This is a genomic window from Parabacteroides sp. AD58, from assembly GCF_023744375.2.
Classification (GTDB): Bacteria; Bacteroidota; Bacteroidia; order Bacteroidales; family Tannerellaceae; genus Parabacteroides; species Parabacteroides absconsus.
The window spans coordinates 2,073,038-2,188,380 of record NZ_CP146284.1 but is presented as its reverse complement, the minus strand read 5'-3'; the positions used below and the strand labels follow the sequence as shown (position 1 = coordinate 2,188,380).

The window sequence follows — 115,343 nt, the reverse complement described above, 5'->3', positions numbered from 1 at the left end:
CTTGCCTACTGATAGTATCAAAACCGGATATCGCTCTCATTTCGACCGGGCGAATGAAGTGGCTACGGCAGGTTATTATTCGGTATTGTTGGACGATTATCAGATCCAGGCAGAAGTAACTGCTACATCGCGTGTGGCTTACCAGCGTTTTCATTTCCCGAAAGGTGCCGAGAATCATCTTCTGTTTGATATCGGGAACCGGCAGGGCGAAAGTGGAGCTGTGGCAGATGCCTATGTCTCTTATGCTGAAGACGGCCGTATTGAAGGCAGGGTAATAACTTTACCGGAATATGTCAAGAAGTATCAGCCCGGAGCTCAGGTGCCGTTGTATTTCTCGGCAGTAGTGGATAAACAGCCTGCCTCGTTTGGTGCTTTCCAAGGAGAGAGACAAGAACCTGGTGTTCGGGAAATGAAAGGTGTGGGTGTCGGTATCTATTTGACGTATGATTTTCCGGAAGCTTCTTCTGTAACTGCTAAAATCGGTCTTTCTTATACGTCGGTTGAGAATGCTCGTCTGAATTTGGGAACCGAGGCAAAAGACCTTTCGTTTGATGAAGCAAAAGACCTTTCGCACCAGGCTTGGGAAGATTATTTAGGACGTATCCGGGTGGAGACTACGAAGAAAGAGGACAAAGTAAAATTCTATACAGGTTTGTACCATGCGTTGTTAGGTCGCGGTTTGGCGAGTGATGTCAATGGTGCTTATCCGAAGAATGATGGTTCTGTCGGACAATTGGAGATGAAAGACGGAAAGCCTGTGCATAATATTTATAATACAGATGCTATTTGGGGTGGACAGTGGAATCTTTCTCAGCTATGGATCATGGCTTATCCGGAATATGTGTCTGATTATGTCAGCAGCCATTTGCAGGCTTATCAGGACGCTGGTTGGTTGGCTGACGGACTGGCTAATAACCGGTACGTTTCGGGGGTGGGAACAAATCTGTTGCCCGCAATTATTTCTGCTGCGTATGAATGCGGTATCCGGGACTTTGATACAAAGCTGGCTTATGAAGCTTGCCTGAAGAATGAACTGGATGGTGAGAACCGTCCTTTCGGAGCAGGTAAGGTCAATACGAAGGAATTTGTTCAGTATGGTTATGTGCCGCATGCTGATGAAGGAGAAGGATATCAGGAAACTTTCATGTTCTCGGCTTCTCATACATTAGAGTATTCTTATACCGCCTGGGCGGTAGCTCAATGGGCTAAACAATTAGGCGATACGGCTCATTACAATCAGTTGATGTCTCTGTCTAAAGGCTGGGAGCGGCTGTATGATCCTTCAACCAACTTCATTCGTCCGAAGAAGAGAGACGGAAAGTTTATCGACAACTTCAATCCGATGCAGGTATGGCGCGGATTTCAGGAAGGTAATGCCTGGCAATATACATTCTATGTGCCGCACGATGTAAAAGGACTGGTTGGAAAAGTTGGTGCTGATGTGTTCAATGCCCGTCTCGACAGTATCTTTACGGTTTCCCAGAAGATGATTTTCAGTGGAGGAAAGGAAGTCGGCGCTTTTGCCGGTTTGCAGACATTGTATAACCAGGGAAACCAGCCTTGCCTTCATATTTCATGGCTGTTCAATGAAGCCGGTCGTCCTTCGCTTACGCAGAAATGGGTACGGGCAATCTTGAATGAGTTCTATGGGACAGACGGTATTCATGGCTATGGATACGGACAAGATGAAGATCAGGGACAATTAGGTGCCTGGTATGTTATCTCGTCGATGGGCTTGTTTGATGTCAAGGGATTGACGGATTCACAACCATCATTCGGTTTAGGTGCTCCTCTATTTGATAAGATTACGATTCAATTGAATCCGAAATATTATCCCGGAAAAGAATTTGTTATCCAGGTCAAAGGAAATACGCCGGAGAATGGCTATGTCCAGCAATACCGGTTGAACGGGGAAACGTTGCATGAACCTCATTTGCCTTTTGCCTCATTCGCGGAAGGTGGCGTTTTGGAGATGGAAATGGGTAGTCAACCCAAAGATTTGTATTAACGGTTAAATCAGATATTATGAATCAATCAAATTCCAAATGGACTATTTTCCCGATCCTATTCGGTTTCTTTGTAATGGGATTTGTGGATGTTGTCGGTATTTCGACGAATTATGTCAAGCATGATTTCGGTTTGTCGGACACGTTGGCCAATCTGATACCGATGATGGTGTTCTTGTGGTTCGCTATCTTTTCCATTCCGACCGGTATGTTGATGGGACGGATTGGTCGGCGGAATACAGTGGCAGTTTCGTTGGGTATCACGATTGTAGCGATGTTGTTACCTTTGTTTCTCTATGATTTTGCCAGTGTATTGCTGGCCTTTGCTTTGTTGGGAATTGGAAATACGATCCTTCAAGTCTCTTTGAATCCGATGGTAGCCAGCGTGGTCTCTCCCGGAAAAGTAACCAGTGTCCTGACGTTGGGGCAGTTTCTGAAAGCGGTCTCTTCTTTTTTAGGTCCGCTGATTGCAGGGGCGGCAGCATCTTTCTGGGGTGATTGGAAATGGATCTTTGCTGTTTATGCTGTGACAACCTTACTTTCTCTTACCTGGCTGCTGGCCGGTGTCCATGAAGAAGAGAAGAAGTCGGCACAAGCCTCAACCTTTGCTACGGTCTGCTCGTTATTCAAGGACCGATATATCGTGATGTTATTCTTGGGTATTCTCTTTATTGTCGGGATTGATGTAGGCTTGAATACGACGATCCCCAAGTTACTGATGGAGAAAACCGGTATGTCGGTGAGCGAAGCCGGCTTGGGTAGTAGCCTTTATTTCTCGGCTCGAACCATCGGCTCGTTTGTAGGAGCCTTTTTATTGGCAAGGATAGTGTCTGATCGTTTTATGCAATACAGTATGGGAATCGCCATTGTCGGGTTCATCTTGTTATTGGTTGTCGATAGCCTGTTATGGATTTCCATTCTGGTTGTGGTAGTAGGATTAACTTGTTCCAATGTATTCTCGATTATCTTTTCGTATGCCTTGCAACATCTGCCGGAACGCGACAATGAGATTTCGGCATTGATGATCATGGGTGTTTCAGGAGGAGCCTTGATTACTCCGTTGATGGGTGTATTGTCAGATGCCTTGGGACAAGTGGCAGGTTTGTCTTTATTACTCTTATGTTTGTTGTACTTAGGGTGGATCTCTTTCCGCTTGCAGAAAAGGAAATAGTATTGAATCTATTAGATTATAACGAATGTCATTAGAAAGCAGGGGTACTGAAAAGTTCGGAACTCCTGCTTTTCTATTTTTAATCCTTCTGACAATGTTAAAAGCTTTCCTTTTAGAAAGTTAGTCCTTCGTTTTCAGAAGATAGGATTTTCAATGGAAGGAGTAAAATCGGCCTAACGGAGTGTAAGCCTTGACCTTTTGGTTACTTTTGGGTCAAGCCAAAAGTAACGAATACGATCTTTAAAATAAAAATCCCTGCCATCCGAAACAGAACGACAGGGATTTCCTCTTTTTGAGATTCCGCTTTTGTCTTTCGCAAGGCTACCGGCGGAACATAAACTTTATATTACACTATTATTAATACTAATGCCACTTGTTCACCTTCGCAGGATACTTTACCTTTGCAAAAACAAAAGTCTGTGACTATTAACTCTATTTATTAACAACTTCCACTTTCGCCCTCGCGGGATACTCTGCAAACCGTTGTCGGCCGGTGGATAAACAATTAATTTATTTAATTATGAATTATTTCTTGAAATCTATAGAGACGCGGCACGCCACGTCTCTACTATTTTATAATTGTCAATTATCAATTGTCAATTGTCAATTATTTAACGACAACCTTGAAGCTTTCGCCATCAACGGATACCACTACGATACCAGCCGGAGCAGCGATCTGAGCGTTGTCTGAAGAAACTACTTCGTTAGCCACTACCTTACCTAAGATCGTGCTTACGATTACGTTCTTGCCTTCAGCACCCTTCACTACGATAGCACCGTTAACACCTGCAACAACAACATTGTTAGCAGCGTTGATTGATTCGTTAGCGGTAGGAGATTCAACATTATCTACTTCTACGCGAACTGCTAAGCTGCGAGCACCCTGTTTTTTAGTGAAGCCCATACGACCATTTGTACTTGTTAAGAAGTAACCATTCTGACGGATCATGTAGTAACCTTCATTTTCCGGATCTTCAATGATCTGATACTTGAAGTAGTTCAAACCACCCTGTACATTCTTGTTCTGGTCAGCTACTGTTGCTACAGCTGTAGCGTTGCCCTTAATAGTTGTGTACAGTGTATCGCAAGATTCAGCCATGCGAGCTGATTTGAAGATAGCTTTGTTGATACCTTCGCTCCACTGATAAGCCTTGTCATAATCACCTTCTGCTACAAGATAGTTGACAGAGTCTTTCGGATTGAATAAGAACATGCGTTCTTTTGTATTGTCATTCCAACCTGTTGATACCAGGAAGTTAGGAACTTCACGTTCTGTATCAGTAGCAAATACACGGAATGTCAATGGCTGATCTGATACCAATACAGCATCACGGTCATCTTTCATGGTGATATAATCACCTTCTTCAGCCTTGAATGTTACATAAGTTGATTTCGGATCCAACGATACTTCAGGAGATTCTAAGTTCAAATATGTTTTCACATAGTTAGCAGCCATTTCCTGAGTTAAAAGAGCATCCTTTATTTCTTTATTTTCGAAATATGAAATTGTTTGCTCTACTTGCTTCCAACCATCAACTACTACAGCATTAGTTGCATCATAAGATTTGATCAACTGTACAGAACCATCTTCATTATCTTTAATAATGAAGTTATCGGCATCAGTAGACAATTTATATTTACCATCATTCAAATGCAGATAATAACCGCAAGGTTCGCCTTCGTAATAAGCTTCTAACTGATAAGTATAATAAGCGATAGTATCACCGTTAGCTTCCCACTTTTCCTGTTCCTTATCTGTTTCACCTAAATAATAAGTATAACCATAAGTCTTAACAACTGGTTTGTTAGATTTCTTCAATGCAAATTGCAAAGTACCAGCTACTTCATTTGTTACTTTTAATGTTTCAGAAATATCCAAGTTTGAGCCATTATATCCCGGATGTTTTACATACAATTTGTTAGAAGTCGGCGTGTTATCACGAGCAAATAACAGAGTTACTTCTTCACCGTTATCTACATTCCAAGCACCATAATAATAATCAACACTTTCTACCGGAGTGATCTTTACACGTAAACCATGAAGTTTGACATCAGCCTGGGCTTTAATATCACCATTATTCAATACATTCAACGGAGCAAATTCACCGTTTTTATTTTCCAAAGCAATTGTATAAGTACCATCAGCTTCTGCATAAATTTTAACAGCTTCATTCATTGCACGATTAGCGCGATTGGTGAATGTTACTGTATTATTATCTGCATCTACATCAGTTACAATAAACTGTGTCTCGGGCATATTTATATCTGTAAACTTAACACCCTTAGCATATGCTTTGTTTCCATAAGCCGGAACGAACAAATATTTACCGTTGATATCATCGTTATCGCTTACAAACTGGATATTGTAAACAGACATCTTCTTTTCATTCTTCAACCAAGAATAAACGCTTGTAGTAGCCAAGTCTTTCATTGAGAAGATGTATTTGGCTGTAGCTCCTTCTGTTGTCAAATACTTATCGTCGTTATCTTCTCCTACTTTTTCTGTCACATTCAACCAGTAACCAGGTTTAGAGATCTGGGCATCATTATCTTGAATATCTGCAGCCTTAGCTTTGTTAAACCAGAATGTTTCAAGACCAATAGCATATTTGTCATTTACATCTTTCTTGACAGAGAAGCAAGCGTTTGCAACTGCGATGTCGCGACCTGTAGGCTGTTTAGCAGCAACAGTACCTTGATATTTCTGTAAATCACGACCCAATACAGTTGTTAATTGGAAGCCAGCTCCTGCTTCACGGTCAGCTTTACTGTTAATATCATTTTCGACTGAATTAACAGCAATGAATGTACATGCTTCCAAGAAAGCATATTGAGCGTTATTCTTTTCAGTAGCATCAGTTATTTTACAAATTTCAGCCCAAGTCTTTCCTGTAGGCGTACTTGTCACAAAGTATGTACCGTCTGGATAAGCTGCGCCATCGGTAGCATTATTTGGAGATTTAACATCCGCTGAAACTTCTAATGCTAAAACACGACCGCTAGTAGCAAATAAGTTCTTAATGGTTGCTTGCTTTTCCTCTTTTACACTATTTACAATCATATTGAAACCAATAGAATTGTAAAGTTCGTTCAAATCATCAGCGTTAACATCTTCAGGATTTATTTGTTGTAAGTTATAACGCCAAACAGAATTAGCATCATTTGTTGAAGCTGCCGCCGAAGCTTTATCTGCTTTACCAAAGTAACCTAATTGGCTAGCAACATTAAACCATAATGCTTCGTCATTCCCTTCAAATGTATCATAAGTTATGTCTCCAACTTTTACAGATAAAGCAGCATTTGACTTTGCATTAATTAGCTTATAACCAAGGGTTGTTCCATTGCTAGTAACCGTTTGTACTTTCCAAATATTGGCTAAATCTTTTTTTTCTTCATCACTTGCCTGTTTGGCAGCTCCATCTCCTAATAAAATTCCAGATCCACCTATATTTGCGTCATCTTTAATACTTTTACTGTTATTTACATAAACAGTAAAATAACCGTTTTCAACCTTAGCGGCATCTGCTAAAGTTTCCGCATCAACTGTAGTAAATGCGGAACCAGCAAGCAAGAAGCCTGCACAAAGTGTAAGTACTTTTTTGTTCATAATGAATAAAATTAAATAGTTAATTAAAAGGATAATTCAACCAATTAATTTTACGAAGGAAGGAGAACAAACCCGGCTTTGGTTATTTTCGATTCGTTTCAGAAAAGACATAAAAAAAGCGCGGGCTCGTCGTCTATTATTAGTTTCTAGGTATCGGCAAACACCCTCACTGCAATAACAGAACAACAGCCCGCGCTTATACGATATAACACACTTCACCTATAGAAAGTAAAGTCCTATATACGTAGTCAGCGCAAGCATTTACTGTCCATTATTCCGCAGTGTTTAAAATTTTGCCGATTTTAGAAACTGGAATAATCTTCGTAAAATGCTTACAATAAAATAAAAGATCCGCTTCATCGCCAACCGCTGTCAGCTACGGATTCGATGCAAAGATAAGGAGGTTTTCCGAATCAACAAGGAAAAAACTATATTATTTTTCCAAATCAGGTGATTAAAGGACGAAACAAGGTTGTTTCATGTATGTAATCCCCATTTTCCTGAATAAGCCTCTATAGCGATCATCTTCAAAACAGACCTCGCGACAATAGAGGCGCAGCGTGCTGCGCCTCCAGCCTATCGTAGCAGAAAAATCAGGCACGCAGATTAACACGGTAAATATTTATTTAAAACCGTGTTTTCCGTGTCATCCGTGCCTAATATATATGTCGGTATTTTTAACAACACCGTTTGAGGCTCAGCACGCTGCGCCTCTACAATATATATCAAGAAAGATTATTTTGCCCCAATAGCAGGATGGGCAAATTTAAGAATAGTAGTATGAAATGAGCAGGTAAAAATAAGAATTCATTTACCCATATCCGATTTTTGTTTATACCCTTCACTCACGCTCCTATTTTGTTCATATTCTGTTATTTGCTGTGAAGGGTGTGAAGGCACACCCTTTTGTGGCTTGTTACAATTTATGTCCTTCTTTCAGCTCTTCTACTTCCATTTTCTTTACCTTGCGGAAAAGATCGGATGCGAAGATAAAGTCATTTAATGCCTGATTGTCTGACGTAATGATGTCTTCTTTTGTTCCCTGCCATTCTTTGACACCTTCTTTGATGAATACGATATTGTCTCCGATATTCATAACGGAGTTCATATCGTGTGTATTGATAACGGTTGTCATGTTGAACTCAATAGTTATGTCGTGAATCAGATCGTCGATCACCAAAGATGTTTTAGGGTCGAGTCCGGAATTGGGTTCGTCGCAGAACAGATACTTCGGGTTTAAGGCGATGGCACGGGCAATAGCGGCTCGTTTCATCATACCTCCACTGATTTCCGACGGATAAAGATGGCCGGCTTCCGACAGGTTTACACGGTCCAGACAGAATTCAGCGCGCATTTGTCTTTCTTTGGTACTGGCTTTCGAGAACATATCCAAGGGGAACATGACGTTCTCGAGCACCGTCATGCTGTCAAACAACGCCGAGCCCTGGAAAAGCATTCCCATTTCTTTCCGGAGAATCTTCAGGTCTTCTTTATTCATCAACGTAAGGTCACGACCGTCATACAGGATTTGTCCGCTGTCCGGACGCATCAATCCGATGATGTTCTTGATCATTACAGTTTTTCCTGATCCGCTTCGTCCGATGATCAGGTTGGTTTTTCCGTCTTCAAATACGGTACTGATATTTTTCAATACCGGACGGCCTTCAAATGATTTGGTAATGTTCTTTACTTCAATCATGATCAAGTCAACATTAAGTTCGTTAATATTACGTCGGCCAGCAGAATCATGATGCTACTCATCACGACGGCATTGGTACTGGCTTTACCAACTTCAAGTGCTCCTCCTTTCACATTATATCCAAAGTAGGCGGCTATGGAAGAAATGATAAAGGCATAAACCACCGATTTGATAATAGAATACCAGATATAGAACTGGTTGAAATAGAATTGCAAACCATATTCGAAAGCAGCCGGAGTCATGTTCGTTCCTGAAGAATAACTGGCTGCAATACCGCCCAATATACCGGTGAACATACTGAAGATTACCAGTACCGGAATAAATACCATCATGCCGACCATCTTCGGGAGGATGAGGAAGTTGGCCGAATTAACACCCATGATTTCCATGGCATCAATCTGTTCGGTCACACGCATGGTTCCGATCTCGGAGGCAATGTTACTGCCTACTTTACCAGCTAGGATCAGACACATGATGGATGAGGAGAATTCCAACAAGATAATCTCACGGGTGGTATAACCAATGGTAAACTTCGGAATCAACGGTGAGCTGATGTTTAAGGAGATCTGAATGGCAATTACCGTTCCGATAAATACGGAGATGATTACCACAATCCAAAGCGAATCAACGCCTAATTTGTAAATCTCTTTAATGAGCTGTTTGAAGAACATGTTCCAACGGTCAGGGATGGTGATGCTTTTGCGCATCAGCATAACATATTCTCCCACTTGATGTAATGCTTTTATCATTTTTACTCGATTTCTTTTGTTGCAGTGGGCAAAGTTAGGCAAATATCCGGTATGGAAGTGTTGTTTGGCATGATTAATTTCTGTTTCTTTGCACAAAACAACGTGAACAATGGCTGAAAATCAACAAATGGTGCTTCGTACGGAAGACCTGGTCAAGAAGTATCGGGCTCGTACAGTGGTAAATCATGTTTCGATTAATGTAAAACAAGGTGAGATCGTCGGCCTGTTAGGCCCGAATGGTGCCGGCAAGACAACTACATTCTATATGACGGTGGGACTGGTAACTCCCAACGAAGGGAAAATCTTTCTGAATGATATGGAAATAACCAAGTTTCCGGTTTATATGCGTGCCCGCAACGGAATTGGTTATCTGGCTCAGGAGGCTTCTATCTTCCGGAAAATGACGGTAGAAGACAATATCCGTTCGGTATTGGAGATGACGGATACGACCAAGGAATATCAGCAGGAGAAACTGGAGAGCCTGATTTCGGAATTCGGTTTGCAGAAGGTCCGGAAGAATTTGGGCGACCGCCTCTCGGGTGGTGAGCGCCGTCGTGCGGAGATTGCCCGTTGTCTGGCGATTAATCCGAAGTTTATCATGCTCGACGAGCCTTTTGCCGGTGTCGACCCGATTGCGGTGCAGGATATTCAAACGATCGTGGCGCGCTTGCGTCATAAGAACATCGGCATTTTGATAACCGACCATAATGTGTATGAAACATTGAGTATCTGCGACCGTGCTTATCTGTTGTTCGAAGGCAAGGTCCTGTTCCAGGGAACTGCCGAACAGCTGGCTGAAAATGAGATCGTAAGGGAAAAATATTTAGGTAGAGATTTCGTCCTCCGCAAGAAGGATTTATAATCAAAATATATTGGATTTTTATCGTTTCACCCGGGTGATACGATCGTTCCACAGTCGTGATACGATCGTTCCACAGTCGTGATACGATCGTTCCACATAGGTGATACGATCGTTCCACCCTTGTGGAACGATAAAAGATAAGGCAGAATCGGTAAAAAAAAGTGTCATTTAACGAATTTGGTTGACTTAAAATCTCTTTATAAATAGAAGGGGTTGACTGTAGTTTAACTTATTTATATACTGAGTTGACTCATTTTTTTGTTATTCACCCTGCAGGTTGTCTTTTCTTATTTTGGGCAAAAATAAACAAAGATCTTTTATCCTGATAAAAATAATGAAAAAACCACCGCGGTGGTTTGCCTTACGGCTGGAGGCGCGAAGCCTCCAAAGAGTTTGTCTCCACCTGGTTGGCAGAAACGAAGGCATTAGACATTTCTCCTTGGATGGCTAATTCCCGATAACTCTTCCAGCGTTTCTTTATTGTTCCCCTCATTGCGGAGGCTTCAGCAGGAGTTATACCGTCCAGACTCAAATGAGGACGCTCATTGTTATAGAAATCGACCGCTATCCTTATAGCTGATTTAACTTCCGATACGCCGTAAAAGGATTGCCCCAAAAGGAGTTCATTCTTAATTGTATTGTTGACTCGTTCCGCCACGGCATTATCTTTGGGATTGCCGCTTTCGGTCATGCTTATCTTTATATGATGTTCCTTCAACCGGGAGATATAACTGTAACAGGCATATTGGACACCACGGTCCGAGTGATGGATCAATCCATTAAGATCCTTGCCCTTATAATAGGCCAAGGCCATGTTCAATGCGTCCAAAGGATAACGGGCTTCCAGCGTGTCGCCCACACTGTAACCGATGATTTCCTTTGTGTAGTAATCCGTTACTAAAGAAAGATAGCAGAAATCGTACTCGCCCGTTTCCGGCTTTGTCCAGTAAGGTATATAGGTGATATCGCTGACTATCAGCTGGCAGGGACGATCCGGAATGTATGTCTTAATCAGATTCGGATAGACTGGATACTCATGGTCGGAATCGGTTGTCTTGACGCGTCTTTTCCGTTTACGGACTTTCAGGCCATAACGTTCGATGATGTCATAGAAACGGTTATAACCCACGCTATGGGAACCAAACCGGCTCTGGTACATCTGCCAAAGCTTGTTCCCTCCTATGCCCGGATCTTTCCCTCGGATTTCCTTGATAAACTCCACAACGAAAGATTCTTCCATCAGACGTTGCAGTACCTTGTCCTCATGCTTATAGTAGGCTTGTTTACTCACACCAAGCAGACGGCACAGGGGAACGACCTTATACCGTTCCCTGTCCCTTTCATGCAGCCTACGGACTACTTGGTGCCAGCTTTTTTTAGCTTTATGCCATACACTTCCTCGCCATAGGCGACCATCTCTTGGTAGAAATCTGCGCGCAAACGCTCTTCGGCCAATGCTTTCTTCAGTGACGACAACTCTTCGAGGAGCTTCTTGTAGTCTTCCGGCGTCACGTCTTTTCCTTGCTTTTTCATGAGTTCTGCTTCTAGAGGATTTTCTCGTTCAAAGGTAGCTATTATTCGATAAATGCTCGAACGACTTACTCCATATTGTTGAACCACTTCCTGGATGGAGACGTTGTCTTGCTTTACCAAACGGAAAATCTCTCTTTCCTGATTCTTCCGAAACTTCTCTTGTTCATAATTGCTTTCTTTCATCTTCTTGTTTTTTAGGAGTCAACCTTATTTACAAAAAGACAAAGACCGGTTCTGCCTTGTTTTTTCGTTATAAGTCAACTGCTTTTCAGGCATGGATGCTGAGTTCCCGGATATACCGGATGATGAAAGCAAAGCCGATCAATGCTAAAACCGCCAGGCCTATGTAGGGCCACAAGTGAGCATCCGAAATCTTGCCGCTTACCCATTCACTCTCTTTCCATTCACTGTCTGACATGGCGATAACACTGACGGCATTGTTGAAGAAATGCGCCAGAACCGGCAGCCATATATTCCGGGTCCAGATGATCAGATAACCAAAGTAAGCTCCTAAGATCATACGTGGGATGAATCCGTAGAACTGCAGGTGGAAAGCACTGAAAAGAATGGCGCAAATCCAGACAATGGCGTGCGGATTGCTTGTCCAGCGCCCTATAATCTGCTGTAAGGTGCCGCGGAAGAGGAATTCTTCGCAGACTGCTGCCGTCAAGGCGATGACAATCAGATTGGTGAACAGAGGAGAAATCCCTTCTCCATCGATTAACAGGTTGGTGAAATGCTGGGCCAGATCTTCCTGTTGCCGCATCCAGTTTTCGACGGGAGCTGCCCAAGCTGGCAGCTGCATGCTTTCATTAAGCATTGACGTCAGACTGATAATCGGATTGAGAAGGATCATGCCGGCAATAACAAGTATGACCAGCCGTCCGTCGGGTATGCCGTTTATTCCTAAATAGTTTTTCGGCTGGTCACTGCACAACCAGGCTGTAATCAGGGCAGGCAGCAGGAAGGTTCCGACAGCCGTGATGAATTGGAACAGGCGCATCATGTCGGGATGCTGCTCCATGCCGGTAGTCGTTCCGTATATCAATTGGAACAGGCCTAATCCGAATAGGGATGATAACAGGCTGCCGATGGCGATCAGCAGAATCAATATAAAGAGTTGCATGCTTGTGCGTTGGGTTGTAAATAGAGCTTTCATAAAACGTCGTGTTTGATTTTGTCCGCCCAAAGATAAAGATAAACTGATACTGCCACAAATAAATATTTCGTAGTTTTGTCTGTAAATTCAAAACAGCAGAATCATGAAAAGAGTAGGAAGTATAATTGGTGTCAGACCCGAGAAACTGGAAGAGTACAAACGTCTTCATGCCAATGTCTGGCCTGGTGTGTTGGAAATGATCAAGGCTTGTAATATCCGCAACTATTCCATTTACTATAAAGATGGAATGCTTTACAGTTATTATGAGTATGTAGGCGATGATTACGAAGCGGATATGAAGAAGATGGCGGCCGATCCGACTACACAGGAATGGTGGAAATTGTGTAATCCTTGTCAGGAACCGGTTGCAAGCCGCAAGGAAGGCGAATGGTGGGCCGAAATGGAAGAAGTCTTTCATCTGGATTAAAGAAACATCCGGCCGCTTTCCTCGGCTGATGAAAAAGGTGAATGGGAGAAAACGATGTGTCGGTCTGTGCGTTTTTCGGGCTGAAAGCGATAGGAATGATATGTCTTTTTGGTAAAACAAAGCAATAAGTTACTGCATATAATAAAACATTTTTGGAAAACAAATTTCATAGATTAAAAATAAAGTTTTCCGAAAATGTTTTATTTGTATCTGATAATTAGCGGATTGACAAAAATTAACTGTAAAAAAGTTTTCCAAAATGAAAATCTATGAAGAATGAAGCTATCTTTGCTGAAGTTTATTTCAATAGATATTTAATCGAGTAAGACATGATTCAGACAGTAGTCAAACGAGACGGACGTATCGTTGGTTTCAACGAGGAAAAGATAGCTACGGCTATCCGAAAAGCTATGTTGCATACATCGATGGGCGAAGATATGCAACTGATCCGCCAGATAACGGACCGCATTTCTTTTAAAGGTGCGCCTCAAATGACGGTGGAAGATATACAGGATGCGGTAGAATTGGAGCTTATGAACAGCAGCCGCAAAGATGTAGCCCAGAAATATATCGCTTACCGGAATCAGCGAAGCATTGCCCGGAAAGCCAAAACCCGGGATATGTTCTTGGAGATCATCAATATCAAGTCGAATGATGTTACCCGCGAGAATGCCAATATGAATGCGGATACGCCGGCCGGTATGATGATGAAGTTCGCCAGCGAAACGACCAAGCCGTTTGTGGATGATTATTTGCTGAGCGAAGAAGCGAGAACGGCTGTCGAAAATAATTATCTGCATATTCATGATAAGGATTATTATCCGACAAAGAGCCTGACTTGTGTGCAGCATCCGTTGGATCGGATTCTGAGAGACGGTTTTTCGGCAGGACATGGTGAATCCCGCCCGGCGAAACGTATCGAGACTGCCAGTATTTTGGGCTGTATTTCGTTGGAGACGGCTCAGAATGAAATGCATGGCGGACAGGCTATTCCGGCGTTCGACTTCTACTTGGCTCCGTATGTCCGTTATAGTTTGATTGAGGAAATCAAGGTGTTGGAACAGCTGACGGGGAATGATTACTCGCATTTGTATCAGGCTCAGCTGGATGATTACCTGGATAAGCCTCTGGAGGGTCTGACTGGTGATGAACGAATCTTGCAACATGCCGTGAACCGGACGGTCAGTCGCGTACATCAGTCCATGGAAGCCTTTATCCATAATATGAATACCATCCATTCGAGAGGCGGTAATCAGGTGGTGTTCAGCTCGATCAATTACGGAACAGACACATCGGCCGAAGGTCGTTGTATTATTCGGGAATTGCTGAAAAGTACGTACCGCGGTGTCGGAAACGGAGAAACGGCGATTTTCCCGATCCAGATCTGGAAGAAGAAACGTGGTGTCAGTTATTTGCCGGATGACCGGAATTACGATTTATATAAGTTGGCTTGTAAAGTGACCGCCCGTCGTTTCTTTCCGAATTTCCTGAATCTGGATGCTACGTTTAATCAGAGCGATGAGTGGAAAGCCGATGATCCGAAGCGTTATTTGCATGAGGTAGCAACGATGGGTTGCCGTACGCGTGTCTTTGAAAATCGTTTTGGTCCGAAGACATCTATCGGACGTGGTAATCTGTCTTTCTCGACTATTAATATCGTTCGTCTGGCAATTGAATGCATGTCTATTGAAAATCAGGACGAACGTATCGCCATGTTCTTCTCTAAACTGGACCACATGCTGGAAGTAACGGCCCGACAGTTGCACGAGCGGATGGAATTCCAGAAGACGGCTTTTGCCAAACAGTTCCCGTTGCTGATGTCGGCCTTATGGTTAGGTAGTGAGAAATTGAATCCGAACGATACGATCGCTTCTGTCATCAACCAGGGAACATTGGGTATCGGGTTCATTGGCTTGGCTGAATGTCTGGTGGCACTGACTGGCAAACATCATGGCGAAGATGCCTTTGCGCAAGAATTAGGACTGAAGATTGTCACTTATATGCGTGACCGTGCCAATCAGTTCTCCGAACAGTATCAGCATAACTACAGTGTATTGGCTACTCCGGCGGAAGGACTTTCCGGTAAGTTTACGGCAAAAGACCGCAAACAGTTCGGTGTGTTGCCCGGAATTACCGATCGCGATTATTATACCAACTCCAACCATGTCCCGGTATATTACAAATGCAGTGCCCGTCATAAAGCAGAGATAGAAGCTCCGTATCATGATCTGACCCGCGGTGGACATATTTTCTATGTAGAAATGGATGGAGACGCAACTCATAATCCGGAAGTGATCATGCAGGTAGTGGATATGATGGATAAATATAATATCGGTTACGGCTCTGTAAACCACAATCGGAACCGTTGCCTGGATTGCGGATATGAGAATTCGGCGGAAGAACTGGAAGTATGCCCGAAGTGTGGTAGTAAACACCTGGACAAGCTGCAGCGTATTACCGGTTATCTGGTGGGAACAACAGACCGCTGGAATAAAGCCAAACTGGCTGAACTGAAAGATCGTGTCACCCATACAGACAAAAGAGACTAATATGATTTCGGTATTAGATATATTGGAAGATACGACAGTAGATGGTCCGGGTTTCCGGACTACTATTTATTGTGCCGGTTGTCCGAACCATTGTCCGGGTTGTCATAATCCGGAGTCGTGGAATCAAGGAAACGGACAAGCCATGGAAACCGAAGAAATCCTGGAACGCGTACTGGCTGATGAGTTCGCCAATGTTACTTTCAGTGGCGGAGATCCGATGTATCAGGCAAAAGGTTTTACTGAACTGGCTCAGGCTATCAAGGCAAAGAGCGATAAGAATATCTGGTGTTACACCGGTTATCTGTTTGAAAACCTCGTGAAGATGCCGGATCAGAAAGCCTTGCTCGAACAGATTGACGTGCTGGTAGACGGTCCGTTTATCGAATCCCAGAAAGATGAGGATTTGTTGTTCCGGGGAAGTGCCAACCAGCGACTGATCGATGTGCAGGCTTCTTTGCAAGCCGGCGAAGTTGTCCTCTTCCCGTATGATCCGTTTGAATTATAGAAGTTTCTCAAAACGCGCCGGCTTTTGATCAAAACACGCCGGGAATTCATAAAAAGCCGGCGTGTTTGGAAGCATTCCTCATAGGAATTAAATGCGAAACTGACGAGAATCATTTTCGATTCCCGTTAGTTTCGTTTTCGTTTTTAGGAGTCTTTATTTCATCTACTGTAAATTCGAAAAACGATCTTTCATTATCTTTCTATCTACTTGTATATCTGCTTGTTCTTGTGATTCGATAGTGAAAGAACGGACAATCATTTGATCTTTTATTTTTGTATCAAGGCAAAGTTCGAATACCATCTTGTTTTTTTGATGAAAAACCTTATCTTTGTGCATCCCGCTATTGGGGCAAAACATTTTAAAGGACCTTTTCTATGAGAAAAAGCGTATTTATCAATCCGTTTGTGGATCGGGGTTTTAAGATTCTTTTCGGACAGGAATCAAGCAAGGAATTATTAATCGAGTTAATCAATGATTTGTTGGAAGGCGAGCACCATGTAGAAGACCTTTCTTATATGGATAAGGAAGATCCGGGTGAGACAACAGACGGTCGGGGTACCGTTTTTGACTTATTATGTAAGGATCAGGACGGGACAACTTTTATCGTTGAGCTGCAAAATGCCCGGCAAACTTATTTTTATGAACGGGCATTGTATTATCTTTGCCGTATGATCGCCTCACAAGGTAAGAAAGGTGAATCTTGGGAGTTTGAACTCGTACCGGTTTATGGAATCTTCCTGCTGAATTTCCGGTCAGGTAAAACGGATAAAGTCCGAACTGATCTGGTGATAGCCGACCGTGAAACGGGCGAACAGAAGAGTCGGAATTTCCGGGAAATCTTCATCGAATTTCCATTATTCAACAAAACGGAATCGGAATGTAAGACCCCGTTGGATTACTGGTTATATAATTTAAAACATATGGAACAGTTGGAACATTTATCATTCAAAGGTCAGAAAGCCTTGTTTGCCCGCTTGGAAGAGTTGGCACGTATCGCCAATATGAACAAGAAGGAACGGGCAGAATACGAGGCTGCCCTGAAAATATACCGGGATAATGAGAATGTTGTTACGACGGCAAGAAGAGAAGGAAAAGAAGAAGGAATAGCAATTGGTGAAGAGAGAGGTGTACTTAAAACCGCCCGTCAAATGAAGCAAAAAGGAATTGATTTGGGCTTAATTCAGGAATGTACGGGTTTATCTGACGAGGAAATACAGAATTTATAAAAAGATGCAAATAGAATAGATGAATCCCCGTTGCCCGGTTTCGGACAGCAGGGATTTTTCGTGTATGATTGGCATGCGTATTTACTAACTTTCTTGAACCACTGTAGCTGATGCTTTTTGTGGAGTTTCATTGTTTTTAGCGAGAGAGACTAGGCCACCCATGGCTCCTAAATTCATGGTATCGAGGGCAGAGCTTGGAACAATCACCATCGAACCTTTCTCTTTGAGCCCTTCAAACAACATATTCATACCTCTTAGATGGAGGGCAACCGGATTGTCGGTATATTTCCGGCTGGCTTGTGCAAACTTTTCAGCAATCTCTGTCTCGGCAGTTCCCAAGATGACACGGGCTCTACGTTCCCGTTCTGCCTGAGCCTCCTTACTCATAGCTTCGGCTAAGTCCTTTGGAATGGCAATATCTTTGATTCCGACGGTCTGACAAGTAATACCCCAAGGATTGGTATTCCGGTCTAATACCTGTTGTAAGTCTTCTGCTATTTTATCGCGTTCTTGTAACAATTCCGACAATTCATGTTTACCGATCGTGTCTCTCAATCCGGTTTGGGCAATGTGTTCGATGGCTGTTTGATACTGTTGGACTTCTAAAGCCGCCTTTTCTACATCCCAGACCGTCCAATACACAACAGCATCTACATTGACCGGGACGGTATCTTTTGTCAATGTCTGTTCGGCTTTGAAGGCACTTACCCGGACGCGCTGGTCAATATAAGTAGATACGGTATCGATAATCGGAATAATCATAAAAGGACCAGGACCTTTCAATCCTTGGTATTTTCCCATGCGAAGCACAACTGCCCGATCCCATTGGTCTGCAATATGAATAGACGACGCGAGTAAAGCAGATCCTAAAATACATAAGAACAAGATGAGTTCACCAAAGATGTCCAAGCCGTATAAGGCGATTGATATTACCAGCAATATCAAGAATACAGTGATTGAAATAGGATTGATCCATCCTTTGTGCATTAAATTAGTCGTTTCCATATAGCTTATTATTTATTGGTTATTTCTATTCGTTTCAATTCCTGTATCATGTCTTCAATGGTGAAGCCATATTGCAAAGCTACCATAGAGGCTTGCTGGCAGATATCTTTCAGCTTGTTGGTCTTTTCTTCTTCTGAAATGACTTGTTCGGTTTGATTGATAAATGTACCAGTGCCTTGTTGTGTCTCCAAGATTTTTCGGATTTCCAATTCCTTGTATGCTTTGGAAACCGTGTTCAAATTCACTTTCAACTCTACCGCTAACGCCCGAACGGTAGGTAATTGCTCGCCAAGCTTTAGCTGTCCGGAAGCAATTCCAAATCTGATTTGGTCTATAATCTGGCGATAGATAGGTACGCCTCCGGAATAATCAATTATAAACTTAATCATACCCTTAATGAATTATCTTTATATTGTACTATTTGTATAGTACAAACATACGATATGGATAAAAGAAAACCAATATTTCGTACAGAAAATGATAGGAAAATAGTGTTTATTAACAGAAATGAGGGGAAAAAGGGTAAATGGAAATATTTTTTCACACCTGACTCTCTTAGAAGTTCCAATAGAGATAAATGGATAGTCAGGTGTGAAAAAGATATTTAGTGGAAACGATTATCCAGTTCGTCGTCAGTCAGCATGGAAAGAATGGTCTTTCCGTCGGGTGTCAGATTCATGTTGGAGCAGAGGAAAAGAGAAGCCAGCAGATGATCCATTTCTTCCGCAGAGAGTACTTTCCCGGCCGGAATAGCTTGGGCAGAAGCCAAGGAAAAGGCAATCATATCACCAATCTCTTCATTTCCTTTGCAACCGGTATCAATGGCCTTTGCTACTATGTCTTTTAGCAGCGTAACACAGTCCACACCTTCCATGCCGTCGGGTATTCCGTTGATGGAGTAACTTCCGCCTCCTAAATTACTCAGATCGAAACCTGAATAGGAGAGGTCTTCTAACAGAAGAGGCAAAATAGTTTCTTCGGCCGGTGTGAAATCGACAATCGCCGGAAATAACATCTGCTGCGAAGCGGCTTTCTGTTGGCGAATGGATTTCTGGTATTGCTCGAACAGAATTTGCAGATGAGCTCTATGCTGATCGATAATCGCCATACCCGACTTCAAAGTTGTTACCAAATACCGGTTCTTGTATTGGAAACAAGGTTTGGTAACCGGTTGTACCGATGTGTTGGCAAACAAAACCTTTTCTTCGGCAGATTGAACCGGCTTTTCGACAATCTCTTTTTCTATAGGAGTGGCACTGCCTATTTTCTTCTCTACGACTTCTTCATCAGGAAGTACGGCCGAGCGGTCCGCTTCAAAGCTTTGATACAGTTCCGTCCAATCGAATGACGGACGTGTATCTGAAGGCGTTGCTTCCCGCTTGAATGGATTGTATTCCGAACGGATTTGCACCTTGGGGGATTCATTCCCACTGATCTTCTTTTCCGGGTTATAAACCGGAATGTCAATGGAATCTTCTGTGTCAAAGTCTATCATTGGGATTGCACTCGACTTAGCCAATGTTTCCCGGACAGCAGCCAGCAGGATTTGCCAGATCGGCTGCTCGTTCTCAAATTTGATTTCCGTCTTGGTCGGATGTATATTGACATCGATCGTAGCCGGGTTCAGGTTGAAGTAGATGAAGTAATTAGGCATTTCTCCGGCAGGAATTAATTGATCGTAGGCTTGCATAACCGCTTTGTGAAAATACGGATGCTTCATAAAACGCCCGTTAACAAAGAAGTATTGCAAAGCGCCCCGTTTCTTGGCTGTTTCCGGTTTGCCTACAAAACCGCTGATAGATACCAGTGAACTCTCAGCTTCTATTGAAAGCAGTTTCTGGTTCAGATTCTTCCCATAGACATTCATAATCCGTTGGCGAAGGCCGGATTCCGGCAGGTTCAATATCTCGGTATCATTATGATACAGCGACATGGAAACCGATGGATTTACCAAGGCTATACGTTCGAACTCCGTGATGATGTTCCGGAATTCCGTATCATTTGTCTTCAGAAATTTACGCCGTGCCGGTACATTATAGAAGAGATTCTTGACCGAGAAAATGCTTCCTTCCGGGCAAGCATCTTCTTCGATGTGTTGTAATTGCGAACCAAAGATTTCCAGTCGCGTTCCTAAATCGGCTCCTTTCTGGCGGGTGCGGAGTTCTACTTGTGCCACAGCGGCGATCGACGCCAACGCTTCTCCACGGAAACCCATGGTATGAAGGGAGAACAGATCATCAGCTTTGGATATTTTGGAAGTGGCATGACGCTCAAATGCCATGCGGGCATCGGTTTCCGACATTCCTTTCCCGTTGTCGATAACCTGTACCAATGTCTTTCCTGCATCCTTGATCAGAATTTGGATTTGTGTGGCACCGGCATCAATAGCATTCTCAACCAGCTCCTTAACAACCGAAGCCGGTCTCTGAATCACTTCGCCAGCCGCAATCTGATTGGCTATGCTGTCAGGCAGAAGATGTATAATATCGCTCATCTCAGGTAGAAATACCAGAATATGGCAGCCAATATGGCCAATGCTACAATCAGTTTCACATTCTTATATTCACGACTCCGCGAATTATCCCCTCTGTTCCGGCTCCGTTTCAAGTGTGTTGTTCCTTCAATGAAGGTTCCTTTTATCTGCGGCTTATAATTTTCTAAGGATTCTTCTTCCATTCCCATTTCACGCTTGATCCGGCGTACACGTTCATCCATTTCCTCTTTATGCGGATCCCAATAAATCGGCTTATGTTCAAACTGACGAGGCTTACGTACATTATAAAAGGAGAAAAATGCCATATCTATTAGTTTTAGAATTTATTCTTAACGTCTTCTATCGCAAAGATACAACAAAGGCTGCTTGCTTTTTCCTAAATAATGCAAAACCTGTGGATTTTTATATGTTGGATAATTCTTCTTTGTGGTGTTTGGCAATAATATGACTGATCATAAGGACCTGTCTTCTCGTTTTCCTCAAATGTATTTTATAAGTATTAATCATGCACGAATTTATTGCTACGCTTAGGTGCGTCTTGTACCTTCTTTTTCCGCACAACGTAAATATCATCTTTACTTGTTGGACGCAAATAATCATACCAGAAGAAGTCCTTCAGTTCTTTTTGGTCGGGTTTCAAGTCAGGAATGGGAGTCATAGTCCCTTGAGGACTTGGCCATATTTTCAGCTTGTCGAGTTTATTATCCTTCAACCAGATTGTAAGATACCCACTCTTCGTAGCATTCAATCCGACCATACTTCCGTCTTTCTCAATGGGATAGAAGATGGATTCAGCATTTCCCGAAACATCTATTTGCCGTACAGCCTGCCCATTGAAATAGGCTTTCAAGTCATTTCCCTTCAGCTGATTATAATAACCCGTATCAACTTGTTGGATGGCAAAGGCAAACTGCTGCACATGCGCATGATCGATCGTACTGTCTGCCATATAGATCAGGATGGTATCTCCATAAAGCTGATATTGCTCGTTCCATAAAATGGGGTCATTATACATATATAATATAGAGTCCCGCGAATTAAACTGCATGGAATCGCATACGCCTTGGATATCGGTCCGGTAGAACCGTACGCCATAATAGGCTTTGACTTCCCTGTATGTAGAGTCGATTGTAACCATCTGTAAGGTATCTGCATGCAGATAGAGGGTGTCGCCTTGTGAATATTCCAGACAACGGGCACTATCGGTAGCAAAGGCAAATCCGGTTTTCTCATTATAATAACCATATTCCCCTTGAAGCATAATCTTCTGAAGCGTATCGCGGATACACATATTACCGAATACCTCACCAAATCCTTGTTCCCTGTCATAAGCAATGGAATCGCCCGTCAGAAAACGGTTTCCGGAAACTATTTCAGAACGGTCAAGAAGCATGGATGTATTATGTACGGTATCATACCATCCTTTCGATGAATAGATTGTTCCGCTATCCGATACAATGACGGAAGGCCCCAAAATTGTAGAAATCTTGGATTCCGTATTATAATGAAGTGTATCAGAGTATAGGGTGAAGTTGGGGTTTTCCAATCTGACACTGTCGTTAAAGATGGCCAGTTTGGTAGCAGGACTGTACTGCCCATAAAAAGAAGAAAGTTGATTCAGCGAATCAACAATCATTCCTCCTTCAAAATAATATCCTATGTTGGGTATACGCTCGTAGTTCAAACTGTCAGTAAACAAGGTCACTTGTCTGTTCTCCATGCGGACCAGGTCTCGTAGGCGGGCAATTTGTGTATTCCCATCATAATACAGATATTGTCCATATACGAAAAGTGTGTCGCCCTGTTCCATCCGCACATTGCTGAAAGCTTCCAGTGAATTGGTCTTCTCATAAAAGTATGCACTGTCGCAATACATATATGAACTGTCATGACGGAAACATACATCGCCAACCAGTATTTGGGCGTCTGGTTTGATGTCTTGATCAAATGACAGCGTATTGGCATGCTCCAAAAAGACTTTTGTCTTTTTAACGGGTATAGAATCTTGTTCCTGGGCCTTTAAAGCCCAAGAACAAGCACATAATATACAAATATATAATACGATTCTTGTTAGTTTCATTCTTTTACCCAACCTGGAAAATGAAAGTCACAGTTACGCCAGCCATCGCTGATACGCACATACGTTGTCTTTTGCTGTTTTCGAATCCAGTCATCCAGCAGTTCTTCCCTTTTCTTGTTTTCCACAATGGCTTTCAACGCTTGATAATCATCTGCTAAGTTCGCTTTGTGTGCTTCTGTACGAGCCCGTAATTTGACAATGGCAATTACTTCTTTCTGCGATTTTGTTGTCATGCGGAAAGGCTTTGAGATATCACCGACCTTCATGTTATAAACCACCTTACCAACTTCCTGAGGCAATTCGTGTAACTCAAATCGAGGCGTTCCCATATTAGAACTTTCATAATTCGAGTTTACCATCAAACCTTTATTGTTTCGTGTATCCTTATCATACGAAAGGAAGGTAGCCGCTTCTTCGAAGGTAAATTTCTTATCCATGATGTTTGAATAGATGGAGTCCATACGTGCTGTTGCGTCTTGTAACTCTTTTTCTGAAACTTCCGGTTTCAATAGAATATGACGGCAATTGATACGGTCACCACGTTTTTCAATCAGCTGAATGATATGGAATCCGTATTCAGTCTGTACAATCTGTGAAATATGTTTGGAGTCCTTTAAGTTGAAGGCTACGTTCGCAAACTCAGGCAACAGCTGGGTTTTGCTCATAAAACCGAGTTCACCTCCTCTGGCTGCAGACCCTGGGTCTTCTGAATACATACGAGCCAAAGTTGAGAATTCGAATTTGCCTTCATTGATTTGCTCAGTAAATTCACGTAACCTTGCTTTAATGGCATCTGTTTCTTCGAATGGAATTTTCGGTTCAATGGTAATAATTTGTACTTCAACTGTCATCGGAATATTCGGAAGACTGTCTTGAGGCAGCTGATTATAATATTTACGGACATCAGCCGGTGTCAATTTAATCTCACCAACCAGCTTTTTCTGCATTTCTTGTACAATCTGCTGTTCGCGTGTCATCTCGATACGTTCTTCCCGGATTTGAGAAATCTTTTTGTTGAAGTATTCTTCCACCTTTTCTTTGGATCCGATTTGCCCGATAGCACTGTTGATCCATTGATCAACGCTTTGAATAACTTGTGCTTCTGGAACTTCCACACTATCAATTTTAGCCTGATTCAGATAAAGCTTCTGAATAGCCATTTGTTCTGGGATAAAGCAATAAGGATCACCCTCCAGACGTTCTCCGGCATTCAGCAGGTACAAACGCTGAGCCTCAACATCCGAACGTAAGATGGCGTCATCACCAACTACCCACACAATTTCATCAATCACATTATCCTGCGCCTTTGTCAACCATGAAAAGCTAGCCAGAAAAACTGCAAGTAAAACCTTTTTCATTATAGCATCCTTTATTTATTTTGCAAATTAAGGCATTTCTTTGGTAAAAACCACATTTCCAGCCCGAATTGCATCATTATATAATTCTTCTTCAAAATTTTTTAGAAATTGAACCTTCCGCTGATTCACAAGCATGTCTGATATCTGCTTGCTGGCGTATTCAAACGGAGCAATTTTTCCTTTGGCAATATATTCTTCAATATTCAGTAGATAGCAGTAACTGCTGTCGGCTGTTTCTACAAAAGAATGTGTTCGCAAAAATTCTGTCTCATTCGTTACTTTTATAGGAATGTTAACAGAAACTTCGTCAAAGCTGACCCATTTGTCATAGAAATAATCATACACCATAGCATTCTGCACACTGTATTTTTCTATTTTCTCAATGGCTGATTCAGATGTTGAACGATACCATTTTTTTACTTCACTCAGATTGGGTGCGTCGATTGGTATCTTCAGAAATAGTCCTTTAACAAGACTGTGGTCTAAAATAAACTGATCTTGATTTTCTTCGTAGAACTTCTGCTTTTCTTCTTCGGTTATATTTGCCGATAGCCGCTCCTGTATTAACTGTTCTTGATAGCGGTACCTGACTAACGAGCGTCTGTAAGAATCTACCAGGCGATCAATTTCAGCCCGATTGTCATCATCCAGATTCTGAAGGGCTACATCATATACTAGGCCATCTTTTATCCATTGTTTGATATAACTTTCTGCCCATAGCAGGCTGTCGGCCGAGGACATATTTTTAGGGAGAACAGCTAATACTTCATCTTTAGTCAGCGCTCTTTCATTCACTTTCACCAATACTCCTTTGAGCTCGGTAGTTCCTTTTTGGGTACAACCGCCAAGCAATAGCAAGCTAAAGAATATGTAAAAACCTGTTCTCATGCGTGCAATTATTTTTTAACAGCTTTCTCTAAAGCCTTCCAATTGACTTCAACCGGATATTTTTCTTTCAGTTCTTTAATCCAGTCTGCCTCCAGTTGGGCTTGCTCTTCAGCCGGCTTATTCCAAATCTTCTGATTACTGATGGCAAACAACAGAGTTCCATCCCGGTATTCGTTTAGTAGAAACTTGTATTCCGGATATTTTGTCGGCAGATTTTTACGTTCCATGCTTGAAAGAACATCATGGATACACAAATCCAATACTTCTTTCATGAAATCACCTGCATAGGTTTTGACAGAAAACGGACAACGCTGGATATAGGCTGCGAATTCGTTTTGCGCAAAGCTAACTGTATCTATCCGCATCAGTTCTTTGTTTAAATCTTTAGCCTGTTCAAAGAATTTCGGATCTGTAGGGAAATAATCATTGCAGATAGCCTGCAGCTCTGCATAAGCCTCTGGGTGGAATACAAAGTTGTATTCTTTCTTCATCCGGTCGTCAAAACTCTGGTGAAGGGCGAAGTTCCATTCTCCTTGAGACATTTGGCGGTACCAGGATTTCTTTATTTCATCAAAAGACTGAATTCCTAAATTCTTTTCCAGTTTGATGATGTGATATCCGAAACGGGTTTTGACAGGTTGGGATATGTCTCCAGGATTCTTAATGGCAAAAGCTGCCTGTTCAAATTCTGCTACCATTTCTCCTAATCCGAAAACTGGAAGCAAACCTCCTTTTTGGGCTGAAGCTTTGTCGGCGGAATATTTTTTCGCTAATTCGGCAAAGTCATTGCCGTCGACAGCTTTCTGGTAAACCTCTTCTGCCAGTTTATAGGTTTCCTCTTCAGTACGTGTAACTGAATCTTGGGCAAAAGGAATTAGAATATGTGAAACCTGGCGTCTGCCTGGATTAGAAATTCTCCGGTTTAATTTAACAATGTGGAATCCGAATTTGGTACGGATTGGCATCGAAACAGCTCCTTCCGGCATTTGATATACATAATCTTCGAATGCTTTGACTGTACGCATGGGGAAAAAGCTGCGTACTTGTTCGTAACCGACGTGAGCTGAATCTTTCTTAGCTAATTCGGCTCCCACTTTCAGAATATCTTCTCCTTGCTGAATACGTTGGTATGCTGCTAAAGCCTGTTGATAAACAGCTACTGTATCTTTTGATACAGTCTGTTGGGGCAAAAAGAATAATATATGTGTTAAGTCAAGAACTTCATTCAGGCGGGCGTATTCGTCGGATAAGACTTTTTCTTCTCCAGCGCGGTCTGACAGATAATCAGAGATCAGCTGCGATCTATATTTGTCCAGCTCTTCCTTGAAGGAGTCTGTTTTATCCAGGCCTTCAGCTTCGGCATCAGCCACTTTTAATTTATAGTTCTCAAATAATTCGACGAAAGCTTTCAGATTTTTCTTGTCGGATAAATCCGTTTCGCCGTTTTTCTTTGCTGTAAACAGGAATTCATCTATAGAAACAGGCTTTCCTGCTATAGTCATTGCAACAGTATCGGCTGCAGAGTGCGCATAAGCTGACACTGTTACCGCAAAAAGTAACGCTGATACAAAAAACTTTTTCATTAATGAATCTTTTTGATGCTACAATTTTACTCGTACAAAAATACACTAATTAAACGGACTGATACCCGAAATAGTATTTCTGTCCGTTAAATTAGTGTTTTTTATCAAATGAAGCATCAATTCGCCATTTCAGAAAGGAACTTGATGCGTACTAACCGAATCTCTTCTTCTGTATAGTCGCCGCCCAGTTCTTCAATAGCTTCTTCCAGATCGTCTGTTTCTGAATCTTTGAAGTATTCATAAATGTCGGCAATATGGTCTTCATCCATAACATCATTCAGGAAATAATCAATATTGATGCGCGTGCCTGAATATACGATTGCTTCCACTTCATCCAGTAATTCTCCGAATTCGAGACCTTTTGATACAGCAATATCATCTAATGCTACTTTTCGGTCGATACTCTGGACAATTGATACTTTCAGCTTGGATTTATTGGCAACTGTCTTGACGCGTAAGTCTTCCGGCCGTTCGATTTCATTTTCCTCTACGTGACGTTTGATCAGAGCGATAAATTCGGCTCCGTAGCGTTTGGCTTTACCTGCACCAACACCCGGAATGTTTTGCAATTCTTCGAGTGTGATAGGGTAGGTTGTCGCCATCGCTTCCAATGATGGATCTTGGAAGATAACAAAAGGCGGTACTTCCAGTCGTTTTGATAATTTCTTTCTCAAATCCTTCATCATCGAATAAAGAACAGGGTCAACGGCACAAGAAGCTCCACCACGAACTGGTATTTCTTCTTCCTCTTCTTCAAACTCATGATCCTCGGTAATTTTGAAGGATACCGGTTCCTTCATGAATTCTTTTCCTTTAGGTGTGATTTTCAACAGACCGTAGTTCTCGATATCTTTTTCCAGATAGCCGGCAATTAAGGCCTGCCGTATCACTGCATTCCAGATTTTCTCATCTTCATCCTGGCCCGAGCCGAATATTTCCAGTTCATTATGTTTGTATGACTGGATTTCGGATGTTTCGTTTCCGACCAGCATGTTGATAATATATTCTGTCTTAAATTTCTCTTTTAATGTGCTGACTACTTCCAGTACAGCACTCAATAATTCTTTAGCTTCCACTTGTTTTTTAGGATTCAAACAATTATCACAATTACCACAATTATCTTCCGGATATTCTTCTCCGAAATAATGGAGAAGTACTTTTCTGCGGCAAACAGATGTTTCTGCATAAGCCGCTGTTTCCAATAATAATTGCTTACCTATTTCTTGTTCGGCAACAGGTTTTCCCTGCATGAACTTTTCCAGTTTTTGCAGGTCTTTATATGAATAAAATGCCAAACAGTGTCCTTCACCACCGTCTCGGCCGGCACGTCCTGTTTCCTGATAATATCCTTCCAAACTTTTGGGAATATCATAATGGATTACATAGCGTACATCCGGTTTGTCAATACCCATTCCGAAGGCTATGGTGGCAACGATTACATCAACTTGTTCCATCAGAAAGGCATCCTGGTTGGCTGACCGGACTTGTGAGTCCATTCCTGCATGATACGGCAGTGCCTTGATGCCGTTGGCTTTCAGAATGTCGGCAAATTCTTCTACCTTTTTGCGGCTCAGGCAATAAATGATACCAGATTTCCCTTCATTTGCCTTGATGAATTTGATAATGTCGCGATCCACATTGTTGGTCTTCGGACGAACTTCATAGTAAAGATTGACGCGGTTGAAGGATGATTTGAATACGGCTGCATCTGTCATTCCCAGATTCTTCTGAATGTCATGCTGAACTTTAGGAGTTGCAGTTGCTGTCAAGGCAATAAGCGGGCGTTTCCCGATTTCATTGATAATCGGACGGATTCGGCGATATTCAGGGCGGAAGTCGTGACCCCATTCTGAAATACAATGGGCTTCATCGACAGCATAAAATGAGATTTTAACCTGACGGAGAAATTCTACATTTTCTTCTTTCGTCAACGACTCAGGAGCTACGTAAAGCAACTTTGTCTTGCCCGATAATATATCTTCCTTAACCTGATCAATGGCCGATTTGCTTAATGATGAATTGATAAAGTGGGCAACGCCATCTTCTTCACTAAAATTACGCATGGCATCTACCTGATTCTTCATCAAGGCTATCAGAGGAGAGACAACGATTGCTGTACCTTCCATTAACAAGGAAGGCAACTGATAACACAAAGATTTACCTCCACCAGTAGGCATCAACACAAATGTGTCATTACCTGCCAGTACATTTTCTATAATTGCCTTTTGATTTCCCTTGAATGTATCAAAACCAAAGTGCTTTTTCAATGCCTCTGTTAATTTATCTTTTTTTGCCATACTCAATATTATTAGAAATAGGTTTACTCTTAATTTTCTCCGGCAATTTGTAGTCTATTTACATCCGACTTGGCAAATTGCTCTTTTGCATATTCCAATGTCACATGGAATTCAGTCTTATTTTCTGATGGCATGCTATACATGGCATCCATCATGATTGCTTCTACGATCGAACGTAATCCACGGGCCCCTAACTTAAACTCAAGGGCTTTGTCTACAACGAACTCGTACACATCTTCATCAAAGGAAAGCTGGATATTATCCATGGCAAACAATTTGATGTATTGTTTGATGATCGAGTTCTTGGGCTCAGTCAGAATATTACGTAAAGCTGTCCGATCCAGCGGATTCAGGTAAGTCAGGATTGGCAGACGCCCGATAATTTCGGGTATTAAGCCAAACGACTTCAAATCAGTAGGCGTAATATACTTCAACATGTTGTTCCGGTCTACCTGGGCTGTGTCTTTGCTTGCGGCATATCCGACAACACGGGTATTCAACCGTTGTGCTATTTTCTTTTCAATTCCGTCAAAAGCACCGCCACAGATAAATAATATATTTTTTGTATCAACCGGAATCATTTTTTGTTCCGGATGTTTTCTTCCGCCCTGTGGAGGAACATTGACGATCGAACCTTCCAATAACTTCAGTAATCCTTGCTGAACTCCTTCTCCACTTACATCACGCGTAATGGATGGATTATCTCCTTTACGTGCGATCTTATCAATCTCATCAATAAAAACAATACCACGTTCTGCCGCTTCCACATCATAATCGGCCGCTTGTAATAATCGCGTCAGAATACTTTCAATATCTTCTCCCACATAACCAGCCTGGGTTAATACGGTAGCATCCACAATAGCAAAAGGAACATGCAACAGTTTGGCGATGGTCCGTGCCAGTAAGGTTTTTCCTGTTCCTGTTGAACCGACCATAATGATGTTCGACTTTTCTATTTCAACATCGTCATCCGTCTCTTCCTGCATCAGTCGTTTGTAATGATTGTATACAGAAACCGACAGATAACGCTTGGCTTCATCCTGACCTATGATGTATTGGTCAAGAAATGCCTTAATATCCTCCGGTTTGGGTAAATCTTTTCGGTCTAAATCCAGTTTTGATTTTTTCTTACCCAGCTGCTCTTTTACAATTTCATACGCTTGTGTGGCGCAATCATTACAAATACATCCAGATATGCCGTTGATCATCAACTCTACATCACGGCTGCTTCGCCCACAAAACGTACACGTATCGCCTGCTTTGGCCATAATATTTCTTTTTAGTTTTAGTGTAAAATAACAATCTTTATTCGGGTAAGAACTTATTTCCGAGTTAAGATTTCATCAATCATTCCGTATTCCTTGGCTTCTTGCGCTGTCATCCAAAAATCTCGGTCACTGTCACGTTCTACCTCTTCGAAGGGTTTTCCTGAATGATCAGAAATAATGGTATATAATTCCTTCTTAACTTTTAATATTTCCCGGGCTGTGATTTCGATATCGGATGCCTGACCTTGAACGCCTCCTAATGGCTGATGAATCATGACTCTTGAATGCTTCAGGGCAAACCGTTTTCCTTTGGTTCCGGCTACCAACAATACGGATGCCATGGATGCTGCAATACCTGTACAGATTGTAGAAACATCTGAACCGATAAACTGCATGGTGTCATAGATACCATATCCTGCGTAGACTGAACCGCCCGGAGAATTGATATATATAGAAATATCTTTGCCCGGGTCGCTGGAATCCAGGTACAATAATTGCGCTTGAATGACATTGGCCGTATAATCATCTATCTGTGTTCCCAGAAAGATAATCCGATCCATCATCAAACGGGAGAATACGTCCATCTGGGCTACGTTGAGCTGGCGTTCCTCTATGATGGTCGGAGAAATATAACTGCTGGTTATATTCATGTAACTGTCAAGAGCTGTCCCGCTCATTCCCAAATGTTTGGTTGCATACTTTCTAAAATCTTCCATACTTAGTTTTGTTAATCATAAAATCCGAGAAGAAAATACATGAAAAAAGGATTCTTCCTTTTTATACTTAACGGATAAACAAAGTTATAAATAAATTTCTGAAAGAAACAATTTATTTGTATCTCCGATAAAATATTTTTCAGGAAAAATCCTTTTTTTGTGATCCCTTTTTACAAGAAAGGGAGACCTGCATTATTCAAAAAGTTTAGCAAACTCTTCTGCAGTCAGTTCTTTTAAGTCGATTGTTACTTTTTCTTTCAAGCATGCTGCCAGTTTTTCTTCCATTGCACGGTCTACAATGTTCTGAACTGTTTCCTTGTTCTTCAACATTTCTTTTGAATAGTTCTCAAGAACGTCTTCAGGAATAGACAGCATACCGTACTGTGCGAACTGTGCTTTTGCTACACGCTTAGCGAAGCCTTCTACATCAGCATCTTCCAGTTTCAGGTTGTTTTCTTTAATTAATTTGTCCTTGATTAACTGGTAAGTCAGGTCGCTGAGGATATTTGAGAATTCGCTTTCAATCTTTTCAGCTGTATTCTTTTCGTTGGCCAACAGCAACCAGCGCTTCAGAATGTCATCTGCGAATTTCAGTTCGCCGGCTTTCTTTACCAATACTTCGCGTGCATCCAGTAAGAATTTGTAATCGCTTTGCGGAGTGAACTGTTCAGCCAGAGCTTCTTTGATCTTTTCCTTAAATTCTTCTTCGCTTGTTACTACGTTTTCACCAAATACTTTGTCATATAATTCCTGATTCAATTCAGCATTCTTATGACGAGTGATTTCGGTGATTTCGAAGCTGAAGTCGCCAGTTAATTCTGCAACTTTAGCTTTGTCAACATGCAGGAAGTTTGCAATTTCTGCTTCAGCGCCTTCAAATGCCTTGTTCGGGTTGAATACGATAACAGAGTTATTCTTTGCACCGATGAATTTAGCCTTTTCGTCTGCGTCTTTGATGAACTGAGGCATTACAACTGCACCTTCTACTACGATACCGCCTTCTTTCGGAGAACCGTTTTCCAGTTCAGCAACCGTACCTTTTACCAAGTCTTTTTCTTCTACTTCGTCCACCTTGTCGTATGTTCCGAAGTTCGCTGTATAGGCTTCAACCTGCTTGTTCAGCATTTCGTCGTCGATCTTTACCTGATAGTAAGTCAACGTATCGTCTTTGCTCAGGCTGATATTGATTTCAGGTGCTAAGGCAACATCAAAGTTGAATACGAAATCTTCCTGCTTGTCAAAATCAACAGCAGAAGGTTCAGCTTCGCTGGCCATCGGTTCGCCTAAGACCTTAATGTTATTTTCACGGATATACTTGAACAGGTTTTCTGAAACTATTTTGTTTACTTCTTCCAGTAACGCCTGTTTTCCATACATCTTCTTTACCATACCCATAGGCACCATTCCTTTACGGAAGCCCGGCATATTAACTTTCTGACGCAGGCTGCGCAAGCTTTTTTCAACGCTATCTGCATAGTCAGACTTTACAATTTCCAAACGGATGATTCCACGTACAGAATCATTGTTAATAAAAGAAACGTTCATTCTGAATGATTTATTTAATTAATATTCGATTCAATTTTTAGGGTGCAAAATTAGGTTTATTCTTTTAATATCGCAAATTGTTTGCCTAAATTGTTCTAATCAAGGGGATTTTATTTCTGATTTTTGGCAGGATTTGTGATTTTGTTATGAGAAGTTACGAAAAGAGTGTAATTTATTGGAAATGAGCGTAGGTTAGATGCTCATGATAGTAATAGGTTACGATTTAGTTAGTTATCTGCTGCATTATTCCTCTGCGCGTTGCGTAACCTTCAAAGAACTCTTCATATGCAAAAGTAACAATAAAACGGGAGATTTTGATATGAATCTCCCTGATTTTTTCTATCTCATACAAATTTTTCCGTAAAAGCGGCTTTATTCGTCGGCACACCATCGCCCAAAAGGATTTTGAACGAACGTGTGCCGACTACTGCATAAGCGGAGAAAAGGGCTTTGCCTCACGCCTAAGCAACAGTTTAGACTGATGAGGCAAAGCCCATTTCTTTTGTGCTTATGCCAAAGAGGTGTTTTTACGGCTTTTCAGATAATTTTTCTTTTTCGCTGTTCCTTTGAGCCGGAAGCGGAAAGCCGTGTATGACCGCTTGCCCATAAATGGAACAAGCCGTCACCCACAGCAGGCAAACCGGGAAGAATGATTTTATCTGCCCGCCCCGACACGTCCGGCCGGACAGATAAAACCATACTTCCTTGCAGGTGGTTTGCCCGGTTTCACGCTACCGGCTATGTCTTTTTTTTGTTGGGGACTTCCTTTTTTCACGGATTTCTCTTTTGAAGTTTCCTGTATAATCTGCCTCTACTTCCGTTTACCTCCATTTTCGCGCCTTTCAGTAAGCCGCATCAGGCAGTCATTTCCGTTCTGGGCGCAAAGGTAACTCCGGGATTTGACGGGAAAGCAAGGTCAAGCCTCCTGTTTTCGGGAAAAATCTCCAGCCCTGCGGGTAGTATTTTTCCCGAAAAAACCTTGCATTCCCTAATCCCTACCTTTTTAAGCACCCGAAACGAAAACGACCGATGCGACAGAAAGACGCATTAAAAAAAATGTCGGATAAACGAGAGGCAGATAAGATAGTTTGAAACTCAACTCCCTCAGCTCTTGAATCCGCATAAAAAATAAAAATCAAAAACAGAACAGATATGGGAACAACAATGGCAACAAAATTCGTGGCTTGGGAAGTGCCGACATTGGAAGCACTGAAAGGCAGTAAGGTTTACATCCTTCGTGAAAAACTGAACAACGGAGGACAGATGAACCGAGAGGAAAAAGATTGGCTCACCGAAAAGGTGAATAGCAACACCTATTTCAAGAGCGCAGTCCCCCTGCAAGGCTGGAGGTTTGACTTCTCCGATGTACTCCGCACGTTTCTCGTGTGCCAATACGGACGTTGGACGGAATACAAGGCAACGGACAAGACCGGACTTCGCAGATACCTATACGGCAGGATAGACAACATTGTAGAACTTGAAAAATAGCGAGGATATGACAGCAACGGCAGACTTCAGACAAGTGGCGCAATACATAGGGCTTGCGATATGCGCCCTAATCATGCGCACCGCCCTTTGGGTGTTCGGCATCCTTTGGGGCATCGTCAGAGAGATAGTAAACGGAGTGTTCCGAGTGGCGATAGGCATAATCGTGGCTATCCTTTCCGCAATCGCCTTCTTCGGCTTCATCCTTTGGTTATTCACCCTTTAATCTTACCGATAACGATATGAAAACGACAGACCATTTCAAGAGAACGATACAGATGTATTTGGAGCAACGTGCAGCGGAAGATGCGCTCTTTGCCAAGAAATACCGTAACCCTGCCAAGAACATAGACGATTGCGTGACCTACATTCTGAACTATGTGCAGAAAAGCGGTTGCAACGGCTTCACGGACGGGGAGATATACGGACAAGCCGTACATTACTATGACGAGAACGAGATAGAGGTGGGCAAGCCTATCCAATGCCAAGTAGCCGTGAACCATGTGGTGGAACTCACCGCAGAGGAAAAGGCGGAAGCACGTCAGAACGCTATCCGACAATACCAAGACGAGGAACTCCGCAAGTTGCAGAACCGCAACAAGCCGAGAACCGCCACCAAAGCGACCATCCAAGAAATACAACAACCCTCATTATTTGATTTAGGCTTATGAAACCGAGAACACACATACAGCAGGAAGTCGCACATCTGAGCAAGCGACTACCGAGATTGACCGCCACGCAAAAGGCATACGCTTTCCGTCATTGCTTCAAGCACTACGCAATCAAGAGAGCGGACGGCACGAACATCTGTACCGAGTGCGGACATTCGTGGAAGAGCGACCACGACCTTGCAGACACCCTTTGCGGATGTATCTGCCCCCATTGCGGTATGCAGTTGGAAGCGTTGCGCACCCGAAAGAGCGTTTTCAGCGAGAATGAATACTTCTCCATTGTCACCACCAGCAAGCAGTATCAAGTGATACGCTTCTTCTTCGTCAAGTCCCGATACAAGGCAGGGCAAGCAGCCGAGTATTCCATTTATGAAGTGGTGCAGAGGTGGATTTCGCCCAAAGGCACAACCACCACCGTTGCCCGACTTCGTGGTATGTCAATGTTGTATTACGACCAATGGGCGGAATACAGCGACATGGAGGTGCGCAAGAACAACGGACTTCACGCATACGATATAGCACCTGTGTGTACCTATCCCCGACAGCGTTTCATCCCCGAACTGAAACGCAACGGTTTCAACGGGGACTATCACAACACACTGCCGTATGACCTTTTCACGGCTATCCTTTCCGACAGCCAAGCCGAAACACTCTTGAAGGCAGGGCAATACGCCATGTTGAGCCACTATATTCGCAGTTCCTTTGACATGGAGCAATATTGGGCATCCGTCAAGATTTGCATCCGCAATGGTTACACCATTTCAGACGGCTCCGTATGGTGCGACACCATAGACCTCCTGCGTCATTTTGGCAAGGACACGAACAGCCCGAAATACGTCTGCCCTGCCGACCTCAAAGCGGAACACGACAAGTTGGTGGCAAAGCGCAACCTGCAAAGGGAGCGTGAGCGGACGGAACAGCAACGGCAAAAGGCGATTGAGGACGAGAAGAACTATCTGAAAGACAAAGGAATGTTCTTCGGGCTTGTATTTTCCGACAACCTTATTCTTGTCAAAGTCATTGAAAGCGTGGAGGAAATGATTGAGGAAGGACGGCTGATGCACCATTGCGTGGGCGGTTATCACAACAAGGCAAACTCTCTCATCCTATCCGCCACCATTGAAGGCAAACGGATTGAAACGATAGAAGTCAGTTTGAAAACGCTGAAAGTGGTACAGAGCAGAGGGGTATGCAATTCCAATACCGAGTACCACGACCGCATCATCCGACTTGTGGAGGACAATGCCGGACTTATCCGTCAGCGTATGAACGCAGCATAATATCAACTTATAATACATAACAGCATGGAAGTAAGAATTGAAAGTATGATTTGTTTGTGGGACGATAAAATCCCCTCGATGTTCCTTGAATTTATAAACCTCCTCACTCTTTGTCAGAGTGAGGAGCAGTTAAGAGCAAGCGTAAAAGACTTTTCCGAGAAGCACGAACTTGACAAGTTCTTTCTTTACGGCTTCGGCTCACACCATTTCTACCTGCACCAACGCTACACAAGCAATCCCGATATGGTGATGCAGAACAGAGTGTTGTCAGTACATTTCTAACCATCTAAAAAACAACGATTATGAGTACACGAATGACAATCAACGGAGTAAGTACCTGCACGGAAGCAGGTACGGAGAAATACGAGAAATTTCAAATGGGTATTGGCAGACGCAGGCGAACACTTGTGCAATACGATTACCGCCACACGGACGGAGAGTTGTTCTCTTGTGTCAAACCCACGTTGGACGAGTGCCGAACCGCACGGGACAAGTGGCTGACGGCAAAGGAAGGAAAGGAGGGCAAGCGATGAACGTGGCAGGCTACCAAACACTGATCGTCAGATTCAGCGAGCCTATCAAGGCATTGGACGGCATCTTTGACGATGCGGAAGCGTGGGGAGTTGATACCCTGAAGGGGTGGATAGACAGCTATGAAAGCAGCCGTTTCACCGCCATTGACAGCCATACGGCAGTCATAACGAGCGAGTACAACATGGAGTGTCTGAGAAAGTGGCTGGAAAGATGCACACCCATAGCTGAGAAAACAGAATTTTGAACGGTGTGGCGGTGTCCGCACCGCCACACCATAACACTTAAAAACAACGAATATGATAGCAAAGACAATTATGGAGCAGATAGGTGGCAGACGCTTTGCCGCCATGACGGGAAGCAAAGACTTCATAGACATGGGTAACGGTTTACGCATGAGCCTTGCGAGGAACAAGACGAGTGCCAACCGACTTGACATCATCTATGACGGAGGAGCAGACCTCTACAATATGCGTTTCTACCGCAGGACGTTCAGCAAAAAGACATTCGAGTGCAAGACGAAGGACATCGAAACGCACGAGGGGATATATTGCGATATGCTGGAGGAAATGTTCACGATGGTGACGGGGCTTTACACCCGTTTTTGAGAGGTGGGCGGCGAAAGCCGCCTACTTTCTTTCAGTGAGCATGATGGCGGACAAAGAAAGTAGCAAAGAAACCTCTGTTCTAATCTACGATGTTATTGCCTAATTTCTGACATATAAATTCGTTTGTATTCACTACCTTCTATTGGCTCTATATCGGTTATTTCAAATGAAGTTCCTCTCAAAAAATTGACTTGCGTTTCCTGACCATGATTATAAATCATGTATAGACAATGTGCTTGCGTTTCATTTTCAGGAAGAGTTTTTATAACGTAAACATCACTTCTGTTTTGTTTCCAATCTTCGGTTGTTGTCGTAAGGCTATGGGAAGGTTGGTATATATCACCTACTTCAAAATTTGTTTTATCTCCAGTTTTAGTAAAACGATATAATATATTTCCGTTAAACTTAGGTGCTTTGTTTATTATACTGTTTAGTATAATTTGCATTTCGTGAACAATATCAGGCACTTCTCCATAATAATTGTCATCTCTAAATGCATACGATATATTACCAAGAAAACAGGTTAATATCATTTTTTCCACATCGGTTAGTCCATAGCGATTTTCCTTGTCAATGTTGTTGTGCTGAAAACTCTGAAAAGGTTTTTTACCCAAGAAACTCAAAGGGTCATATGAAAAGCCAAATTCTTCAAGTTCCTCATTCCAAACTAATTCCGGCTCAGCTTGTGAGGATGCTAAATACTTTTCTTCTTCCGATAAGAAATATTGAATATCTTTCATTTTATCTCTAAATTACTAATGACAAAGGTAATTGTTTTATTTGAAACAATGGCATTTAAGTTCTTAGAATAACCAGAACTTAAATGCCATTGAAATCTATTACGGGATATACAGTAGCGCAAACTCCGCCTTCCTCCGTTTGAGTAGCATGGCATGGCGTTTTCCCTTGTAGTTGCAGAAAGCGATATACTCCCGATAGATGTTCCTATCTCCTGCCTCCAGCTTTCGGATCAGCGTGCTTTTGGGTATCTTCCCGCTTCCCAACAGACGGTACGGACCGACATTGTAGGCGAGCGTGGCAAGGAGCAGACTATCTTTCCCGAACTGCCGGAACATTGCGCAGAACTTCCGTAGGTCTTTCCGCAGAAGCGCGTCCGCCTGCCGCTTCGTCATGGTGCGTGCAGAATACCTTTCACCCGGTAACAACTTATGCCCATATCCCACATACGGGTAATGTTTTTCCGAGTGCCAGCCTTCAAAATACTTCGTGCATCGCACCGCCCTCTCAAATGGCAGCAACCGATAGATAGCCGCCTGTCCGTCCGTTCCCTCATGGCGGCTGTCCCGTGCGGACACGGAACAGACCGCCAGAAGCGAACAAAGGATAGCTATGAATACACGCATCATCGTGTAAGGGGCTTGAAGTTTCCGATGGGGACAACAGAGATAACCCCGTCCTCCTTAACGTTTCGGTTGTTGAAATCAAACTCCAGCTCATATGAATTGCCGAAATTGTCCTCTACCACTACAATGAAGTTGTGCGCTTCCTCGCCCTCCGCTGTGTAGTACAGCCGGAACTTCTCGTTTTCGAGCAGGTAGCGGTCGTTTGGCAGGAACGTGATGCCGTTGTCCATTTTCAACGTGCCTTCTCCCTCGAACTGGAAATACCGGATGGTATAGAGGGTGTTGGCGTAATCGCCCGTCTTTTTCAACTCACAGCGGATTTCAACCGTCTGTCCCTTCGTCACCTTGTTAGGCACGGGCATGATTTCCACCGTGAAGGGATAGGATTGCTGGATATCCATGTCATCGTCACACGACACGAGCGTGAGCGACACGGCAGCGAATAGGCAGAGTGCCAACGTCTTGAAGATTGATATTCTCTTGTTTTTGTTGTTCAGTATGTTCATTGTCATTTGATTTTTAAGTTATTGTTCTTTTTTGGTTGTCAGTTGCAGATACTCATTCAAGTCCTTGCAACCGTCATAGAGAGCGGAACGGTCATAGACACGTTCTCCATAATGTCCTTTCAGCGTTTTCAACGTGCGCCGTCCGGCTGCGTCATGGTCGAGATAACAGTCTATGCACCCGTAGCCGTCCAGATACCTCATTGCCTTTTCCACGTTGGCAACAGAGTTCAATACGAGGCAGTCTCCCTTTTCCAATCCGAGCGTGGCAGCAGAAAGAAAGTCCATGAAGCCTTCAAAAACGCTGCACACGTCAGCCGGAGAGCCTTCCGCCTTGACCAGCGACACATCTTTCGGAGGCACGCATCCTTTGAAGAAACGGCTGCGGATTTCATATCCGCCTGCCACGTTCGGAAAACCGACTGCAAAATATCGTTTGCCACGCACTCCGTAATTCAGTCGGCAGCAGTAACGTGATGCGACAGCGTAAGGAATGCCCCGTTCCGCCAGATAGTCCGTCAGTGGAGAACGAAACAGCGGGACGGCTTCCACTCCCTCAAAGGCAGGTTCTGACGGTTTAGGCAGTAAAGTCGGTTTGCTCACTTCGGGAACAGGCATAGGTATATTGGCGGTTCCCGCTATGAATTTCACTTGTTCCATGAAGTCACCGCTTCGGGCAAACTCTCCGGCAAGCGTAAAGATGTCGCCACCTTTGCCCAGACCGAAGTCGTACCAGAGCTGTTTCGCCACGTTCACACGGAAAGAGGGCGTGCGCTCGCCCCTATATGGGGCGATATACCACAGCTCGTTACCGCTCCTTCTGACAGGCTCATGCCCCAGCCGTGCGAGAAAAACCGCAATGGGCATTTGTCTGATGATGTCTATTTCCGTCCGTTCCATGTCCGTGTCAGTTGATGATGAACTTGATACCGACCCCGAACTGCGTATGAAACTTCCTCGTGTCGCCACCCCACAGGCAACGCTCCCGGAGGTTGGCGAGCAGGGCGATCCAGTCAGCCACGTAAAACTCCACATCGAGTGTCAGCGCACCGCCGTAGATGAAGGCGTCCCTGTCATGAAGCGTGGAGCCGTCATACAGCACCTTTTCGCCCCAGTTCACCGATTCATATCCGGCAAGAGCCGAAGCCCCTGCATAGACGAACACGATTTTACGGGCATCGGAGAGTATCTTGAGGTAGTAGCCGCCCTCCGCCGTGAACTGCGCCACGGGTATCTTTCCGTCCTTGTAAGGGTTGTTCTTCAACAGATATTCGCCGCCGAACACCCATTTGTTCCCCTTTTTCGTGTAGGTGGAGAGAGCCGCCCCGAAACTGTACCCGCCGTCGTTGCCGCCGGGATTGAAACCGTCCGCCATGTTCGCCCTGATCTCGATGCCCTGCATCTTCGGCAGGCATCGCTGGGCGTGCGCCTGCCCCGTGAACAGGGCAAGCGACGCGATGATTATTGCGATGTACTTTCTCATGGTCAGCGTACTTGAAGTTCGTTGATGGTATTGGCACGCACCAAGTCCTCGTTCTCAATCACGAAAGACTGGTGGCGACCTCCGTTCTTCTCGTTGAGTTCCACCACGAGGCACTTGTCATCGGGGATGGTGAACTTCGCCATCGTGAATACCGTGCGTTCGCTCTTCTTGCCCGGCACGAGCGTGGCGTAATTCTGCGCACGGAGCGGCAGGATGATCTGCTCCTGCACGGCGGTACGCTTCGCCACCTTCTTGTCCACGATTTTCCATGTGATATAGTCTACGTCGAAAGGCACGTTGCTCTGGTTCTTTATCTCCGTGTGGAAATAGAGTAACCCGTTATGCGTGTAGATACCTTTCAGCAGGTACTGGATGCCGAATCGCTTGCAGCCGATGTGCTTCACCTCGCGCTTGTTCTGCTTGTGGATGGACTTCATGATAAGGCGTACCAGCATCGGGCTTTCGCTGCCCAGTTCCTTCAGATAGATTTCCTGCGCATTATTCGGGCGGTTCACCTTCTCGCCGTCATGGATGAAGTCGCACATCTCCACATTGAGCAGCAACGGTTCGGAGGCATATTTCACGTTGAAGGTATAGAAACTCCCGTCCTCCGTTATCACGGACATATTGGTTTCGTTAGGGAAGTTCCTCACGGTAGCCTTCACGCGGATGACATTCTCCGCTCCGTCGGCTTTGCCCGCAATCAGGTCGGGCGAACCTAAATCGACGTAACGAACCTCCGAGGGGAAAATGACGTGGACGGTCTTGTCGTAGGTCACTTCCAAGCCGTGCGGAGGGACCATGTGGTCAAAGGTCAGCTTCTTTGTCAGCCCGTGATACAGGTCGCCGTCCGCCTCCTTCTGCGGATAGACCTCCTTTGTCAAGGTCGGTTGTTCACTTCCGTTGTTCTCTCCAACGGTTACGTTCTCCTGCGCGTTGGCAGTTACGATGCCCATAGCGAGGGCAAACATGATGATTACTTTTTTCATTCTACTTTGGATTTTAGTGGTAAATAAAATTTGCTTGTTGTTTCTGTTAATCGTTGATTGTTATTGTTTTCAATCTCTATCCTGATAAAGCATGACCTTATATCCGGCTTTCAGATGCACCTTGACGGTACGCATCTTCTTGGCGATATACTGGCTCGTGCCTTGTATCAGCCCCTTGCCCAAATCGGAGGCGAGCTGCGCCCCGGCGTTGGTGGAGATATTGATGCTGCTGCCCAGCGAGCCGCCCATGTTGGCGACAACCTCCCTGACGGCGTTCATTTCCATCGAATTGGGAATGAAGATACCGGGCTGCCCGTCTGTGTCATACACCGCCAGTTCCACCGGTATGATCGTACCCGCGTACTCCAGCGAAGTAATTTCAATATCGAGCCGTTCGCCCTGAATCTTTGCCGTGCCTACCACCACCGCATTACGGGGGATGATTTTGTCCGCCACCGCCATTGGCTCCAGCAGCCGGAGTTTGACAGCTTGCCCGTCCGTCACACTCTGCGCCCCATAGATGCACGCCGAAATGGTGTTTTTGTCCGATACGGTCGTGACCCCCACCGCCGTATTGAAACTGCGGTTACGCTCCTGCGAGAAGGAGGCGACAAACTCAGCGTTGCTCATCGGCTGTGAGAGCGAGGACACCACCTGATGCGTTACCTGCCTGACAGGTGCAGCCGTGTTCTTTCCGGCTTTCTGCACGGGGTAAGGCTCTGCCGCCTGTCCAACAGGTGGCTGTGTGCCGTTTTGTCCGCCCATGTACTTCGCCGCCAGCTCGTAGGACTTCTCCATGAGTGCCACTTGGTCATCCATAGCGGACGCCTTGCCCTTCTCGCATTCCAATTCCGATTCCAGCGAGGCGATGCGCTCCAATAGTTCGTCCATTTCCGCGTTGTCGTTCTTCGGCTGCTCGTAGAAGTTGCCGAGCGTGGCATTGAGGTCGCGGTAGGCGGCTGCGGAGGATTGGATGGTTTTCGGAGCGGATGATGTTGCTGTTGCATCTTCCGCATTTCCGGGATTGGCAAGGTCGAAGTCCCTGCCGCCGTCCGCTTCCGCCACCTCGCGGTCGAACATATCGCCAAGCTCCTGCATGGCGCGGCTGCGGTTTTCCTGCCGTTCCTCCATCGCCCCCTGTTCGTAGGCTTTCGCCTTGTCGCCGATGATCTGGCGGTTCGCCTTGTCCGCATCGGGCATTTCGATGTTGTAACCACCCGTTCCCGGTTGCTGCTCCTTGTCGGAAGACGGGGCGAATATCAGCCACATCACCCCGATAAATACCAGCACCATAGCGGGCAGTACTATCATTTTCTGACGTTTCAGCCTTTGGGCTTCGGTCAGCGGCTTGCGCTCCTTCTTCGGTTTCCCGTTGTCGGGAGCCGCCGTGTTCTCGTTTTTAGGTTCATTCTTCGTCTGCTCCATATAAATAAGGTATTACATTATGATTGTTGTCCGGCTTTGCGGACAGTTCCACCTGTCCGGCATGGTTTGTTACTATCCGGCTGCCGTCATTCCTGCCAATGTCATAGACGGCTTTGCCGAAGGTGTAGAGGGCAAGCACCGCGAAGGCGGCGAGCATCGCCAGCACGATGCGCCTGCGTGTTTTCGGGGGCAAGCCGTCCAGATAACCTTTGAGCCTTGCCACCAGCATTTTCTTTTTGTCGTGGAGCATCCAGTACGCACGCCAAAATGATTTCCTGATTTTCTTCATGTCCGTTACCTTTTGATGGTTTGTAAATCCTTGTTCTCGATGATGGTGAATCCCTCGATGGTGAAACCGTTGGGATTGTCGTCCGAACGGGACGAGTTCAAGAGGCGGCACGTGGTCACGAGGCTGCGCTCGGTGACGTTGCTTTGCCGGATGATCTTCTGTGTGGCGTAGGTCACGGCACGGTAGGGATAACCGTTGAAGTCGCATACCACGCTGTCCACCTTCAGCACTTGGTTGATGTTCCCGGCGATAATGCGGTTGTAGTACCCTTTCTCGGCAAAGTCCGAATAGTAGTTGTACACACTTTTGTCCGCTAATAGCAGGGCGCGTTTCACGTTATGCTCTATCGCGCTCTTTTCGGGCGAGAGCGTGAAGAACAGCTCGTGGAAACGACGCACGTGTTCCCTTGCCTCCGCCGGACGGTTCTGCGACAAGTCCTGCGAGAGAGCCAGCATCAGCGACTTGCCGTTGTCCAGCACGTAAATCTTTTCCCGTTGCCGCTCTGCGAAGCGGTAGGAACTCCACACGCTCCATACCGTTATCACGGCGCACAACGAGAGGAAGACGATACCGAACAGGCGTATCTGCCTGAACGATGATTCGATGTTTTTGAGTGACTTAAATTCCATTGTTTTTTATTCGTTTTTAATTGTCAGTTGATTATTTCAGCAGTTTCCCGGCACGTCCGACCATGTTGCCTGCGGCTGCACCCGCCACGCTGCCCGCCATGCTTCCTGCTCGTCCTGCCGTCTGGTTCACGTTGCGACCGTAGCTTCCCATGCCTCCGGCTTGGATAATCCAGCCTGCCACCGTCGGGATGGTGAAGTAGCCGATGATTCCTATGATCATGAAGACGATATACACACCGTCGCTCGAATCCAGCGAGAAGTTCGGGTCAGCCTGCATACGCTCGATGTCGCTTTGCAGCATCAGCACCTGAATCTTCGCCAGTATGGTGCTGAACATATCCGACACGGGCAGCCACAGATAAACCTGTATGTAGCGGCATATCCACTGTGTGAGTGTACTTTGAAAGCCGTCCCACACCGATATGGCGAAGGCTATCGGACCGAGTATCGCCAGCACCACGAGGAAGAACGTGCGGATGGTATCTATCACGAGGGCGGCGGCTTGGAACATCAGTTCCAGTATCTCGCGGAAGAAGTCGCGGATGCCCTTCTTCATGTTGTACATCCCGCGCTCGATATACATCCCCGCCATCGTCACCATGTCACCGGGTGACCAGCCCAGTTCCTCCAGCTGTTTGTCAAACTCCTCGTTCGACACAAGGTAGGCGGTTTCGGGGTTGCGCATCATCGCCTCGTATTCCAGTTTGTCTTTCTGCTCACGGTACTGGTTCATGTCCAGCGTTTCCGCCTCCAGCATCTTTGCCGTGCCCTGCACGACGGGCGACATGACACTGTTTATCGTGCCTAATACCACCGTCGGGAAGAACATGATGCATAAGCCTATCGCAAACGGGCGCAGCATGGGGAACACGTCTATCGGTTCGGCTCTCGCCAGCGACTGCCACACCCGGTAGGCGACGTAGAACAGCGCACCCAGCCCGGCGATGCCTTTCGCCACGCCCGCCATGTCCCCGCATAGCGGCATCATCTGTTCGTAGAGCGAGCGCAGAATCTGGTGAAGGTTGTCGAAATTCATAGGCTACCAGTATCTTTCGTTCATGTTCCCGTACAGCCCCATGATGCGGTCGAGGTCGTTCTTCTTTTTCGCACGCAGGTAGCTCACGCTGATGTTCTTGTTGGTGTAGTAGCTCACAAGGTTGCGGTAACGCTTCATCTTGGAGTAGCAGCGTTCCACCACGTCCATGCGCTCCTTGTCTGTCATGGAGAGCGTGGTGATGTTCACCACATTCTTCAGTTCCGTCAGCACGTCGTTGGATTCCTCCAGCAGTTTCGTGTAGCCGAAAGCGATGGCTCCCAGTTCCTCCACCGTGAAGTTATCGTCACGCATCATCCTCTGGAAACTGGTCACATAGGTGTCGGTGATGTCACCCACCATCAGGATGGTTTGCTGCACCTTCCGGGCGTCCTTTACCAGATTGTTCACGGATTTGAGTGCGTCATAATACTTCTTGCCCTGCTCGTAAATCTTCACCGTCTCTTGAAAATTTTTTATCATATTCTGGGCGGTCGTGGAAGTGTGTACCACGTTCTTGGAGGTGTTCACGATGCTCTGCGCGATGTTGGACGGGTCTATCACCGCCCACTGTGCGCTTGCCCTGCCGACTGCAAACAGGCACAGGCAGATGGCTAATGTTATTCTTGTTCTCATGTTACTTTGGATTTTAGTGGATTTCATTATTTATTGCTCGCCTATCGGATGGTCCGGTTTCGGGTTCACGCGCACATAGTCCCCGTTGGGCGAGAAGGTCAGGATGTCCGTCGCCTCGTTGTAGGACACGTCGATACGGAATCCGGTGTTCATGAACAGGTTGCCGTTCTCCTCCTGCAAGAGATAGGTTTCCGGTTTCAGCTTACGGCGCAGACCGCTCCGCTTGAATACTGTTACCTTATAGGCTTCGCCCTCCTTGTAGATAAGCACGTCGGGCTTTCCCTCAACGCTCTCCCAGTTCCCGCAAAGCAGGTCGCGGCGGTTGTCCACAGTTTCGCAGGATTGCAGTATCATGACTGCCAGCCCGATTAAACACTTGCTGACTTGCAGCATTTTCGTTCTTGATATACTCATACACATTTTCTTTTTTGGTTGATGAATCTGTTTCTATTATTTCTTGTTTCTCCGCCTTTCGGCAAGCTGCCGGATGGCGGCTTCGATGTCGCCGCCCAGCTGCTCCGCCAGACGGTAAACCTCCACCTTCTCCGTTTCTTCAGTGGTGTACGCCAGATACTCTTCAGCACTAACTTCGGTGGCATAGACCGCCGACTGCGTGCCGCCCAGTCCGATCCAGACTTCCTTGTAGAGCCTTGACGGGTTGTTCGCCATGTTGATGGAGAGTATCTGCGACTTCTCCTTCTCCGTCAGACCCAACAGGGACTGTATGGCATCAAACTTGTTCATGTACTTCCGCTGGTCGAGAAGTATCTTGCAGTCGGAGTTATTGATGATACTCTCCTTGACCACGGGCGAGGAAATGATGTCGTCCACCTCCTGCGTCACCACGATTGCCTCCCCGTAATACTTGCGCACGGTCTTGTACATATAGCGCAGGTACTCAGCCATGTTCGCCGAAGATAGAGCCTTCCAAGCCTCTTCCACTATCAGCTGTTTCCTTACGCCTTTCAGACGGCGCATCTTGTTGATGAAGGCTTCCATGATGATGATGGTCACGACCGGGAAAAGCTCGCGATTTTCCTTAATACTGTCAATCTCGAAAACAATGAACCGTTTGCCGAGCAGGTCGATGTTCTCCGTGGAGTTGAGCAGGAAGTCGTAGCGTCCGCCCCGGTAATACTGCCGCATGGTGGTGAGCATATTGTCGATGTTGAAGTCTGACTTCTCCACCTTTATCTCACGTTCCGCCAGTTCGCGGCGGTAGTCGTCGCGCATATACTCGTAGAAGGTGTTGAACGAGGGGACGATGCTCCTGTCAGCCCTGATACGCTCAATATAGGCGTTCACCGCACTGCCCAGTTCGCCGCTTTCCGTCTTCGTCACTTTGTCGTCCTCCGACTTCCAGAGCGTCAGCAGCAGCGTCTTGATGCTGTCCTTTTTCTCCACGTCGAACACGTAATCATCGGTGTAGAACGGGTTGAACGAAATCGGTTTCTCCTCCGTGTAGGTGAAGTACACGCCGTCCGCCCCGTTTGTTTTGCGCCGGATCATCTCGCACAAGCCCTGATAGGAGTTTCCCGTGTCCACCAGTACCACATGCGTACCCTGCTCGTAGTATTGCCTCACGAGGTGGTTCATAAAGAAGGATTTGCCGCTGCCCGAAGGACCCAACACGAACTTGTTGCGGTTCGTCGTGATGCCCCGCTTCATCGGCAGGTCGCTGATATCAAGGTGCAACGGTTTTCCAGTGAGCCTGTCCACCATCTTGATGCCGAAGGGCGAGAGCGAGCTGCGGTAGTTGGTTTCCTCCGTGAAAAGGCATACCGCCTGCTCGATGAAGATATGGAAACTCTCTTCCGCCGGGAAGTCCGCCGCATTGCCGGGCATCGCCGCCCAGTAGAGTGTCGGGCAGTCGATGGTGTTGTGGCGCGGTACGCACTCCATACTCGCCAGCTGGCTGCCTACATCGTTCTTGATATGCTTCAGTTCCTCCGCGTCATCGCTCCATGCCATGACGTTGAAGTGCGCCCGTACCGAGGTCAGCCCGTAGGAATGGGCTTCGTTCAGGTACTGGTCTATCCACTCGCGGTTGATGCTGTTGCTCCGGCTGTATCGGGAGAGCGACTGCATATTCCTCGCGGACTTCTCGAACTTCTGCAAATTTTCCTCGCTGTTGTCGATAATCACATACTGGTTGTAGATGTGGTTGCAGGAGAGCAGCAGCCCCACGGGGGAGGCGAAGGAGAGGCGGCAGTCCGAGCGGTCGGTGGAAAGTTTTTCGTACCGGATGTCGGTAGCTACCTTTCCGGGCATATCCTCCGCGTCGGAGAGGGTGTGCAGACACAGGCGGTTGTCGCCGATGCGCATTTCCTTTGCCGAGAGGTCGATGTCCTGCAAGGTCGTGTCGCCTTCGGGCATGAGCGAGAAGTAACGCTCTATCAGCCCGGCAGACTTCTCCGTCCCGACAAGCTCGTCGGTGGAGAAGCGGCGCAGCCTGACAAAGCCGCTGTCGTTCATGATGCGCTCGAACTGTTCGGCGGCTTCCATGAACTTCCCGGCGGTTTCCTTATCCAGCTCCTTCGGGATGATATGCCCCCGGCACAGCGTACTGAAGTTGCTCTGCATCCGGTTACGCTCCTTTGTCGTCTTGGTCAGGTAGAGGTAGCAGGAATGTTTCAGGTACGGACGCTCGTTGAAGTGGCGTTCAAAAGAGCGGCTCAAGAAACTCATGTCGTCCTTCTGTAGCTCCGGCTTGTAGCGTTCCTTGATGAACCAGTCCTGCTTATGCACGACGCAGAAGTCCGGCAGCACCTTGATAGCCTTGCACCAGCAGCCGTGTATCGCCTCGTACTCCGCGCCCGTCACGGTATAAAGCTCCGGCAGTTCCACCTCGAAAGCCACCGTGATGTCGGCGTCTTTGGAAATGATGCAGCCATGCTCCACCGCCAGCAGCGGGAACTTGTTTTCCAGTGTTGTCATTTTGGATGTATTTCTCATGTCGTTTCTTCCTTTCGTTGCCGTTTGAATAATCGGGTGATCCGCCGCCGGTTGATAAGGTATCGGGGATGGCTCCTTGCCGCTCCCAATTTCATCAGCCCGTGTTCGCCGTACCGGGCGTTCAGCGCGAAGGTCTGCCATACGAGGACGGAAGACGATGCCGCGCCGAAGCCGATACATATCCACTGGTCGATGCCGACCATGTAGAGTATGACGAACAAGACGAAGAGAGCCAGCAGACCTCCGCAGAAGATGAAGAGGTACTGAGCCTTCAAGCCCTTGAACTCTACCGGACGGCCGATACCCTTGTTTATCGGGTATTCAGCCATACATTGTTTATTAAAGGAAGAATGAACGCAGGATGGTGGCGGCGACAATCAGGAAGATGCAAGCCCCGAACCATGAGGCGGCTGTCTTGCTCGTGTCGGGGTCGCCGGACGAGAACTTGCCATAGACTTTCACGCCGCCGATAAGCCCGACCACCGCGCCGATGGCGTAAATTAATTTCGTGCCTGGGTCAAAATAGCTTGAGACCATAGAGGTGGCTTCGTTGATGCCTGCCAGACCGTTTCCTTGTGCGAAAGCAGAAGCGGTTGCGGCAATCATGAGTGCCGCAGAGATGATGAACTTTTGTCTGATGTTCTTGTTCATAAACTGTTCTTTTTTTTGTGCCGTCCAAAGGGTGGATAGTCCTTTTTCGGGCGGTTGATACTTGATTACTTTACTTTGGTTTTAGTGGTAGCCCGTTTGTTTCTACGGACTTGGGGCTGTCCGTTGCGGGTTGGCTGTACCTTGTACTGCCGTGCGCATGGTTGATGCCGTCTTACGTTTTCATTTCCACTCTTTTTTAGTCGTTATACATAGTCCCGAATATTGAACTCGTCAATGTTGTCGGGTACGGTAAATTCCTTTTTCGGTTTCTTCAGCCGGACTTCGATAAGCCCCTTGATGCGGATGCTCATTTCAGTTGAGCCGGACATCAGTTTCTCGTACAGTTCCGTTCCTTCCATATCGGAGAAGACCTTTGCCGCACGCTCACATTCCTTCTTTGTCGCTTCCGGGTTCTTGGCAGCCCTGACCGCATCGTCTATCTCGTCAAAACTGCTCCCCGTAGCTCTTGGTGTGTCGGGCGTTCCGTCCTCCGGTTCATCCTCCCCGAACTCCAGTTCCGAAGGCGGGATGCTCGTGAAGGTTTCATCGAGTTTTTCCTCCGGGACTTGTGCCGGACGGGACACGGTTTCCGTGTTTCCATCGTCAAAAGTAGCCTCTTCCTCCGACAGCTCAATGCCTTTTTCCGAAGTGGCGGCTTCTTGCATCGGTATGGCAGCGGTTGTCCGGGTTGATGCCATCTTGAAACGGCTTTTGCCGATGATGTCCGATGTTTCTGCGGGAGGTGTTTCCCGTATCATTTCCTGCTTTACCTCCGTGCCGCCCAATGACCGCCATAGCCCGGCAATGCCTTTAAGGAAGCGGACGAATCTCGTTTCCATGATGCGGTCGTAGAGCAGCAGGAACAGGAACCATAGGTTGCAGCCGACCGATACGGTCAGGAGAATCATCGTCATGCTCATAAATCTATTCTGGGGAGTGCGTTCAACATACGGTTCAGTTCGTCACGGTGTGTACGGAGAAACTCGCGTACCACGTTCTCAGTGAAGTCGGCCATTGTGACTTCACCATCACCCAGCCAGCGGACAATCATGGCAACCTTGTCATGGGTCTCTTTGCTGATGGACACTTGTTTTCCTTCCCTTGCCTTGAAGCCTGATTTTTTCAGGAAGGCGCGATAATCATTCTTTTTTCTACTCATTTCTTTTTCTTTTTGATGATTAAAATACTGCGTCGTAATTCCGGGCGTAAAGGCTCTTTATCGCCTCTTCGCACTGGTTGAAGTGGTGTGTAAGCACATGGTCGATATAGGCGGACAGCGATAATCTGTCATGCCCGATTACACGGGTTATGCGCATGATGCGGTCGTGATACTCCGGGCGCACGTATGCCATCTTCCCCTCGCGTGCCTTTACTTCGGGTTCACGGATGAAAAGCCGTTCATAGTCCTTTTCTCCGCATTTGCCGCTTACCGGCACGGGCGACAGGATTTCCACACTCGCCTGCACTTGGGCAAGCATACCTCCGCCGTCATGGTGCGGACTTCTGTTTTTCTGGTTCTTTTCCTGATTCATATCCATATTCATATTAAATCTTCACGTTGTTTCTTGTACAGTTCGTTTATTTTCTCCTTGTGCTGTTCCAGATGTTGGCGCAACACGGTGTCCACGTAGCCGCCTACCGATATTTCCCGTCCGGCGATGTCGTTCACGATTTTAAGAATCTTGCTGTGTACGTCGCGGCTGATATAGACGCACTGGCGTGTCTTTATCTCGTTGCGGCGGAGGAACAGACCGGAATAGTCGTCCTCCTGCCGTTTGCGGCGGGCGGTGTCTTTCTGCACCTTCTCCCTTGACGGGGATGCCGTGGGCGGTGGTTCCGTTTCCGGGACGCTCTCTTCTTCGGGGGCAGGCACGGGCGGCTCCTGTGCGCGGTACAGGGTCCCGTCCTGCTTGCGTCTGCCGATGGAGGCTATCAACAGTTCCTCGTCGATGCCTTCGGTGTTCACTTTCCTGCTGCCCATGCTCATTGAGGTTTGATGATACGGCTTATCTCTTCCGAGAACTCACGGATGCCGCTCCCTTTCAGCAGGGATGCGTCCATCGGGAAGATGGTCGAGCGGAAAACGCTCTTGCGCTCTTCCGAGAGGTCGCGCCGGAACTTCTTGCTGTCGGGCAGGCGGGTGGACAACACCGACAGCCCCATTTCGGCAATCACATCTTCATACAGGTCGTACAGCCCGTTCTTCTCCCTGCCGTCCACCATCGTCCAGAACAGGTATAGCCCCTTTGTTTTCGCCTGTCCCGTCGTCATGAGGTTGTCACGGAACATCACGGCGAATTGCAGGGTGCTTTCCACGACGAAGCGGTCGGCACTCATGGGCGCGAAGATGTAATCCATCTGTGAGAGGGTCTTTACCACGCCGTTGCTTTTCAGCGTTCCCGGCATATCGAAGAACACGATGTCCGGTTTCGCATCTTCTTCGGCAAGCATCCTTTCGGCATCGTCAAGGGCGTTGAGGGCATCGCTTGCAATGACCGGATAGGCGTTCTTTTTTATTTTGCGGAAGTGGTCACACGCGAGTGCCTTGAAATAGAGGCTCTCGTCGATAAGTTTCGTTTCACGTTCGCGCAGCCCGTGGATGCTGTGCTGCGGGGCGTCGCAATCTATGACGGCAACATTGTGACCTTGCACGTTGTGGAGGTAGCTGGCGGCAAGAGCCGTGACGGTCGATTTTCCGATACCTCCCTTTTGTGTTGCGAATGCAACGAAGATTTCATTACTCATGGTTCTATTGCTTTTAATGGTTGATGAATTGTTTTCCTGTTCCTGTACGGAAGCGGTGATATACATATCGGCGTCCGTGAAACACTGACAGATTGGTCCGTCACGTATCCGCTTCAATGGTGAAGCTGGGATTCGGATAACCGATGAATGACGGCATTGCGTCATGAAGTCATTGAATCCATAAATCACCGCGTCACTGGAAAACCGGCTATCCGACGGTTCGGATATTCGGTTTGGCAAATATCCGCCGAAGCGGTTTGCCGGGTATCTGAAAGTTCCTTTTTCCATATCTTCAAATCGTTCGTTTCTTGAATCATGCTGCAAATAAACAAGGATATTTTTGAATCCGTATCACTTCTCCGGCAAGTGGCAGCACGTTGCGTCGGTTGGCATTGATTGTCCGGGTCAAGCCTCTGTCCGATACCGCGTTAAGGGCGTAACTTTGCACCCGAACGGCAGGGTTCGCCACAGGTGGCGCAGCCCGGAGTTTGAAAGGCATTCCCCCAATCCGTCCCCGACGGATTTTTATGTTCACCTGAACATAGCAAGGTATGTTTTCAGCCGCTCAAAACATTTTGAGCAGCCACGAAAACGCCTTGCCCTTACAGGGGGGCGGGCTTACCCTCCGAAGTCGGGAAGCCTCTCAAACCTGCGGTGCTGTGCCTCGAAGCGGCGGCTTATGCCGTCAAACCGCTAAATCCAAAGCAATATGAGTGAAAAAAGAAGAAACAAAGGCGGGAGAAATCCCAAACTCGATCCGGCGGTGTTCCGCTACACCGTCCGTTTCAACGAGGAGGAACACAACCGTTTCCTCTCCATGTTCGAGAAGTCAGGCGTTTACGCCAAGTCGGTTTTCCTGAAGGCGCACTTCTTCGGACAGCCGTTCAAAGTGCTGAAAGTGGACAAGACGCTGGTGGATTACTACACCAAACTGTCCGATTTTCATGCGCAGTTCCGCGCAATAGGTACAAATTACAACCAAGTAGTGAAGGAACTGAGGCTGCATTTTTCCGAGAAAAAGGCGATGGCGTTGCTCTACAAGCTGGAGCAACAGACCGTCGAACTCGTAAAACTGAGCCGTAAGATTGTGGAACTTTCAAGGGAGATGCAGGAAAAATGGTCGCAAAAATCAGTATAGGAAACTCGTTGTACGGCGCACTTGCCTACAACGGGGAGAAGATCAACGAGGCGAAAGGGCGGCTTCTGACGACCAACCGCATCTACAATGACGGTACGGGAACGATGGACATCCACCGGGCAATGGAGGACTTTCTCGGCATGATGCCCGTGCGGTCGAAGGTAGAGAAACCGGTGGTACATATCTCGCTCAATCCGCATCCCGACGATATTTTGACGGATACAGAACTTCAGGACATCGCACTGGAGTATCTGGAGAAGATGGGGTTCGGCAACCAGCCGTATCTCGTTTTCAAGCATGAGGACATCGACCGCCACCATCTGCATATCGTGACGGTCAGGGTGGACGAGAACGGCAGGAGCATAGACACCCGGAATAACTTTTACCGGAGCAAGCAGATAACACGCGAACTGGAACGGAAATACGGGCTGCACGACGCGGAACGCAAGAACCGCCGTCTTGACACGCCGCTGCGCAAAGTGGACGCTTCTGCGGGCGACGTGAAGAAGCAGGCAGGAAATATCGTCAAGGCTATCAGCGGGCAGTACCGCTTCCAGACGATGGGCGAATACCGCGCCCTTCTTTCCTTATATAATATGACGGTTGAGGAAGCGCATGGCAATGTGCGCGGACGCGAGTATCACGGGCTGGTCTATTCCGTCACGGACGATAAGGGCAACAAGGTCGGCAATCCTTTCAAGTCCTCACTGTTCGGGAAGTCCGTTGGCTATGAAGCTGTGCAGAAGAAGTTTGCCCGTTCCAAGCAGGAGATTAAGGACAGGAAACTTGCTGACATGACGAAACGCACCGTCCTTTCCGTGCTGGAAGGCACGTATGACAAGGAGAAGTTTGTAGCCGCGCTCAAAGGGAAGGGCATCGACACCGTACTGCTCTACACGGAGGAAGGGCGCATCTACGGAGCTACGTTCATCGACCACCGCACGGGCTGCGTGCTGAACGGCTCACGCATGGGCAAGGAGCTTTCCGCCAACGCCTTGCAGGAACACTTCACGCTGCCTTACGCCGGACAGCCTCCGATTCCTCTTTCCGTTACGGTGGAGGGACAAGAGGACAAACAAGGCTATTCCGGTGGGGAATACGAGAGCCATTCCGGTGGCATGAACCTGTTTGCCCCCGAAGGTCCGGCAGTGGACGCTGAAGAGGAAGCCTTCATCCGGGCGATGCAGCGCAAGAAGAAAAAGAAGAAGCGCAAGGGCTTGGGTATGTAATCGAAAATATCAACAATCAAAAAATCAATGTATGTCACAACAAGAAGACGATTTGAGGGCATTGGCGAAAATCATGGATTTTCTGCGTGCCGTGAGTATTATTTTAGTGGTCATGAATGTGTACTGGTTCTGCTACGAAGCAATCCGGCTTTGGGGTGTGGACATCGGTGTGGTGGACAGAATCCTGATGAACTTCAACCGCACGGCGGGGCTGTTCCGTTCCATCCTGTACACGAAACTGTTTGCCGTCCTACTGCTTGCCCTGTCCTGTCTGGGGACAAAGGGCGTGAAAGGTGAGAAAATCACTTGGGGACGAATCTGGACGGCTCTTGCCGTCGGCTTTGTGCTGTTCTTCCTCAACTGGTGGATACTGGCTTTGCCGCTACCGATAGAGGCGGTGACGGGACTGTATATCCTGACCGTTGGCGCAGGTTATGTCTGCCTGTTGATGGGCGGTCTGTGGATGAGCCGTCTGTTGAAGCACAACCTCATGGACGATGTGTTCAATAACGAAAACGAGAGTTTCATGCAGGAAACACGGCTTATTGAAAGTGAGTATTCGGTCAATCTTCCGACACGATTTTACTACAAAAAGCGTTGGAACAACGGCTGGATCAATGTCGTGAATCCATTTAGGGCTTCCATCGTGTTGGGTACGCCGGGCAGTGGTAAATCCTATGCGGTGGTAAATAATTTCATCAAGCAGCAGATTGAAAAGGGATTTAGTCAATACATTTATGACTTCAAATATCCCGACCTTTCAACTATTGCCTACAACCATCTGCTGAACCACCCGGAGGGCTACAAGGTGAAGCCGAAGTTCTATGTGATAAACTTTGACGACCCGCGACGCTCACACCGTTGTAATCCTATCCACCCGGACTTCATGGAGGATATTACAGATGCTTACGAGAGTGCGTACACGATTATGCTCAATCTCAATAAAACGTGGGTGCAGAAGCAGGGCGACTTCTTTGTGGAATCACCTATTATTCTGTTTGCCAGCATTATATGGTATCTCAAAATCTATAAGGGTGGTAAGTATTGCACGTTTCCCCATGCCATTGAGTTTTTGAACCGTCGTTACGAGGATATTTTCCCGATTCTTTCCTCATATCCCGAACTTGAAAACTACCTATCACCATTCATGGATGCTTGGCTCGGTGGGGCGGCTGAGCAGCTTCAAGGGCAGATAGCAAGTGCAAAAATTCCGCTCTCGCGAATGATTTCCCCGCAACTCTATTGGGTAATGTCGGACAGCGAGTTTACGCTGGACATAAACAATCCCGAAGAGCCGAAAATCCTGTGCGTGGGTAACAATCCCGACCGTCAGAATATTTACGGTGCGGCACTCGGTCTGTATAACTCCCGTATCGTAAAGCTCATAAACAAGAAGGGGATGCTGAAGTCGTCGGTTATTATAGATGAACTACCGACGATATATTTCAAGGGGCTGGACAACCTTATCGCCACCGCACGAAGCAACAAGGTTGCCGTGTGTCTGGGCTTTCAGGATTTCAGCCAGTTGGTACGCGACTATGGCGATAAGGAAGCCAAAGTCGTAATGAATACCGTCGGCAATATCTTCTCCGGGCAGGTGGTGGGTGAAACCGCCAAGACGCTATCCGAACGTTTTGGAAAGGTCTTGCAGAAACGGCAGTCCATATCCATCAACCGACAGGATGTTTCCACCTCCATCAATACGCAGATGGACGCGCTTATCCCGCCCAGCAAGATTTCCGGCTTGACGCAGGGAATGTTTGTCGGTTCTGTGTCCGATAACTTCAACGAGCGTATCGAACAGAAGATTTTTCACTGTGAGATTGTCGTGGATGCCGAGAAGGTGAAGCGCGAGGAAAAAGCCTACAAGAAGATACCCGTCATTACCGACTTCACGGACGAAAAAGGTAACGACCGCATGAAGGAAACGGTGCAGGAGAATTACAGGCGAATCAAGGAGGAAGTCAAGCAGATTGTTCAGGAGGAACTGGAACGGATTGCCAACGACGAAAATCTGAAACATCTGTTACAGCAGAAATAACAGAGCTGACGGGGTACAATGAAAACGGGCGGAGCAAAGTGTCAAACTTGTTCCGCCCATTATTTTCTTCAGGTATTCTTTGTTTATCTTCTCATGCGCTCCATCTCTTCATCACGGAGCATCTTCTCGTTCAGTTTTTCCTGCATTTTGTCAAGGAAATAGGTGCGGCTCTCGTTCTTCCGGCGTTTGATGTCGATGTAGAAACGGTAACAGTCCTTTGATTCCACACCGAATATCTTGTACAGGAGTGGGGCGAGCTGTTTGAGCGGCATATTGCCGTTGTTGATACAGCCCATCTCGTTGATGCCGTAGATCAGTTCCACGAGATCGATGGCGTTGCCCGTCCATTGCAAGGGTGAGGCGGTATTTTCGTTTGTGTTGTCGGTGGATGTTTGGATGGGGATTCGTGGCGGCACTTGGGGAGCGGCAAGAAACTTCTGCATCTTCCTTACGAAAGAGAGAGCCTTGCTGACATAGTTGGCTATTTCCTTCTTTTCTTCGGGAAGGTTACGCACGGGATGATGCTGTAATTCGATTTCGATGTAAGCCAACGCGATGATGGTCCGGTTCGTGTCCGGGCTGCCGATACACAGTTCGATCACTTGGGTGGCGAAAGCCGTGTATGCTTTTTCCATATTGCAGTCCCCGGCTTCGTTTATCTGGCGGAAGAAATCGGTTTCCGCCAATAAAAAATAATTCATGTCCTGTCAATTTTGAAATTTTACACTCTGTTTTCGGTATGCGCACATGAATAATATTGGCAAAAATCGCGACCAAAAAGCAAAAAATCCGGCACGGTCTTTACAACGTACTGGATTTCAGCGCAATAATAATTGATGTTTTTTATCCGGCATGAATTATGGCAGTCTTAAAATGTTCTTTTTCAGAACATTGCTTTATTAAACGGATTATAAAAGTGTTCTCCTATGGAACATTCCGGCTATTTCATGGTTTCCATGCGTGTGTAGATGCTCCGGTACACTCCATTGGAATAACTCTTTTGTGAGGAGAGTGTCCAGCGTGCTTCAGGTAGTGCCGACTTGAAGAAATGCCGTCCCGTTCCCGATATGAAAGGCACGGTATATAGAATAATCTCATCCACCACCCGCATACGCAACAGCCCGTTGATATAGTCCGAATTATCGGGAGTGGCTTCTGCGAGATAGCAGATGTTGGTATTGTCTTTCCGCCATTCGTCCAGCATGGAGATGGAGTAGTCCGGCGTGACATGGTAAAGCGCGTTTTCCCTTATTTTGTCAATATCGCAGCGGTCAAGGCGTAAATCCTCATACGCTTTGCCATATAATTCTGAAGAATGACACCCGTCCATCGTGAGGACGGCAAGAATCTGAACTTTACCCATAGCCTTTTTCTTTCGTTGGGCAAGGAGCAAAAAAGTAGCGTGCAATCCACACTACTTCTAATGGAGGCTCTGGAATGCCCTAACAGGAATAGGTGAATGCACGCTATGCGTAGGCATAGCATAAGCAATCACGCAATAGTTCCTGTTAATGTCAATTTTCCAGATTTCCATTAGAAACACCTTGCGGTCTTATGTTATATATCGGCGGCGAAAGGCTCCCCAATCGCCGTTTACCTTCAAATGTTCATGCAAAGATAGCTAAATTCAGTGAATTACCGGCTATGATTGCCTGAATTTGTATTTCAACCCATACTCTTCCAGCTTGCTGTACAGCGTAGTACGTCCTATTCCGAGCAGTTCGGCGGCAACCTTTCGGTTTCCGTTCGCCTGTTTCAACGCACGCAAAATCCGCTCCTTGTCTTCCGCGTCGTTTCGCAGGGCGAAACTGACAGGTGAGGTTGGTTTCGTCACGGCAAGTTCCAGATGCTCTTTCATGACAACACCTTCCTGCGCCTGCAATACAGCACCCATAACTTTCTGCCGAAGTTCCCGCACGTTGCCCGGCCATGCGTGTGTCAGCAACGCTTTACGTGCTTCGGAACTGAACCCGCTCACGCTACACTCCAGCTCTCTGTTTGCCATATCACGGAAGAACTCTGCCAGCGGCATAATGTCTTCTTGACAGTCACGCAACGGAGGAACGGTTATCCCGAAGTCGTGCAGGCGGTACAGAAGATCCTGCCGAAAACGCTTTTCATTCACCGATACCTCCAAATCTTCATTGGTAGCAGCGATGATGCGGACATTGAAATTCCGGTCTGCCTTGTCTCCGACCGGGCGATACCGCCTCTCCTGTATGGCACGGAGCAACATCTGTTGGGTTTCCAACGCGAGGTTTCCTACCTCGTCCAGAAACAACGTGCCGCCTTCCGCCTCATGGAAATATCCTTTCTTGGCATTGTCCGCACCTGTAAATGCACCTTTGACGTGTCCGAAGAAAGCCGACGGTGCAAGCTCTTTGGAGAGTGAACCGCAGTCCACCGCCACAAATGGCTTGCCTGCACGTTTGCTCTTGTCATGCAACAGGTGGGCAATATGCTCCTTGCCCGTGCCGTTCTCACCAAATATCATCACGCTCATATCGGTGGCGGCTACCAGCCTTATGCGGTGCATGATTTTCTGAAAGGCGGAACCTTCACGGGCGAATATAGGCATACGGCGTTGTCCTGCCTGACGTTCTTTCAGTATGGAACGGATCAGGGGGACAAGTTTATCCTCCACAAGCTGTTTGGGAATATAGTCTATCGAGCCGAGTTTCATGCTTTCCACGGCGGTATTAACTTCGGCGTAGTCGGTCATAATGATGAAGGGCTGCATCTTTCCCTCCTTTCGCATCCAGCACAAAAGGTCTATGCCACTGCCGTCAGGCAGACGCAGGTCGGCAACCACGATATCATTATCTGTTGCCTGTTGCAGATGTTTCTTCGCGGTTGAGAGGTGGTAAGCCTTCATATTGCGGTAGCCCTCCCGTGACAGCATATTGCAGACATATTCGCAATACACGATGTTGTCTTCCACCACAATTATTTTTGTCTTATTCATCTTCGTATTTTCTCCTTTCCTCTTCTGCCAACCGTATTATTTCCACTCCCTTATCCAGCACGGCAGTCACGGCATGGCTTAACGCTTCACCATCCGGGAGAGCATCGCCACGAAGCAATCCGTAAAGTACATTCAGCGGTTGGTCGGCACGGAGCACCTCCCACGAACTGCGCAGGTGGTGGATCAGGGAATCCAGCTTTTGCAGGTCTTTTTCTTTTGCTGCATCCCGTACCGCCTGCATTTCCTTTTCTGTTTCAGTTATCAACTTTTCCAGCATGACGGCTTCATTGCCATAGGACAATAAGGCGGAAAAGTCCGGTTTCCCGTCCGGTGTCGCTTTTATGGCACACCTGTCGGAAACCTCCATCAGTTCCGATATGGAGAACGGTTTGAACAGGCATCCGGCAAAGCCTTTTGCCAATAGTTCCCCTTTGTTACAACTGCCCGAAGCGGTTGCCACAACCACCGGGATTGTTGGTGAATTGCCCACGTTGGACGAACGCAACAGTTCCAGCAATTCGAAACCGTTTATATCGGGCATATTCAAGTCTGTCAGCAACAGGCTGTATTCTTTCTGGCGTATCATTTCCATCAGTGCCGCAGCATCGGTGCAAGTGTCGCAGTGTATTCCTTCTTGGGAATACATCTCTTTCAGCATCAGAAGTAATACCTCATCATTGTCAATGGCGACAACATCATGGAATTTATTGTTATGATAAACAGGTGTATTGCTTGTATATCCAAGCTGTTCTTCAGCTTCCTGCATAGAAATTTCAACTGTGAAACGACTGCCTTTCCCTTTCTTGCTGTCTAAACGGATTGTTCCGCCAAGCATCGACACAATATTACGCATTATGGCAAGCCCAAGCCCGAAACCCTCCTTTGCGGCGGCATTTGATAGACGTTCAAACGCACCGAACGCTTGTTTCTGTTCCTCTTCTGTCATGCCTGTACCTGTATCTTCAACGACCAGTGTCAGAACTCCATTATCATATTCAGTAATCAAAGAAACACCGCCTTCTTCTGTGAACTTGACAGCGTTTGACAGCAGGTTATTCCCGATTTGTATTATTCGCTCTTTGTCGGTCAATACAATGGCATCGTGTCCAGTCTTCACGGACAAGGACAGCCCTTTGTTCACGGCAACAGGCATGAACTCCGTTTCAAGTGTGTGCGTGATTGCTGAAATCCGGCAGGGTGACAGACGGGGCTGTTCCTTGCCGTTGTCCAGGCGGAAGAAGTCAAGCAAAGTGTTAAGCATATCCCGCATACGGTCGGAGGATTGCAGTATGTTTTGGATATACTGCCCGGACTTATCCTCACACTGTTCTTTCCGTATCAGTCCGGCATAGCCTGTTATTGCTGTCAGCGGTGTGCGCAGTTCATGGGTGATAGTATGTACCGCCTTCTTCCTTGACGTTATCAGTGCCTCGTTCCGTTGTACGGATTGTTCCAGTTGCCTTATCAAATCAGTTGTCTTGTGCTTGTATTGTTTAATGCTTTTTGCATCACGATGTATGATGATGTAGGAAATTAACAACAATAGAAGAACGAATCCCATTAAACCGCCTACTTGCATAAATGACTTTTCACGCATGGCAACTATTTCGTTTTCCCGGCTTTGCAGTTCGGTTTGTACCTTTTCTTCTATTTGGCAAATCAATTCTTGCAGTTGTCTGTTAAGTTCTGCATTACGAGCTGCAAGGCTGTCGGCTTGTTCCGACAATTGGCGATCCTGCACTTTCTGTTCGCTGATTACGTTTCTATTGACCGAATGAAGGATAGTGGTTGATACTGCTGGAGTTACTTCCTTTTTTTTGCCGAATATGCCTAAGAAACCTTTTCGTTTTGGCTTTTTGGACTGTTCCTGCACACTTTTCTGTACAATAACCGGAATTTGATTGGCTATCTTCTTGTTAATAGATTGTTGTTCATCCATTAACCGGACTATCTGGAACATCTGTCGTTCCTTATCCTCTAAAAGACTGCGCACACTATCGATGCGCTCTGCTGGATAGGTGGCCTTGAAACGGCAGAGCATACTGTCCATTGCCATACGCCGTGCATGGTAATGCTCGATATCTTTATCGTTCCATTCCAGTATTGTTTCACCCAATAGAGAAAAATTTTATCATTTGAATATTGATATTGTTTATTTCTTTTCGGAGCTCGTCTATTTTTTTATTGCCAAGTTCTAATGCTTCTATCTCCTGCCATTCATAGAGGCTATTATATGCCATACATCCGATAAGAATGGAGATAAGTATATATCCCAACCGTATTGCCTTATAGAAATTTCCTGACCGCTCCATTATTTTAATGACATTGATTTTTGGAACATGAATAAAAGTTTATCTTTTTCGTTCATGCGGATATTATCAGAATAACCGTCTTTTGTTATTTGATACCCACATGGCTTAACCATAAAAATGCCTAAGCCCTTAGTGTACGAACTTACTTCTGAGGCATAGTCTTTACTTGTATTTAATGGAACTTTCCCTTTAATATGACACCACTCATTATTACAACTGATGTCTTCAATCTCAGACATCAGTTTTTGCAAATCTGTAATAGCTTTGGAACTCGCTACTTGGGGTATCTGCAACTCAAAACAGAGCATCGGTTCGAGAATGTCCACACCTGACTGTTGCAAAGCCAGCCTGAAGACATAAGGGGTCAGCTGTCTGAAATCAGCAGGTGTACTTACCGGGCTATAATACTCGGCTTGAGTAAAAGTTACTTTCAGATCTGTCACTTCCCATCCATGTAAACCAGATTGGCAAGACATACGAATCCCTTCAAAAACGGCATTTTGAAAAGAATGGTTCAGATAACCATAGGAGATGTCACTTTCGATTTGCAACCCTGCCCCTAACGGTAAGGGTTCAAGAGTCAGCCCTATTGTGGCCCAGTAAGGGTTGGGTGGTACTTCGATCTGAATAATCTTATTGACCTTTTTTATAGGTCGTTCTTTGTAGATAGTCTTGATCTCATCAAAATGGACCTTTACGGAAAATCGTTCTTCCAGCAATGTCTGTATGATTTCCTTTTGGGTCAAACCATATAACGAGATTTCCAATTCATCACTATATGAGTTTATGGAAAAGGACAAAGACGGGTCTTCAATCCACAATGTATTCAGAGCGGATATCACCTTGCTTCTCTCTTCGGGCTTGTCTGGTCGGACAGAAGATTTGAGGGCGGGATGCTGATGAGATAATCCTTGAATCAAACAAGGTTTAGCACCTAAATAATCTCCGATTCGAAAATCTTCTATATCTTCTACAATCGCGATATCATTGGCACCCACTTCATCAACATTTATCTCTCTGCCCTGATAAATAGTCTTTAGATTTTTAATCTTGATGAATTTTTCCGAATCGTTGATTCTTACAACGTCTCGAAGTCTCAGACTTCCGTCAATTATTTTAAGAAAACTTCTTTTATGCCCTTTGGGGTCATGCTCTATCTTATAGAGATAAGCTGAAAGTCTGTTTGAGACTGATGCCGGAGGAAGTATAAAAGAAGAAATGGCGTCCAACAACTCATTGATACCGATATTGAACATTGCTGATCCATGTAGCACCGGATAGACTTTGGCTTTTGCCACAAGAGCGATTATCGTATTCCAATAATCAGCCGGTGAAATTTCGCTATCCGCCAAATATCGTTCTAATATATCGTCGTCATGGTTGCATACAAATTCTTTGTATTCTTCCTTTATATATGTTTGGGAGCAAACCGGATAAACCGATCCATCGACAACAGTTTGCATAAACAGGACATCTTGCGACAGATTTGTTTTTATATCCATATACAAACGCTCCAAATTCACACCGGCACGGTCAATCTTATTGATAAATATAATTGTCGGGATTTGCAGCTTTTGTAAAGTACTGAACAGCAACTTTGTCTGCGCTTGTATGCCTTCCTTTGCGGATAAGATGAGGACTGCTCCATCAAGCATTTTGAATGTCCGCTCCACCTCTGCAATAAAATCCATGTGTCCCGGAGTGTCAATGATATTGCATTTCACACCATTCCAAACAATAGATGTCGTAGAAGCCCGAATAGTAATTCCTCTACGTTTTTCTATATCCATAGAGTCCGTTATGGTGTCACCATTATCCACACGGCCGCACTTTTCCGTTGCTCCACTGGCAAACAGCAGATTCTCGGTTACGGAAGTTTTTCCTGCATCAATGTGAGCAAGAATTCCTAAATTTATAATATTCATTTGGATTAAGCAATAATATACTACAGTAGATGCATTGTCGAAACGCACCTTTTAATACCTCCTCGTAGCATATGAGAACTACAGGATTACTAACTCGTATTAATATGTATATTATTACTGCCGCATAATTGAACGCAAATTTACGAAAAAAAAGTTCCCTGACAAAAGCACAAAGAACTTTTTTAATCTATACGTATTTTTATTTGGTATTATTAATTTGTTATGCGGCAGCTTAAAAGACGACACCAAACCAGAAAAATCATCTTGACAACCACCCGACTTTGAACTACGAAGGATGAAATTTTTCAGGGACAACTTCCAGCATTTCCAAAAAACAGTTTACCCATTGACTTGGAGACAAACAAACAATTTGAGCATTAAGGTTTAAACCGAATTTTTCCGAAATTGACCTGACCTGACTTTTCCTGAAAATCGACTTTAAAGCTGTTTTTACAGATAAATCAGGTTTCTCTAACAGACAGGAAATAAATGCTAAGTATTTGGCTTTAAACTTAAAATCAAAAAATAACTGTTTTCTTTTAATGTTTAACAGGGCTGATTTGACAGTTGGCGGTGGAAAGAAACTTTCAGGACCTACCTCATAGACAAGTTTCAAATCAAAAAAAGTATGATAGAAAACGGTATATGGATTGTAAAGCTTCCTCGAAAATAACTTTTGTGTAGGTTCTAACTGAAGGACAATGGAACCTCCCAGAAAATTTCCAAGACTCTCAAACATCAGGATTTTGAAAATATCGGAAGTAATGCCATAAGGAATATTTGACACCACTTTGAAAGGAAATTTCGGAACTGCAAAATTCCTAAAATCACAACCGACAACTTGAACATTTCGGGCATCAGAAAATAATTTTCGTAAATGTTCAACCAAAGCTGTGTCGTTTTCAATAGCAACAACATTGTTGGCGATTTTTAATAAATGAACAGTAAGAAACCCCTTGCCTGCCCCAATATCTAAAACCGTATCCTGATTACTTATATTTGCTTGTCTTATTGCATCTTTTATTAGCACTTTATCAATAGTAAAGTGCTGACCCGTAAAACGAACGGGCAATTTCTTTTTTGTCATTAGTAAACCCGTTGGCGGAATTAATTTAAGTTGATAAATATGAGTAAAAAGTTGTACATGTCGCTGATTTTTAGTAACTTAGTGGTGATTAAAACATTAAGTTCAAACCATCGTATGTACAACCTTTATGCAAAATTCGTCAAAATACTTGAGATATGCAAGCAATTCTCTGAAAATCTCGTCAATGATTCGGGTAATGTTCCACGTCGTGGTCCTGTTCCCAAGTTTTCGGATTTGGAAGTGGTGGCGCTATCCCTGACGGCAGAGACCGAGAGCATTGATAGTGAGAAGTGGTTGTTCGACTATAAATTGCAAGAATACAAGGACAGCATTCCCAATCTCATATCAAGGAGACAGTTCAATGACCGCAGGAAGAAAACGTCAGGCCTGTGTGAGGAACTGCGCAAGCGGATTGCCATGGAAATGGATGGCGGAGAGGAACAATTCTTTGTTGACTCCAAGCCGATAGAGGTCTGTAGGGTTGCAAGAGGAAAACGTTGCAAGATGGGGCGTGCCGGCAATTTCTCGCAAGCTCCCGACTTCGGCTTCTGTGCTTCGCAGAACACGTATTATTTTGGTTATAAGTTACACGCTCTCTGTGGGTTAAGTGGAGTTATCCATTCCTATGATCTGTCAAAGGCAAGTGTGGCTGACCTCCATTATATGAAGGATGTAAAACATACTTATCACGACTGTAGCATCTATGGTGACAAAGGGTATATTGGAGCTGACGTACAGCTTGACTTGTTCGAAACCGCACACATAAGACTGGAGTGTCCGTATCGGCTCAACCAAAAGGATTGGAAACCGACATTCATTCCGTTTGCAAAGGCAAGAAAGAGGATTGAGACAATATTCTCACAACTTACAGACCAGTTCTTGGTCATCAGGAACTACGCGAAAATAACGAATGGTTTGTTTGCCAGAATCATTGGCAAAAATAGTGCACTTACCATTCTGCAATACGTAAACTTCATTAACGACAAGCCCATTGGCAGAATTAAGTATGCACTAAATTAATTCCGCCAACAGGTTTAGTAACTTCTTACAGGTGAATACTTGAATTCAAATCGTGGAGAAGTGAATAGACAGTATTACCCGACAGAGCAACTATGACAACGTAACGCCTTTACAAAAAAGTCGGTACACGAAACCCATAGACTAATTGTCTTGACCTAAAAGAGATTGGAATTTTCAGGACTGCCTATCACTTAGATAGAAGTCCAAGGTCTGCTGAAATACATAATTCAAAAATTGAAATTGCTTGACTGCAAATTTAGTAACTTTGCTTGACAAATTAACGAGAAAGAAGAGAAAATGAAAACCGACCGCATAACATCACCTATACGCAAGCAGGGCTTTCGTGCTTCGTAGGACAGTTAAGTGGTAAATTTAAAGTTCAGTTCTTCGTAGGAAGTTCAGTGGTTAAAATCCCTGCCTGCGTATAGCTGAGAACCGTTATTTGATGATGAGGGCTATTCATATAAATGTAGGTTAAATTTTTCTGACCATTTCAAACTGTTGTCCTTTTGGGGTAAGTCCTAATGATGACAAGAAACCAGTGACTGATTCACAATCGCAATCAACATTAGTAAATTTGAGTACATCGCTTTGAAAATGACTGACAGCACTTTTAAGCAAGGACTTACCTATTCCTTTACGCCGGTAATCTTTTGCAACTGCGAGGGATGAAATATCGCCTGATGCCGGTTCAAAGATAACAAATCCGACAAGTTCTTCTCTTTCATAAGCTCCCAATATGTCCAAATTGTCGATTCCGCGTTCCAGTGAAGCCCTGTCATTTTGCCATGAAGGATGAAAATCGAACCAGGCCGTTTGGTTAAGGCAGTTTTTTAAATCCGATGGGAGTATGCGACATGCGGTATGGTTTACTTGCAATACAGGAACAATATCGCTCAGTTTGGCAGAGTAGTAGTTGAAATTTCTCTGTGTTTCAAAGCCTAATTTGCGATATATTTTTATTGCTTTGTGATTGTGTTGCAAAACTTCCAGTACATATTGCCGAACTCCTTGTTGATATATCAATTCGAGGCTGAAAGTGAATATTTTTTGGGTTAGGTGTAATCCCCGGAATGAAGGTACGGTTCCCGTCCCTGTGTCATAGGCCGTCAAGATGTTGTTGTACATGCCTGTTCCGTTAAACACAAAAGAAATCAGCCGTCCTTCGAAAAATGCTCCGAAAGATAGTTGTGGATTGTATCCTCGTCGGTCGAGCATGCGTCGCAATTCATCCGCATTCAAAGAGAAATCATAATCTTTGAATGCGGATGAGAATGCCGCATACAAATCTTTGAAAGAAACGGACTCTAAAGAATGAATGATGATTCCCATATCGGACGGTGTTATGTGTTTGGATTTTTATCACTATTCTCTACGGTTAAACCGTGCTGTTTGAGAAAGCTGAGCTTATCCCAATAACCTCTTTGGAAAACGATTTTATCGTTTTGCACATGGAAGAATCCGCATCCTCGCAACCCGAGCGGATCTTTCCATTCCATGATAGCCCATTCTCCATCCTCGAATATATGCTCAACAATACAAACCATTTTTGAGGTTGCAAATTCATTTACAAACATTTTATGGATAGCTGTTTTTCCTATAACCGGGGTGTTTGCGACTTGATGGTTTATGGCATCCTGAGCGTATAAGTTTGCCAAAGCGACTGCATCGGCGGCGTTGAAGCAGTCAATCCATTCTTGTAGTATCTCTTTTGGCGTCATATTTTTCGTATCTTTTATTCTTTAATATTTAATTGTTGCTTTTTCCTCTATAAGTTAGAATTAGACATTTTTTCTAATTCCTTTTGAAATGATCATCAAAAACAAAATTAGTATTTTTTTCTGTTTTACTGATGATTCTGTAGAAATATTCTCGTTCATATTATTGTGTCATAAGGAACGTGTCAAAAAAGCGGTTTCCACATTACAGCTTTATGGTAAAATGAGTTTAACCAACTACATAACGCAATCTGTTGTCGGTACTGTTATCTATTTCCCATTCGTATTCTATTTAGCCCCTTATTGTGGGTATGCAGCAAGTTATCTTATCGAATTCACTCTCTTTGGGAGTCAAATATGGTTGTGCAAATGGTGGCTGACAAAACATAAACAAGGTTAGTTGGAATGTTTTTGGTATAATGTTTATAAACATAAATCAAGAAAGAATAAATAAATTTAATAGAGGCTGCCCAAAAAGAAAGAAATTCTTGCAATCACTCTTCTACAGATACTTGCAGAGGGGATAAGATTTACTTTTAGACCTTTTGGATAGCCCCTATTAATATTTTATATAAAATTCATAATTTTAAATTTTTATCCCTTTCGATCGGTTTTCATCCTTAAACTGAAAACCCGGACGCCCGATAATGATATGATTGGCAATGAAATTGCCAGACGGACTTCGTTTATCCATCGGGCTGCGAATCTGCGGGACATCATCGGTTTGTTGTGGCGATATGCTCCGTACACCTTCCGCATCTGGCTTGATCTCCTGCCCGTTCTTTTCTTTTTCGGTGACTTCCTGCGCGGGCGGCGCAAGCTCCAACTGTATCTTGCGGTCAAGCGCGGCAAGTTCGGACTTCAACTGTTTCAGTTCGTCCTCTTTCTTCCACACCTTGCCCGCTATCTCCTGCAACTGCGGAACCTCCTTTTCCAGCACCTCGTTCTTCGCCTTATACTGGTCGATGATGGACGGAATCCTCTCCAATGCATTCAGGAAATTACGTGCGGCGGCTACCGGGTCAGCCATCGCCAGATGCCCGTTGTTATAGGTGTATTTGTAATTCCCTTCCACCACGAAGCGATTGTCGGTAAATTCCAGCCCCTCTTTGAGTATCCTCTCGCTGACCACCATTATCGGGAAACCGTAAATCTCCCCGACAGGCTTGTACAAACCGCCCGTCGTGGCGTTCTTGGCTATCTCCTGCAAACGCTTTCCAATAACTTTTTCGTCGGTTGAATCCACGCCGTCCACCTTGACAATATTAAGGCGACTACCTTCCTTATCAGTCTGCACAACGGAAAGAAAACGGTTCCAGTCCTCCGTCATGGCTTCGATGACAGCCGTGTTGTTGCGCAGTTCCCCCGTCTTGGCTTCCAGCTTGAACTCCGAATCGCGCTTGCCCTTGTTGAACGACTTGCGTTCCCCTTCAAGCGATGCGATACGCTTCTCCAGTTTCGCCTTGTCCAAAAGGTCGGTATTGCCGGAGAGCAACGCCATGTACTCCGAGAAGTTCATGCCCGATTTCTCGTCCATAGCCCCCTCATCGATGGTACGTGCGCCCATCGCCCCGCTTTTGAGCTGCGAGATGAACGTCTGCTTGCAGTGCAGCAGGTTGAACTTGTAGCTGTCCAACGACTTTTCCACCGCGTAGATGATGACATCCACATTGTTCCCGGCAAAACGCTTGGCAATCTCGTTGCCCGCCCTAACTCCGCGTCCGTCACGCTGTTGCAGGTCGGATGGACGCCACGGCGTATCCAAATGATGGATTGCGACACACCGTTTCTGCGCGTTCACACCCGTTCCGAGCATGGAAGTGGAACCGAACAGCACGCGCACCGTTCCGGCGTTCATGGCGTCTATCACCCCCTTGCGTGCCTTGTCGGTCTTGCACTCCTGAATGAAGCGCACCTCGCTTGCCGGGATGCCGTAGTCCTCCGTCAGCTTCCGCTTTATCTCGCTGTACACGTTCCATCCGTCGCCCGGCTGGTATGTTCCCAGATCCGAGAACACGAACTGCGTGCCTTTCTGCGCGTCGTATTTGTGGTAATACTCCGCAATCGTCTTGGCGCAGTGGGAAGCCTTGTTGTCGGGGTGGTCCTCATAATGCGGGTCTATCATGCGCATGTCGAGAGCCATCTTCCGCGCGTAATCGGTGGCGATAAGCATCTTCGCCTTCTCCTCCGTTTCCGACAGGGGCGGTCTGCCCAGCAGCGTGGCGTCACCCGTCTTGGCGAACTGCATCAGCTGTTTGATGAAATACTCTTGGTCGGGCGTGGGAGGTATGTGATGCAGTATCTCGTTCTTACGCGGACGATCCACACCCACGTCCTCCGCCGTGCGGTAATCGGTAATCTCGTTGTAGAAGGCGGCAAGCTCCGGCACTTTGATGAAATATCGGAAACGCTCCTTCTGAACCACATTGTTCGTCACGTTGAACTCGAAGTCGGTTGTCTTTTTGGCGAAAATTGCCGCCCATGCGTCGAAGCATCGGATATCCTGCCTTTCCAATTCCTTCGGACGCAGATACTTGAAGAGCAGGTACAATTCCGTCAGACTGTTGGAAATGGTTGTGCCGGACAGGAACGTAGCCCCCAAGTCCTTGTCCGTGCGCTCCTGTATAGTTCGTATGGCAAAAAGCATATTCAGGGCTTTCTGGCTTCCTTCCGAGTTTCCCAACCCCGCCACACGGTCATGCCGGGTGTTGAAAGTCAAGTTCTTGAATTGGTGGCTCTCGTCAATGAAGATGTGGTCGATGCCCATCTGCTTGAAGTCCACTACGTCATCCGTGCGGGATTTGATGGCGTGTTCCACTTTCTCCAACTTCGCCACAAGGTTGTGCTTGCGTTTCTCCAATCCTTTCAGCATCGCCCGCGACACGTTCTTGCCCTGCTGCCGCAGCACTTCAAGGTTTTCCTCCACCGTGTCAAGCTCCGCTTGCAGGATGCGCTGTTGCAACTCCGGCGACTGTGGTATCTTGCCGAACTGGTCGTGCGACATGATGACGCAATCGTAGTCGTTGTTCTTGATGTTGTTGAAAAAACGCACGCGGTTGGCAGTCGAGAAATCCTTTTCCGAAGCGTAGAGAATCCTCGCATTAGGATATGCCGCCTGATAAGTGGCTACTATCTCCGCCACGTTCGCCTTCAAGCCGATAATCATCGGCTTGTGCGCCAAGTTCAGACGCTTCATTTCATGCGCTGCAATACACATTATCAGTGTTTTACCTGTTCCAACTTCGTGGTCACAGATCCCGCCTCCGTTCTGTTTTATCATCCAGACGCAATCCTTCTGCGACGGATAAACGCTTTGAATACCCCGGCTTGCCAATCCTTTCAGATTGAGGTCGGGAAACGTCTGGTGCGAACCGTCATACTTCGGTCGCACGAAACAGTTGAACTTGCGGTTGTACATTGTCGTCAGCCGTTCCTTGAACTGCGGCGACTGCTCTTCCAGCCATTCCGAGAACCCGTTACGGATTTCGTCAATCTTGGCGTTGGCGAGCTGTATGCCCTCGCTGTCGCGCACCTTGATGTCATTGCCATGCTCATCCTTGCCGATGGACTTCATCATGTCGGGGCAGGTGTTGTGCAGGGCGTGTTTCAACAGGTGCATACCGTCATAGTTCCGGTAATAGCCCTTCACTAAAAACTCGTCCGTGATTTTCATGGTGCGGTAGCCGCACGCCACCGAATACTCGTCCATGCTTGCGGAGTAGGCGATTTTCACGTCCGTGTCGAAAAGATGGCTCATGTAGGCGGCGTACACGCCCGTCGGAATCCAGCGTTCCCCGAAATTGAAGTCGAGGTCCTCGAAGGCGATGCGCGGCGGCTCGGCTTCTTTCAGAGCCAACAACGCCTGCTTCACTTCCGGCATACGCCCGTTTTCTGGGTTGTCACCCATCCATGCCTTGATGCGCTCCGCCTTCTCTATCACGTTCCCGGCGATGAACCTGTCCTTTATCTCGTAACCGGTTACGAGCGGGTTGTAGAAGATGCGTCCTTTGAGGGCGTCAAGCAATCCCTCTTCCGTGCTGTCGGTTATCTCCCGCATATAGTCGAGATTGACCGTGCCGAACTTGTTGAGCGATGCGGAGAGTGCCTCTTCGGGAGAGCTTACGTTGGCATGGCTCTCCACCGAGAAGGAAACGGGACGCTCGAAGATGTCCGCCTTGACGAACCTGCCGTCTTCCGCACGTTCCAACGAAAGGATGTCGCGCCCGGCGGCATCCATCATCAACAGTTTCACGTTCTGCTTGGCATTGAGGTTGCCGTAGCGCATGACAAACTCATCGTAGCAGGTGTTCAACGCTATGCGTTGTGCAGACCCTTCATCGTGATACTCCGCCTCGTAGCGGTAAAGCCGCTCGTATGAATCACGGAGTGACACATACAACATCGCTTTCTCCTTCTGGTAGCCAGTCAGGTCAAGCGGTTGGAATGTCGCGCCGTAAGGCGTGATGTCCTTCAGGTAGCCGACGGTACGGCGTGACCTGTCAGCCACCAGCGACCCTTCACGCAGGTGCATTTCCGGTGTGCGGTGATAGGGACGCGGCGTAAGGTCGGGGGCTTCCTCCTTCGGCTTTTCCGTTTCAAATTCCGGGAATAGTGAAGCGGTTGCTTTCTCACTTGGGCTATTGTCCGTAATAGGAACGGGAGTTGCCTCCGGCTGTGCTTCGGGTTGTTTTGCTGCTTCCTTTTGCTCCGGTTTGTTATCCGACGAAGGCACAAAGGCAGGATTCATCGTGTCCTTGATACCCGACTTTTTCAGTTGTTCCTGTCTGTGCCGTTCCGCTTCAAGCCGTAGAGCCTTGCGCCGTTCCGGTGTCAGGCTCATCATCGTTTCATAGAAGCCGTTGATGGGTGGATTGGTGTCCCAGTCCAAAGTGGCATAAATATCTTCAGGGTCGCTTTGCTTCCCTGCACTTTCCGGCTTTGCCTTCTTGCTTTCGGTTGCAGGCTTGACGGATTCAACAGGAGGAACTGCCATAATCGGCGGTTTCGGTTTAGGAATAGCACGCTTTGCCTTGTTTTCCTTTTTGGTTGCCTTTTTCTTTTTGGCAGGTTCTTCTATGGGCATACCCCAAAGGTCAAGCAGAGTGAGCTGAACGGCATTTGAATGATTCGTCTGGCGTGGCTCAATCTCCGGCTTCTCGTCTATGGGTTGAACTTTCGGTTTCTCCGCTTCTGTGATAAAAACATTAGCGGTAGAAGTCACCGCTTCTACTTTCGGAGACGGCTGTACTTCCACATTCATACTTTTATCCGTACTTTCCGTTTGCGTCGGATGCAGGCTATGTCTTTCGTAGAGTTCCCTGTTGAGTTGGTGCAGTTCTATTTTCAGATGTTCCCGTAAGTCTTCCGCCAATTGTACGGTATCGCCTCTGTGCATGAGCTTATAGGCAGGCTTTCCGTAAGGGTCGGTACTTTTGGTTAAATCCGTGTGGGAAAGCGAACCGATGCTCCATACATACCCATTTACGGAAGTGCCGATAGGGGTCTGTTCTGTTTGCACAAAAAGTTTCTCATTATAATACAGTTTCCCGTTCTTTCCGCTGTTCTTTTGCAGAATAATCAAATCACTGCCCACCTCCGTACCCGCATTTTCCGTAAAGAGGTTGTTCGGCAGACGGGCAACACCCACCAGATTGGCGTGGTTCATCATATACTCGCGTATGGGCGCATTGGTCGGGGCATCCAACACCCCCTGCGAGGTAATGAACGCCACGATTCCGCCTTCACGCACCGCATCAAGGCTTTTCAGAAAGAAATAGTTGTGTATCGTCTTGGATGCCGACCGTCTTGCCATGTCATGACTGTTGGTAAATTCCGGGTCGAACACCGCCACATCACCAAAGGGGATATTGGATATAGCCAGATCAAAATGGTTCATGAACGGCTTTTCAATTTTCTCGTACCCCTGTATCCTTACTTTCTGGTCGGGATGCAGGTGTTTCAATATCTTGCCCGTCATCAGGTCTTTCTCAAAAGCCATGATGTCCGCGTCCGGCTTGTTCTCTAATACGGCATCCACAAATGCGCCAACGCCTGCCGATGGTTCCAGTACCCGGTCGGGGCGTATGCCGTGTTCATGCAGCACGTCCGCAATAGTGCCTGTTATCTCCGGCGGAGTATAGAAAGCGGTCAGAACGGATTGCTTCATAGCATCCATGTACCGCTTATACTCCGTATCGTCTTTTGTATTCTCCCGTAGTAACTTGTGCAGTTCCACGGTAGGGGCAAACAGTTCGAGGTCGGATTTCGCCCAATGGACGGCATCCGTCAGTTCCTTTGCTGGGTTCAGTATGCACTTCAGTCCACCGAAACCGCAATAACGCTCCAACAAGAGCCTTTCGCGTGCGGTGGGGGTGCGTTGTTCCCTGTCAAGGACGAATGCCGTCCGTATCGCCTCGATGTTGTCCCGCAACCTTTGTTTGCGGTTAAACGCCATATTCCTCTATATAAAGGACGACAGCCCCCGTCAGCTCCGTGTAGAGCAGGTCATAATCGGGCGACAGGGCGAAATTGTCATCCGAAAGGTCATAAATGGAGAATACGTTTCCGACAAGCGGCAGCAGTTTTCGGGTAAAGGATTCACGCTCCGCTTCCGGCACGTCGTCGGCAAACTCGTTCTCTACGACTTCGCGCAGGATGGCGTACTTGGAGTAGCGAAGCCCCTCCGTCAGCGTGCGCATAGCCAATTCCTGCGCACCTGCGGCGGGATAGCCTTCGAGCATTGCCCGTTCATACGTTCCGGCGGCACGGTCGGCGCGTTCACGGATGAAGGCTTCGTCGGTCGCCTGTTCAAATCTGTTTGTTCGGAGATAGTCTAGCAGGTACAGACCGTAGTAGGAAAAGTCGGTCTGCCCCTCGTTTTTCTTCTTGTTGTTCATTACTTTGGAATTTAGTGGATTGGTAAATCATGACCGGGATAATTGTCTGAAAGGAGAAAGAAAAGGCACTCGGTATCCCTCCGAGTGCCACCACTAAATCCAAAGCATGAGTGTAATCCGGTATCGAAGAACAGTTCATTACTCTGAATCAGTGGCAAAGTTACTCATTATTTTCTTCTTCTCGCAGAGGTTGCCTTACTTTTCCTTTCGGGGAACACGAAAGTCGTGTTGTAGTCCCCGTCAAAGGCAACCACGGCATCGAAACTCTTGCCCTGCTTGCTCTTGAAACCTTTGAGCAGTTTCGTGTGTCCGTCGGTGAGCAGGTCTTTGATTTCGTCATCGGTGAGGGTACGGTTTGCCTTCAGGCGGAACACGGGCAGCCCGCACTCCGCGTTGTCGCAGCGGACGACCTTGCCGTAGAACTGCATACTGCCCGTCCCGCACTTGGGACACTTGCAGCCGGAATCCCTGCGGGCGAACAGTTTGTCGCACGAGAGCAGTTCGGAGGTAATCTCCTTTGTGTACGCCTCTATCTCCTTGCGGAAGGTATCGGCGAGCAGTTCCCCGCGCTCGATGCGTGCCAGTTCCTTCTCCCATTCACCCGTCATGGCGACGTCGGCGATGAGCATCGTCTTCACGACCGAGTAGAGGGCAAGCCCTTTTTCGGTGGGTACAAGCGACTTCTTGCAACGTTCCATGTAACCGCGTTTGAAAAGCGTTTCGATGATGGCTGCACGGGTGGCAGGCGTGCCGATGCCGCAATCCTTCAATGCCTGACGCAGCGCGTCGTCCTCTATCTCCTTGCCAGCCGTTTCCATTGCGGACAGCAGGGAGGCTTCGGTATGCAGCGGCTTAGGCTTGGTCTTACCTTCCGTGATGGAGGCGGCTTTCAGTGCCAGCCTATCGTCTTCCTGCCAGCCGGGTATGATGGTCTCCTCTTTCTCTTCCTCGCCATAGACTGCACGCCACCCGACTTGCCTGATAACACTGCCTTTCACCACGAACTCCGCTCCGGCACACTCCGCCGTAACAGTAGCGGTGTCTTTGACGCATTTTTCAGAGAAAGCCTCAATCATGCGTCCGGCAATCATCTGATAGACGGTATTATCTTCTTTGGAGAGGAACAGCGGTTTCTCGCCCGTGACGAGTAGGGCATGGTGGTCTGTTACCTTGCCGCCGTCCACGCTGCGGCGTGTCGGCACTGCCTTCGGATTGACTTTGTCTTTCCATTCGGGCAGGTTGCCGATGAAGGCGAGCAACTTGGGAATTTCCACGAACACGTCTTCGGGGATGTAGCGGCTTCCGGTTCTCGGATAGGTGATAAGTTTCTTCTCGTAGAGCTTCTGCGCGATTTCGAGTGTCTGCTCCGCTGTGAAGCCGTGTTTGGCGTTGGCCTCCTTCTGGAGCGTGGTCAGGTCGTACAGGAGCGGAGTGTCCTCTATCTTCTCCTTGCGCTCCGCTTTCGTGACGGTGGCTGTGCCTGCTTCCTTTACTTTATTATATAATTCCGTCGCAGGCTCTTTCTCTTTCCATTTCTCGGAGGACGAGAATTTCACGGTATCACCGTTGCCTCCGTCTGCGGCGATATGGAGCTGCCAGAACGGTTCTACCGTGAAACGGCGGTTCTCCCAGTAACGTGCGCATACCATCGCCAGCGTAGGTGTCTGTACCCGTCCGACGGAATATGTGCCGTGTCCAGCGGCGATGGAGAGTGCCTGCGTGCCGTTGATGCCCACAAGCCAGTCGGATTCGCTCCGTGCTTTGGCGGCAAGGTAGAGGTTGTCGTATTTGTCGCCCGCTTCGAGGTTGCGCAGTCCCTCACGGATAGCCTTGTCGGTAAGCGAGCTTATCCAAAGGCGCACGAAAGGAGTGGTACATCCGATATAGTGGTAGAGGTAGCGGAAGATAAGCTCACCTTCGCGTCCGGCATCGGTCGCCACGATGATCTGCTCGCTTTCCTTGAAAAGACGGGCGATGATTTTTATCTGCGACACCACGCCGCTGTCGGACTTGTAGCCTTTCTCTGTCTTTTCCTGACGGGGAATGAGCGTGAAGGTTCCGGGGATGACGGGCAGGTTACCACGGACGAAACCACGTATGCCGTAGCCGTCGGGCATGGCAAGCTGGACGAGGTGTCCGAATGCCCATGTCACGGCATAGCCGCCTCCCTCGAAATATCCTTCCTCTCTTTTTGTCGCGCCCACGATGCGGGCGATTTCACGTGCCACGGATGGCTTTTCTGCAATGATTGTCTTCATGTTTTCTTACTTTTTAGTGATACTTTGGATTCTATTTTGGATTTAGTGGTGGACACGGGAGATTACATCTTCATGCCCTTGTTGTTTTTCTTCTGTGGTTTCTCCTGCTGCTGTTGCTGTTTGTCGTCCTTCGGAGCGGTCTGTCCCTTCTGCAACGGCTCTTTCAGGTTCTTGGTCGCCTCGTTGGTCTTGCCCTCGCTGTTCACCGCCACCTGTGTGCGGCTTTCGTTGGAGGGGGCTACCTTCTGTGCGTTGTCAGGATTGGTGTCGTAGCGATAAGGACGACCCTTCTCCGGGTTGAACTTGATATACATCGTGGCATGGAAACCCTGTTTGTCTGTCACGTTCTCCAGCTTTATCGCCTTACCCGCTGCATAATCGGCTTTCTGCTGGTCGGTGAAGTTCATGCCGCTCCATTTGCTGATGGGGCGGATGCTGCCGTCGGCGTTCGTCCACGTGTTGCGGCGTTGCTCTTTCTGTGGGGCTGCGGAATTTTCCATGCCCTGAGCCTGTCCTTGTGTGAGATTGTTCTTGGCTTCCTGCGTCTGGGCAGTACGCGGCGACCTGCCGGTTCCCGGTACGAACTCCACGCCTCGCTGCTCTACATTCACTTGAAGAGTGGTGACGAATTTCCTGCCGTCGTTGCGCTCAATAAGTTTGTCGCGCACGGGCAGCCCGGCACGCAGCATATCCTGTTCCTGTTTGGTGATTTCCGTCTTTCCGATGCGCTCCGGTATGCGCACTTTGTTTGCTGGTATGTCCGTGATTTCATTTGTCTTGCGGTCTATGCTGATGAACGAGGGGATGATTTCACCCGTTTCCTTGTCCACGATGTCCACGACCCTGCCGAGATTGCCCGTTTCGCGCAGGTTCTTACGGTCTTCGTCCGAAAACTTGTGTTCCTTGTACTCGTCGAGTTTCTGCTCCTTGCGGATGAAGTGCGGCACGAGGCTGACATTGCCTTCACCGTCTTTCTTAAAGGAAAGGCGGGCGTCCAGTTCAAAAGCCTCGCCGCCAAACTTGGGCGACACCTTTACCAAGTCGGATTTGCCGTAGTTGAGCATCTTCTGAAGGTCACCGGACTTTTCAAGGTCGTCACGTTTCACGCCCCATTTCTCTTCCAACTCCTGCCAGTTGATTTTGCTCTCGTCGATGGGCTGGTAGCCCCGTCTGCCCTGTGCCTGTTGTTGCGGGCTTTCCTGATTCTGTTCCTGCTTCTTTTCCATTTCTTCCTGTTCTTGTTTTTCTTTGGGCTGCTCTTCCTGCTTTTGTTCCGTCTGCTCCGTCTTTTCGGCGGTCTGTTCTTCCTTCACCTGCTTTTCGTAGCCGGAAGTGTCCACCTTGTGGGGCGCAAGCAGTTCCTTGTTGGCTTCGGGGTCTTTCAGCAGGTCTTTCATCACCTCCATCAGTTTGTCGGCTTGGTCTGCCGCGACACGGTAGAAACCGAAGCGGCTGGGTTCCTTGCACTGCCGGAAGAAGTTTTTGAAGAAGTTGTCCAGCACATCGCCGTGGCGGTCGAATTGCAGGAAACTCTGCGCGTTCTCCGCTTTCGCGGGGGTACGCTTGGGGGAACCGTCGGCATCCAGCCCGGCTACCACGCTGATTTCGCCCGTCTTCTCGTCACGGACTATCAGCACGTCCTTTTCACTTTTTTTCTTTGCCATTTGAAAAATGTTTTAATGGGTTATTTTTGAAAGAAATTATGGATACGAGCCTTGTAGAAGGCTATATCTTCTTTTTTGAAGTCCTTTACGTGTCCGGAAAGGAACGTCAGCACGTCCTCCTCGCTGTAATAGGTCTTTTTGCCGAGCGTCTTATACGGCAACGCGCCGATGCTGCGGTAGCGTTGTAGGGTGCGCTTGCTGATCTGGAGCAGCATACAGAGGTCTTGGTTGTCGAACATCCTGATACGTTCCATCGGGTTTGGGGTTTTGCCGGACGGTTGCAAGGAGAGCAGCAGTTCGTCCTGACGGTCGAGCCGTTCAACCAGTTTCTGCATCCAGCTCTCGAAATTGTTTCGGGTAAGCAGTTCCATACGTCACGTCCTCCTTCCTTTGGGTTTGCCGCCTCCCGTGCGCAGCGTATGGTTGCGTTTCATTTCCGTCGGTGTCGCCGCGTCTTCCATGACGGTGCAGTCCGCAAGCAGGCGGTCGATTTCAGACTGGCGGTAGCGGCACTTGCCGCGCAGCACCACATAGCCGATGCGATGCTCGCTGCGCATACGCTGGAGGGTGCGGGTACTCACATTCAGCAGGTGCGCCGCCTCACGGGTGGTGAGCAACCTGTCTGCGGATTTTTCCTTTCTTTCGCCGGAAACGGCACGCACGTGTGCCGCTATCTCGGCTATCTGTTCCGTCAATGCGGTGAAGACGGAACTTTCCATCGTTATTACTTTCATATTCAGTCCTTTCTTTTGGTTTCTGCGGCAAAATCCGGCAATAAACAAAAGGGGCTTTAACAGCTCACTACGTGTCTCACGTAAGATTTTTATCGGAAATGGCTCCGTAACCCGGACAGATGGCGCAACATACAGCCTTTCAGTGGGAAACGATATGCGTTCATGAGGATGGCGTTACCTTTGCGGCAAACCAGAAATGTTTTGAATATGGAAATTGTATCTATCGAGAAAAAGACCTTCGAGATGATGTTGGCGTCCTTCAATGCCCTCTCGGAGAAGGTTGCCGCCCTGAAGCGCAAGAACGACGGAGGGCGGCTGGAAAGATGGCTCACGGGCGAGGAAGTCTGCGGGCAGTTGAGAATCAGCCCGCGCACGTTGCAGACGTTACGCGACAAACGGCTTATCGGCTACTCGCAGATAAACCGCAGGTTCTATTACAAGCAGGAAGAAGTCAAGAGGCTGATTCCGCTTATCGGTACGCTCTATCCCGGCGGCAGATAATCTTGTTATTCACCCACTGAATCCAAAGTCATGATGAACGAGAACAACAATGTTTTTACACTGGAGGACGAGCCGCTTGCCACCGTGGTGCAGAATATGCGCAAAGGCTCTAAATGGCTCTCCGCATTTTTGGAAAACTACCGTCCGCCGCTGGACGGGGAACGTTACCTGACGGACAGGGAGGTGGCGGAGTTGCTCCGTGTGAGCCGCCGTACCTTGCAGGAATACCGCAACAACAGGGTGTTGCCCTTCATCCTTTTAGGAGGAAAAGTGCTTTACCCCGAATCGGGATTGCGTGAACTGCTGGAGGCGAATTACCGCAAGCCAATAGAATAAAGGAAGCATGAAAACGAACAAAAAGGAAACGGACAACTCAAATTAGGCTGTCCGTTTCCTTTTTGTTGGCACGTATGCGTGTTCAGCAATACCCGGCTTTCCCGTTCTGTATGAACATCACGTATGCCTGTCGCTTTTCTTTCGAGAGAGCTTTACACACCAGCCACGTGCGGAACACGTGCGTGCAGTAGGTGTTCAATCTGAAAGCGACGGGGATGATGATCTCAAGCGAGTAAACATCCGCATACAGACCGTTTTCAAGTTGAATGTAGCGGCATACCTCGTAGTCACTCAACACGTCCGCTTTGAGGATGGCTTTAATGGCGGCGTTCACTGCCGGGACACCTGTGTGGAACAGTCCGGCGATTTCTCCGGCGGTCATCCATACATCGTTACCGGTTACGCTGACCGCCTTGTCCTCAATGATGATTATGTCACGTTTCATGGCTTCTCTGTTTTAGATGGTACAACCTGCAAATTCCTCGATTTGGTTCAATCTCGCGGCAAGGTTCTCCATGTCTTGATTGAGCTTCTCTTTGGTTATTTTCGCGTATATCTGCGTTGTCTTTATGCTCTTGTGTCCCAGCATGGAACTGACCGTTTCGATAGGTACGCCGTTGGAGAGGAACACCGTCGTGGCGGCCGTATGGCGGCTTTGATGCCATGTAATATGCTTGGTGATACCGCAACGCTTGGCGACGGTCCGGATTCCGGCAAGGCACGTGTTATAGTGGGGTACGGGGAATATCCTGCCGTCCCCGCACAGCCCACGGTATTTGTCGATGATGCGCTTCGCTATGTCGAGCATACGGATGTTGGACACCACACCCGTCTTCTGGCGGTTGATGTTTATCCACTCGTGTTCATCAAAGTAGGTGCGGATATTCTCTTCCGTCAGGTTGCGCATATCGGCGAACGACAAGCCCGTGAAGGCGCAGAATAGGTATAAATCACGATACAGTTCTTGCTTCGCATTCTTCAGCTTGCCTTCCATCAGCAGGCGGATTTCATCTTTCGTCAGAAAGCTGCGGGTCGTTTCCTCCTTCTTGATTTCATACTCACGGAACGGGTCGCGCGTGAGCCACTCATTGTTGATGGCGATGAACACCATCGTCCGAAGCGGGCAGACATACAGCCACACGGTATTGGTGCAGCAGTGTTTGTCCGTGCGCAGGAACATTTCAAAATCGGAAATGAAAGCGGGTGTAAGCTCTTTCAGGGCAATGTCCTTCACATGGTAGCGGATGGTGAGAAACTCTTGCAGGTGCTTGTAAACGATCTTGTACTTGTTAAACGTGCCTTTGGCTTTCATGCCTGCCTCCACCTGCTTGGCATAGTCCTCGTTGTGTTGCCGGAACACCTGCAACAGCGTGTGGTAGCGGTGTTCCAGTCCGAGAAAGGCGTTTTTCACCTTTTCCGCAGTGACGAAGTTGTCACGCTCCATGATTTCCTGATAGTGCTTGTTGATGCGTACGCGCATCTTGTCGAGCATACGGTTCGTTTCGAGTGCAGCCGTGCTTCTGCCCGTGACACGTCCTCCTTTGGTGTCCCACAGCTTGGGATCGACGGTCAGTTTGCAGCTGAACTGTGTTTGGCTTCCGTCCACCGTGATACGTCCCATGACGGGTACTGTCCCGTCCTTTTTCACTACCTGACGTTTGAGGTAGTAGATAACTGAAAATGTACTCTTCATCGTCCTTAATTTTTTTAGGTTCAAAATTAGTCGGTGAAGAATCCTTCGTCGGTACGCAAAACACGGAGGAACGGCGCAATCTTTTTCCGTAACCGGATTTATTGCGTGAGTTGTCAGTAACTCACTATATCACAATGTCTTGTTTTACCATTCTTACCCATTTCGTCACTTATATGGTGTGGTTACGAACAAGTAACGTAGCGACGTCTTGATTTGGCTTTTGCAAGGATTGTGGTGGCGTTGGAGAGAATCGGCAGCTTAAATGAAACCTCTGTAAATCAATTCTATTACTTCATTCTTCCGTATTCCACTTTTTTGTAGTAACTTTGTGTTAGTATTATCATATTATATATATGGTGAAAGACGAATAGGTATATTCCACTTATTTCGATCTGCCAAGGTTGGTTTTTGAGCTAAATGTTTAGCTTATTCGGGTGTTTTTCGAACTGATTTAGAAGATTATTCCTTCATTTTAATTAATTTACATTAGTGAATTAATTAAATCACAATAGTCAATTAATTAATTCATATAGGTAAATTGATTAATTCATATAGGTGATTTAATTAATATGTAGAATGATTTTGATGAATTTGTAGTGATTACTTGTTTAATAAACAGTTGATTAGATAAAGTGAAACGAGGATTGGTGTATAGAAATAATTGACAATTCCCGTTTTTTGAGTTTTAAAGATGATTTCTTTCTGACGGGCATCCACCGTAAGAGAGGAATGTTGTACCTTTGTATCATTAATGAATAGGAAGATTAAGAGGTATGGATCCATTAGAAATTATCAAGAAATATTATCCGGAAAAGTCGGAGGCTTATCATATCTTGACGGTGCATAGCCGGAGTGTGGCGGATAAAGCCCTGGAAATAGCCCGGATGCATCCGGAGTTGAATTTGGATTTGACTTTTATTGAAGAGGCTGCCATGCTGCATGATATTGGTATATTTAAGTGTGATGCCGAGGGAATCGACTGTCATGGTCAGGCTCCGTATATCTGTCATGGGTATTTAGGTGCGGAATTAATGCGTGCAGAAGGATATCCGAAGCATGCGCTGGTGTGCGAACGGCATACGGGAACCGGGCTTTCCCTGAAGATGATTGAAGAACAGAACTTGCCGGTTCCGCATCGGGATATGCGTCCGGTATCGTGGGAAGAGCAGATCATTTGTTTTGCCGACAAGTTTTTCAGTAAGACGAAATTGGATAAGGAAAAGTCTCCCGAGAAAATCCGGAAGAGTCTTTCTAAATATGGAGAGGAAACTGTTTCACAATTTGACGCGTGGTGTAAACTCTTTTTAGGGGAATAATTGGGTTTCACTCCGTATTTTATTATACCTTTGCCAACTGTAATTGATTACGGTGAATTTTTAAGTGAATGAAATATAGAGTTCTATTAACCCTACTTGTCTATATCTTAGGAAGCTGGGGCTTGTTTGCCCAACGAAAGACTTCTCCTTCTTATACGTCAGAGCAGGCGGTTGCTGATACGACCTTGCGGGTTGATTCGGCAGCACAGGACTCTATTGCTTTGGCCGATTCTACTCGAAGAACGGGTTTGGAGGCTCCGGTTGAGTATAAAGCCAACGACTCAATTGTGATGACGGCCGGGAATATGGCTTATTTATACGGTGAAGGTGATGTAAAGTATCAGCAGATTCAGTTGCAGGCCGAAAATATCGAGATGAACATGGACAGCAGTTTGGTGTATGCCAAGTTCGGATTGGATTCAATAGGCGACGAGTTTGGTTATCCGTTGTTTATTGATGGTAACGACCAGTATGAATCAAAGACGATGCGTTATAACTTTAAAACCAAGAAAGGATATATCACCGACGTGATTACTCAACAGGGTGAAGGTTATGTTACGGCCGGGAGAACTAAAAAGACGGAAACCGATGCGTTGAATATGGTTGGTGGCCGTTATACTACGTGTGATGAGCATGAGCATCCGCATTTCTATATTCAGATGACGAAGGCAAAGGTCCGTCCGAAGAAAAACATCGTGACTGGTCCGGTTTATTTGGTTATTGAAGACGTTCCTTTGTATCCATTAGGACTTCCATTCTGTTTCTTCCCGTTTTCAAGTACGTATTCTTCCGGTATTCTGATGCCTACTTTTGGTGATGAATCAGCGCGAGGTTTTTACTTGCGCGACGGCGGTTACTATTTTGCCTTGAGTGATTATATGGATCTGGCGCTGACAGGCGAGATTTATACGAAAGGTTCATGGGGATTGTCTGCCAAGTCTAACTATCGGAAAAGATACAAGTACTCTGGTAGTTTTATGGCTTCCTATCTGGTTTCGAAGTACGGCGATAAGGGGTTGCCCGATTACAGCAAGTCAAAAGACTTCAAAATTACCTGGACACATTCGCAGGATTCCAAGGCGAATCCTTACCGTTCATTCTCGGCCAGTGTCAATTTCTCGACGAGCAGTTACGACCGTAACCAGATGATGGGATTGTATAATGCGAATGCGACGAGCAACACCAAGAGTTCCAGCGTGAACATTACTCAGCGTTTCCCTAATAATCCTTTGTCTATTTCGGCTAACATGTCGATCAACCAGACATCTCGAGATTCTTCTATATCGGTAACTTTGCCGGATGTTTCGTTAACATTAAGTCGTATATATCCTTTCAAGCGGAAACATGCCGTAGGAAAAGAGCGCTGGTATGAAAAGATATCCATGTCGTATACCGGTTATTTGCGAAATAGTATCAATACGAAGGAAAATCTTCTGTTTAAGTCGAATCTGGTGAAAGACTGGCGAAATGCCATGCAGCATAAAATACCTGTCAGTGCGACGTTTACGCTCTTTAAGTATTTGAATATTTCACCTTCATTCAATTATACGGAGAACTGGTATACTCACAAAGTGGAGCAGGCGTATGACATACAGAAAGGAGCAATGGCTCCGGTTGATACGACATACGGCTTCTATCGGACGTACGAATATGATGCTTCTGTTTCAGCTTCAACTACTTTATATGGATTCTTCAAGCCGCTTCCTTTCTTTGGCGGTAAGAAAATAGAAATGATTCGTCACCGTTTCGAGCCGTCTATCAGCTTGAGTGCACGACCGGACTTTGGTAATTCCAAATATGGATTCTGGGAAGATTATGTTTATACGAATGCACAAGGCGAAGATGTTCATGTACAATATTCGCCTTTCGCCAATCAGATCTTTTCACCGCCTTCTTCGGGTAAATCGGGGTCAATCAATTTCTCCCTCAATAATAACTTGGAAATGAAAGTCCGTTCGGATAAAGATTCAACCGGGTTTAAAAAGATCAGTCTGATTGATAAGTTGTCGTTGGGTATGAGTTATAATATGGCGGCCGACTCGTTCAAATGGAGTGACTTGTCGGTTGGTTTGCGTCTGAAGTTGTCAAAGAATTATACCTTGAACTTGAACGGAACTTTTGATACGTATACGTACGGATACAACGAACAGACTGGGCGCGCTTACAAAGTCGATGTCCCGCGCTGGCAGGCAGGAAAGGGTATCGGGCGTTTGCGTCAGACAGGAACAAGCTTTTCATATACCTTTAATAATGATACCTTCAAGAAATGGTTCGGTGGTGGTGATGATTCGAAGAAGAAAGGTGAGGGTGATGCATCAACAGATGCAACGAATGCCGATAATCCGGATTTAAACGGACCGGAAGACGGAGAGAAGAAAGGTTCCCGCTTGTTAGGTAAGAAGAAAGAAGACGGTGAATATGATTCGGACGGATATTATATGGCGAAAGTTCCTTGGAGCTTGTCATTCAATTACAGCATGAGCCTGGGCTATAGTAGTGAATTTGATCCGAAAAAGATGGAATACAAGTATGCCTTGACGCATGCGTTGAGTTTTAATGGTAATATCCAGCCGACGAAAAACTGGAGCTTTAATTTCAATGCGACCTATGATTTTGATACGCATAAGGTTTCCTATATGACGTGTAATATAACTCGTAACATGCACTGTTTCCAGATGACGGCCAGCTTTATTCCCATTGGTCCGTATAAGTCGTATACATTCTCTATTGCCGTCAGCTCGTCCTTACTGAAAGACTTGAAGTACAACCAGAGCAGCAGCTATCGTGAAGGTCAGCAGTGGTATTAAAGCCGACCTTCACAGAAATTATATGGGGAACAATCTGAGTTACCAGTCAATCGGTTCTTGTCCGGTCGCAATCAGGTAGTCGTTGGCCTTACTGAAATGCTTGTTTCCAAAGAAGCCACGATAGGCTGAAAGCGGTGACGGATGTGCTGATTTCAAGACAAGATTGCGGCTGCTGTCGATGAAGGCTCCTTTCTTTTGGGCATACGAACCCCACAGAATATAAACCAAATGATTCCGAGATTCTGCTAGTTTATGAATGACAGCGTCGGTAAAAGTTTCCCAGCCTTTGTTCTGATGTGATCCCGCTTGGTGAGCTCTCACGGTAAGTGTGGCGTTGAGTAATAATACGCCCTGGTCGGCCCATCGGAGCAAATTGCCACTGGTCGGCATGGGTTTACCCAAATCGCTTTCTATTTCTTTGAATATATTGACTAAGGAAGGCGGGTAAGGAACACCGTCTTGTACAGAAAAGCAGAGACCGTGTGCCTGTCCGGGTTCATGATAAGGATCCTGTCCGAGAATGACTACTTTTACTTTATCAAACGGACAATGTTGAAAGGCATTGAAGATATACGGTCCGGGCGGATAAACCTGCGTTGTTTTATACTCTTGCCGTACGAAATCAGTCAATGTCTTGAAATAAGGCTTCTCAAATTCGTCAGCCAATTGTTCTTTCCAGCTTTGTTCAATCTTTACATCCATATTTATAGTCGTCAGAAGTCAGGAGCCGGAAGCAACCTGACTTCCAACGCTAACTTCTATCATATTAAGTTAATACCTGCTTCACGTGCTTCCCGGCGCATGTCTTCAGGCCAGATGCTTGCCTGGATTTCTCCGATATGCGCTTTGCGGAGATAAAACATACAAAGCCGGCTTTGTCCGATACCGCCGCCGATACTTTGCGGTAATTCTCCGTTGAGCAGACGCTGATGGAAGAACAGATGCTTGCGGTCTTCTGTTCCGGTCAGTTCCAATTGCCGGAGCAGAGCTTCCTTATTCACACGAATTCCCATTGAAGAAAGTTCGAGGGCACGGTTCAATACATTGTCCCATACCAGCAAGTCTCCATTCAGTCCGACATGACCGTCCGGTAAAACCGTCGACCAGTCATCATAGTCCGGAGCACGTCCGTCGTGCTTTTCCCCATTACTCAATTTAGATCCGATACCGATGATAAATACAGCACCATATTCCTTGGTAATGGCATCTTCACGTTCTTTAGGCGTAAAGGTAGGATATTTTTGCAAAAGATCCTCGGCATAGATGAAATGAATTTTCTGAGGTAGTACCGGTTTGATTTCAGAAAACATCTCATAAACGAGATATTCCGTACGGACGAGAGCCGCATAGATACGTTCTACGATTTCTTTTAGGAAATCAATGTTGCGTTCTTCGGGTTTCATCACACGTTCCCAATCCCATTGATCGACATAGAGAGAATGCATGTTGCCTAACTCTTCATCCGAGCGGATAGCATTCATATCCGTATAAATGCCATAACCTTCTTCGATGTGATAATCAGCTAAAGTCAGTCGTTTCCACTTAGCCAATGAATGAACGATTTCCGCTTTAGCATCTCCTAAATCTTTAATAGGAAAGGTAACAGCCCTTTCGACACCATTCAGGTCGTCGTTAATACCCATGCCTTTCAGTACGAATAACGGCGCTGTTACACGACGCAGACGCAGTTCTGAGGACAGGTTTTGCTGAAAAAACTCTTTAATCGCCTTAATCCCCATTTCCGTCTGAGGCAAATTTAATATTGCCTTATATTTTGCCGGTTTGATTAAATAACTCATATATTTATTCGTTTTATGAATCTGTAATTTTATGATGTGCGGCAAAGGTAATGAATTATGTGAAATTATCAATAGTATTAGTCTGTTTTATTGCAAAATGATAGTTATTCATGTTTATGGTCTTTCAAAATATCAATCTGATAAAAATATGCCCGGATAATTTGTTTTCTACATTTATTCTTTATACTTTTGCGCTGTCTTTGGCTCGGTAGCTTAGCTGAATAGAGCGTCAGATTCCGGTTCTGAAGGTCGTGGGTTTGAATCCCACCCGAGTCACTTTCTTTAATATTCTTATATATAGTATGTGGGCGATTCTGAAAAAGGGTCGCTTTTTTTGTACAATTCGTTTCATAGCGATAGATTTAAATCTTTGTATATCATGGAAAGACAAACATTGCCTAAACGGTTGGAGTCGCTGGATGCACTTCGTGGCTTGGATTTATTTTTTCTGGTGGCTTTCGGGCCGTTAATCCGTTCTTTGATCCGGGCTGCCGATGTTCCCTGGTTAAATTCTTGTGCCTGGTTGTTCAAACATCAGTTCTGGACGGGCTTTTCTCCTTGGGATCTGATTATGCCCTTGTTCCTTTTTATGTCGGGTATTACCATACCGTTTGCTTATTCCCGGTATAAAACCAACCCAGATAAAAAGCCGCTGGTTCGGCGTTTGGTAAAACGCGTGTTGTTGCTTTGGCTTTTCGGAATGATTGTACAAGGAAACTTGCGGGCATTGGATCCAGATCATATTTACTTTTATACGAATACGCTGCAGACAATCGCTGTCGGTTATCTGGTGTCTGCTCTTCTTTATTTATATACTTCCCGGCGTACCCAGATTATTGTCTCTTTTGTCTTATTGCTGCTTTATTGGGCCGCTATGCAATTTATTAAAGTCGGTTCTTATGGAGGTGGTGATTATACGCCTGATGGTAATTTATGTGAGTGGATTGACCGGACTGTCATGGGGCGGTTTCGTGATTCTGCAGAAGTAAAAGACGGAGTTGTCGTCTTTGCAGAAGGGTATTATTATACTTGGATTTTAAGCAGTTTGAATTTTGTTGTGACGGTAATGTCTGGAATGTTTGCCGGGTATATAGCCAAGAGTCATGAGCTGGCAGAAAAGAAAAAGGTACAGCTATTCTTAGGTATTGGAATTGCCTTGGTTGTACTGGGCTGGGCATGGAACGAAATTCTTCCGGTGATCAAAACAATCTGGACGAGTTCGATGGTATTTGTCAGTAGCGGTTATTGCTTCTTGCTGATGGGCCTATTCTACTATTGGATTGACTATAAAGGTCATCATAAACATCTGACCTGGCTGAAAGTCTATGGAATGAATTCGATTGTAGCTTATATGCTGGCCGAAACGATTCATTTCAACTGTATCGGCGAGTCGTTGTTGTTCGGTTTTGAACAATATTTGGGGACATATTATTCCTTTTTAATCGTCTTTAGCGAAGCCGCCGTTGTCTTTTTTATCCTGTGGGTGATGTATAAGCAGCGGATATTTTTAAAGGTATAGTATATGTTAAACCGCTTATTGGTTTTCATTTGGATATAGAATGAATCTTTTAACTATAAATTCCTTCTAAATTTTTATGAAAAGCAGGTGAATTCATGATAAAGCATAAAAACAAAATCTTAACTTTGCCAAAAGTAACAAGAAATGATCGTATCATGCATGTAGAAGAAAAATTTATGGCCCGTTGTCTGGAACTGGCACGCCACGGAGCAGGACGTACGGCTCCTAATCCTATGGTTGGTGCTGTTGTGGTGCATAACGGAGTCATTGTGGGTGAGGGCTATCACCGGTGTTGTGGAGAAGCCCATGCGGAGGTGAATGCGATTGCTTCGGTTCGAGATGAGGCAGTCTTGCGTGATTCTACCATTTATGTCAGTTTGGAACCCTGTTCCCATTGTGGAAAAACACCTCCTTGCGCAGAATTGATAATCCGTAAAGGAATTCCCCGTGTGGTGGTCGGATGTATGGATCCATTTCCGGAAGTATCGGGTAGAGGCGTCCGTATGTTGAGAGATGCCGGTATCGAAGTTGTGACTGGAGTTCTGGAAGAAGAATGTCGTGCTTTGAATGAGGTCTTTATGACTTTTCAGACAGAAAAACGTCCTTTTGTCACACTGAAATGGGCCGAGAGTGCCGATGGTTTTTTGGATCGGTTGCGAGAATCAGCAGATGTTCCACCGGTCGTGTTTTCTAATCCGATAACATCCGCACGAGTTCATAAGCTGCGTGCTGAATCTGCTGCTATTTTAGTTGGAACGCGTACAGCACTTTTGGATAATCCTTCTTTAACCGTTCGTCGTTGGGGTGGTAAATCTCCCGTGCGTTTAGTGATTGATCGGGAGGGAAAAATTCCGGCGACCTATCATTTGCTGGATAATTCTGTTCCTACACTTGTCTTTACAACAATGAGAAAGGAGAAAATCGGACAGACAGAATTCATTCCATTGGATTTCCGAATCTCCATTGTGCATCAGATCCTTCAATGTTTATTTGAACGTCAGTTGAATTCATTAATGGTAGAAGGTGGATCTATTGTGTTGCAACAGTTCCTCGATTCCGGTTATTGGGATCAAGCTATTGTAGAGCAGTCTCCGTTAGTCTTAGAAACAGGGGTGAAAGCACCGGTCTTCCCTTTTGGGCAACAGAGTTTTGAGTCTTTTGGAGGACATGTTTTCCGACATTATATACACCATCGGGAATAATTGAACCTAAAATATTATAAATATTATCGTTTTATAGGTGGAAAGAAAAAAATGTTTCTACTTTTGTGCCTTTATATGAACAAACTATGTTTTTGATGAAAAGTAAAATATTTTTATTGATAACAGGTTGCTTCGCTGTTTTGTTGTCTTCCTGTTTAGGTGATTCTGGGTATGATTCGTATTATGAGGTTGATAAGAATTGCCAAATTACAGAATTTTCATTGAGTTCTGATTCCGTATCAGGACTTTCGGATGTTAAGTTTACGATCGATCAATTAAATGGACGTATTATGAACTTGGATTCGATGCCTTTTGGTACAGTGATTAAGAAAGTAATATGTACGGTTAAATACGGTTCTTATGTAACAAAATTGGACGTTGTTCAGGAAGCAACAGGAGATACCATAGAATGGAACGCTGAGGATTCTTTAGATTTCTCCAAACCGGTAAAGTTTATTACTACTTCGTATGACGGGATGACTAAGCGTATCTATCATGCTCAGGTCAATATCCATCAGGTGGTTCCCGATTCTATGGTTTGGAGTCAATATACAACAGCCATGTTACCGGCCAGAGCTGTCAATCAGAAAGTGATTTCATTCAGTGATGGAGTTACTGATTATTATTATATGTATGTACAGCCTTCGGCTAATGCGGCATATCAACTCTATCGCTCAAAGCAGTCGGATGCTTCAAATTGGCAAGAAATGTCATTGACAGGTCTCCCGGAAGGAAAGGCTGTCTTTTCTCAGATCGCAACTTTTAATCATTTATATTATGTTATAACGAATGACGGAGCTCTTTATTCATCGAATGATGCTGCTAATTGGCAGATTGTTGAGGGTTCTCCAAAGCTCAAAGCTCTTTTGGGCAGTGTAGATGAGAGTACGAATCAGCCCGCTGTTTTATCGGTGATTATGGAAGATGAAAATGGACTTGTCTTTGCAGCCATGGATGGTAATGGTGAGTGGAAAAAAGGAGAAACGGTTCCGTCTCATTTCCCGGTCGAAGGATTTTCGTCTGCTTCTATCTATTTAATGTATACGAATCGTATTATCCTTGTAGGAGGCAAATCGGCAAACGGACAATTGCAGAATGCCTCGTGGGCAACCATGAATGCTTTGGATTGGGCAGAACAGACAGATTCTTATGGTAATTATTTTACGAAACGACAAGGAACAATGATGGCTTATTATGATGATATGTTCTATTTAATAGGTGGAATAGATGAATCTGGAAAGCCACAGAAAGATATTTATCGTTCATCAGATTATGGTGTAACTTGGAATTATATTGATACATTGGTTGTTCTTCCTGCAGCATATCAGGCCCGAGGCTTTGCTTCCATGTTGGTTGATAAAGATAATTATCTGATGATTTTTGGAGGAAAGTCAACGATCAACGGTCAAGATTTAAACGATATTTGGAAAGGTCGTATCAATCGTTTGGGATTTGAACGGCAGTAAAAACTTATCGCTTGTATAATTTATAAAAAGATTTAGCGTTAGAAAAGAAATAGGTTTAATGCAATGATATTGTTTTTATGAATACTTTTCTTTTTCGGCGTGTCTTTTATTTGGTATTTTTGCTTGTCGGTAGTTGTTGGGCCGGCAGAGCACAAGAATATAAATATGAAATCGGCGGTATGGTAGGTGGTTCCTATTATATGGGCGATTTAAATAAAAATGCGTTCTTTAAAGGATTGAATCCTTCATTAGGTGTAGTTTTTCGTTATACACCTAATTTCCGTTGGGCAGTAAAAACGGATTTGCTGTGGGGACGAGTTTCTGGAAGTACTGATGGTATGGAAAATTTTTTTCCTAATGGTGCTACAGCTTCATTTGATCGGAATTTCTTTGAATTAGGCGGTCAGATGGAATTTAACTTTATGCCTTATAGTGATAAGTTTGCCTATCTGAATACGAAGCGATTCTCTCCTTATGTATTTATGGGCTTGGGTGTAACGGTCGCTCCCGGAAATCAGACCTTTGCTAGTTTGAATATTCCGTTGGGAATAGGAGTCAAGTATAAGATCATTAACCGGCTGAATTTAGGATGCGAATTTTCTTTCCGTAAATTGTTTGGAGATTCGTTTGATGTGACAGACGGTAATAATGGTTTTCTGAATAATCCTTATGGAGTAGCCAGTAGCGCATTCAAGAATAAAGATTGGTATTCATTGCTGATGTTTTCAGTTACGTGGGATTTTGGACCGCGTTGTCAGCCTTGTAATAACCGGTTTAGTAACGGTGTTTATTAAGATTTAAGAAGCATGTCGTTAGAAGAAAAGATTGACAAAAATCACTTGCCGCAACATGTGGCAATTATTATGGACGGTAATGGGCGATGGGCGAAGGCCCGTGGCTTTGAACGCTATATGGGACATCAGGAAGGTGTGGTTTCTGTACGTAAGGTTGTTGAAGCTGCATCTGATTTGGGGATCAAATACCTCACGATGTATACGTTCTCAACAGAAAACTGGAACCGGCCGATCGAAGAAGTTCATGCTCTGATGACGCTTATGGTAGCTGCCATTAAACGTGAAACGCCCGATTTGATGAAAAACAATGTAAGACTGGATGCTATTGGCGATTTATCGCGATTGCCGGAAGAAGCCCGTAATACTTTACAAGAATGTATTGAAGAAACTTCTGTCAATACGGGAACAACGGTTATATTGGCATTGAGTTATTCGTCCCGTTGGGAAATAACGGAGGCTGTTCGGCAAATTGCAGATAAGGTCCGTAAGGGAGACTTAGATATATCGGAAATAACAGAAAGTACCGTATCCGATTATCTGACTACCCGAAATATCCCAGATCCGGATTTATTAATTCGTACGGGTGGTGAACAACGTTTAAGTAATTTCCTGTTATGGCAGCTTTCATATGCTGAGTTTTACTTTACGAATGTTTACTGGCCGGACTTTAGGAAAGAAGAGTTGTTTGAGGCAATATTGTATTACCAGCAGCGTGAACGACGCTTTGGTAAAACAAGTGAGCAATTAATTTTATAAACAATAGCTGTTAATATGTACAAAGGAATAGTGCTGTTTTTCCTTTTCTTGAGTGTCACCTTCGGTGTGTTGGCTCAAGAGAATGGAAGTGATACTGCGAAGGTTGAGAAACCGGCAGATTTGCCGGTGATTTCTTACTCGTTAACGCCGAAGAAGTATAAGATTGCGGATATCAAGGTAACGGGTGTGAAGAATTATGATGATTTTGTGCTGATCGGATTTTCCGGTTTATCAGTAGGTGATGAGATTTCTGTGCCGGGAGATGAGGTAACAGCTGCTGTCAAAGCTTTCTGGAAACATGGGTTGTTTTCGGATGTGAAGATTTTAGCGAATAAGATTGAAGGTGATTCAATCTGGCTGGAATATCAGTTAAAACAGCGTCCGCGTATTTCGGAAGTTAATTATCATGGTATCAAGAAAGGTGAACGGGAAGACCTGGAAGCTAAATTAGGCTTGAAGAAAGGATTCCAGATTACACCGAATGTTTTGGACCGTGCCAAGATTCTTATAGAAAAGTTCTTTGATGGAAAAGGATTTAAGAATGTGGATGTAAATATCCAGCAAAAGGATGATATTGCTCATGAGGGCGAAGTTATTTTGGATATTTATATTGACAAGAATGAAAAGACCAAGATTCATCGCATCTATTTTGAGGGGAATAATGCATTGACAGCTCATCAATTGAAAAAAGCCATGAAAAAGACGAATGAAAAATTCAGTCTTTTCAATGACTGGAAAACGAGTATCTTGGAAATGTTCAGCACGAAGAAATTTACTACAGAAGAATATGAAAATGATAAAAAGAATTTAATCTCTAAATACAATGAATTTGGATATCGAGATGCCGTTCTTTTGGCAGACAGCGTTGTGAATTTTGATGAAAAGAAAGTTGATATATTCTTGAAGGTTGATGAAGGAGAAAAATACTATTTGAAAGATATTCGTTTTGTAGGTAACACAAAGTATTCTACAGACTACTTGATGGCGGTTTTGGGAATGAAAGCTGGCGAGGTGTATAACCAGAAGAAATTGTCTGACCGTTTAAGTATGGATGAGGATGCGGTTTCGAATATTTACTTTAATAATGGTTACTTGTTCTTTAATGCGGATCCGGTAGAAGTGGAAGTGGAAAACGACTCTATCGCTTTGGAAATTCGTATTCAGGAAGGTCCGCAGGCTACGATTAATCGTGTCATCATTAACGGTAATGACCGGTTGTATGAAGATATAGTTCGACGTGAGTTGCGTACGAAACCGGGTAAGTTGTTCAGTCGTGAGGATTTGATGCGTTCTGTTCGTGAAATTGCTCAAATGGGACACTTCGATCCGGAAAACATGAATCCGCGTCCTATTCCAGATCCGGAAAACGGAACAGTAGATATTGAGTATAATTTGGTGTCCAAAGCGAATGACCAGATTGAGTTCTCTGCCGGTTGGGGACAAACCGGTGTGATTGGTAAGCTGAGTTTGAAGTTTACGAACTTCTCTATGAGGAATTTCCTGAATCCGAAATCCTATAAAGGTATCATTCCCCAAGGTGAAGGTCAGACGTTGACATTAAGTGGTCAGACGAATGGACGTTATTATCAGGCATATAGTATTTCTTTCTTGGATCCTTGGTTTGGTGGTAAACGACCGAATACACTATCTGTGAGTGCTTATTTCTCAAAGCAGACGGATATCAGTACATCTTACTTGAATAATATGTATAGTGGATATAATCCATATTATTATGGTGGCTATCCTTATTATGGTGGCTATGGTGGTTATTATGGTGGCTATTATCCAGGTTATGGGTATGGATATGGATATAATACGGGAAGCTATGAATTGGCCTTAAACCCGGATAAGTCTATTATGATGTTCGGTTTGGCTGCCGGATATGGTAAGCGTTTGAACTGGCCGGATGACTTCTTCCAGTTTATGGCGACGCTGAACTATCAGGTGTATATGATGCACGATTGGGACTACTTCCTGGTTAATAACGGAACTTGCCATAATGTCAATTTGGAATTGTTGTTACAGCGTAACTCTATTGATAATCCGTTGTATACACGTAGCGGTTCACAGTTCTCATTCTCTGTAGCAGCAACACCACCATTCTCTTTGTTTGACGGCAAAGATTATGCTTCTATGAGCGATCAGGATCCGGAGAAGTTTAAGATGATTGAATACCATAAGTGGAAGTTCAAGGCAAAAGTGTTCTCGCCATTGGCTCCGCTGACTGTAAAACGTACACCGGTATTGATGACGCGTGCAGAATTTGGTTTCTTGGGAACTTATAACAAGCATAAACGTTCTCCGTTCGAAACCTTCTATATGGGTGGTGATGGTATGACAGGTTATTCAAGTACGTATGCTACCGAAACGATTGGTTTGCGTGGTTATGAGAATGGTAGTATTGCCGGTAATGGAGGCTATAGTTCGTATGGTTATGCATATACTCGTTTGTCAATGGAATTACGTTATCCGTTTATTTTGGAGCCGTCTTCAACTATTTACGGATTGGTATTTGTTGAGGCAGGTAATGCCTGGACCGATATGAGTAACTATAATCCGTTTGACTTGAAGCGTTCGGCAGGTGTCGGTGTTCGTATCTTCTTGCCGATGATCGGTCTGATGGGTATTGACTGGGCATACGGTTTCGATGAGCCTAATTATGGATCATCTGGTAAGCGTAGCGGAAGTAACTTCCACTTCATTATCGGTCAGGAATTCTAATCTGCCGGTATCTTGTTGAATTAAAATAGTCTATAAAATAATGTAAAATATAGCCGAGTGTTTAAAACCTCGGCTATATTTGTAGTCTATAGTTTAGTAATTATAAAAACTGAAGATGTATGAAGAAGCTTTTTTTGATAAGTTGTTTGTTGGTTGTATGTGCCTGGATGGCTAATGCCCAAAAGTATGCTTTGATTGATATGGAATATATCCTGAAAAATATTCCAGCTTATGAAATGACGAACGAACAGTTAAGTCAGGTTTCAAAGAAGTGGCAGAATGAAGTGGATGCTTTACAGCAAGAAGCACAGAATATGTATAAGACTTATCAGAGTGATCTGGTTTTCCTTTCAGCCGAGATGAAAACGAAACGTGAGGAAGAAATAGTGAAGAAGGAGCAGGAAGCTCAGGATTTGAAGCGGAAATATTTTGGAGCAGATGGAGAATTGTATAAGAAACGTGAGAGCTTAATGAAGCCAATTCAGGATGAAATCTATAATGCCGTGAAAGAAATATCGGAAGATAAAGGATATCAGTTGGTAATAGACCGGGCTTCCGCTATGAGTATTATATTTGCTTCACCCAAGATTGATATCAGTAATGAAGTGCTTGTAAAGTTAGGATATTCAAAATAATTGCGTAACTTTGTGCGCCTTATAGTGGCTCGTAACGCGATAAATATTAATAAACTATTATAATCGAAAAAAATGAAGAAACTTATTGCTTTATTGTTAATGATCCTGCCTTTTGCAGGAGTCGTAAATGCTCAGGAAGTTAAAATTGCTTTTGTAAATACACAGGAAGTGTTCATGGCAATGCCGGAAGTTGCTGATATGCAGAAGAAGATGGATGACTTGAATGCTAAGTATAAGAAAGAGTTGGAGACAATGCAGAGTGAATTTCAGAAGAAATATTCAGACTTTGTAGCTCAGCAGGATTCTTTGACGGAGAATATCAAAGTAAGAAGAATGCAGGATATTCAGGATATGCAGCAGCGTATGGATAACTTCGTTCAGGTGGCTCAGCAGGATGTAAACAAGCAGCAGCAAGATTTGGTCGCTCCGATTCAACAGAAGATGGCTGATGCTATTAAAGCAGTAGGTGCTGAACAGGGTTATACTTATATCATCGATCCGCAAGTGTTGCTTTATACAGGCCCGAATGCCATTGACGCAACACCGATGGTAAAGACTAAATTAGGATTGAAATAACTTATTTGGTGATTAATAAATAAAAAGAGGGTTGTACTTTTTGAGGTACGCCCTCTTTTTTCGTTATGGAAACAATGTATTCTTCATTACCTGGTCCGATTGGTATCTTTGATTCTGGTTATGGTGGCTTGACTGTCTTTGACAAGATTCGGGAGCGTATGCCGGAATATGATTATATATATTTAGGGGATAATGCCCGGGCTCCGTATGGCCCTCGTTCCTTTGATGTCGTGTACCGTTTTACACGACAGGCTGTCATGAAGTTATTTGCCGAAGGCTGTCAGTTGGTCATTCTGGCTTGTAATACGGCTTCGGCAAAGGCTTTACGAACCATTCAGCAGCGGGATTTACCAGTGTGGGATGAAACTCGTCGTGTCTTGGGTGTTATCCGGCCAACAGTCGAGCTGATGGATCGGATTAGCCGTAGCAAACATGTGGGTGTGGTAGGAACAGCTGGTACGATTGCGTCCGGTTCCTATCAGATCGAGATTGCCAAGATGTTTCCTCATATCCAGGTTTCTTCAGAAGCCTGTCCGATGTGGGTTCCTTTGGTTGAGAATAATGAATTTGCTTCACCCGGAGCTGATTATTTCGTCCGGAAGTATCTGGATGAATTGTTCCGGAAAGATCCTTTGATTGATACCTTGATCTTGGGTTGTACCCATTATCCGTTGCTGATTGACAAGATCCGACAGTATATTCCGGAAGGAGTCACTTTGCTTCCTCAAGGTGAATACGTTGCCAGCAGCTTGGAAGATTATTTGCATCGGCATCCGGAGATGGACCAAAAGCTGACTAAAGGTGGTACTTGCCGGTTCTTGACAACCGAGTCTGCTGAAAAGTTTTCGGAAGCTGCGTCAGTCTTCCTGAGTCGTCCGATTGAGGTAGAGCAGGTTGTGATTGATTGAACAGTGGTTATGCCGATAAAAGCAAATGATGTTTCTGATCGATTCTCGGGAGAATCAGATTTGAAACTGACGAGAATCGATTACGAAACTAATAGGAATCATTCGTGTTGCTTTTTATTATAGCATTTTCATGCCTTGGCTGGTTGGTAGTAAAGCCAAGAAATGAATTCTCACTCATTTAATAACAGCTTTTTAATTTTAAAGAACAATTCCGTATTTTCCAGAATGCCTTGGAAGTTTTCAGCTCCGGTTCCGTAGGAAAATACGGGAATCATGGTTCCGGTGTGAATCATTCCCGGCATTGTCCATTTAGCTGTTACTTCTTGTTTCTGCATATCTCCATCGGTTAAAGTCATGCCTGATGCTTCCGGTCCACCAACAACCAGGACCACTGTGTTTTTATTTTTCTCGGCGAAATCAAGTGCCACCCCGATAGCTTTATCGAAGTTTATGGTTTCTAATCCGACTAATTTCGTATTTCCAGCATGAGATGCCCGATCTATAAACATATCGCCTACCAGCAGAAAGAAGTTCTTCTTCTGTTGTTCTAATATGTTCAGAGCTGAGTAAACAGATGTAGCCAGAGTGTTTCCTCGGTTGAGACTGTCGGCTATTACCGTATCTGGAAGGAATCCGGCTAATCTTCCGCTTTTTGTATTCTGTATTTCAGGAATGGATTTCGCTATCCGATAGTTCTTCGCTTCTAACTCTTTCAATAAATTCCTTTTGTCTTTGCGGTTTGAAAAATAGCTTATTCCTCCTCCAATAAAGACATCCGGTTTTTGCTGGAGATAGGCTAAAGCAATTTCTTCTCGTTGCATCCTGTTTTTAGTGTGTGCGATAAAAGGGGCAATGCTTCCTTCCATGAGCGTATTGGCTGACACGATACCGCTTGCAATTCCTTTTTCTTTCGCATATTCAATGATTGATTTTAGGGGCTTGTCGTTGTTATCCATTGCAACGGCTCCTTTGTCTGTTTTTACACCTGTTGCTATGGCCGTTCCATGAGATGGTCCGTCGCCTACAAAACTCGTAAGGGCATTTGTCTGAACAATACCTATAGAAGACATTCTTTTAATATGCAACGGTGTATGACTCATAATCATCCCTGTCTGCCATTGGGCCAAACTCATGCCGTCACCTATGAATAGAATAATGTTGATACCTTTCTTTGCTCCAGGAATAGAATCCGCTTTCAACATTGCCGGGGAAAAAAGAATACTGAAAGCTATACATAAAATTTTAAACAGACCTATATGTTTCATACTATTAATTATAAGTGGTGTACAAAAATAGGCATAGTCGCCTTGGCAATGACTACCAATTTAGTTTGATTCTATGCCATTTTGATAATATAGGTCTGTCAATTTATGAAAAAGAAAAATATCTTGTCTACTTTATCAATAGTACTAAATAAGGACTTAAAAGTGTCTATTGTATCGTTTTCCCGAAAGGAGTCAAAGCTAAAGCGGCCATTTTGAAATGTTGCCGTCCGAACGGAATGCCGATAATCGTGATGCAAAGCAACAGGCCAAAGGCAAAATGGGTCAGACAAATCCAGAATCCGCCTATAAATATCCAGATAATATTCATCAGCAGACACAGGCATCCACAAGAACTTCCGTTGTCGACGACCGTTTTCCCGAATGGCCATAATGCTAAAATTCCCAGTTTAAGCGTTTGAAGCCCGAATGGAATACCGATGATAGTCACCATAAGCAGCAGACTGGAAATAAGGTATTCGATGGCTGTCAGTAGTCCTCCAAAAATAAGCCAGATAATGTTTCCAATTGTTTTCATTTATTTCTTCCCGTTTGATGGTTTATGAATCTGTATTGAATCGGCAATATGTTTAATCTCAAGTATCGTATCTGTATACTGTTGATGCAGGCTGTCTAATTCGGCAAGGTATCTGTCCTTGATCAGCATAAAGCTGTCTCGCAATTCAGGCTTGACAGGCAGCGACGGCGGTGCGTCCATGGCTAATGGATTGATGGCTTCTCCGTTTTTATAAACCCGGAAATCGAGGTGAGGTCCTGTTGACAATCCAGTTGATCCGACATAGCCGATCACTTCACCTTGCTGCACATGACTGCCTACGGCTAATCCTTTGGCATATCGGCTCAAGTGCATGTACGATGTTGTATACATGGAGTTATGTTTTATCTTTACCGTATGTCCTCCGCCATTCATATAGCCTTTGGCAATGACTGTGCCGGCACCGATCGTCTTGACTGGTGTTCCGACTGGAGCCGCATAGTCTACTCCGTGGTGAGCACGGTAACGCTTCAGGATCGGATGGAAGCGGGCGTTACTGAAACGGGAAGTAATACGGAAGAAGTCGAGCGGTGCTTTCAAGAATGCCTTCCGCAGGCTGTTTCCTTCCGGATCGAAATATTCAAACACGCTGTCCTGCGTAAAAGGGATTGCAGTAAAGGCTTTTCCCTGATGCGTGAAGATGGCTGCATCAATCGATGTAATTTCTAGTGCGATGGTATCATCAATGAAGGCTTCATGATAGATTACCTGGAAAGAATCTCCTTCTTTTACATCGAAGAAGTCAATCTGCCAGGCATATACATCCGCTATCTTTAATGCCAGAAGCGGAGATGCTCCTCCGTCTCTGATTACATTCCAGAGTGAAGATGTAATAGTACCTTCAATATATTTCCGTTTCAGGGTAATATCTTTCGTATATTCGTATGCCCGGATCGTATCGCCTGTCAGATCGATAACCGCATAATCTGTCAGCGATTTGGCAAAGGCAATATATCGGATAGTAGCCATTGAATCCAATGTTGTTAATGTGCAGAAATGCATGCCAGCTTTCAGTTTAGTCGGGTCGAGTACATGGGCCGAAGCGCGTGTGATGCTGTCTGCCTTTAAGGCCGAAAAGCCTAAGCGGGAAAAGATAATTGCCGGATTGTCTCCTTGCCGGATTTCATATCGGTTTACGTCCATCGAATCAATGCAGACACCATATTCATAAACATGTTGCAGACTGTCAACCCATTCGCTGTCGACTTCTTCTTCTACTTGTTTTTTAGGTTGGCAACTATTGGTGACAATCAGGGATAAAATGCCTGTTATAATAAAAATGAGGGTAAATTGTTTGTTCATATACTTTATTTTCAACTGAAAACAGTTCATCCGAACAAATATAGGGAATAAAATCAAGTCCTGCAAACTCATTTCCTCATATTTATTGTTTACATTTGTTCTTCATCTATGGATCTTATGGGCATGAAGCGGATAATATACCTTCTATCTTTTATATATAGTTGTCTGTTGGTAACACCTTTGCAGGCCAGATTGCTGATGGATAAATGTAATTTGCCGGACTTGTCGAACAGTGCTATTTTATGTATGCACCAGGACCGTGATCATTATGTATGGTTTGGCACTTACGATGGTTTGAACTTGTATAATGGAGCCGATTCGTATGTGTTCCGTTTTGAACAGAATAATGCAAATTCATTATGCAGTAATATTATCCATAAGATTACAGACGCTGAAGCGGGTTATTTGTGGATATCAACTTCTTTGGGAATTAATAAGTTCTCGTTGGATAAACGAACCGTGGTAGAGTCTTATCCGGGCTATCTGGAATGTTCTTTGCTGGCAACAGACCGGAAGGGAAATACGTTGGCGGTCTGTAAAGAGGGGTTTATTTCGGGATATTCTTTGACCAGTGAAGGTTTCCGGGATTTGCCAAATGAAGAGATTGGTCCTTCGACAGTACGTTATTTGTTCTCGGAAGGAGAAAATACCTTCGTGATGGTCTTGTCGGCAGGTAAATTAAGAAGACTTAAAACGGACTTTTCTGAACAGAATTTTCGGGTGAATTATAGCGACCGGGATATACATTCACGGGCAATTGTGTATGCTACGGTTGAAGAACAGATTCTTTATCTGGTCGATGATCAGGAAGAGTTGTACCAATATGATTTGAGAACCGGCGTGAAACAAAAACTGGCAGCGCTGAAGGGTATGACTCAAAAGTATGGATCTGTTATCAATATCTTGTCTTATGATGGACGGATTTTTGTCTGTTTCCGCGAAGGCTATTTTGTGGATGCTGCTACGTCGCAAGTATGCCTGCAGACGGGCTTTGGCGTATTCTGTGTGATGAAAGACCTGAAGCAGGACTTGCTTTGGATCGGAACGGATGGAAATGGAGTACATGTCTATTATGATAAATCGCAAATATTTGGCTCTTTGCAGATGAGCCAGTTTCCTGTGAATATATATAATCCGATTCGAGGTCTGTTTACGGATCCATATAGAAATCTTTGGATTGGAACTAAAGGCGATGGCCTTTATCGGATTTCGGGGTATGATACGATTGTCGGACAGATCCCGCTTTCATCGGTTATCAAATATACCACGAACGACGGCTTGCCCAGTAATCGGGTTTATTGTTTTGCTCCCAGTCAGGATACGACTCTTTTCTGGATCGGATCAGACGGCAAGGGCATTTCGTATTATTCTTATACGGATCGGAAAATACATACACTTACGCAAGCAAAGGCAGGTACTGACATTAAGCATGTGCATGCCATTGTGGAAATCAACGATTCAACCCTTTGGTTGGCAACGACCAGTGTCGGTTTGCTGGAAGTCCGTTTGTCTCGTAAAGCTTCCCAGTTGGGAATACGGTCCATAACGTCTTATCTGCCCAAACACGGGACGAACAGCTGTAATGAGTTCCAGTCACTTTATTATGATGGTGATTCTCTGTTATATGCCGGGTCGCGTGGAGGCTATGGAGTATTGTGTATGAATGTAAATACGAAGACTTATCGGTTTGCCCGGAAGAACTTTGAAGATCATTCAGCCATCGGTGATGTCCTTTCTATTTGCCGTTCTTCGGATTCCTTGTTTTATATTGGGGCCAGTTCCGGAATGAGTCTGTTGGGCTTGCAGGGTAACCAGGCAACTTATCTGCATCATTACAACCAGAAGGACGGAATTGTGAATGATATGATTCATGGTATATTGGAAGGCCCTGACCACAGTATCTGGATGAGTACAAATAAAGGACTTACCCAATATAATCCGGCGAATAAGTTCTTTCACAGTTATACGGCTCCGACTTTAGATATTGTAGAATTCTCAGATGATTCTTATTGCAAATGTCCGTTTACCAGTCGCCTGTTCTTTGGTGGTGTGAATGGGCTGGTCTGGATAAATCCCCAATTTGTATCTCAGACTCAGTCGGATATGGATCTGCATTTCTTTGAAGCGCGGATAGAAGATCAATACGTCTCTTTAGATAGTGCCATGAGGCAAAAGGGACTTGTCGTACCTCATGATGCGCGTGAGGTGCAAATTACATTTGCTGTTCCTGATTATGTGAACAGCGGAAATTATGAATATGCCTATTGTGTGGCAGGATTCAGTACCGAATGGAATGAACTGCGGAGGGAAAATAAGATTACACTATCGTGGTTGCCGCCGGGAAAATATGCATTGAAAGTACGTTACCGTTTAGGCGTATCAGACTATGCAGACAAAGAATACATTTTGCCTATTACGGTTTTGCCACCTTGGTATCTGACCATATATGCCAAAATCCTGTATTTCCTTTTGGGTATTCTCTTGTTATTCTCCCTCCAGGTTTTGTATCGCAGGCAGTTGCGCCGAAAGCAGCAGGCTCTTTTGCAGACGATGGATGAGAAGCAAAAGCAAAAGCTCTATGAGGCAAAGCTCAATTTCTTTACCCATATTACACATGAATTGTGTACGCCGCTGACCTTGATTACGGGTGTGGATGATTATTTGCAGAAGTATACTTCGCAAAAGAAGGATTCAAAACTGCAGTTCTATAGTCGGATTCTGCGGGAGAATGTACTTGAATTGAATCATCTGATACAGGAAATCCTGGATTTTCGTAAGGTTGATGATGATGGATTTAAAGATGTGAAGTTCGCTCCGGCGTCAATTACCGGTTTTCTGCAGCATGAATGCGGACGTTTTGAAGCGATGATCCAACAGCGGAAGATACATTTTAGTTTATCTGTCGCCGATAATCTGATGTGGACAACTGATATTTTGCTGGTAAAGAAGATCTTTTCCAATCTTTTATCGAATGCCTTCAAATATACGCCCGAAGGAGGAGAAATCCGGGTCTCAGCCGCAATTGAAGAGGAATGTCTGGTCTTTCGGGTTTATAATACCGGAAAAGGCATTCCGCAGGAAGAGAAAGAACATGTTTTTGACCGGTATTATCTTTTGAAAGATGAAGATGCTGAGGCTGCCACATCCATGCGGATGCGTACCGGACTTGGGCTTTTTATCTGTTACAATCTGGTACAATTACTGAAAGGCTATATTCGAATTGAAAGCGAAGAAGGCCGGTTTGCTGAATTTATTGTTTCCCTGCCTGCACATCCGGTAGAGGAAAATGTCCTGCCGGAAGAAGCAGAAAAGGAAGAAGTTCCTCTTCCTCGGGAAACCAAGCAGAAAGAGCTGGTCCTGGTTGTCGATGATCATAAAGATATTACATGGATGATTTCGGATGTGTTGTCGCCTGATTATCGGGTTCAGGTAGCTTACTCTGCGGCTTCTGCCTTGGAATTACTTAAACAGGAAACGCCCGTATTATTGATTACAGATATTATGATGCCGGGCATGAATGGGCTGGATTTGATCTCTACCTTGAAACAGGATAAGTATTTATCTCATATCCCTGTGATTATTGTATCGGCTATGATTTCGGAAAGAGACCAGGCCGAGGGGTTGAACCGGGGCGCTGATGCTTATCTGACAAAACCTTTTTCAGCTGTTGTTCTGAAATCGACGGTCGACCGTCTTGTCACAAACCGGGAAACCATGAAAGAATATTATTATTCACCCGAAAGTGCTTTCCAGTTTTCCGGCGGACAGCTGATACATCAGGAAGATAAAGAATTCTTGGAAAAGGTGACAGAGATCATCAAAGCCAACATGAATCAGGAAGGATTGAGGCCTGAATTCATTGCCGAACAGTTACACATGAATACCCGTTCGCTTTATCGCCGCTTTAAGAAAATATCAGATATGACACCTTCTGATTACATCAAAGACTGTAAGTTGTCTTATGCGGCCCAGTTGCTTGTAACGACCAATATGAGCGTTCAGGAAATCCTGTATGCCATTGGTAATACGAATAAGTCTTATTTCTACAAGGAGTTTGCCCGCAAATATCAGGTAACGCCAAAGGATTATCGGAACATGAATCAAAAGACTGACAGTGAATGAGGTGTCGAATCTGTCATAAAATGTAGCAAAAAATGCACAATGGTAGATTTTGATACTATCATGGTCGTTTGTGTTCCTCGTTCTCTTTGAAAAAGCTTTTAATATTGCCGTCGAAACGATTTATAATTTCGTGAGCAATATGATGAGATATTCAAAATTGATTTATTCATTGATCGCTGCCGCTTGTTCTGTCGTGGCTGTCGCACAGTCGTCGGTCATTGAACGGGTGAATCCTATTATTGGAACGAACGGTATGGGACATACTTTCCCCGGAGCCTGTGTTCCTTTCGGATTGGTACAGTTAAGCCCGGATACGGATACGATTCCTCATAATGTGGATGGAAAATACCAGCCGCGTGCCTATGAATACTGTGCCGGATATCAATATAAAGACAGCAGTATTGTCGGTTTCAGCCATACTCATTTCAGTGGAACGGGACATTCGGATTTAGGCGATATCTTAATTATGCCTACAACCGGAGCATTGAAACTGAATCCGGGAACGGCAACTAATCCAGATGGTGGTTATCGTTCGCGTTATTCACACGATACCGAAGTTTCGAAGCCCGGATACTATGAAGTCCTGTTGAGTGATTATGGCATCAAGGCTCAGCTGACGACAACAAAACGGGTGGGAGTTCATAAATATACCTATCCGTCGCAGGCAAAAGAACAGCGTATTGTCCTGGACTTGATTCATGGAATTTATAATTATGACGGAAAAGTTCTTTGGGCCAGTTTGCGGGTAGAAAATGATACGTTACTGACCGGTTACCGGATTACGAACGGTTGGGCTCGCACCAATTATACCTATTTTGCTATCTCGTTCTCCAAACCCATTGTTCATTACGGTTGTGAAGAAAAGGCCAAGGTGAACTATCGGGGCGGTTATGGAAAATTCAATATGAAAGAGAATTTCCCGGATATAGGAGGCCGGAAGATCGTCGCTTATTTCGAATTCGATCCGAAAGTTTCTCAAGACTTGGAAGTAAAGGTCGCTTTGTCGGGAGTCAGTACGGCCGGTGCTTTGAAGAACTTACAGGCAGAGGCTGCTTCTGCCGACTTCGATGAATTGGCCAGCCGGGCTTCGGATACCTGGAACAAGGCACTTTCAGTGATCGAGGCAGATGGAAATGATGATCAGCTGGCTATGTTATATACTTCATTGTATCATACGATGATCAATCCGTGCGTCTATATGGATGTCGACGGTCAGTACCGTGGCATTGATCAGAATATCCATACGGCTGATGGCTTTACCAATTATACCGTTTTTTCTGTCTGGGATACTTATCGGGCTTTGCATCCGTTGTTCAATGTCATCAACCGGCAAGTCAATACGGATATTGCTAAGTCGATGCTGAAACATGCTGAACAGAGTGTGCATAAGATATTGCCTATCTGGAGCCACATGGCGAATGAAAACTGGTGTATGATCGGGTATCATTCCGTGTCGGTATTGGCTGATGCAATCGCCAAAGGGCTTCCGATTGACAAAGAAGAGGCTTTGGCTGCGATGATCAGCAGTTCTACGATACCTTATCTGGATGGAATCAAGGAATATATGGAGAAAGGTTATGTTCCGTTAGAGCGGAACGCCAGTGCGGGTTCGCTGACATTGGAATATGCTTACGACGACTGGACAATTTATCAGACAGCTCTTCGTGCCGGAAATCAGCAGGTGGCTGAAACATACAAGAAACGGGCTGCTAATTACAATCAGGTGTTTGATCCGTCAATCGGTTATGCCCGTCCGAAAATGAATGATGGTTCTTTCAAGAAAGACTTTAATCTGCTGAGTACGCACGGTGAAGGCTTTATCGAAGGAAATGCGTTGAACTATTCATTCTACGTGCCGCAGGATGTCAATGGTCTGATTCGGGATATGGGCGGTGAGAAATCATTCATTGCCAAGCTGGATTCTTTGTTTACGATGCATTTGCCGGAAGAGTTCTTTGCTCAGACAGAAGATGTCACCAAAGAAGGTCTGTTAGGCGGTTATGTACAGGGCAACGAACCGAGTCATCATATTCCGTTCCTCTATGCATGGACTTCCAATCCTTGGAAAACACAGTATTGGCAGCGTGAGATTATGAACAAGATGTACCGGAATAATATAGACGGATTATGCGGTAATGATGACTGCGGACAGATGTCTGCCTGGTATATTTTCTCGGCTTTAGGTTTTTATCCGGTTTGTCCGGGAACCGATCAGTACGTGTTGGGCGCTCCTTATCTGCCTTCTATCAAACTGAATCTGGAAAATGGAAAGACATTTGAAGTGAAGGCTCCGAAGGTGAGCGACAAGAACCGTTATGTCAAGTCGGTGAAGTTGAATGGTAAGCCGTATGCAAAAGGCTATATTACTCAGCAAGACATTATGGACGGTGGCGTTCTTGAATTCGAAATGAGTTCGAAACCGAACAAGAAGCGTTTGTTTACAGGCGACAATCAGCCGTATTCATTGACGCAGGCCGAATAAAATGTGATCATGCGTGTGTTGTTAATCTATAATATAAGGTAAATGAAGGGGCATTTTTTAATATCCTGTTTCTTTAGTTTGGCTTGTTGCTGTTGCTTCTCCTGTCGACCGGTTGAATCGGGGGAGACCAAAGAAGTAACTTCTGCAACTTGGGATGATTATGATGTCGGTCAGATTGATTTCCAGGTATTGTCGCCGGATACACGGGGTGCTGCGATTTATAAGGCAATTGTTCCGGATCCGAAAGCGTATATTACCGAACAGGCCCGTAAAGTTTTGGCTACATTGTACTTTTCGCCGGAAGACAGCATTCCGGATATCAAATGTATCCATTATAAGTTGCGTGAATATGATGGGATTTCGGCAAAAGACGGAGCACCACCAGCTATCACGATCGAATATAGTACGAAATGGATTGAGAAGAGCTTTGGCGAAGGCGATACCGCAAAGGTCGATTATGAGACACGAGGTGTTTTGTATCATGAGCTGACTCATGGGTTCCAGTTAGAGCCGCAGGGAATCGGAAGTTATGGAACCAATAAAACCTTTTGGGCGATGATTGAAGGGGTGGCTGATGCCGTCCGTTTGCTGAATGGTTGCTTTACTCCTGAGGATCGGCCTAAAGGCGGTCATTATATGGACGGTTATCGTACGACCGGTTTCTTTTTAGCTTGGTTGACCGAAAATAAAGATAAAGATTTTCTTCGTAAATTCAATCGGAGTACATTGGAGGTTGTTCCCTGGTCGTTCGAGGGTGGCATTCAGTATGCTTTGGGCAATGATCAGCATGTCGATGATCTTTGGAAAGAATATATGAAGGCGATGGGCGATGAAATTTAACACGGATTTTATGGCCTCATGCAGAAGCATTATGTGTAAGTAAATGATATAGAATAAGGAAAATCTGATAAAACCTGGCTATGGAGCAGTTGTGTTAATTATATATATAAATTAGTTGCGTGTTATTCATCCGGCTGTTTCTTTTCATGGTCTTTATGGCTTATGAAAAGGAACAGCTTTTTTATTGCTTCGGGTGAATGATATTCTTGCCTTTGTCCCGGATGATAGTTTCAAAAGAGCTTGTAGAAAGTTGCAAAGTTCGGCAAGAAAAAATTAGTTCACGTCGAGAATTACTTAGTTCCCGGCGTGAACTACTTAATCCACGTCGTGAACTAAGTAAACCACGCCGTGAACTAAAGAATTGCTGTCTGGATTTAAAAGTTTATCGGGAGACTTTTGACAGAAATCAACTAATGGTTTCCTAAAAGAGGAAATTAAGAATTACATGAACTTTGGCTGCCTGTCTCTTTGTATCTTTGCAGCTTGAACTCCAAACTGTTTTTTGCATGAAGATGAAACGCTTACAATATCCGAACGGATTACGAGGCAAGTTGTTGAAACTGACCGGTCCGATTTTCCTTGAAACCTTATTGATTCTGACATTGGGCGTAGTCGATACGTTGATGTTGAGTCATTATTCTGATAATGCGGTGGCGGCTGCCGGGGTTGTCAACCAGCTGTTGAACATGGTTTTCCTGTTGTTTAATGTGACAGCCGTTGGAACCTCTGTGATGTGTGCCTTGTATTTCGGGGCAAAAGATACCAAGAGTTTTACACAGGTAGTCGGTGTTTCTTTGCTTTTCAATTCAGTTATCGGGATTATCATCAGTTTGCTGCTGACTTTTGGCGGGAAACAGATGCTGGTCTGGATGGATATTCGTCCGAATCTGATGCCCATGGCTGTAACCTATATGCAGATTGTCGGTGGTTTCGGCTTCTTCCAGGCCATCAGCTTTACGGTTTCTGCAGTGTTGCGTGCGGCCAACAAGCCCAATTACGCCATGCAGGTGACATTCCTAATTAATATCTTCAATATCATTGGTAACTATTCATTGATTTACGGGCACTTCGGTTTCCCGGAAATGGGAATACAGGGCGCTGCCATCTCTACGTCTGTTTGTCGGGGATTGGGAATGCTCTTCCTGTTCTTCGTCTTGTTTAAGCGGTTGATTCACCGGATGCCATTGGCTTATTTCCGACCCTTCCCCTTCGATAAGCTTCGGGATGTCCTGAAAGTGGGAATGCCTTCGGCTGCCGAGCAGATTTCTTACGATGCGGCTCAGGTTTGCGTGGTCTATTTCATCAATATGTTAGGAAATGAAGTATTGACGGCCCGGGTTTATATCATGAACATTGTGATTATCGGTTATATATTCTCTTTAGCCATGGCCAGTGCGACTTCCGTTTGTACCGGTAATCTGGTAGGAGCCGGCAAGAAACAGGCGGCCTACATCTTAAGTTGGTATGCCTGGAGGCGCTCGTTGATGATCACCTTCGTTGCCAGTATGGGAGTTTACCTGTGTGGTCGTTTTCTGTTGGGATGTTTTACCGAGAATGAATCGATTATCGAGATAGCCATGAGCGCTCTGCTGATCGATGTATTCCTGGAACACGGACGGGCTACGGTACTGATGTTCCTTTTCTGCCTTCGTTCGGTAGGCGATGTCGTTGTTCCTGTCTTGATAGAAATTGTCTGCATGTGGGTTTTTGCCGTTTCATTCGGCTATTTCATGGGTATTGCTTTAGGATTAGGCCTTGCCGGCATTTGGGTTGGTTTGGCTTTGGATGAAAGTTCCCGCGGAGTTGTCCTGGCCCTTCGCTGGCGAACCCAGAAATGGAAGCAGCGGAATTTGATTCGATAAGCAAGGACTAAAATATTAATTAGAGTTAAATATAAGGAAGCGGGTGAACATCTGACCCGCTTTTCCCGTCTTTATAGGTGAATGAATTTTGATAACACAAATAGAAGAGAGATTATGAAAAAGTTTTTTATGTTTGCTTTGATGGTCCCGGCATTTATCGGATCATTGATTTCATGTTCAAATGCCAAAATGACGGCTCAACAGTTAGAAGGAAAATGGAATATTGTAGAAGTAAAAGGTGAAAAAGTAACAGCAGAAAATACTCCTTTCATGGAATTCGACATGAAAGAAAACAAACTGCACGGCAATGCAGGATGTAATATTTTCAATACATCGGTAACAGTAGATGAAAAGGATGCTTCAGCTCTTTCCATCGCTCAGGGAATGACTACGATGATGGCCTGCCCGGATATGGATACAGAGACAAAGATTCTGCAGTCTTTTGAATCAGTGAAAGGCGTAAAAGCCGGTGCAAACGCCAACGAAGCTCAGTTGGTGGATGGCGAAGGAAATGTGGTATTTCTGTTGAAGAAATAAATTAAGTTGACAAGTTGACGAGGAAACAAGTTGACAAGGCATGTTTTCATGTCTCCTCGTCAACTTGTTCTCTCGTTTCCTAATTTACTCGTTATAATCCGGATAAAGTAAATACTTTTTACGCATTTCTTTATAAGCCTTCAACTCCTCTTGCCAGGAAGCCTTTATTTCCTCTTCCGAAAGTCCGTCGATGATCTGCTGACGGAGCTTGTCAGTCCCAGCCAACAGGTCAAACCATTTGGCACGCGAGAAGAAAAAGTCGGCATTCTTTCCCGTCTTCTGGTAAAAGTCTATGACAAAACGCAGGGTCAAACCTCCTTCAAAAGGATATTCCTGTAAATTGATCCCGTAACAGAGCTTGTCTTTCTGCAACGGATTGGTATCGAAGCCCGGCAGTGAAACGGGAGTAAACGTATAGTCTCCATATTTCTTATCCGGATAACCGATCATCTGAAAAGGATGATAGGTTCCACGTCCAATACTGAACGGTGTCGCTTCGAAGAAGCAGAGTGACGGATAAAGCCGGATAGCCTGATCGTTGGGCAAATTGGGCGAAGGCTTGATCGGTAACCAGTACGGATCACCATGTTTCCAGTTCTCGATCTTGACAATATGCAGGTTGCAGGATTTCTTTCCGGTCTTCAACCAGCCTTCTTCGTTGATCATCCAGGCTAATTCACCAACTGTCAGGCCATGCAATAAAGGAATCGGATCCACTCCGACAAACGACTTGAATTTATCTTGCCGGATTGGTCCGTCTACAAAGTCATTCGGGTTCGGACGATCCAATACAATGAACTGTTTCTTGTTTTCAGCGCATGATTCCATCACATAATGCATCGTACTGATATATGTATAGAAACGGGTTCCTACATCCTGGATGTCAAAGACAACAACATCTATATCTTTCAGCTGCGAAGCCGTCGGACTTTTATGCTTCCCGTAAATCGAAACAATCGGAACACCTGTTTTGATGTCTTTACTGTCCTTAACTTTTTCGCCGGCATCAGCAGTTCCCCTGAAGCCATGCTCGGGCGCAAACACACATCTGACGTCAATTCCACGTTCAAGCAAGACGTCTAGTAAGTGTTGCTGCTGTTCGCCCAGGCAAGAAGTCTGATTAACCACTAGTCCGATCCGCTTGTCTTTCAGTAACCGAGTCACTACTTCAATCCGTTCAGCGCCGACTATTAATGGCTCATTATCGGTAGCCTGGCAGAAATTCTGTACATTGCAGAGCAGCAAGATTATACATATAAGTATTTGTAGCCTTGTCATATTATAATAAGTATGGTGTTATTACGAAGTCCGTTGTTATCTGTTATGGCAAAGATAACATCAACCGGTAACTTTACCTAATTTAAGACCGACAAAGTAAGTGCATCTTGAATTTATTTATAGGAAAAATTTTTTGAACCTGGATTTATTTTTACATTTGTTGGTGGATTTTTTTTATTTAAGTCATATTAAAATCAGAATCTATTACCAGGCTAATTGATAAGTTGTGTATTTATGAATAAGTATGTGTTATGTTTAATTATGTGGGGATTTTTCTGTTTTCCCTCTATGTGGGCGCAAAGCAAGTATTATGCGAATAGTCAAGTGTGGTTACAGAAGGCTGAAGCTTGTAAGTCTCCTCTTGTTTATAAAGACCATTATCCAATAAGAATTGTGAAGTCTATTAAAGACGAAAAGGCTTATCAAGGCTGGAGGATGGAAGATGCAGGAAACGTCTCTACTCTTTTTCATGAGTCTTTGAAGAAACACTCTGGAATAATTTTAGATTTTGGAGAACATCTGACAGGTTATTTTTCTTTTACATTAAAAATGCTACAGGAAAACATTGCAGCAGATGCTCCGGTTCGTCTGAAATTTACGTTTGCGGAGGTCCCGGCAGAATTAAACACTCCATTTGATCCATATCCTGGTAGTTTATCCAGGGCTTGGTTACAGGATGAGGTAATAACCTTGAACCAAGTACCGGTTCAGGCTCAGATTCCAAGAAGGGTCTCTTTCCGATATCTTAAAATAGATGTTTTGGGAGCTTCTTCATTTGACTTTACTTTTGATAAATTAGTGATGAAAGCTCAAAGTTCGGTACTCTTACAGCCTTCTGTTTTAGCGAATACGACTGATCCTTTGATCCAGAAGATCAATAATGTGGGATTGAGTACATTAAAAGAATGTATGCAGACGGTTTATGAAGATGGCCCGAAGCGCGATCGACGTTTATGGATAGGAGATCTTTACTTGGAAGCTTTGGCGAATGCTTGCTCTTTTAAGAATCATGATTTGACAAAACGTTGTCTGTATTTATTGGCAGCACTTTCTAATGATGAAGGACTTTTGCATGCAACAATCTTGGAAGAGCCGGAACCTCATCCACAATATGGTCAGTATTGTTTGGACTATGCGCTTATTTATAATGTAGCTTTGTTAGAATATGTCAAAACTACTAGAGATTTGGCGACTGGCAATGATTTATGGCCAGTAGTTGTACGTCAGATTGAGATGGCACTTCGGCAGTTTAGTCCTGATATGATATATGATATGCAAAAACCCCCTTTGTATTGGCTGGTGTTTGATTGGAAAGATGGATATGACAGACAAGCTTCTATGCAAGGACTGACGATTTGGTCTATTCAGAATAGTTATGAATTAGCAAAATTGTTAGGAAAAGAGAAAGATGTTTCTTCATGGTTAGTTCTAATAAAGAAAATGAAAAAAGCAGCTCGGGCATGTTTTTATAATAAAAAGACTGGTCTGGTAGAAAGTGGAGCGGAAAGGCAAATTTCATATTTATCACAAGTTTGGATGATCTTGTCTGAAACTCTTACTCAGAAAGAAGGTAGGAGAGCCTTGAGCTCGGTTATGGCTATGTCTGAAGCTTGTTATCCAGGATCTCCTTACGCATATCATTATGTATTAGAAGCTCTGTTGAAATGTAATATGAATAAGGAGGCAAGGGAGCTGTTGATAAATTATTGGGGAAATATGGTAGAGAAAGGCGCTGATACATTTTGGGAAGTCTTTGATCCTAAGGATGATTTTATATCACCTTATAATTTTTATCCAATTAACAGTTATTGTCATGCATGGAGTAGTACTCCTGTGTATTTTATTAATAAGTATCCGGACGTTTTCCAGTCTGGTTTAAAATAAGTTCTCGACGGGCTTAAAACAATAAGGATGGAAGAAAGGACATTTTGCGTTATTTCTCTTATCTTTGTAAGATAATCATATTGCTTAAATCAAACATCATGAAAAATCTTATCATTGTGTCAGCGGCTTGTTTGGCTTTGGTGGGCTGTACAGGAACGAAAGAAGCGCAAAAAGAAGATGCGCCATTAAAGAAAATCAGTCAAGTGGACTTTTCGCATGTGAAAATAGAGGATGGGTTTTGGTCTCCTCGGCTGAGTAAACATATAACGGCTACGTTGCCGGTTTGTATTGATCAGATTGAGAATCAGACAGGGCGTATCCGTAATTTTGAGAATGCAGCGAAAGGAGAAGGGGAACATTCGGGTATTTTCTTCGACGATTCGGATGTATACAAAGCGTTGGAGGGTATCGCTTATAGCTTGATTAACAATCCGAATCCGGAATTGGAAAAGAAAGCGGATGAATGGATAGACAAAATGGCAGCGGCTCAGCAACCGGATGGATATATCAACACATATTATACGTTGACGGGCTTGGATAAGCGCTGGACGAATATGGATATGCATGAAATGTATTGTGCTGGTCACATGATGGAGGCAGCTGTCGCTTATTATCAGGCTACGGGAAAAAGGAAGTTGCTGGATGTGAGTATCCGAATGGCTGATCATATGATGAGTGTTTTTGGTCCGGGAAAACGGCATTGGGTACCAGGACATGAAGAAATTGAACTGGCTTTGGTGAAGTTATATCAGACAACAGGAGAAGTGAAATATCTGGACTTTGCCAACTGGTTGCTGGAAGAAAGAGGCCATGGTTATGGAAGTAAAGGAGATGGTGGAGACTGGAATCCTGAATATTATCAGGATGTAGTGCCGGTGCGGGATTTGGAAAGTATCTCTGGGCATGCAGTCCGTTGTATGTATCTGTATTGTGGTATGGCAGATGTAGCTGCTTTGAAGCAGGATACAGGTTATGTAGAGGCGATGAACCGTTTATGGGATGATGTCGTATTGCGGAATATGTACGTTACTGGCGGTATCGGATCTTCTCGTCATAATGAAGGTTTTACTGAAGATTATGATTTACCGAATCTGGACGCTTATTGTGAAACATGTGCTTCTGTGGGTATGGTGTATTGGAACCAGCGCATGAATCAGTTTACGGGTGATTCCAAATATGTGGATGTACTGGAACGTTC

The 115,343-nt window shown here is 45.1% G+C and carries 99 protein-coding genes, 1 tRNA gene and 2 pseudogenes (2 of these 102 running past the window's edge); 41 read left to right on the top strand and 61 right to left on the bottom strand.

Going from position 1 to position 115,343, the window contains the following annotated elements:
• Together NEE14_RS09530 and NEE14_RS09525 are read left to right on the top strand one after the other, a co-directional pair.
• Positions 1 to 2,008, top strand: the 3' portion of a protein-coding gene (locus NEE14_RS09530) for a GH92 family glycosyl hydrolase (protein ID WP_251968236.1). It extends 344 nt beyond the left edge of the window; only the last 2,008 of its 2,352 coding nucleotides appear in the window; its start codon lies beyond the left edge, outside the window; its stop codon occupies positions 2,006 to 2,008.
• Positions 2,009 to 2,025: 17 nt separating this feature from the next.
• Positions 2,026 to 3,177, top strand: coding sequence for an MFS transporter (locus NEE14_RS09525; RefSeq protein ID WP_251968237.1), 1,152 nt, complete (start codon positions 2,026 to 2,028; stop codon positions 3,175 to 3,177).
• A gap of 607 nt (positions 3,178 to 3,784) precedes the next feature.
• Here the strand turns inward: NEE14_RS09525 and NEE14_RS09520 are convergent.
• From NEE14_RS09520 to NEE14_RS09510, 3 genes are all read right to left on the bottom strand, one after another.
• Positions 3,785 to 6,784 carry a DUF6383 domain-containing protein gene (locus tag NEE14_RS09520; protein ID WP_251968238.1) on the bottom strand — a complete coding sequence of 1,000 codons (3,000 nt, stop codon included), beginning with the start codon at positions 6,782 to 6,784 and terminating at the stop codon, positions 3,785 to 3,787.
• Between the two features lie 916 nt (positions 6,785 to 7,700).
• The gene (locus NEE14_RS09515) at positions 7,701 to 8,483 is read right to left on the bottom strand and encodes an ABC transporter ATP-binding protein (protein WP_022454520.1); all 783 of its coding nucleotides are present in this window, start codon (positions 8,481 to 8,483) and stop codon (positions 7,701 to 7,703) included.
• 2 nt (positions 8,484 to 8,485) lie between these two features.
• Entirely contained in the window at positions 8,486 to 9,232 is a 747-nt protein-coding gene (locus NEE14_RS09510; RefSeq protein ID WP_243325354.1) for an MlaE family ABC transporter permease, read from the bottom strand.
• A gap of 109 nt (positions 9,233 to 9,341) precedes the next feature.
• Here NEE14_RS09510 and lptB point away from each other — a divergent pair, with 109 nt between their 5' ends.
• A complete protein-coding gene (gene lptB, locus NEE14_RS09505) occupies positions 9,342 to 10,094 on the top strand; it encodes an LPS export ABC transporter ATP-binding protein (RefSeq protein ID WP_251968239.1) in 753 nt (250 codons plus the stop codon).
• 18 nt (positions 10,095 to 10,112) lie between these two features.
• Here the strand turns inward: lptB and NEE14_RS09500 are convergent, their stop codons facing one another.
• From NEE14_RS09500 to NEE14_RS09485, 4 genes are all read right to left on the bottom strand, one after another.
• On the bottom strand, positions 10,113 to 10,262 hold the full coding sequence (locus NEE14_RS09500; RefSeq protein ID WP_251968240.1) for a hypothetical protein: 150 nt from the start codon (positions 10,260 to 10,262) through the stop codon (positions 10,113 to 10,115).
• Positions 10,263 to 10,455: 193 nt separating this feature from the next.
• Positions 10,456 to 11,442, bottom strand: coding sequence for an IS3 family transposase (locus NEE14_RS09495; RefSeq protein WP_251968792.1), 987 nt, complete (start codon positions 11,440 to 11,442; stop codon positions 10,456 to 10,458).
• 8 nt (positions 11,443 to 11,450) lie between these two features.
• The gene (locus NEE14_RS09490; RefSeq protein WP_251968791.1) at positions 11,451 to 11,810 is read right to left on the bottom strand and encodes a helix-turn-helix domain-containing protein; all 360 of its coding nucleotides are present in this window, start codon (positions 11,808 to 11,810) and stop codon (positions 11,451 to 11,453) included.
• Positions 11,811 to 11,895: 85 nt separating this feature from the next.
• Positions 11,896 to 12,786, bottom strand: a complete 891-nt coding sequence (locus NEE14_RS09485; RefSeq protein WP_251968779.1) for a CPBP family intramembrane glutamic endopeptidase — start codon at positions 12,784 to 12,786, stop codon at positions 11,896 to 11,898.
• 103 nt (positions 12,787 to 12,889) lie between these two features.
• On the opposite strand from NEE14_RS09485, the gene NEE14_RS09480 reads away from it, so the two are divergent.
• From NEE14_RS09480 to NEE14_RS09465, 4 genes are all read left to right on the top strand, one after another.
• Complete coding sequence (locus tag NEE14_RS09480) at positions 12,890 to 13,213, top strand: L-rhamnose mutarotase (protein ID WP_251968778.1); 324 nt, start codon at positions 12,890 to 12,892, stop codon at positions 13,211 to 13,213.
• A gap of 329 nt (positions 13,214 to 13,542) precedes the next feature.
• Positions 13,543 to 15,762, top strand: coding sequence for an anaerobic ribonucleoside triphosphate reductase (locus NEE14_RS09475; RefSeq protein ID WP_251968777.1), 2,220 nt, complete (start codon positions 13,543 to 13,545; stop codon positions 15,760 to 15,762).
• 1 nt (position 15,763) lies between these two features.
• Positions 15,764 to 16,267: an anaerobic ribonucleoside-triphosphate reductase activating protein gene (gene nrdG / locus NEE14_RS09470; RefSeq protein ID WP_251968776.1), complete on the top strand. Its 504-nt coding sequence runs from the start codon at positions 15,764 to 15,766 to the stop codon at positions 16,265 to 16,267.
• 374 nt (positions 16,268 to 16,641) lie between these two features.
• Positions 16,642 to 17,493 (top strand): Rpn family recombination-promoting nuclease/putative transposase, encoded by an 852-nt coding sequence (locus tag NEE14_RS09465; protein ID WP_338578717.1) that lies wholly within the window; start codon positions 16,642 to 16,644, stop codon positions 17,491 to 17,493.
• An 84-nt stretch (positions 17,494 to 17,577) separates the two neighbouring features.
• On the opposite strand, the gene NEE14_RS09460 is transcribed toward NEE14_RS09465, so the two are convergent.
• The 12 genes from NEE14_RS09460 to tig all read right to left on the bottom strand — a co-directional run bounded on the left by NEE14_RS09460 (position 17,578) and on the right by tig (position 32,727).
• Positions 17,578 to 18,498, bottom strand: a complete 921-nt coding sequence (locus tag NEE14_RS09460; RefSeq protein WP_251968468.1) for a slipin family protein — start codon at positions 18,496 to 18,498, stop codon at positions 17,578 to 17,580.
• A gap of 8 nt (positions 18,499 to 18,506) precedes the next feature.
• Positions 18,507 to 18,887: a GntR family transcriptional regulator gene (locus NEE14_RS09455; protein ID WP_251968469.1), complete on the bottom strand. Its 381-nt coding sequence runs from the start codon at positions 18,885 to 18,887 to the stop codon at positions 18,507 to 18,509.
• Between the two features lie 215 nt (positions 18,888 to 19,102).
• Positions 19,103 to 20,992 carry a DNA mismatch repair endonuclease MutL gene (gene mutL, locus NEE14_RS09450; protein WP_251968470.1) on the bottom strand — a complete coding sequence of 630 codons (1,890 nt, stop codon included), beginning with the start codon at positions 20,990 to 20,992 and terminating at the stop codon, positions 19,103 to 19,105.
• Positions 20,989 to 21,297, bottom strand: a complete 309-nt coding sequence (locus NEE14_RS09445) for a hypothetical protein (protein ID WP_251968471.1) — start codon at positions 21,295 to 21,297, stop codon at positions 20,989 to 20,991. The genes mutL and NEE14_RS09445 overlap by 4 nt, the downstream gene beginning before the upstream one ends.
• Positions 21,298 to 21,491: 194 nt before the next feature.
• Positions 21,492 to 23,072, bottom strand: a complete 1,581-nt coding sequence (locus NEE14_RS09440) for an OstA-like protein (RefSeq protein WP_251968472.1) — start codon at positions 23,070 to 23,072, stop codon at positions 21,492 to 21,494.
• Complete coding sequence (locus NEE14_RS09435; RefSeq protein ID WP_251968473.1) at positions 23,069 to 24,430, bottom strand: peptidylprolyl isomerase; 1,362 nt, start codon at positions 24,428 to 24,430, stop codon at positions 23,069 to 23,071. The genes NEE14_RS09440 and NEE14_RS09435 overlap by 4 nt, the downstream gene beginning before the upstream one ends.
• A 27-nt stretch (positions 24,431 to 24,457) precedes the next feature.
• Positions 24,458 to 25,318, bottom strand: a complete 861-nt coding sequence (locus tag NEE14_RS09430; protein WP_251968474.1) for a peptidyl-prolyl cis-trans isomerase — start codon at positions 25,316 to 25,318, stop codon at positions 24,458 to 24,460.
• Positions 25,319 to 25,326: 8 nt separating this feature from the next.
• Positions 25,327 to 26,901 (bottom strand): peptidylprolyl isomerase, encoded by a 1,575-nt coding sequence (locus NEE14_RS09425; protein WP_251968475.1) that lies wholly within the window; start codon positions 26,899 to 26,901, stop codon positions 25,327 to 25,329.
• A 116-nt stretch (positions 26,902 to 27,017) separates the two neighbouring features.
• The gene (recQ, locus tag NEE14_RS09420; protein WP_251968476.1) at positions 27,018 to 29,198 is read right to left on the bottom strand and encodes a DNA helicase RecQ; all 2,181 of its coding nucleotides are present in this window, start codon (positions 29,196 to 29,198) and stop codon (positions 27,018 to 27,020) included.
• A gap of 29 nt (positions 29,199 to 29,227) precedes the next feature.
• Positions 29,228 to 30,466, bottom strand: a complete 1,239-nt coding sequence (gene clpX, locus NEE14_RS09415; RefSeq protein WP_251968477.1) for an ATP-dependent Clp protease ATP-binding subunit ClpX — start codon at positions 30,464 to 30,466, stop codon at positions 29,228 to 29,230.
• 53 nt (positions 30,467 to 30,519) lie between these two features.
• Entirely contained in the window at positions 30,520 to 31,182 is a 663-nt protein-coding gene (gene clpP / locus NEE14_RS09410) for an ATP-dependent Clp endopeptidase proteolytic subunit ClpP (protein ID WP_251968478.1), read from the bottom strand.
• 192 nt (positions 31,183 to 31,374) lie between these two features.
• Entirely contained in the window at positions 31,375 to 32,727 is a 1,353-nt protein-coding gene (gene tig, locus NEE14_RS09405) for a trigger factor (RefSeq protein ID WP_251968479.1), read from the bottom strand.
• 1,152 nt (positions 32,728 to 33,879) lie between these two features.
• Between tig and NEE14_RS09395 the strand changes: the two genes are divergently transcribed.
• From NEE14_RS09395 to NEE14_RS09360, 8 genes are read left to right on the top strand one after another with little or no spacing between them, the layout of a single operon-like run.
• Positions 33,880 to 34,215 carry a hypothetical protein gene (locus NEE14_RS09395; protein WP_008653285.1) on the top strand — a complete coding sequence of 112 codons (336 nt, stop codon included), beginning with the start codon at positions 33,880 to 33,882 and terminating at the stop codon, positions 34,213 to 34,215.
• A gap of 7 nt (positions 34,216 to 34,222) precedes the next feature.
• Entirely contained in the window at positions 34,223 to 34,438 is a 216-nt protein-coding gene (locus NEE14_RS09390) for a hypothetical protein (protein WP_008653288.1), read from the top strand.
• Positions 34,439 to 34,454: 16 nt separating this feature from the next.
• Entirely contained in the window at positions 34,455 to 34,883 is a 429-nt protein-coding gene (locus NEE14_RS09385; RefSeq protein WP_008653290.1) for a PcfK-like family protein, read from the top strand.
• Positions 34,880 to 36,163, top strand: coding sequence for a PcfJ domain-containing protein (locus NEE14_RS09380; RefSeq protein WP_008653292.1), 1,284 nt, complete (start codon positions 34,880 to 34,882; stop codon positions 36,161 to 36,163). Before NEE14_RS09385 ends, NEE14_RS09380 begins: the two co-directional genes overlap by 4 nt.
• 24 nt (positions 36,164 to 36,187) lie before the next feature.
• Positions 36,188 to 36,445, top strand: coding sequence for a hypothetical protein (locus tag NEE14_RS09375; RefSeq protein ID WP_008653294.1), 258 nt, complete (start codon positions 36,188 to 36,190; stop codon positions 36,443 to 36,445).
• Positions 36,446 to 36,465: 20 nt separating this feature from the next.
• Positions 36,466 to 36,696: a DUF3873 domain-containing protein gene (locus NEE14_RS09370; protein ID WP_008653296.1), complete on the top strand. Its 231-nt coding sequence runs from the start codon at positions 36,466 to 36,468 to the stop codon at positions 36,694 to 36,696.
• Positions 36,636 to 36,941 (top strand): DUF6956 domain-containing protein, encoded by a 306-nt coding sequence (locus tag NEE14_RS09365; protein ID WP_008653302.1) that lies wholly within the window; start codon positions 36,636 to 36,638, stop codon positions 36,939 to 36,941. Before NEE14_RS09370 ends, NEE14_RS09365 begins: the two co-directional genes overlap by 61 nt.
• Before the next feature lie 52 nt (positions 36,942 to 36,993).
• A complete protein-coding gene (locus NEE14_RS09360) occupies positions 36,994 to 37,302 on the top strand; it encodes a hypothetical protein (protein ID WP_008653303.1) in 309 nt (102 codons plus the stop codon).
• A gap of 92 nt (positions 37,303 to 37,394) precedes the next feature.
• Here NEE14_RS09360 and NEE14_RS09355 read toward each other — a convergent pair whose 3' ends face one another.
• The 20 genes from NEE14_RS09355 to NEE14_RS09260 form a co-directional block, all read right to left on the bottom strand.
• A complete protein-coding gene (locus NEE14_RS09355; protein WP_008653304.1) occupies positions 37,395 to 38,042 on the bottom strand; it encodes a hypothetical protein in 648 nt (215 codons plus the stop codon).
• 99 nt (positions 38,043 to 38,141) lie between these two features.
• Entirely contained in the window at positions 38,142 to 38,669 is a 528-nt protein-coding gene (locus NEE14_RS09350; RefSeq protein WP_008653309.1) for a glycoside hydrolase family protein, read from the bottom strand.
• Positions 38,666 to 39,172 carry a DUF3872 domain-containing protein gene (locus NEE14_RS09345; RefSeq protein ID WP_038611465.1) on the bottom strand — a complete coding sequence of 169 codons (507 nt, stop codon included), beginning with the start codon at positions 39,170 to 39,172 and terminating at the stop codon, positions 38,666 to 38,668. The genes NEE14_RS09350 and NEE14_RS09345 overlap by 4 nt, the downstream gene beginning before the upstream one ends.
• 18 nt (positions 39,173 to 39,190) lie before the next feature.
• Positions 39,191 to 40,069 carry a toprim domain-containing protein gene (locus tag NEE14_RS09340; protein WP_008653313.1) on the bottom strand — a complete coding sequence of 293 codons (879 nt, stop codon included), beginning with the start codon at positions 40,067 to 40,069 and terminating at the stop codon, positions 39,191 to 39,193.
• Positions 40,070 to 40,076: 7 nt separating this feature from the next.
• A complete protein-coding gene (locus tag NEE14_RS09335; protein ID WP_008653316.1) occupies positions 40,077 to 40,652 on the bottom strand; it encodes a conjugal transfer protein TraO in 576 nt (191 codons plus the stop codon).
• Positions 40,653 to 40,654: 2 nt separating this feature from the next.
• On the bottom strand, positions 40,655 to 41,641 hold the full coding sequence (gene traN / locus NEE14_RS09330) for a conjugative transposon protein TraN (RefSeq protein WP_008653317.1): 987 nt from the start codon (positions 41,639 to 41,641) through the stop codon (positions 40,655 to 40,657).
• 69 nt (positions 41,642 to 41,710) lie between these two features.
• Positions 41,711 to 43,066, bottom strand: a complete 1,356-nt coding sequence (gene traM / locus NEE14_RS09325) for a conjugative transposon protein TraM (RefSeq protein WP_038611470.1) — start codon at positions 43,064 to 43,066, stop codon at positions 41,711 to 41,713.
• Positions 43,047 to 43,355, bottom strand: a complete 309-nt coding sequence (locus NEE14_RS09320) for a TraL conjugative transposon family protein (protein WP_008653322.1) — start codon at positions 43,353 to 43,355, stop codon at positions 43,047 to 43,049. The genes traM and NEE14_RS09320 overlap by 20 nt, the downstream gene beginning before the upstream one ends.
• Before the next feature lie 5 nt (positions 43,356 to 43,360).
• Positions 43,361 to 43,984, bottom strand: a complete 624-nt coding sequence (traK, locus tag NEE14_RS09315; RefSeq protein ID WP_004308925.1) for a conjugative transposon protein TraK — start codon at positions 43,982 to 43,984, stop codon at positions 43,361 to 43,363.
• 31 nt (positions 43,985 to 44,015) lie between these two features.
• Positions 44,016 to 45,020: a conjugative transposon protein TraJ gene (traJ, locus tag NEE14_RS09310; RefSeq protein WP_008653323.1), complete on the bottom strand. Its 1,005-nt coding sequence runs from the start codon at positions 45,018 to 45,020 to the stop codon at positions 44,016 to 44,018.
• A gap of 3 nt (positions 45,021 to 45,023) precedes the next feature.
• Positions 45,024 to 45,653, bottom strand: coding sequence for a DUF4141 domain-containing protein (locus NEE14_RS09305; protein ID WP_023056944.1), 630 nt, complete (start codon positions 45,651 to 45,653; stop codon positions 45,024 to 45,026).
• A 30-nt stretch (positions 45,654 to 45,683) separates the two neighbouring features.
• Positions 45,684 to 46,067: a DUF3876 domain-containing protein gene (locus NEE14_RS09300; RefSeq protein ID WP_008653328.1), complete on the bottom strand. Its 384-nt coding sequence runs from the start codon at positions 46,065 to 46,067 to the stop codon at positions 45,684 to 45,686.
• A gap of 36 nt (positions 46,068 to 46,103) precedes the next feature.
• Positions 46,104 to 48,608: a TraG family conjugative transposon ATPase gene (locus NEE14_RS09295; protein WP_008653330.1), complete on the bottom strand. Its 2,505-nt coding sequence runs from the start codon at positions 48,606 to 48,608 to the stop codon at positions 46,104 to 46,106.
• Positions 48,605 to 48,937 carry a DUF4133 domain-containing protein gene (locus NEE14_RS09290; protein WP_007749041.1) on the bottom strand — a complete coding sequence of 111 codons (333 nt, stop codon included), beginning with the start codon at positions 48,935 to 48,937 and terminating at the stop codon, positions 48,605 to 48,607. The genes NEE14_RS09295 and NEE14_RS09290 overlap by 4 nt, the downstream gene beginning before the upstream one ends.
• 10 nt (positions 48,938 to 48,947) lie before the next feature.
• Positions 48,948 to 49,259 carry a DUF4134 domain-containing protein gene (locus NEE14_RS09285; RefSeq protein ID WP_007656423.1) on the bottom strand — a complete coding sequence of 104 codons (312 nt, stop codon included), beginning with the start codon at positions 49,257 to 49,259 and terminating at the stop codon, positions 48,948 to 48,950.
• 203 nt (positions 49,260 to 49,462) lie between these two features.
• Complete coding sequence (locus tag NEE14_RS09280; protein ID WP_008653331.1) at positions 49,463 to 50,179, bottom strand: hypothetical protein; 717 nt, start codon at positions 50,177 to 50,179, stop codon at positions 49,463 to 49,465.
• Positions 50,176 to 50,457 carry a DUF3408 domain-containing protein gene (locus tag NEE14_RS09275; protein WP_259322124.1) on the bottom strand — a complete coding sequence of 94 codons (282 nt, stop codon included), beginning with the start codon at positions 50,455 to 50,457 and terminating at the stop codon, positions 50,176 to 50,178. The genes NEE14_RS09280 and NEE14_RS09275 overlap by 4 nt, the downstream gene beginning before the upstream one ends.
• A complete protein-coding gene (locus tag NEE14_RS09270; protein WP_038608074.1) occupies positions 50,438 to 50,791 on the bottom strand; it encodes a DUF3408 domain-containing protein in 354 nt (117 codons plus the stop codon). The genes NEE14_RS09275 and NEE14_RS09270 overlap by 20 nt, the downstream gene beginning before the upstream one ends.
• 8 nt (positions 50,792 to 50,799) lie before the next feature.
• Positions 50,800 to 51,240 (bottom strand): DUF3408 domain-containing protein, encoded by a 441-nt coding sequence (locus tag NEE14_RS09265; protein ID WP_008653334.1) that lies wholly within the window; start codon positions 51,238 to 51,240, stop codon positions 50,800 to 50,802.
• A 2-nt stretch (positions 51,241 to 51,242) separates the two neighbouring features.
• A complete protein-coding gene (locus tag NEE14_RS09260; protein ID WP_008653337.1) occupies positions 51,243 to 52,292 on the bottom strand; it encodes a ParA family protein in 1,050 nt (349 codons plus the stop codon).
• A 421-nt stretch (positions 52,293 to 52,713) separates the two neighbouring features.
• Between NEE14_RS09260 and mobA the strand changes: the two genes are divergently transcribed.
• From mobA to mobC, 3 genes are read left to right on the top strand one after another with little or no spacing between them, the layout of a single operon-like run.
• Positions 52,714 to 53,142 (top strand): conjugal transfer protein MobA, encoded by a 429-nt coding sequence (gene mobA, locus NEE14_RS09255; RefSeq protein WP_008653343.1) that lies wholly within the window; start codon positions 52,714 to 52,716, stop codon positions 53,140 to 53,142.
• On the top strand, positions 53,121 to 54,371 hold the full coding sequence (mobB, locus tag NEE14_RS09250) for a conjugal transfer protein MobB (RefSeq protein WP_008653346.1): 1,251 nt from the start codon (positions 53,121 to 53,123) through the stop codon (positions 54,369 to 54,371). Before mobA ends, mobB begins: the two co-directional genes overlap by 22 nt.
• Positions 54,372 to 54,402: 31 nt before the next feature.
• Positions 54,403 to 56,412: a conjugal transfer protein MobC gene (gene mobC / locus NEE14_RS09245; protein ID WP_008653348.1), complete on the top strand. Its 2,010-nt coding sequence runs from the start codon at positions 54,403 to 54,405 to the stop codon at positions 56,410 to 56,412.
• A gap of 83 nt (positions 56,413 to 56,495) precedes the next feature.
• Here mobC and NEE14_RS09240 read toward each other — a convergent pair whose 3' ends face one another.
• The 6 genes and pseudogenes from NEE14_RS09240 to erm(F) all read right to left on the bottom strand — a co-directional run bounded on the left by NEE14_RS09240 (position 56,496) and on the right by erm(F) (position 64,701).
• Positions 56,496 to 57,113, bottom strand: a complete 618-nt coding sequence (locus NEE14_RS09240) for an RteC domain-containing protein (protein WP_038607241.1) — start codon at positions 57,111 to 57,113, stop codon at positions 56,496 to 56,498.
• A 239-nt stretch (positions 57,114 to 57,352) separates the two neighbouring features.
• A complete protein-coding gene (locus NEE14_RS09235; protein WP_008653350.1) occupies positions 57,353 to 57,775 on the bottom strand; it encodes a dihydrofolate reductase family protein in 423 nt (140 codons plus the stop codon).
• Between the two features lie 279 nt (positions 57,776 to 58,054).
• Positions 58,055 to 59,377, bottom strand: a complete 1,323-nt coding sequence (locus NEE14_RS09230) for a sigma-54-dependent transcriptional regulator (RefSeq protein WP_038607238.1) — start codon at positions 59,375 to 59,377, stop codon at positions 58,055 to 58,057.
• Positions 59,370 to 61,689 (bottom strand): annotated as a pseudogene (locus NEE14_RS09225) (hybrid sensor histidine kinase/response regulator). Before NEE14_RS09225 ends, NEE14_RS09230 begins: the two are co-directional and overlap by 8 nt.
• Positions 61,689 to 63,614: a tetracycline resistance ribosomal protection protein Tet(Q) gene (gene tet(Q), locus NEE14_RS09220; RefSeq protein WP_044225003.1), complete on the bottom strand. Its 1,926-nt coding sequence runs from the start codon at positions 63,612 to 63,614 to the stop codon at positions 61,689 to 61,691. Before tet(Q) ends, NEE14_RS09225 begins: the two are co-directional and overlap by 1 nt.
• A 286-nt stretch (positions 63,615 to 63,900) precedes the next feature.
• Positions 63,901 to 64,701, bottom strand: a complete 801-nt coding sequence (gene erm(F) / locus NEE14_RS09215) for a 23S rRNA (adenine(2058)-N(6))-methyltransferase Erm(F) (RefSeq protein WP_004295323.1) — start codon at positions 64,699 to 64,701, stop codon at positions 63,901 to 63,903.
• 39 nt (positions 64,702 to 64,740) lie between these two features.
• Between erm(F) and NEE14_RS09210 the strand changes: the two genes are divergently transcribed.
• Positions 64,741 to 65,721, top strand: a complete 981-nt coding sequence (locus NEE14_RS09210) for an IS982-like element IS1187 family transposase (protein ID WP_338578716.1) — start codon at positions 64,741 to 64,743, stop codon at positions 65,719 to 65,721.
• 474 nt (positions 65,722 to 66,195) lie between these two features.
• Here the strand turns inward: NEE14_RS09210 and NEE14_RS09205 are convergent, their stop codons facing one another.
• Both NEE14_RS09205 and NEE14_RS09200 read right to left on the bottom strand, forming a co-directional pair.
• Positions 66,196 to 67,053: a GNAT family N-acetyltransferase gene (locus NEE14_RS09205; RefSeq protein WP_007366527.1), complete on the bottom strand. Its 858-nt coding sequence runs from the start codon at positions 67,051 to 67,053 to the stop codon at positions 66,196 to 66,198.
• An 11-nt stretch (positions 67,054 to 67,064) separates the two neighbouring features.
• On the bottom strand, positions 67,065 to 67,442 hold the full coding sequence (locus NEE14_RS09200; protein ID WP_007366528.1) for a nuclear transport factor 2 family protein: 378 nt from the start codon (positions 67,440 to 67,442) through the stop codon (positions 67,065 to 67,067).
• Positions 67,443 to 67,560: 118 nt separating this feature from the next.
• On the opposite strand from NEE14_RS09200, the pseudogene NEE14_RS09195 reads away from it, so the two are divergent.
• Positions 67,561 to 67,839, top strand: a pseudogene (locus NEE14_RS09195) (DUF418 domain-containing protein); the annotation flags it as partial.
• A 186-nt stretch (positions 67,840 to 68,025) separates the two neighbouring features.
• Here NEE14_RS09195 and NEE14_RS09190 read toward each other — a convergent pair.
• From NEE14_RS09190 to NEE14_RS09165, 6 genes are all read right to left on the bottom strand, one after another.
• Positions 68,026 to 73,893, bottom strand: a complete 5,868-nt coding sequence (locus tag NEE14_RS09190; RefSeq protein ID WP_251968395.1) for an N-6 DNA methylase — start codon at positions 73,891 to 73,893, stop codon at positions 68,026 to 68,028.
• Positions 73,883 to 74,335 carry a DUF1896 domain-containing protein gene (locus NEE14_RS09185; RefSeq protein ID WP_008141546.1) on the bottom strand — a complete coding sequence of 151 codons (453 nt, stop codon included), beginning with the start codon at positions 74,333 to 74,335 and terminating at the stop codon, positions 73,883 to 73,885. The genes NEE14_RS09190 and NEE14_RS09185 overlap by 11 nt, the downstream gene beginning before the upstream one ends.
• 167 nt (positions 74,336 to 74,502) lie before the next feature.
• A complete protein-coding gene (locus NEE14_RS09180) occupies positions 74,503 to 76,593 on the bottom strand; it encodes a type IA DNA topoisomerase (protein ID WP_008141550.1) in 2,091 nt (696 codons plus the stop codon).
• 62 nt (positions 76,594 to 76,655) lie between these two features.
• Positions 76,656 to 78,257 (bottom strand): DUF3945 domain-containing protein, encoded by a 1,602-nt coding sequence (locus tag NEE14_RS09175; RefSeq protein WP_014774670.1) that lies wholly within the window; start codon positions 78,255 to 78,257, stop codon positions 76,656 to 76,658.
• A gap of 20 nt (positions 78,258 to 78,277) precedes the next feature.
• Positions 78,278 to 78,628, bottom strand: coding sequence for a helix-turn-helix domain-containing protein (locus NEE14_RS09170; RefSeq protein WP_014774669.1), 351 nt, complete (start codon positions 78,626 to 78,628; stop codon positions 78,278 to 78,280).
• 3 nt (positions 78,629 to 78,631) lie between these two features.
• Positions 78,632 to 78,991: a helix-turn-helix domain-containing protein gene (locus NEE14_RS09165; protein WP_014774668.1), complete on the bottom strand. Its 360-nt coding sequence runs from the start codon at positions 78,989 to 78,991 to the stop codon at positions 78,632 to 78,634.
• Positions 78,992 to 79,198: 207 nt separating this feature from the next.
• Here NEE14_RS09165 and NEE14_RS09160 point away from each other — a divergent pair, with 207 nt between their 5' ends.
• Entirely contained in the window at positions 79,199 to 79,492 is a 294-nt protein-coding gene (locus NEE14_RS09160; RefSeq protein WP_032940488.1) for a helix-turn-helix domain-containing protein, read from the top strand.
• A 30-nt stretch (positions 79,493 to 79,522) separates the two neighbouring features.
• On the top strand, positions 79,523 to 79,828 hold the full coding sequence (locus tag NEE14_RS09155; RefSeq protein ID WP_008653380.1) for a helix-turn-helix domain-containing protein: 306 nt from the start codon (positions 79,523 to 79,525) through the stop codon (positions 79,826 to 79,828).
• A gap of 82 nt (positions 79,829 to 79,910) precedes the next feature.
• Here the strand turns inward: NEE14_RS09155 and NEE14_RS09150 are convergent, their stop codons facing one another.
• Positions 79,911 to 80,273: a hypothetical protein gene (locus NEE14_RS09150; protein WP_008653382.1), complete on the bottom strand. Its 363-nt coding sequence runs from the start codon at positions 80,271 to 80,273 to the stop codon at positions 79,911 to 79,913.
• Between the two features lie 12 nt (positions 80,274 to 80,285).
• Entirely contained in the window at positions 80,286 to 81,521 is a 1,236-nt protein-coding gene (locus NEE14_RS09145; protein WP_008653387.1) for a site-specific integrase, read from the bottom strand.
• Between the two features lie 773 nt (positions 81,522 to 82,294).
• On the opposite strand from NEE14_RS09145, the gene NEE14_RS09140 reads away from it, so the two are divergent.
• Positions 82,295 to 82,837 carry an HDIG domain-containing metalloprotein gene (locus NEE14_RS09140; protein WP_251968396.1) on the top strand — a complete coding sequence of 181 codons (543 nt, stop codon included), beginning with the start codon at positions 82,295 to 82,297 and terminating at the stop codon, positions 82,835 to 82,837.
• 68 nt (positions 82,838 to 82,905) lie between these two features.
• Positions 82,906 to 85,644 (top strand): putative LPS assembly protein LptD, encoded by a 2,739-nt coding sequence (locus NEE14_RS09135; RefSeq protein WP_251968397.1) that lies wholly within the window; start codon positions 82,906 to 82,908, stop codon positions 85,642 to 85,644.
• Positions 85,645 to 85,683: 39 nt separating this feature from the next.
• On the opposite strand, the gene ung is transcribed toward NEE14_RS09135, so the two are convergent.
• A complete protein-coding gene (gene ung / locus NEE14_RS09130) occupies positions 85,684 to 86,346 on the bottom strand; it encodes a uracil-DNA glycosylase (RefSeq protein WP_251968398.1) in 663 nt (220 codons plus the stop codon).
• A gap of 59 nt (positions 86,347 to 86,405) precedes the next feature.
• Positions 86,406 to 87,443 (bottom strand): aspartate--ammonia ligase, encoded by a 1,038-nt coding sequence (gene asnA, locus NEE14_RS09125; protein ID WP_251968399.1) that lies wholly within the window; start codon positions 87,441 to 87,443, stop codon positions 86,406 to 86,408.
• A gap of 202 nt (positions 87,444 to 87,645) precedes the next feature.
• Between asnA and NEE14_RS09120 the strand changes: the two genes are divergently transcribed.
• The 10 genes from NEE14_RS09120 to murI all read left to right on the top strand — a co-directional run bounded on the left by NEE14_RS09120 (position 87,646) and on the right by murI (position 98,020).
• A tRNA-Arg gene (locus NEE14_RS09120) sits at positions 87,646 to 87,719 on the top strand.
• Between the two features lie 103 nt (positions 87,720 to 87,822).
• The gene (locus tag NEE14_RS09115) at positions 87,823 to 88,962 is read left to right on the top strand and encodes an acyltransferase family protein (protein WP_251968400.1); all 1,140 of its coding nucleotides are present in this window, start codon (positions 87,823 to 87,825) and stop codon (positions 88,960 to 88,962) included.
• Between the two features lie 152 nt (positions 88,963 to 89,114).
• A complete protein-coding gene (gene ribD, locus NEE14_RS09110; RefSeq protein ID WP_251968422.1) occupies positions 89,115 to 90,164 on the top strand; it encodes a bifunctional diaminohydroxyphosphoribosylaminopyrimidine deaminase/5-amino-6-(5-phosphoribosylamino)uracil reductase RibD in 1,050 nt (349 codons plus the stop codon).
• Positions 90,165 to 90,259: 95 nt separating this feature from the next.
• On the top strand, positions 90,260 to 91,630 hold the full coding sequence (locus NEE14_RS09105; protein WP_251968401.1) for a DUF6242 domain-containing protein: 1,371 nt from the start codon (positions 90,260 to 90,262) through the stop codon (positions 91,628 to 91,630).
• Positions 91,631 to 91,707: 77 nt separating this feature from the next.
• A complete protein-coding gene (locus NEE14_RS09100) occupies positions 91,708 to 92,424 on the top strand; it encodes a DUF6089 family protein (protein ID WP_251968402.1) in 717 nt (238 codons plus the stop codon).
• 12 nt (positions 92,425 to 92,436) lie between these two features.
• Positions 92,437 to 93,180, top strand: a complete 744-nt coding sequence (locus NEE14_RS09095; RefSeq protein ID WP_251968403.1) for an isoprenyl transferase — start codon at positions 92,437 to 92,439, stop codon at positions 93,178 to 93,180.
• 15 nt (positions 93,181 to 93,195) lie between these two features.
• A complete protein-coding gene (locus NEE14_RS09090) occupies positions 93,196 to 95,901 on the top strand; it encodes a BamA/OMP85 family outer membrane protein (protein ID WP_251968404.1) in 2,706 nt (901 codons plus the stop codon).
• A gap of 119 nt (positions 95,902 to 96,020) precedes the next feature.
• The gene (locus tag NEE14_RS09085) at positions 96,021 to 96,536 is read left to right on the top strand and encodes an OmpH family outer membrane protein (RefSeq protein WP_251968405.1); all 516 of its coding nucleotides are present in this window, start codon (positions 96,021 to 96,023) and stop codon (positions 96,534 to 96,536) included.
• Positions 96,537 to 96,608: 72 nt separating this feature from the next.
• A complete protein-coding gene (locus NEE14_RS09080; protein ID WP_251968406.1) occupies positions 96,609 to 97,112 on the top strand; it encodes an OmpH family outer membrane protein in 504 nt (167 codons plus the stop codon).
• Between the two features lie 74 nt (positions 97,113 to 97,186).
• Positions 97,187 to 98,020: a glutamate racemase gene (murI, locus tag NEE14_RS09075; RefSeq protein ID WP_251968423.1), complete on the top strand. Its 834-nt coding sequence runs from the start codon at positions 97,187 to 97,189 to the stop codon at positions 98,018 to 98,020.
• A 170-nt stretch (positions 98,021 to 98,190) separates the two neighbouring features.
• Here the strand turns inward: murI and NEE14_RS09070 are convergent, their stop codons facing one another.
• The 3 genes from NEE14_RS09070 to NEE14_RS09060 all read right to left on the bottom strand — a co-directional run bounded on the left by NEE14_RS09070 (position 98,191) and on the right by NEE14_RS09060 (position 101,140).
• Positions 98,191 to 99,222: an alkaline phosphatase gene (locus tag NEE14_RS09070; RefSeq protein ID WP_251968407.1), complete on the bottom strand. Its 1,032-nt coding sequence runs from the start codon at positions 99,220 to 99,222 to the stop codon at positions 98,191 to 98,193.
• A 229-nt stretch (positions 99,223 to 99,451) separates the two neighbouring features.
• Positions 99,452 to 99,820 carry a YccF domain-containing protein gene (locus tag NEE14_RS09065; protein WP_251968408.1) on the bottom strand — a complete coding sequence of 123 codons (369 nt, stop codon included), beginning with the start codon at positions 99,818 to 99,820 and terminating at the stop codon, positions 99,452 to 99,454.
• Positions 99,821 to 101,140: a M23 family metallopeptidase gene (locus NEE14_RS09060; RefSeq protein WP_251968409.1), complete on the bottom strand. Its 1,320-nt coding sequence runs from the start codon at positions 101,138 to 101,140 to the stop codon at positions 99,821 to 99,823.
• A gap of 123 nt (positions 101,141 to 101,263) precedes the next feature.
• Between NEE14_RS09060 and NEE14_RS09055 the strand changes: the two genes are divergently transcribed.
• The 5 genes from NEE14_RS09055 to NEE14_RS09035 all read left to right on the top strand — a co-directional run bounded on the left by NEE14_RS09055 (position 101,264) and on the right by NEE14_RS09035 (position 110,983).
• A complete protein-coding gene (locus NEE14_RS09055) occupies positions 101,264 to 105,262 on the top strand; it encodes a hybrid sensor histidine kinase/response regulator transcription factor (RefSeq protein ID WP_251968410.1) in 3,999 nt (1,332 codons plus the stop codon).
• 139 nt (positions 105,263 to 105,401) lie between these two features.
• Complete coding sequence (locus NEE14_RS09050; protein ID WP_422394645.1) at positions 105,402 to 107,744, top strand: GH92 family glycosyl hydrolase; 2,343 nt, start codon at positions 105,402 to 105,404, stop codon at positions 107,742 to 107,744.
• Between the two features lie 42 nt (positions 107,745 to 107,786).
• On the top strand, positions 107,787 to 108,584 hold the full coding sequence (locus NEE14_RS09045) for a basic secretory family protein (protein ID WP_251968411.1): 798 nt from the start codon (positions 107,787 to 107,789) through the stop codon (positions 108,582 to 108,584).
• 506 nt (positions 108,585 to 109,090) lie between these two features.
• Complete coding sequence (locus NEE14_RS09040; protein WP_422394644.1) at positions 109,091 to 110,446, top strand: MATE family efflux transporter; 1,356 nt, start codon at positions 109,091 to 109,093, stop codon at positions 110,444 to 110,446.
• Positions 110,447 to 110,560: 114 nt separating this feature from the next.
• A complete protein-coding gene (locus NEE14_RS09035) occupies positions 110,561 to 110,983 on the top strand; it encodes an META domain-containing protein (RefSeq protein ID WP_251968412.1) in 423 nt (140 codons plus the stop codon).
• A gap of 84 nt (positions 110,984 to 111,067) precedes the next feature.
• On the opposite strand, the gene NEE14_RS09030 is transcribed toward NEE14_RS09035, so the two are convergent.
• Entirely contained in the window at positions 111,068 to 112,261 is a 1,194-nt protein-coding gene (locus NEE14_RS09030; RefSeq protein ID WP_251968413.1) for an exo-beta-N-acetylmuramidase NamZ family protein, read from the bottom strand.
• 234 nt (positions 112,262 to 112,495) lie between these two features.
• Here NEE14_RS09030 and NEE14_RS09025 point away from each other — a divergent pair, with 234 nt between their 5' ends.
• Both NEE14_RS09025 and NEE14_RS09020 read left to right on the top strand, forming a co-directional pair.
• Complete coding sequence (locus NEE14_RS09025) at positions 112,496 to 114,145, top strand: glycoside hydrolase (RefSeq protein WP_251968414.1); 1,650 nt, start codon at positions 112,496 to 112,498, stop codon at positions 114,143 to 114,145.
• Positions 114,146 to 114,243: 98 nt separating this feature from the next.
• Positions 114,244 to 115,343: the 5' portion of a glycoside hydrolase family 127 protein gene (locus NEE14_RS09020; RefSeq protein WP_251968415.1), read on the top strand. It continues 760 nt past the right edge of the window; only the first 1,100 of its 1,860 coding nucleotides appear in the window; it begins with the start codon at positions 114,244 to 114,246; its stop codon lies beyond the right edge, outside the window.

Excerpts from the sequence above, each read along its gene's own strand:
- NEE14_RS09230 (WP_038607238.1), bottom strand. The coding sequence starts at position 59,377 with ATGAATAAGACAAAAATAATTGTGGTGGAAGACAACATCGTGTATTGC.
- traJ (WP_008653323.1), bottom strand. The coding sequence starts at position 45,020 with ATGAATTTCGACAACCTTCACCAGATTCTGCGCTCGCTCTACGAACAG.
- NEE14_RS09455 (WP_251968469.1), bottom strand. The coding sequence starts at position 18,887 with ATGATTAAGTTTATAATTGATTATTCCGGAGGCGTACCTATCTATCGC.
- NEE14_RS09040 (WP_422394644.1), top strand. The coding sequence starts at position 109,091 with ATGAAGATGAAACGCTTACAATATCCGAACGGATTACGAGGCAAGTTG.
- NEE14_RS09360 (WP_008653303.1), top strand. The coding sequence starts at position 36,994 with ATGATAGCAAAGACAATTATGGAGCAGATAGGTGGCAGACGCTTTGCC.
- NEE14_RS09135 (WP_251968397.1), top strand. The coding sequence starts at position 82,906 with ATGAAATATAGAGTTCTATTAACCCTACTTGTCTATATCTTAGGAAGC.
- NEE14_RS09165 (WP_014774668.1), bottom strand. The coding sequence starts at position 78,991 with ATGAAAGTAATAACGATGGAAAGTTCCGTCTTCACCGCATTGACGGAA.
- traM (WP_038611470.1), bottom strand. The coding sequence starts at position 43,066 with ATGGAGCAGACGAAGAATGAACCTAAAAACGAGAACACGGCGGCTCCC.
- NEE14_RS09210 (WP_338578716.1), top strand. The coding sequence starts at position 64,741 with ATGAGTAAAAAGTTGTACATGTCGCTGATTTTTAGTAACTTAGTGGTG.
- NEE14_RS09485 (WP_251968779.1), bottom strand. The coding sequence starts at position 12,786 with ATGAAAGCTCTATTTACAACCCAACGCACAAGCATGCAACTCTTTATA.
- NEE14_RS09240 (WP_038607241.1), bottom strand. The coding sequence starts at position 57,113 with ATGAATTATTTTTTATTGGCGGAAACCGATTTCTTCCGCCAGATAAAC.
- NEE14_RS09100 (WP_251968402.1), top strand. The coding sequence starts at position 91,708 with ATGAATACTTTTCTTTTTCGGCGTGTCTTTTATTTGGTATTTTTGCTT.
- NEE14_RS09350 (WP_008653309.1), bottom strand. The coding sequence starts at position 38,669 with ATGATGCGTGTATTCATAGCTATCCTTTGTTCGCTTCTGGCGGTCTGT.
- NEE14_RS09375 (WP_008653294.1), top strand. The coding sequence starts at position 36,188 with ATGGAAGTAAGAATTGAAAGTATGATTTGTTTGTGGGACGATAAAATC.
- NEE14_RS09515 (WP_022454520.1), bottom strand. The coding sequence starts at position 8,483 with ATGATTGAAGTAAAGAACATTACCAAATCATTTGAAGGCCGTCCGGTA.
- NEE14_RS09300 (WP_008653328.1), bottom strand. The coding sequence starts at position 46,067 with ATGAGTATATCAAGAACGAAAATGCTGCAAGTCAGCAAGTGTTTAATC.
- NEE14_RS09140 (WP_251968396.1), top strand. The coding sequence starts at position 82,295 with ATGGATCCATTAGAAATTATCAAGAAATATTATCCGGAAAAGTCGGAG.
- NEE14_RS09395 (WP_008653285.1), top strand. The coding sequence starts at position 33,880 with ATGGGAACAACAATGGCAACAAAATTCGTGGCTTGGGAAGTGCCGACA.
- NEE14_RS09095 (WP_251968403.1), top strand. The coding sequence starts at position 92,437 with ATGTCGTTAGAAGAAAAGATTGACAAAAATCACTTGCCGCAACATGTG.
- NEE14_RS09065 (WP_251968408.1), bottom strand. The coding sequence starts at position 99,820 with ATGAAAACAATTGGAAACATTATCTGGCTTATTTTTGGAGGACTACTG.
- NEE14_RS09190 (WP_251968395.1), bottom strand. The coding sequence starts at position 73,893 with ATGGCGTTTAACCGCAAACAAAGGTTGCGGGACAACATCGAGGCGATA.
- traK (WP_004308925.1), bottom strand. The coding sequence starts at position 43,984 with ATGGAATTTAAGTCACTCAAAAACATCGAATCATCGTTCAGGCAGATA.
- NEE14_RS09055 (WP_251968410.1), top strand. The coding sequence starts at position 101,264 with ATGAAGCGGATAATATACCTTCTATCTTTTATATATAGTTGTCTGTTG.
- NEE14_RS09105 (WP_251968401.1), top strand. The coding sequence starts at position 90,260 with ATGAAAAGTAAAATATTTTTATTGATAACAGGTTGCTTCGCTGTTTTG.
- NEE14_RS09390 (WP_008653288.1), top strand. The coding sequence starts at position 34,223 with ATGACAGCAACGGCAGACTTCAGACAAGTGGCGCAATACATAGGGCTT.
- NEE14_RS09155 (WP_008653380.1), top strand. The coding sequence starts at position 79,523 with ATGATGAACGAGAACAACAATGTTTTTACACTGGAGGACGAGCCGCTT.
- NEE14_RS09045 (WP_251968411.1), top strand. The coding sequence starts at position 107,787 with ATGAAGGGGCATTTTTTAATATCCTGTTTCTTTAGTTTGGCTTGTTGC.
- NEE14_RS09265 (WP_008653334.1), bottom strand. The coding sequence starts at position 51,240 with ATGGGCAGCAGGAAAGTGAACACCGAAGGCATCGACGAGGAACTGTTG.
- NEE14_RS09340 (WP_008653313.1), bottom strand. The coding sequence starts at position 40,069 with ATGGAACGGACGGAAATAGACATCATCAGACAAATGCCCATTGCGGTT.
- NEE14_RS09435 (WP_251968473.1), bottom strand. The coding sequence starts at position 24,430 with ATGAAAAAGGTTTTACTTGCAGTTTTTCTGGCTAGCTTTTCATGGTTG.
- mobC (WP_008653348.1), top strand. The coding sequence starts at position 54,403 with ATGTCACAACAAGAAGACGATTTGAGGGCATTGGCGAAAATCATGGAT.
- clpP (WP_251968478.1), bottom strand. The coding sequence starts at position 31,182 with ATGGAAGATTTTAGAAAGTATGCAACCAAACATTTGGGAATGAGCGGG.
- NEE14_RS09465 (WP_338578717.1), top strand. The coding sequence starts at position 16,642 with ATGAGAAAAAGCGTATTTATCAATCCGTTTGTGGATCGGGGTTTTAAG.
- NEE14_RS09145 (WP_008653387.1), bottom strand. The coding sequence starts at position 81,521 with ATGAAGAGTACATTTTCAGTTATCTACTACCTCAAACGTCAGGTAGTG.
- NEE14_RS09050 (WP_422394645.1), top strand. The coding sequence starts at position 105,402 with ATGATGAGATATTCAAAATTGATTTATTCATTGATCGCTGCCGCTTGT.
- NEE14_RS09160 (WP_032940488.1), top strand. The coding sequence starts at position 79,199 with ATGGAAATTGTATCTATCGAGAAAAAGACCTTCGAGATGATGTTGGCG.
- NEE14_RS09460 (WP_251968468.1), bottom strand. The coding sequence starts at position 18,498 with ATGGAAACGACTAATTTAATGCACAAAGGATGGATCAATCCTATTTCA.
- NEE14_RS09345 (WP_038611465.1), bottom strand. The coding sequence starts at position 39,172 with ATGAACATACTGAACAACAAAAACAAGAGAATATCAATCTTCAAGACG.
- NEE14_RS09235 (WP_008653350.1), bottom strand. The coding sequence starts at position 57,775 with ATGGGTAAAGTTCAGATTCTTGCCGTCCTCACGATGGACGGGTGTCAT.
- NEE14_RS09475 (WP_251968777.1), top strand. The coding sequence starts at position 13,543 with ATGATTCAGACAGTAGTCAAACGAGACGGACGTATCGTTGGTTTCAAC.
- NEE14_RS09525 (WP_251968237.1), top strand. The coding sequence starts at position 2,026 with ATGAATCAATCAAATTCCAAATGGACTATTTTCCCGATCCTATTCGGT.
- NEE14_RS09370 (WP_008653296.1), top strand. The coding sequence starts at position 36,466 with ATGAGTACACGAATGACAATCAACGGAGTAAGTACCTGCACGGAAGCA.
- NEE14_RS09355 (WP_008653304.1), bottom strand. The coding sequence starts at position 38,042 with ATGAAAGATATTCAATATTTCTTATCGGAAGAAGAAAAGTATTTAGCA.
- NEE14_RS09290 (WP_007749041.1), bottom strand. The coding sequence starts at position 48,937 with ATGGCTGAATACCCGATAAACAAGGGTATCGGCCGTCCGGTAGAGTTC.
- NEE14_RS09295 (WP_008653330.1), bottom strand. The coding sequence starts at position 48,608 with ATGAGAAATACATCCAAAATGACAACACTGGAAAACAAGTTCCCGCTG.
- NEE14_RS09380 (WP_008653292.1), top strand. The coding sequence starts at position 34,880 with ATGAAACCGAGAACACACATACAGCAGGAAGTCGCACATCTGAGCAAG.
- NEE14_RS09205 (WP_007366527.1), bottom strand. The coding sequence starts at position 67,053 with ATGGGAATCATCATTCATTCTTTAGAGTCCGTTTCTTTCAAAGATTTG.
- NEE14_RS09510 (WP_243325354.1), bottom strand. The coding sequence starts at position 9,232 with ATGATAAAAGCATTACATCAAGTGGGAGAATATGTTATGCTGATGCGC.
- NEE14_RS09270 (WP_038608074.1), bottom strand. The coding sequence starts at position 50,791 with ATGAATCAGGAAAAGAACCAGAAAAACAGAAGTCCGCACCATGACGGC.
- mobA (WP_008653343.1), top strand. The coding sequence starts at position 52,714 with ATGAGTGAAAAAAGAAGAAACAAAGGCGGGAGAAATCCCAAACTCGAT.
- nrdG (WP_251968776.1), top strand. The coding sequence starts at position 15,764 with ATGATTTCGGTATTAGATATATTGGAAGATACGACAGTAGATGGTCCG.
- NEE14_RS09115 (WP_251968400.1), top strand. The coding sequence starts at position 87,823 with ATGGAAAGACAAACATTGCCTAAACGGTTGGAGTCGCTGGATGCACTT.
- NEE14_RS09280 (WP_008653331.1), bottom strand. The coding sequence starts at position 50,179 with ATGAGCATGACGATGATTCTCCTGACCGTATCGGTCGGCTGCAACCTA.
- ung (WP_251968398.1), bottom strand. The coding sequence starts at position 86,346 with ATGGATGTAAAGATTGAACAAAGCTGGAAAGAACAATTGGCTGACGAA.
- NEE14_RS09090 (WP_251968404.1), top strand. The coding sequence starts at position 93,196 with ATGTACAAAGGAATAGTGCTGTTTTTCCTTTTCTTGAGTGTCACCTTC.
- NEE14_RS09060 (WP_251968409.1), bottom strand. The coding sequence starts at position 101,140 with ATGAACAAACAATTTACCCTCATTTTTATTATAACAGGCATTTTATCC.
- NEE14_RS09500 (WP_251968240.1), bottom strand. The coding sequence starts at position 10,262 with ATGACACTTTTTTTTACCGATTCTGCCTTATCTTTTATCGTTCCACAA.
- mutL (WP_251968470.1), bottom strand. The coding sequence starts at position 20,992 with ATGAGCGATATTATACATCTTCTGCCTGACAGCATAGCCAATCAGATT.
- NEE14_RS09070 (WP_251968407.1), bottom strand. The coding sequence starts at position 99,222 with ATGTTGAAAGCGGATTCTATTCCTGGAGCAAAGAAAGGTATCAACATT.
- asnA (WP_251968399.1), bottom strand. The coding sequence starts at position 87,443 with ATGAGTTATTTAATCAAACCGGCAAAATATAAGGCAATATTAAATTTG.
- NEE14_RS09320 (WP_008653322.1), bottom strand. The coding sequence starts at position 43,355 with ATGAAGAAAATCAGGAAATCATTTTGGCGTGCGTACTGGATGCTCCAC.
- mobB (WP_008653346.1), top strand. The coding sequence starts at position 53,121 with ATGGTCGCAAAAATCAGTATAGGAAACTCGTTGTACGGCGCACTTGCC.
- NEE14_RS09440 (WP_251968472.1), bottom strand. The coding sequence starts at position 23,072 with ATGAAACTAACAAGAATCGTATTATATATTTGTATATTATGTGCTTGT.
- lptB (WP_251968239.1), top strand. The coding sequence starts at position 9,342 with ATGGCTGAAAATCAACAAATGGTGCTTCGTACGGAAGACCTGGTCAAG.
- NEE14_RS09385 (WP_008653290.1), top strand. The coding sequence starts at position 34,455 with ATGAAAACGACAGACCATTTCAAGAGAACGATACAGATGTATTTGGAG.
- NEE14_RS09030 (WP_251968413.1), bottom strand. The coding sequence starts at position 112,261 with ATGACAAGGCTACAAATACTTATATGTATAATCTTGCTGCTCTGCAAT.
- NEE14_RS09080 (WP_251968406.1), top strand. The coding sequence starts at position 96,609 with ATGAAGAAACTTATTGCTTTATTGTTAATGATCCTGCCTTTTGCAGGA.
- NEE14_RS09285 (WP_007656423.1), bottom strand. The coding sequence starts at position 49,259 with ATGAACAAGAACATCAGACAAAAGTTCATCATCTCTGCGGCACTCATG.
- murI (WP_251968423.1), top strand. The coding sequence starts at position 97,187 with ATGTATTCTTCATTACCTGGTCCGATTGGTATCTTTGATTCTGGTTAT.
- NEE14_RS09180 (WP_008141550.1), bottom strand. The coding sequence starts at position 76,593 with ATGAAGACAATCATTGCAGAAAAGCCATCCGTGGCACGTGAAATCGCC.
- NEE14_RS09425 (WP_251968475.1), bottom strand. The coding sequence starts at position 26,901 with ATGAAAAAGTTTTTTGTATCAGCGTTACTTTTTGCGGTAACAGTGTCA.
- NEE14_RS09035 (WP_251968412.1), top strand. The coding sequence starts at position 110,561 with ATGAAAAAGTTTTTTATGTTTGCTTTGATGGTCCCGGCATTTATCGGA.
- NEE14_RS09200 (WP_007366528.1), bottom strand. The coding sequence starts at position 67,442 with ATGACGCCAAAAGAGATACTACAAGAATGGATTGACTGCTTCAACGCC.
- NEE14_RS09260 (WP_008653337.1), bottom strand. The coding sequence starts at position 52,292 with ATGGAAAAAGGAACTTTCAGATACCCGGCAAACCGCTTCGGCGGATAT.
- NEE14_RS09085 (WP_251968405.1), top strand. The coding sequence starts at position 96,021 with ATGAAGAAGCTTTTTTTGATAAGTTGTTTGTTGGTTGTATGTGCCTGG.
- NEE14_RS09175 (WP_014774670.1), bottom strand. The coding sequence starts at position 78,257 with ATGGCAAAGAAAAAAAGTGAAAAGGACGTGCTGATAGTCCGTGACGAG.
- tig (WP_251968479.1), bottom strand. The coding sequence starts at position 32,727 with ATGAACGTTTCTTTTATTAACAATGATTCTGTACGTGGAATCATCCGT.
- clpX (WP_251968477.1), bottom strand. The coding sequence starts at position 30,466 with ATGGCCAAAGCAGGCGATACGTGTACGTTTTGTGGGCGAAGCAGCCGT.
- NEE14_RS09335 (WP_008653316.1), bottom strand. The coding sequence starts at position 40,652 with ATGAGAAAGTACATCGCAATAATCATCGCGTCGCTTGCCCTGTTCACG.
- NEE14_RS09480 (WP_251968778.1), top strand. The coding sequence starts at position 12,890 with ATGAAAAGAGTAGGAAGTATAATTGGTGTCAGACCCGAGAAACTGGAA.
- recQ (WP_251968476.1), bottom strand. The coding sequence starts at position 29,198 with ATGGCAAAAAAAGATAAATTAACAGAGGCATTGAAAAAGCACTTTGGT.
- NEE14_RS09430 (WP_251968474.1), bottom strand. The coding sequence starts at position 25,318 with ATGAGAACAGGTTTTTACATATTCTTTAGCTTGCTATTGCTTGGCGGT.
- NEE14_RS09025 (WP_251968414.1), top strand. The coding sequence starts at position 112,496 with ATGAATAAGTATGTGTTATGTTTAATTATGTGGGGATTTTTCTGTTTT.
- NEE14_RS09185 (WP_008141546.1), bottom strand. The coding sequence starts at position 74,335 with ATGAACAACAAGAAGAAAAACGAGGGGCAGACCGACTTTTCCTACTAC.
- NEE14_RS09305 (WP_023056944.1), bottom strand. The coding sequence starts at position 45,653 with ATGAGAACAAGAATAACATTAGCCATCTGCCTGTGCCTGTTTGCAGTC.
- NEE14_RS09490 (WP_251968791.1), bottom strand. The coding sequence starts at position 11,810 with ATGAAAGAAAGCAATTATGAACAAGAGAAGTTTCGGAAGAATCAGGAA.
- NEE14_RS09170 (WP_014774669.1), bottom strand. The coding sequence starts at position 78,628 with ATGGAACTGCTTACCCGAAACAATTTCGAGAGCTGGATGCAGAAACTG.
- traN (WP_008653317.1), bottom strand. The coding sequence starts at position 41,641 with ATGAAAAAAGTAATCATCATGTTTGCCCTCGCTATGGGCATCGTAACT.
- NEE14_RS09520 (WP_251968238.1), bottom strand. The coding sequence starts at position 6,784 with ATGAACAAAAAAGTACTTACACTTTGTGCAGGCTTCTTGCTTGCTGGT.
- NEE14_RS09445 (WP_251968471.1), bottom strand. The coding sequence starts at position 21,297 with ATGGCATTTTTCTCCTTTTATAATGTACGTAAGCCTCGTCAGTTTGAA.
- NEE14_RS09150 (WP_008653382.1), bottom strand. The coding sequence starts at position 80,273 with ATGAAACGTGACATAATCATCATTGAGGACAAGGCGGTCAGCGTAACC.